Source organism: Ruegeria sp. HKCCD6157, assembly GCF_013110685.1.
In the GTDB taxonomy this organism is placed as follows: Bacteria; Pseudomonadota; Alphaproteobacteria; order Rhodobacterales; family Rhodobacteraceae; genus Ruegeria.
Genome location: NZ_WVRB01000003.1, coordinates 114,301 through 229,643, shown reverse-complemented (window position 1 = coordinate 229,643; position 115,343 = coordinate 114,301). Strand labels below are relative to the sequence as shown.

The window sequence follows — 115,343 nt, the reverse complement described above, 5'->3', positions numbered from 1 at the left end:
CAAACTGCATCACGGTTTTCAGTTTCCGCCGGGCATTCGATAGCCGGCTCATGATTGTGCCGATGGGAACGTCCAGCAATGCAGCGGTTTCGCGGTAGCTGTACCCTTCGACGAACACAAGCATGACCGTTTCCCGCTGCGCTTCTGGCAGCTGCATCACTTGAGTAAACACTTCAGCCGCAAAAATATTCGTTTCTGAATCCGGCAAAGTTGCGACCAGTTCCGATTCTGGGGTCACGGACAGCGCCTGCGCCCGCCGGACGGAACGAGACCGCACTTCGTTCAACCAGATTGACCGGCAGATCGTCATCAGCCAACTGTCCAGACGATCATGCGACGTTACCTGATGATGCCGCTCGAGCGCACGGAGGCATGTGGCCTGCACCAGATCGTCCGCCACATCTGATGCCCCCGACAACGCCAGAGCAAACCGCCAGACGCGTCTTGAGTGCATCTGTACGGCGTCACGAACGGCCTGTTCGGAAGTCATCTCGGCACTCATCGAATAAAACGCGACCTGTGTGTGTTTGTCAGAAACGGACCCGGCCCGCAGGGCCAAAACTGACATAAACCGCGGAGGAAAGAAATGAAACTTCTGTTGAAGGTAGTCACGTTTGCGTCGGCAATTGTTGCAACACCCATTTGGGCAGCGGGTTGGACACTGGAGTCCGATCGCTCGCATCTGGCCTATGGAACGATCAAGAAAAACGCGGTGGGCGAGGTCAACAGCTTCATCAGCCTGAGCGGACACGTGACGCAGGAGGGCGCGGCCGAAATCGAAATCGACCTGTCCTCGGTCGAGACCAACATAGATATTCGCAACGAACGGATGATCGAATTTGTATTCCGCCAAGCACCCACTGCGCGCCTGACGGCCGAATTCGACATAGCGAAGGTTTCAGGGCTGGCCGTGGGTGAAACCACCACTCTGGATGCTGCTTCTGTGCTTTCGCTGGCCGGCACGGAAGTTGAATTTGACGCGGAAATGTTCGTCGCACGCTTGTCCGAGACGTCAGTGCTTGTTTCGACAAACGACATGGTGTTTCTCAGCACCGAAGACGCCGGTGTGAACGCCGGCGTGGACAAGCTTATGGAATTGGCAAGCCTGCCCGGCATCACCCGAACGGTACCGATTACCGCCCGGCTGATCTTTCACACGGATGAAGAACAGGCCGCGACGGCATCGGAAGCGACAGAGGTTGTTACTGCCGCAGCTGTTCAGGGTGACGTGACGGCCGGCAAAAAGGTGTTTCGCAAGTGCAGCGCTTGCCACAAATTGAAAGAAGGCCGCCATGGTGTTGGCCCGTCCCTGCACGGTATTCTCGGCACAAAGGCCGGTCAGGCAGAGGGATTCAAGTATTCGACAGCGCTGGAAAGTTCCGACATCGTCTGGACCCATGAAACCCTGAGCGCGTTCCTGTCGGATCCCAAAGGGTATCTTCAGGGCAATCGAATGCAGTTTCGCGGCCTGAAAAAGGACAAAGATATTGTTAACCTTCTTGCGTATTTGCAAGAAGAGGGGTGACGGCAACACCCGAGAGACCTGGCAACAGCGCTGAATTTCGATTTCACGCAACCGGCCCCGGGGATCGGAAAAGATGCTTGTACCCGTCCCCTGTCTGGTTTCGGATCAACACGTGTTCAAAGCCAGGAATTACAGCCTTCTGTCAGCGGCTCCATGCCGGACACACGACTCGTTTGTGGCGAAACAGGCCGCGTTTTAGGGCGTTTTTTGCGGATCCTGTCGCGCCACCAACCCTGTCTGCGCGCGTACAAAGGGGCAGATCGCGGTTGTCCTTGCGCTTTCCAACTCTTGTCCGATCGTCAACCAGCCATTATTTAGCGGGCGTACAGCTCAGATGGTCGGGATGGGCCGCTCTGCCGCAGCTTGGCATCTGTCCTTTAGGCCCGACAAAATATAGGTTAACTGAGCGTGCGCACAGTTTCACGATTTGGAGAACGCAATGATAAAGCGCGCCTGGAACAAGTGGCGATCAGGCTATATGGGCCGCCTTGTAGGTGAAAGCTTTTACGCGCAAGGCAAGCTGTATGGTATTGCGGTTCTGGCAATGATTGCCGTGGCGGTCACCACGGCCGGCTCCGCATATATGATGGAATACATTGTCGATGCCATGACCAGCCCCGACTTGCAGGGTTGGGCACATGTGATTGCGCTGGGGGTTGTCCTCCTGTTTCTGGTCAAGGCGGTCGCATCCTATATTCAGGCTATTTACCTTGCCCGCGCAGGCAATCGGATCGTGGCGGAACAACAGGACAAGGTTTACCGCAAACTGCTCAAACATGGGGTCGCGTTCTTTTCGACCAATGAATCGTCGGACCTTCTGATGCGCACCACCCATGGCGCGCAGGCAGCCAGAAACCTGATCGATGTGCTGGTCACCGGGTTTGTCCGAGACGCTCTGACTCTGGTCGGGCTGGTTGCTGTCATGGTGTATCAACAGCCCGTTCTGTCCGTCTTGTTCTTTGTGGTGGGTCCGATTGCCCTGTTGGGTGTTCGCTATCTGTTGAAGAGCGTACGCACGATCATGCAGGCCGAATTCAAGTCACTGGCGGAAATCATTCGGGTGCTGCAAGAGACCTCGGCAGGGATCAAGGTCATCAAGGTCTTTTCGCTCGAAGACCGGATGATCAACCGCATGGACACGGCCATCCGGAAAGTTGAACAGCGGTCGAACGACATCGCCAAGTTGCAGTCCATTGCCAGCCCTCTTATGGAGTTTCTGGCCGGCCTCGCCGTGGCGGGTGTACTAGTGGTCAGCACGATGGGAATCGCAGGTACGGAACAACCCAGCGCAGGCCAGTTGATGTCCTTTATCACGGCGTTGCTGATGGCCTATGAACCTGCCAAGCGGCTGTCGAAAATGCGCGTTCAGATCGAAACCTGCATGGTTGGTATCAGCATGTTGTTCGGCCTGCTGGATCAGGACGACACGATGGTGGAAAGCCCCGAGGCCCATGACCTGATCGAAGGCCCCGGCCAGGTCACGTTGCGCGATGTGACTTTCGGCTATCAAGGTGCCGTACCTGTGATCGAAAACATGAATGTCACGTTCGACGCCGGCAAGACCACCGCGCTCGTCGGTCAGTCCGGCGGTGGCAAGTCTACGATATTCGGGCTGATCATGCGGTTCTACGATCCCGATGAGGGCAGCGTCGAGATTGATGGCCAGGACCTGCGCGAGGTCAGCTTTGCGTCCCTGCGAAAAAAAATCTCTTATGTCGGTCAGGATACGTTCCTGTTTTCGACCTCGATCATGGACAACCTGCGCTGCTCGGCCCCTGACGCAACCGAGGAAGAGGTCATTGCCGCAGCCAAAGCCGCACATGCGCACGAGTTCATCATGGACCTGCCGGAAGGGTACGAAACGCAGGTCGGCGAAAACGGAACATTTCTGTCAGGTGGTCAGAAACAGCGAATTGCGATTGCACGCGCAATACTGAGAAATTCCGAGATCCTGCTTTTGGACGAGGCCACAAGCGCGCTGGACGCAGAATCGGAATCGCTTGTCAAAAAGGCTTTGGACACCCTGACAAAGGATGTGACCGTCGTCGTCATTGCGCACCGACTTTCGACTGTTCTGGAAGCGGATAAGATTATCGTGGTTCAGGATGGCTCGATCGTAGAACAGGGCAATCTGGACGAGTTGATGAAAAAGAACGGAGCCTTCCGCAACCTGTTCGATCAGCAATTCAAAAAACACGAACCCTCGGCGGAAGTGGCAGAGTAACCCCTGCATTCAGCCTGGCACATGGCTCCCTTCTCCGGGCAAGACCTGTCCGGAAGAAGGGCAGAGTATTCTCATCACGCGCGTCCGTGCATCGAAATCATCAGGCCCAAGCCGCCCAAGAGATGTGGGTAGCTCAGGCCCAATCCCGGGAAACGAACGGTTCTATCTCGCGCGCGGATTCGAATATGGCGATCTTGGTCGGTAGCGACACAAACATGTGGCTTGGTCGCCCACGCTGGCGCCTTGGCTGGGTGGTTCTGCCACAAGAAGTCAACGTCGCTTCTATCGAGACCGCCCTGTTTGCCACAGTCTCACACCACGCGAAAACCTGCTTGCATTACAGGGGGTACAGACACGCGACCTGATGCGTTTCTCCGGCCAGATCAGGCAATGTTGCCCTGCACTGATCGGTTGCCAGCCAACATCTTTGCGCAAAGGCGCAACCTTTTGGAATATTCATCGGCGACGGCAGTTCGCCCTCAAGCTTGATCCGTTCTTTTCGGGCCGTGGGGTCGGCCCGGGGCGTCGTGGACAGCAACGCCTTGGAATAGGGGTGGCGCGGCGCGGCGAACAGCTGTTCTTTGGGTGCCTTTTCAACAGCACGCCCCAGATACATCACGATCACGTCGTCGGCAAAATGCCGAACCACGGAAAGATCATGCGAAATGAACAGATAGGCGAGGTCAAGCCGTTCTTGCAAATCCACAAGCAGGTTCAGGATCTGTGACTGGATCGAGACGTCCAGTGCCGAAACCGGTTCATCCAGAACCAGGACCCTGGGATTCAACATAAGCGCGCGTGCAATGGCGATACGCTGACGCTGCCCGCCAGAGAACATATGTGGATAGCGATCATAATGCTCGGGCCGCAATCCCACCATCTCGATCATGTCGCGCGCTTGTGCCTCGCGGTCTGCGGCGGACATGTCCGGGCGATTGATGATCAGCGGTTCCTGCAAGATCTGGCCGATGCGTTGACGTGGATTCAGCGATCCATACGGATCCTGGAACACGATTTGCACCGTTTCCCGCATCTTGCTCCACCGCGACAGGGTAATGTCGACACCGTCAATCGTCAGCCTGCCCGACGTCGGCTCTTCAATCATCGTGACCAATCGCGCCAGTGTTGACTTGCCACAGCCGGACTCTCCGACGATGGCCAGAGTCTTTCCCGGTTTCAGTTCGAAATCCACCCCCGAAAGGGCCTTCACCGTCGCTGATTTGGACAGCAAGCCGCCCTTCACCGTGTAAAACCGGGTCAGATCTTTCGCCTGAACGATGGGGTCGGTCATGCCAATTCTCCGGCCGCAATTCTTTCAACGTGGTGACAACGTGCCTTGCCGAAGGCCTCGGCATGAGGGGTCGGTGGTATTTCAGCGCAAGTTGCATCAGCGAACCGGCATCGCGGGCTGAACAAGCACCCTGCGGGGCGATCGAACTGGCCCGGCACAACGCCGGGAATCGTCGGGAGAATCTTGGAGGTCGCGCGCTCGGGCAAGGCGCTCAGCAGGGCGGATGTGTAGGGATGACGCGGCATGCGGAACAAATCACACACGGGCTGCTCTTCGACTTTTTGTCCGGCATATTGCACCTGAACCCGTTCGGCGGTTTCGGCCACCACCCCCATGTCATGAGTGATCAGCACAAGGCCCATATCGTGTTCGTCCCGCAACCGAACCAGCAGGTCGAGTATCTGCGCCTGAATGGTGACATCCAGCGCGGTGGTCGGTTCGTCCGCAATCAGCAGCTTGGGCTTGCAGGCGATGGCCATCGCGATCATGACGCGCTGGTTCATGCCCCCTGACATCTGGTGTGGAAAGGTGTTCAGGCGGCTTTCCGGAGCCGGGATGCCGACCTGGTCGAACAGCTCAATCGCGCGCTGGTGGCGGTCCTTACGGTTCAAGCCAAGATGGATGCGCAGGGCCTCTTTGATCTGGAACCCCACCGTGAAACAGGGGTTCAGCGACGACATCGGCTCCTGAAAGATCATTGCCATGTCCTTGCCGATGATCTTGCGGCGCTCACGGGCCGAAAGACCGGCCAGATCCACCCCCTCAAAGCGCATCTCGTCAGCGGTGATCGTCGCGGTCCAGGGCAACAACCCCATCAGCGCCAACATCGACACCGACTTGCCCGAGCCGCTTTCGCCGACGATGGCCAGCAGCTCGCCCCTGTCGACCGACAGATCGACACCGTCCACCGCGCGAAACTTGCCCGAGGCCGTGGCGAATTCAACAGTCAGGTTGCGGATCTGCAAAAGGCTCATGCGATCAGCTCCGTTTCAGTTTCGGGTCAAGCGCATCACGCAAGCCATCACCCATCAGGTTGATGGCAAGAACGGTGACAAGAATCGCCAGACCGGGGAAGGTGACCACCCACCAGGCGCGCAGTATGAATTCACGCGCTTCGGCCAGCATGGTGCCCCATTCCGGAGTGGGCGGCTGCGCGCCCATGCCCAGAAAGCCCAAGGCAGCTGCATCCAGGATCGCCGTCGAAAAGGACAGCGCCGCCTGTACGATGATGGGTGCCAGACAATTGGGCAGCACGGTGATGAACATCAGCCGTGACCTGCCAGCACCGGCCACACGCGCCGACGTGACATAATCCTTCTGACGTTCCGCCAGAACCGACGCGCGGGTCAGGCGCACGTAGTGGGGTTGGAAAACGATGGCGATGGCAATCATCGCGTTGGTCAGCGACGGGCCAAGGATGGCCACCAGCACCAGCGCCAACAGCAACGACGGGAAGGCCAGAACGATATCCATCACCCGCATGATCAGCGTATCGACCCATTTGGGGGCAAAGCCCGACAGCAGGCCAATCATCACGCCACCCGATACGGCCACACAGACGACGACGATTCCGACAAAGAAGGAATAGCGCGAGCCCATGATCAGGCGCGACAGCATGTCCCGACCCAGCGGATCGGTACCCAACGGGAAAGCCCAGCTTCCGCCCTCCTGCCATGCGGGCGGTTGCAGGATATGATCGCGGAACTGTTCGGTTGGGTCATAGGGGGCCAGAAGGGGCGCAAAGGCTGCACAAAACACAAAGGCTGCAAAAACCCAAAGCCCGATGACAGCGCCGCGGTTTTCGCTGAAGTAGTACCAGAACTCGCGCAGGGCGCTGGGGCGGTCTTCCGTTCTGGGCGGGGTTGAGGATAGTTCGGCCATCACCGCCTCCGAATTTTGGGGTTGATGATGCCATAAAGGACATCGACCAGCAGGTTCACCAGCATCACGATCACCGCGATCATCAGCAATCCGCCCTGAACAACTGGGTAGTCACGGCGAAAGATGCTGTCGACCATCCACTTTCCTATGCCCGGCCAACTGAAGATGGTTTCGGTCAGAATGGCCCCCGCCAGCAAAGTGCCCACCGATAGGCCGATCACCGTAACAACCGGAATCAAAGCGTTTCGCAGCGCGTGCAATCCATTGATCCGCGTTGGTGACAAACCCTTGGCGCGCGCGGTGCGGATGTAATCTTCGCCCAGAACTTCCAGCATCGCCGACCGGGTCTGGCGTGCGATGACCGCCAGCGGAATCGTACCCAGCACAATCGTCGGCAGGATCAGATGGCGCACGGCTGATCCGAATGCCCCGTCCTGACCCGACAACAGGCTGTCGATCAGCATGAAGCCCGTGACGCTGGGAAAGTAATACAACAGGTCGATCCGGCCCGAGACCGGCGTCCAGCCCAGATTGCCCGAGAATATGATGATCAACAGCAGCGCCCACCAGAAGATGGGCATCGAGTACCCGACCAGCGCCGAGGACATCAGCGCCCGGTCAAAGAACTTCCCTCGGTTCACCGCCGCGATCACACCCGCGGGCAGACCCAGCGCAACGGCAAAGATCATGGCGCACAAGGACAACTCCAGCGTTGCGGGGAACAGCGAAAAGAACTCATCCCATACGGGCTTCCTTGTGACAAAGCTTTCGCCCAGATCACCCTGAAGCACTCCGGTGAGGTAATCCCAATACTGCTGCAACACCGGCTTGTCGAAACCCAGCTTTTCGACCATTTCCTGATAACGTTCTTCCGTCATGCCGCGTTCACCGGCCATCACGATGATCGGATCGCCGGGCAGCACCCGGATGAACATGAACGAAATCAGCGTGACGCCCAGAAATGTCGGAATAAACAGGCCAAGACGGGTGAGGAAATAACCAAGCATCAGCGACCTATGATTGTAAGTTCTTTGGGAAAGCGGGTCAGTGACCGACAGCCATCCCCGGTGACAAGAACGTCATCTTCTATGCGAACGCCGAACTTGTCCAATGCATACAGACCGGGTTCGTTGGTCCAGACCATGCCCGGCAGGATTTTCTGGCTGTTGCCGCGCATGATATACGGCGCCTCATGCACATCCCGGCCCAGACCGTGACCTGTCTTGGTCCGGATACGATCGGCAAAGGGCGAGGCCTCAAGCACGCCTGTGACGGCGTCGTCGATGTCATGCGCTGTCATGCCGGGGCGGCAGGCTTCGAACCCGGCTTTGTTGGCGCGCAAAACCGTGTCGTAGACATCCCGGCCTTCGTCCGGGACGTCCTGAACGAAAAAAGTTCGCGTGATGTCGGCCGCAAAACCATGTTTTCGAGCGCCAAAGTCGAACAGCAAGGCATCGCCTGCTTTGATCCGGTAGTCGGCGCGCGCCTTGCCGTGCGGTCGTGCCGAGTTGTCCCCCGCAGCCACGATGGGGGAAAAGGCCAGCGACTCGGCGCCTTCCGCAAAAAGCGACTGTATCAGCGCCTGCTCGATCTGTTTTTCGGTCTGACCTGTGCGAACACCCGCAATCACACGCTCCAACGCGCGTTCCGAAATATCGATGGCCGCTTGCAGCGCGGCGATGTCTTCTTCGGTTTTGATGATGCGAAGGCCTGAGATTTCGCGTTCGCCGTCCACAATCCGCAGATCCGGAAACGCGCGGGTAAACGCGTCTGACACGAAAAACCGCATCACCTGACCTTCGACGGCCAACGATCTGATCGGACTATGCGCTGCCAGCGCGGAAAAGGCGCCGTCATAGCCGGTCTGATCGCGCCAGTCGAACACGGCACCCTCAAATCCGACCAGATCCCATGAAGCGAGTTCCAGATTGGGCACGATCGCCGCCGGATCACCCTGGGCCGGAATCACCACGACAAAAGGGCGCTCGTGGCTCATGAAGGATTTGCCCAATGCGCGGGTGAAATTCGGACCCGGCACCAGGGCCACTGCGTCCACTGACATATCCATTGCCAATTGGCGGTATTCGGACAAATCCGGCATTCTGCCCGACCTCCTCAAAAAGAAAGCCGGAGCCACCACTCTGGTGGCTCCGGTTTGTGAGTGGTGGTTTATTCGACGCTCACACCATAGAAGATGTGACCGCCCAGAGGGTGCACCTTATAGCCTTGCACCTTGTTGCTCATGGGCATGTAAACGACCGAATGCGCGATGGTTGCCCACGGAGCCTGCTCTTTGAACACAACCTGCGCTTCTTCATACAGTTTGGTCCGCTCGGCCTGATCCGTGCTTTGCTTGGCCTTCAGGATCAGGTCTTCGAAGGGCTGATGGCACCATTGCGCCCGGTTGGATGCTTCGACACCGTCACAGCCCAGCAAAACCGCCAGGAAGTTGTCCGGGTCGCCATTGTCCCCGGTCCAGCCCAGCAGAACGGCACCGTCCCGGTTCAGTTCTTTCGACCGAGACAGGTATTCACCCCATTCGTACGAGACGATTTCGACGCCCACACCGATCTTGGCGAAATCCGCCTGGATCAACTCGGCCATGCGACGGGCATTGGGGTTGTAGGGGCGCTGGACGGGCATGGCCCAGATTTTCATCGACAGGTCCGAAACACCTTCGGCCTCAAGCATCGCCTTGGCCGCTTCGGGATCATAGGGATCGTCCACGATGGCGTCGTTGTAGCCCCACATGGTAGGCGGGATCGGGTTCTTGGCCACCTGGCCCGAGCCCTGGAAGACCACGTCGATGATCGCCTGCTTGTCGATCGCCATGTTCAGCGCTTTGCGCACCTTCGGATTGTCGAATGGCGCCATGGTGGTGTTGTAGGCCAGATAACCAACGTTCAGGCCCTCTTGTTCCAGCATGTTGATGTCCGGATCATCCTTCATTGCCTGAATGTCGGCAGGGTTCGGATAGGGCATCACATGACATTCGCCTGCCTTCAGCTTTTGATAGCGTACAGACGCATCCGGTGTGATGGCAAAGATCAGGTTTTCGATCTGCGCCGGGTCTTTCCAATACGCATCATTGGCCGCGTAACGGATCACGGCGTCTTTTTGATATGCCACGAACGAGAAAGGTCCGGTGCCGATGGGTGCCGTATTCAGTTTTTCCGGCGTACCGGCTTCCATCATTGCCGCAGCGTATTCCGCCGACACGATCGAGGCAAAGTCCATCGCCATATTGGCGACAAATGGCGCTTCGGGCTTGGACAGAGTAAATTTCACTGTGTAGTCGTCGATCTTTTCGATGGAATCGACCAGATCAGGCATCCCCATACCCTGAAAATATTCCCAGGTTCCGCCTGACACTTGATGATAAGGGTGGTTTTCGTCTTTCTGACGCATGAAGGTAAAAATCACGTCATCCGCGTTGAAGTCGCGGGTCGGAGTGAACGCGTCGTTCGAGTGGAACTTGACGCCCTGGCGCAGCTTGAAAGTGTATTCCAGACCATCATCGCTGGCCTCGACACTTTCGGCCAGGCCGGGGACCACATTGGTCGTGCCCGTTTCAAATTCAAGCAACCGATTGTAGATCGGATGAGAAGACGCATCAAAGGTCGTCCCTGCGGTGTACAGCGCAGGATCGAACCCTTCAGGCGATCCTTCGGAACAATATACAAGTGTATTTGCCTGCGCCACGGCACCCGTCAGGGCGATCGCAGTGGTTGCGGCCAGAAGTTTGAGGTTCATGATTTTCTCCCAGAAAAGGACTTATAAAGACAATCGCATGGCTCTTTGTCGCCAGAGCATTCAGTGACAGCACAGGTCGTCGCGATCTCTATGTCTAATGTATCCAAAATACAAAATCTAATGTCAACAGTGTCTTTCTGCGGATATCTTTGAAGACTCTTTCTGTCATTGCACCCTGATTTCCGGAATTCATTCTCATCTTCGCTGCGAAAACGATACGACGGCCAGAATCCCCCTTCCGCGCACTCAGACCTTGCTGTTCACGGGTGCGGATTGCATGCTCTCATGACCTGCACGCTCACGTCTTGTCCGTATGCGTAACCGCACGCCAATCCCCCGAGGGAGGGTTGGTCAAAAGTTTCGTTGCGCGCAACTTCATGGCGACGGACACAGGGTCCCCGCCCCGTATTTTGTCCGCGACCTCAAACGCAGCTATCGCCTGCTCGAACCGGCCGGAACGGTAATGCGCAAGGCCTTGTTCGTAGGTCTCGATCCAATCAAGGGACCCTTCGAAACCGTCGGCCATCGCAATCAGCTCATAGACCACCAGTTCCTCGGTCCGGCCAAAGACCGCGAGCGTGTCAAGCTCTCGGACGACAATTGCGTCGCCTGCTTCGCGCCGGGTCTCGGGGCCGATCAGAATACGCGTGCCATACTCCTTGTTGGCCCCTTCCAATCGGCTGGCCACATTCACGACGTCACCGATCGCCGTGTAGTTCAACCGCTGCTCTGACCCAATGTTGCCAACCAGAGCTTCACCGCTGTTCAACCCGATCCTGACACGCAGGGAATTTCCGGCCTCGTCTTTGATGCCCGCATCTTCCACGGTCACGACAAGATCCAGTGCCGCGCGGCAGGCATTTTCGGCATGGAGCGCATCCTTGCGCGGTGCCCCCCAGATCGCCATGACCGCGTCACCCATGAATTTGTCGATCGTCCCGTCATGACGCGCGACGGCTGCTGCGGCCGCAGAGAAAAAAGGCTCCATCAACTGGATGATTTTGGGGCCGAGTTTTTCCGACAACCCGGTGAATCCGGTCACATCGCAAAACAATACGGATATCTGCTTCATGTCGCCACCGGGCTGCGTTTTGATGCCCTCGGCGACCAGCATCTTCACAAGATCGGTCGGCACGTACTTTCGGAACGCGGACAACCCTGCTGCCATGCTGGCCGTTGCCGCAGACAGATTGGCAAGCTCGGACAGCTTTGAAGGCCGGCGTGGAATGCGTTCGACGTCAAAGCGTTCGATCTTGCTCAGATCCTCGGCAATGCGCGCCAAAGGATTGGCCACAATTCGACGGATCAACCAGATCGCCAGAGCGGTTGAGACGATCACGACCCCGATCAGGATATAGATCAGGTCTATCAAGGTTGCATCGATGCCAGACAAAAAGGCCGCCTCAGGAATGACCGTAGCGACGCGCCACCCGTAAAAACCCAAAGGTGTCAGGGCCACCGCATAAGGGACGCCATCGATCACCACGCGCTTCGTCGAACTGCCCGCAGTATTGCCATCCGGGTCGCCCAACAGTTTTTCCCCCGAGATCTTGGCAACCTCGTACAGCTCACCCTCGCCCATGCGCGCCGGTGTAACTTCGTCCGCCTTTGCGTCGGGAACAGCAATTACTTTGCCATCGGCATCCAGAATAAAGGCGGCTCCGAATTCGCCGGGCTCGAGCGTCGCCAGAAAGCGTGACAAACGGTCGGTTTCGATTGCGACCGCAAGAACACCCTGCCGTGCCCGGTTGACATCGATCGGCCCCGCAAATGCGTATACGGTTTTATCACTGCCCGGAAGATCGCGTGCTTCGATCCATCCCATCGTGCTCAGAGACATAAAATTGTTGAACCAGGCATGATCACGAGGATCATAGGAGGTCGGAACAAAGGTCCTTTCTTCGAACTGAATATCCCCGGGAATAAAAATGTATCGATCGGTCCGCAAGTTCCGGTCGCGGATGTCCTTGTCGATCTCTATCATCTCAAGCCCGCTGTCGCCCAACCGATGCGACGCGAAAAAGTTGCCATCCGGCCAGCCGAAGAAAATCCAGGAAATATTCGGCTGCGCCTGCAACTGAGACAGAAAGACGAACTCTCGTTTATCGGCCTGCCGCGTTGCGATGACATTCTGTACAAAGATCGTGCGCACCGCCGACCATGCGGCTTCGGCGGATCTGAGGGTTGCCCCGACTTCGATACGGACCGCGTTTGCAATCTGGCTGTTGATCTCAGCGGCAAGCATGCGGCTGTTGTCACGCGCGGTCGTCCACCACAGCGAATGAACAACGAAGGTCGACATGCCGATGGATACGGCGACCAGCATAGATACAGCAATGCCGACACTGAACCGCATGAAAACCCCGAAAAGAATGTCCTGTACCACAGTATTCGGTTGAGATCGCAGGAAGAGCAAAGCTTAGTTTGCTCCTACCCCGAAAAATCACGCAACTGTTAAGCACATGTGTATGCCGCGACCGAAATCCACGGCACCTGGTCACTTGCCGATGCCCAGAGGACAGACCTTGCGCGTGGCGGAAATCAACTGCCCTTGGGTCCGGATTTGCGACGTTTTGGAACTGCGTTGCCACCCTTGGCGGATTTGACGGCCGCCGCGCGTGCACGATTCTTCTTGCTGTTTGGCTTGCCCTTCGGCGGCGGCGGACCTTTCGGCGCGTCTCCGGCTGGTTTAGAGCGACCTCTCCTTTGCTCGACACTGCCGGGCTTGCGCTTTTTCGGTTTTGCACCCGAAGCGCTGAACTGGCTTTTTGCGTCGTCATCCGACGCTCGACGGGTTTCGGTCGCGGGCACGGTCTGGGCAGGCTGAACCTCGGGCTTGGATTGGCGGCGGTGGGCTTTCCGCTCAGCCGGAGAGTTTTCCTTTTTGTGTCCCGTAGGTCTGCCTTTGAACTTTCTTTTGAGACCGGACCGACCGGTTGACGACAGGTCCGGTGCTTTGTCCAACCGCACAAGGTCTTTGGTTTCTTCGATTTTCATCTCTGGACCAATGGCGGTCAGAAAGCGGTCGACACTGGCTTCACTGATTTCGAAATAAGTTACGTCCTCGGCAATCCGGATGGCACCGATATCGTCTTTTGTCAGATCGCCCGCCTTGCAGATCATCGGCAGCATATGACGGGGAGACGCATTCTGATTGTGCCCTTCGGACAATGAAAACCAGACGCCTGGCTCAAAAGATGCGCGTGGTTTTGGGGCGGCCTGGTCGACCGCCGACAGCTCTTCCGGGGCGGAATGGCGCAGTTTGTATTGCCTCAGGTAAGCGGCTGCGATTTGTTCGGGCGTGAAGCGAGCAATCAGTTTTTCAACAGACGGGCGTTCGCTTTCCGTGACCTCGACCTGCCAGTCCTCTGATGCCAGCATCCGAGCCTGATCACGCTCGTTCACCTCGTCGGCAGACGGGGCCGATCTCCATTCTGCTGTCAGCTTGGCAAATTTCAGAATGCGCTCTGCCTTTTTGCGCGATGATGGCGCGACGATCAGGGCACTGACGCCCTTGCGCCCAGCGCGACCCGTGCGGCCAGACCGGTGCAACAGTGTTTCATGGCTGTTGGGCAGTTCGGCATGGACAACCAGATCAAGGTTGGGCAGATCGATGCCGCGGGCCGCAACATCGGTTGCGACACAGACCCGGGCCCGTCCATCGCGCATGGCCTGCAACGCGTTGGATCGTTCGCTCTGGGTCAGCTCACCTGACAGGGCCACGACAGAAAACCCCCGGTTCGACAGGCGCGCGGTCAGGCGCGAAACCATCGCTCGGGTGTTGCAGAAAACGATGGCATTGGGGGCCTCGTAATATCGCAGCACATTGATTATTGCGTTTTCACCATCACGCGGCGCCACCGTCATGGCCCGATACTCGATATCCGCATGCTGGGTCTGTTCGCCGACCGTGCTCACACGTTCCGCGTCGCGCTGATACCGCTTGGCCAGATTGGCAATTGCGCGTGGCACAGTGGCAGAAAACAACAAGGTCTGACGATCCGCGGGTGTTTCATCAAGGATGAACTCAAGATCCTCGCGGAACCCCAGATCCAGCATTTCATCCGCTTCGTCCAGGACAACCGCTCGGATAGCTGTCAGATCGATTGAACCTCGATTGATATGGTCGCGAAGTCGTCCCGGAGTGGCCACAACGATATGTGCGCCTCGGGCCAACGCGCGACGTTCATCCCGAATGTCCATGCCCCCGACGCACGAGGCCAGAAACGCTCCCGCTCCGGAATACAACCAGCCAAGTTCCCGTTTTACCTGAAGTGCCAGCTCGCGGGTCGGTGCGACAACCAGCGCCAACGGCGCTTCGGGTTTGCCGAGCGTTTCTTCATCGCCCAGCACCCTGTGCGCTATCGCCAGACCAAACCCAATGGTCTTCCCTGATCCGGTCTGGGCCGAAACCAGCATGTCGCGCCCTTCCAGCTCGGGCTGGGTGACGGCTCGCTGAACTTGGGTCAATGTATCATAGCCCTTGCGCGCTAGCGCATCTGCAATGGTTTGTTTCACGGTGGTGGTTCTTTGTATCGGCCAGGTGATAGGCGCTGTGCGGAATTGCGATCAGCGGATCATCCAAGGGTAAAGACAGCCCCTTATCGGCTGCCATCCCGGTTGTATAGACGGGAAAACGGGCATTTTCGCCGAAAAGCTCCTCATAAGGGAACACCCTGACAGATCAGACCCTGACGCAACCGCCAGGGCCGGGCCGCGTCAAGCCTAGGTCAACGCGGGAACATAATTCAACATCTTGCCGGCAGCTGCCTGCTGTTGGGCGTCGGAAACATGCACCGGGCACGCATAACCGTGCCGATCATTTCGATGACATGACCGTCGTCGATGCGACATGGGTCAAACAAGAGCCCGAGCGGGATCGTTCCTGATCTTGTTGGCCCAATCTCAAGCCCCTGTTGCCCGATGAAGTACTCTGCCACGGGTCAAGCCATTCACTTTTTCGATGATGGCATCGGCATCAATACAGTGGTGGCGATAGAGATCACCGATCGTTCCTGTCTGGCCAAAATGTTCGACCCCCATCGGAATGGTCTGATGACCGCGCACAGCGCCCAGCCACGACAATGTTGCAGGATGCCCGTCAATCACGGTGACCAGATTGCAGTGCGCTGGCAGACCAGACATCAGGGTTTCGATGTGGGATAGTGCGGCGGGGTTGCCGCGCGACCGCGCGCGTTGTGCAGCCGTCCAACCGGCATTCAGCCGATCCGCGGACGTCACGGCCAGAACGCCGACATCGCGCCGGCCCTCGCCGATGATACCGGCGGCCTTGATTGCCTCAGGCGCGACAGCACCTTGATAGGCGATTACAACTTCGCAATTGGGCCCCGGTTTTCGCAACCAATAGGCCCCGTCAATGGCACCCTGCCGAAACTCGTCATCCACGCGTTTGCCGGGCTGCTCAATCGGGTTGGTCGTCAGACGCAAATAGACGGAACCGCCGGTTTCATCGCGCAGCCATGTGCGCTCGTCCGGTTGTCCTTCACCGTCGCGTTGCAGATAGTCGAAGGCCCATTCCATGATCACCGCCAGTTCATCAGCAAAGGCGGGTTCAAATGCAGCCAGCCCGTCCTGGCTCATCCCGATCAGCGGTGTGCCGACGGATTGATGCGCTCCGCCTTCAGGTGCCAGTGTCACGCCCGACGGCGTACCAACGAGAATAAAGCGTGCATCCTGATAGCAGGCATAGTTCAGCGCATCGAGGCCGCGACTGACAAAGGGGTCATAGACGGTGCCGATCGGGATCAAACGTTTGCCAAACAGGGAATGCGACAGACCCGCCGCTCCCAGAAGCAGCATCAGGTTCATTTCGGCGATCCCAAGCTCGATATGCTGCCCTTCCGGCGTGAATTCCCATTTCGCCGTCGAAGGGATCCGATGTTCTATGAAGGCATCGGCTTGCGTGGATCGGGCAAACAGCTTGCGCCGGTTCACCCAAGGCCCCAGGTTAGTCGTGCCGGTGACATCCGGAGAGGTTGTCACGATGCGTTCGGTCAACGGGCCATCACCTTTTGACAGATCGTCAAGGATCTTGCCAAACGCCATCTGGGTCGAGATTTCACGGCTGGTGTCGACCTCGATCCTTGGCATGTCCAGCTTGTCATCGAAATAGCGGCGCGGACCCTTGGCAAAGAACGGTGCCCTGGCCAGAAAATCCTTGAATGCGGCGGGGTCCTGTACTGTCGCAAGCGGCTCCCATTCCTCGCCGTCTGGCACGCCCATATGCGACTGCCACGCGGCGAACTGGCTGTTGTTCATCAGCCCGCCGTGATTGTCCTTGTGACCTGCGATGGGGGTGCCCCACCCTTTGACGGTGTAGGCCAGGAAACAGGTCGGGCGATCATGATCAATGGCGGCAAATGTCCGGGCCATGGTCTCGACGCAATTGCCGCCAAGGTTTTCCATCAGCGCCGCCAGCTCTGCATCCGTCCGCCGTTCAATCAGAGCGGTCACATCCCCCTGATCCCCCAGATCGTCCATCAGGCGCTGCCGCCAGACTGCGCCCCCCATGAAGGTCAAAGCCGAATAATCCTGATTGGGGCACGCATCGATCCAGTCGCGCAGGCGATCGCCACCCGGTTCTTCAAAGGCCGCGCGTTGCAGAACCCCATATTTCACGCGCACGACATCCCAACCGAACGCATCGAAGATCTTTTCAATCCGTTCGAATAGCCCTTCGCGGACGATGCCATCCAGGGATTGCCGGTTGTAGTCAATGATCCACCACGTATTGCGCAGGTCGTTCTTCCAGCCTTCCTGCAATGCCTCGTACACATTGCCTTCGTCCAGTTCGGCGTCGCCTACAAGGGCCACCATCCGCCCCATCGGAGCATCCGAGCCCCAGCTTTTGGCCTTGATGTAATCCTGAATGATCGAAGCAAACGAGGTGATCGCGACACCCAGCCCCACAGACCCGGTGGAAAAATCAACGTCGTCGATATCCTTGGTCCGGCTGGGATAGCTTTGCACACCGCCAAAACCACGGAAATTTTCCATCTTCTCGCGCGTTTGATTGCCCATGAGATACTGCATCGCATGGAAAACCGGCGAGGCATGGGGTTTGACAGCCACCCGGTCTTCAGGGCGCAGGGCCGAAAAATAGAGCGCGGTCATGATCGACACCATCGAAGCAGACGACGCCTGATGGCCACCAACCTTGATCCCATCCACCTTTGGCCGGATTTGGTTGGCATGGTGGATCATCCAATGCGACAACCATAACAGACGTTGTTCAACGATCTTCAACTGGGTGGGATCTATGTGCATGGCGGTCTCCGGGTTCAGGCGGCGCTGCGGGCAGGATACGGCAAAGCTTGCTCCAGGTCTGCGAGGATATCTTCGACATCCTCAAGCCCGACGGACAAACGGATCAAACCATCGCTGATCCCATGCTCGGCCCGTTCTTCCGGGGTATAGGTCGAATGAGTCATGGATGCAGGGTGCTGGATCAGCGTTTCGGCATCGCCCAAAGACACCGCGCGCTGGATCATGTTCAGACGATTCATGAATTCGATCCCACCGGACAGGCCGGACTTGATCTCGAACGCGATCATGGCGCCGGGTTGGGACATTTGCCGCTGCGCGACATCATGCTGGGCAAAGCTTCTCAGCCCGGGAAAGTAAACCTCGCCGACGGCGGGATGGGCCTCGAGGAAATCAGCGACGACCCTGGCTGACGCGCAATGACGATCCAGACGCAGGTTCAGTGTTTTCAGGCCACGCAGGATCAGCATCGCGTTGAAAGGGGCCATGACCGCACCGGTCATATCCTTCATTCCGACCAGGCGGATTTCGGCGATCTGTTCGGCGGTGCCGACAACCAGACCAGCGACCACGTCGCCATGCCCGCCGAGATATTTGGTGGCAGAATGCAGAACGATATCCGCCCCGTGCTCGATCGGGCGGGTCAGATAGGGGCTGGCATAGGTGTTGTCGACGACAACCGTTGCTCCGACCGAATGCGCGATCTCGGCGCTGGCGGCAATATCCACCAAGCGCATGTTCGGATTGGCCGGAGTTTCGAAATAGACAACGCGGGTTTTGTCAGAAACGGCAGCTTTCAGGTTCTCTGGGTCTGTCATGTCGACATGGGTGATCGTGACCCCCCATTTTGACAGTCCGTGGCGCATGAAGGCGAAGGTGCAGCCATAGAGTGTTTTGTCCACGATGACTTCGTCCCCCGGTGACAGCAGGGTCCAAAGCACTGCCGTGATCGCCCCCATGCCGCTGGAAAGGGCCAGTCCAGCCTCGGCCCCTTCAAGCACCGCAATGCGTTGTTCCAGAAGGTCACATGTGGGGTTCGAAATACGGCTGTAGATATGACCTGCGCGTTCACCGGCAAACATCTCTCCACCAGCCTCTGCGGTTTCAAAGGTAAACGTGGACGTCAAATGCAGCGGTGGGGTAAGGGCGCCGTCATTTTCCAAAGGGTTGTAAGCGTGGTGAATGGCGCGGGTGGCAAATCCGGTTGAACGAGTCATTGCAAGCTCCTGTTTCAAGCTGGCGCCAGTTTGCACCTTTACTTTGGGCTTTTACTTGCAAATAGTACCAAAAACACGATAGAAATTGGCAGATTCTGCCAAGTTTAAGGTTGAAATGGACGATAAAGACAGACAGATCATTCGGGCGCTGCAAAAGGACGGGCGCATGACGAACCAAGACCTTGCCGACGAGGTGAACCTATCTCCGTCGCCCTGTCTGCGCCGGGTCAAGAACCTCGAAGCGCGCGGGATCATAAAGGGTTACAGCGCAGATGTGGACGCCGCCGCATACGGCATAGGCATTACCGTTTTTGTGCGGATCCGGTTGGAGCGGCACAATGAAATGGACGTTCAGAATTTCGAAAAACGCGTTCGGATGATCGACGAAGTTCTTGAATGCCACGTGCTGACCGGGGCGATGGACTATCAGTTGCGGGTGTTGGTATCGGATCTCGAGGCATATGAAGAATTCATTCGAAACAGAATTCACCCGATCGGTGGGATTGCTTCGATCGACACCAGCTTTGTTTATGGAACGGTAAAGAAGACCGCCGTTTTTCCACCCTGATGGAACGCCCGGCCAATCTGCAAACTCAGGTTGAGGTGCATGTTCAACGGGCGCGGGGATCAGGAGTCACAGCCGACAAATGACGATGGCAACGCGGGCGAGAGGACCTTTGAGCCTCGCTCGCACAGGGTTGCGACGCGCCACCAGCCGTTGATCCTGTCGAACATGATCCAGGCGCGATTGCGCCGCTTGGCGTGCCTTGCAGGCAACCCGCACTGTTTGCACCCCCGGATTCTGGCACGCATCCCGAAGATCAGACATGTTCACCGCTCGTTTTTCGAACCGTGAACACGCTGACCTGCCGAATTCAACGGGTTCCGGGCCTAGTAGGCGACCATCGTCAAAAGCTCATATTCCGCAACCATTTCATCATCCTGCTGGGTCAGGGTGACATGCCAACGGACTTCGCCGTATTCTTCGTTCCGTTTGGTCTTGGCCTTGACCGTCAACCGCACTTTGATGGTATCACCCGCCTCGACGGGCTTCATGAATCGCAACCCGTCAAGACCCGTGTTTGCCAGAACCGGGCCTTCGTTCGGTTCAACAAACAATCCGGCTGCAAATGACAAAAGCAGATACCCATGGGCCACTCGGCCCGGGAAGAACGGGTTCCGTTCCGCCGCTGCCTGATCCATATGCGCATAGAACGTATCGCCGGTGAAATTGGCAAAGTGTTCGATGTCTTCCATCGTGATTGTACGGGGCGCCGTGTGGAGGGTCTCGCCAATCGCCAGCTCGTGGAACCGGCGCGTGAACGGATGGGCTGGCCCTTCGACCTCGTTCGCGCCGGGAACCCATTTGTTCCCGATCGCGGTCAGCAGATCGGGCGATCCCTGAATGGCTGTCCTCTGCATGTAATGCTTCACGCCACGCACACCGCCCATCTCCTCGCCGCCACCAGCGCGTCCGGGGCCGCCGTGAACCATATGCGGCAGAGGAGAGCCGTGGCCGGTGGATTCCTTCATCGAGTCGCGATTGTTGAAATACAGCCGCCCGTGATAGGCCCCGGCCCCCAGGGCAACGTGCCGCGCCACATCCGCGTCACGGGTTATGACCGACGCCACCAGCGACCCCTGCCCGCGATTTGCCAGTTCGATCGCATGGTCAAGATCGCGATACCCCATCACCGTGCTGACCGGGCCAAAAGCCTCGGTGTCATGGACGCGTCGGGCCGCATCCGGATTGGCACAGTGGTACAACATCGGCGGCAGGAACGCGCCTTTCTCGGCATCCGCCCCATCAACCTCAAAATCGTCAGGGTTGCCGAAAACGCGCTCGGCTTCCTGCCCGATGATTGCCGCCTTTTCCAGAACATCGCGTTTCTGACCGTTCGAGACCAGCGCGCCCATGCGTGTGGTTTCCAGCCTTGGGTCGCCGATGACCGTTTTCGCCAACCGCGCGGACAGGGCTTCGATCACCGCCTGCACCTGAGGCTCTGGGGCAATGATCCGGCGGATCGCCGTACATTTCTGCCCGGCCTTCGTGGTCATCTCGCGCTGGACTTCTTTGACGAAAAGGTCGAATTCCGGCGTTCCGGGCTCGGCATCAGGGCCCAGGATCGAGCAGTTCAGACTGTCCTGCTCGGCCACGAAACGAACTGAATTCTCCAGAATCACCGGGTTGGAACGCAGTTTCGACGCCGTTTCCGCAGATCCGGTGAAACTGACCACGTCCTGCATGGTCAGACGGTCCAGCATATCGCCCAGACCACCCGAAACCAGCTGCAACGCGCCCGCAGGCAAAATGCCGGAATCCAGCATCAGCCGGACGCATAGTTCGGTGACGTAGCACGAGTTCGTCGCCGGCTTTACGATGGCCGGAACGCCTGCCAGAAGGGTTGGAGCCAGCTTTTCCAGCATCCCCCAGACAGGAAAGTTGAACGCGTTGATGTGAACCGCCACCCCATGCAACGGGGTACAGATATGCTGCCCCAGAAAGGTGCCGTTTCGCGACAGCTGCTCGACCTCACCGTCCAGATAGACATGTCCATCCGGCATCTCGCGGCGACCTTTCGAAGCGAAGACGAACATCGTGCCGATACCACCGTCTATGTCGATCAAGTGGTCGGACTGGGTGGCACCTGTGCTGAAAGACAGGTCATACAATGCCTGTTTGTGCTGACCCAAATGAATGGACAACGCCTTGAGCATCTTGGCCCGCTGGTGGAACGTCATCTGCCGCAGCGCCGGCCCGCCGACATTGCGCGCATAGTCCAGCATCCCCTGCACATCCAACGCACTATTGCCGGCCGTGGCGATCACCTCGCCGGTGACTGCGCTTGTAATATTGCGGGCACCCGCACCGGGCGAAACCCATTCACCGGCCGCGAAGCTGGAAATCTGTTGGATTGTCATGAGCGTCTCCTCATTTGTTGTGTGAACTTCGCGCGGCCATATGCCCGTCTCACGAAATCATAATATAAACCGATCGGTCGGTCAATAAATTGGCGAATTGGCACCCCCAACCGAGCATCTCAGACTTGTGCTGGCAGTCGCGCGAAACCCCGAAACCGGATGCGGCCGCCCCGTTCGGCGCCGTCAGTGATGCGATAGGTCGGGAATCGCGCAAGAAACCGTCCGACGGCCACGCGACCCTCCATACGCGCCAGGGTCAGGCCGACGCATGTGTGGGGGCCTCCGGCAAATGCGTGATGCTTGTTGGGACGTCGATCCAATACAACCTCATCAGGTTGTTCAAACTGCCGCGGATCGCGATTGGCCGCGCCGATACACAGGTGAATGTCCGTACCTGCCGGAATGGTCTGACCGTGGAACGTTACGTCTTCGGTGGTCAGACGATTGCCAAACTGATTTGGGCTTTCCAGCCGCAGAAACTCGTCCACTGCCGTGTTGATCAGATCCGGATTGGCCAGAAGCGCGGCCCGTTTGTCGCGGTGCCGTTCCAACAGTTCCAATGCGTTGCCGATCAGGTTGGTGGTGGTCTCGTGCCCTGCATTCAGAATGAAGATGCAGTTCTGGTACAGCTCGACCTCGGTCAGGCCACCATCGGTGTCATCCTGCATCAAACGTGTCAGGACATCCGTCGCTGGATCTCCGGGGTTGGCCCGGCGATCTTCGATGACATGCCGAAGATAGTCCTTGAATTCAGAAACCGACCGGTTGCCCCACTCTTCCTGCTCGGGCGTCAATTGGGGTTCCAAAGCGCCCAGAATAGCCAAAGACCAATCCCGCAAAGGGGCACGTTCCGATCTGGGAATGCCAAGCAGGTTGCCGATGATCTCGATCGGGATGGCGCCGGCAAAATCCTCGATCAACTCTACCGAGCCCTTGGCCTGCATCTCGTCCAGCAGCCCATCGACAAGGTGAATCAGGCCCGGTTCCATCTGCGCCAGCGCCCGAGGGTTCATCGCACCGACCATGACCTTGCGGACGCGGGTATGCAGGGGCGGATCATTGAACACAAGGCTGGTGGTATGGTGTTCGTACAGCGGGCTGTCGATACCGTATTTGGGGCCGAAAACCGCCTTTTTATCCGATATGAAACGCTCGGTGTCCCGGTACACCAGATCCAGGTCGTCATACCGCGACAGGACCACCGAACCATCGGACTGCCAGCAGACGGGCGTGTCTTCGCGCAACGCGGCGTAGGTTGGATAGGGATCCGCATGAAACCCGTCCGGAAGCGCAGTCAGAGAAAACATCAGTGGCCCATCGCTCCCATTTGCTCGGGAAGGACCAGAACCAGCCAAGGCGCCAGAACGATCAGAGCCAGACGGAAGATATCTGCCACCCAGAACGGTGTGACCCCCCTGAAGATTGTTCCGGTCGATACGTCCCCGACCACGCCTTTCAGAATGAACACGTTCAAACCCACGGGCGGCGTGATCAAACTGATCTCGGTCACGACGACGACAACGATGCCGAACCAGATCGGATCATATCCCAATGACGTGACCAGTGGGAAAAAGATCGGAACCGTCAGCAACAGCATCGACAGCGATTCAAAGACGCATCCCAGAATGATGTAGATCCCGAGGATCATCAGGATCACGACGAAGGGCTCCACCTCATATGCGGTGACCAGGGCGATCAACGCTTCGGGCAGACCGGCCAGGTTGATGAAATTCGAGAAGATCTGCGCCCCGATCAGAACCGAGAACAGCGCCGCTGCGGTGAAGCTGGTTTCCTTCAGCACTTCAAAGGTCGAACCAAGGGTCAGCCCGCCGCGCGACAATGCGATCAGGAATGCCCCCATCGCGCCCATACCGGCGGCTTCGGTCGGGCTGAAGGTAAGGTTCAGGGGGTAGAAATCGAATGCTCCGTACAAGCCGCCGATCACCAGGAAGAACAGCAGCAATACCGCCCAGACCGAGCGCAGGGCCGACAGGCGTTCGCCCCAACCGTGGCGTTCACCGGCGGGGCCGGCCTCGGGCCTGCGCCAAACGGTCCAGCGCACCGCGAACAGATAGAAGAGGATACCAAGTACACCGGGGATGATGCCCGCAACGAAGAGTTTGCCGATCGATGTTTCGGTCAGCAGGCCGTAGATCACCAAAATGACCGACGGTGGGATCAGGATGCCCAGCGTGCCTCCCGCTGCAATCGACGCGGTCGACAGCTCATCCGAGTAGCGGTACCGGCGCATCTCGGGCATCGCGACTTTGGACATGGTCGCAGCCGTTGCCAGCGAGGAACCGCAAATGGCCGAAAAGCCGCCGCACGCGGCAACCGTCGCCATGGCGATACCGCCTCTGAAGTGGCCCAGGAAGGCGTTTGAAACCGCGTATAATTCGCGCGCGAGCCCGCCCTTGTTCACGAACAGGCCCATGAGGATGAACAGTGGCACGACCGAAAGGCCATAGTCCTGTGCCGTGTCCGTAATCTGGCGCCCCACCATTGACATGGCGGCCTTCAGTCCGCGCTCGGACAGGATGCTGCCACCGCGCTCATAGGCGAACCCAAGCGTCCCCACGAGGCCCATCGCAAACACGATGGGCAAACGTACCAACACAAGAACCAAGACAAGGGCGAAACCGATCAGTGCGGCAGTCATCAGGCGTGCTCCGACAAGGTTTGGGGGGCAAAAATGTGCAAAAGACCGGTGATGACCATCGCAACGGCCGTTATTGCGGTGAAGGCGGCGATGAACCAGCCGACATAGAAGACGGGGATCGACAGGTATTCGGTGACGTCCCCGTAATCCCGTGCACGTTCAGCCAGAACCCAAACGCGCTGAATCGGCCAGATCAGCATGATGCCGGACACCAGATAGACAATCGCATCGCGCGCCCTGCTCAGCCGCAGGCGGGAAAAAATTCCGTCGGTCAGGTCAACGGCGATCTGCCCCTTCCCGGCCGAAATCATCGGCAGAACCGAGAACACAAGGATCGCCATCAGAATCCGCGTCAGTTCGGTTGCCGCCTCGATCGGAGCATTGAAGACTGAGCGCAGAATGACGTCAAAAAAGGTCATCACCATCAGGATGAACAGCGCCACACAGGCCAGCACCGTCGGAATGATACTGACGCGACGCGCGAAGGTCACGATAGATTGCATGATTGGCCCCCAACGGGTGAAGATGGCTGGCGGGTCAACCCCGCCAGCCCGGCTGCGTTACTGGGCAGCCATTTCGTTAACGATCATGTCATAAGCGGCTTGCGCATCGACGCCCGTGCCATTGACCTCTTCGATGACCTTGGCGCGCACATCGGCAGCGATCGCGTTGAACTTTTCCAGATCTTCGGCAGAGGCTGCATTGATCGCGTTGCCCTCGGTCTGCTCGGTCGCCTCACGGCCGATCGCGTCGATCTCATCCCAGATTTTACCGATTTCGCGGCTCAGCGGTTCACCGAACACCTTTTCTTCCAAAGCGGCCTGCACATCGGCGGGAAGATCCGCAAAAGTGTCTTCGTTCATGATGAACGCAAATGACCCGCGATACAGGCCACCCGGAACTTCATACACGTTTTGCGCCACTTCGGTCAGCTTGAAACCCTTGCGGGATTCAAATGGCATGACCACGCCATCAGCAGCTTTCGACGCGAGTGTCTCGTATACTTTCGGCGCGGGAACCTGGATTCCGGTTGCGCCCAGCGCCGTGCCGACATCTCCGCCGACACCACCCGGGATACGCACCTTGAGGCCCGATACCTCGTTGAGGTTGGTCACCGGGCTGCTGGAATGAAGCTGTGCCGGGCCGTGTGTGTGCAGGGCGATCACTTTCACACCGCGATGTTCGTCCGCCGCCTTGAGATACTTGTCGTATGTACGCCAATACGCGACCGAGGCCGCTTCGGCCGAGCCCTCATATCCGGGCAGCTCAATCATCTTGGTGGTGACGAAACGACCGGGCTGGTATCCGTGGAAGATGATCGACGCATCCGCCGCGCCATCCATGATAAGGTCCATCTGCGCCGGCGGCGGGGCAATTCCCAGCTTCAGTTCAGCTGTGACTTTGCCATCGGTGGCTTCTTCGACCATTTCCACGAATTTCGGCCACATCTTCGCGTTGATGCCGTGGGTCGGCGGTGCCCAGCTGGAAATCGTCAGCGTATAATCCGCCGCCAGCGCCACTGTGCCCGAAACGGCCAGCGCGGCCGAGGCCAAAAGAGTGCTCAACTTGGTGAACTTCATGGTTTTGTCTCCTCCCTGTGAAACATGACTCGAGAATGCGTTAATGGTCACTTTTGTAACCATCAACATGTTAATCGTTTTCCATTTGGCCCGCGAGGCGCCACGAACCTGGGCTTTCTTTCGCTACGGTTAGCATATTTGCGGCGCACCGGCTGATGCCGATTTCGTTGCAATAGTTCATCGGTCCTCCTCTCCAGCGGGGAAAGCCGTATCCATGGATTTGAACCATATCGACAGCTTCGGCGTTGTCCGCGATCCCCTCTTCAATGATCAAAGCGCCCTCGTTGGCCAAGACCGCCAGCAACCGCGAACAGATTTCCTCGTCCGAAAAATCCCTGCGGGTGATGCCCTGCTGGTCGGAATAAGCTTCGATCAGTGTCTCAACTTCGGGATCCCGAACCGGATCGCGACTGCCCTTTTCGTAGCGGTACCACCCTTTGCCGACACGCTGGCCGAAACGCTCGCGCTGACAAAGCTGGTCCGCGATGGTGACATAACGTTCGTTCGGGTCGCGGTTGGCGGCATTGCGTTTGCGGTTCGCCCAGGCGATTTGAAGACCGGTCAGATCCTGAAGCTCATAAGGCCCCATGGGCATCCCGAACGCCCGCATTGCACGGTCCACCTGATAGGGAAGCGCCCCATCTGCCAGCAGATAATCGGCCGCGCGCCGATAGGCGGCCAACATGCGGTTGCCAATGAACCCATCGCAGATACCCGACAGCACCGAAATCTTGCGAAGCTTTTTGCCAAGCGCGACCGCGGTTGCGACCACTTCAGCAGAGGTTTGCGGAGCTACCACGACCTCGAGCAGTTTCATGACATGGGCCGGGCTAAAGAAATGCAGCCCGATGCATCGGGCCTGATTGCCGACGTCCGCGAAAATTTCGCGCGGGTCCAGATAGGACGTATTGGTGGCCAAAATCGCATCGCTGCTCATACGCCTTGCCAGCTCGTCAAATACCTGCTGCTTGACGGACAGGTCTTCAAAGACGGCCTCGATCGCCAGTTCGGCATCCGCAGCGTCTGCATAACTGTTCACCGCACGAAACGCAGCAAGGCGATCCCGAAGCTGCGCCTCGGACATCTTGCCTCTCTTGACCGCGCCTTGCAGCAGACCCTCGACCCGATTGTGCGCTGCGGCCGCAGCGTTAGCGTCTCGCTCGATCAACGTCACGGACAGCCCGCCGTTCAGGGCCGCAGTTGCGATCCCTGCCCCCATCAACCCACCTCCGACAACGGCGATCCGTGATATGTCACGGGCGGCCACGTCTTTGATCAACGAAGGTTTGGACACGGCACGTTCAGCAAAAAAAGCATAGCGCAAAGCGCGGCTTTCCGGGCTTTGGCGCAACTCCAGATGGCGCGCGCGCTCTTTCGGTTGTGCGGTGGCAAATGGCTCAACCGACCAACCAAGCGCCGTCAGGTTTTCCAACGGCGATTGCTGACCCTTGGCGCGTTTTTTCAAAGCCTCGCGGCTCGCCTCCAACAGATCCGGCGCAAACTCCGCCACAGCACGCTGGCTGACAGGTATTGGGCGTTCGGGAAGGTCGGCAACCAATTCCAGGACAGCAGCCCTGGGGTCTTCGGCGACGCGGTCGACGCCGCCAAGCTCGGCCAGTGTCTCTGCCTTGAGAATTTTGCCCGAACAAGCCATGTCAATTGCAGCCTGCATCCCGACCAGACGCGGCAATCGTTGTGTGCCCCCTGCCCCGGGGATCAAGCCCACATTGACCTCCGGCAGACCAAAACCCGTTCCCGGCGCTGCGATCCGCCACGCACAGGCCATGGCGATTTCGAACCCGCCGCCCAGCACGTTGCCATGCATGCAGGCAATGAACGGAACCTCGCTGTCTTCGATTTTCTGAACCACGTCGGGCAAGTGCGGCTCGACCGGCGGCGCATCGAATTCGGACATGTCGCCGCCTGCGACAAAAGTTTTTCCAGCGCAACACAGCACCGCCACACGCGCGCCCTTGACCGCATCAACCGCGTCAGACAGCCCTTGCCGAACACCTGTCGACGTCGCGTTTACCGGCGGGTTGTCAATGGTGACCCACGCCACGTCGCCCTTAAATTCAACGCTCACCAGCGACGACTGCGACATTTGCAATCCCTTTGATCGGTTCAGATTCGGTTCGGGTTTATATATTGACCAACCGTTCGGTTAATGCAATGATTAAGTTGAAACGAGACCAGATGAGACAGTCATGAGCGATACGATTCTTGTACAAGACAACGGTAACTGGGCCGAAATCACCCTGAACCGCCCGGACAAGCTGAACTCGTTCAATGAAGAAATGCACATGGCGCTTCAGGATGCGCTGAAAGCCGCGCGCGACGGCGGGGCCCGCGCGGTATTGCTGACCGGTGCCGGACGAGGCTTTTGTGCCGGTCAGGACCTCGGCGATCGCGACCCGTCGAAAATGGATGGCCCGCCGGATTTAAGCAAAACGGTACGCAGTTTCTATGCCCCTCTTGTCCGGTTGATCCGGTCGATGAATATCCCGGTGATCTGCGCCGTGAACGGAGTGGCCGCCGGGGCGGGTGCTAATCTGGCGCTGGCCTGTGATATGGTTCTGGCTGCGGAAGGTGCGAAGTTCATTCAGAGCTTTTCCAAGGTAGGCCTGATTCCCGACACGGGCGGCAGTTGGCACTTGCCGCGCCTGTTGGGCGAGGCGCGCGCCAAGGGGCTGGCCCTGACGGCCCAACCCCTTCCGGCCAAGCAAGCCGAAGATTGGGGGCTGATCTGGAAGGCGGTGGCCGAGAATCAATTGATGACCGAAGCGCGCGCACTTGCCGCGCAATTGGCAAACGGCCCCACCCTCGGGCTCGGGCTGACCAAGCAGTGCATTCAAACGGCTGCCACCACGTCGCTCTCGGATCAGCTTGAGATCGAAGCAGACGCAATGAAGACCTGCGGGGAAAGCGCGGATTACGCCGAAGGCGTATCCAGTTTTCTTGAAAAGCGGGCGCCGAATTTCCAGGGACGCTGATGATGACACCCAAAGAACGTGCCACGAAATCCGCTGAAGCGATGTGGGCGAATGACCAAGCCAGCAAATGGTTCGGGATGGATCTGGTCGAAGTCGACGAAGGCCGTGCAGTTCTGACCCTGACAGTCGGGGACCATCACTGCAACGGGCACGGCATTTGCCACGGGGGCGTCACTCATGCCCTGGCCGACAGCGCCTTTGCCTTCGCCTGCAACAGCCGCAACGTGGCAACCGTCGGCCAGCATACGATGATGAGCTACCTCGCGCCCGGAAAAAAAGGGGACCATCTGACCGCAATCGCGTCAGAGGTTGCCGTCACCGGCCGCAGTGGCATCTATGACGTCCGCGTCACCAACCAAGACAACACCCTGATCGCCGAGTTTCGCGGAATGTCTCGCGCGGTCGGCGGGCAGAATTTTCAGGAATAGCTTCGCGACTGGAGGAGTGACGCGATGGAAGACCTTTCCCCAAACAAAGCGGATCTGGACCCGATCGAGATCGCCTCGATCGACGAAATCCGCGCGACGCAGCTTGAACGCCTCAAGTGGTCCGTTCGCCACGCCTATGAGAACGTGCCGATGTACAAGCAACGGTTCGACGAATCCGGTGTGCATCCTGACGATCTTCAGCAGCTCTCGGATCTGGCGAAGTTTCCGTTCACGTACAAAAATGATCTGCGTGACAACTATCCGTTCGGCCTGTTCGCCGTTCCACGCAGCCAGATCATTCGTCTGCACGCCTCGTCCGGTACGACGGGCAAGCCGACGGTGGTGGGCTATACGAAAAACGACATCGACAATTGGGCGGATCTGGGCGCAAGGTCCCTGCGTGCATCGGGGTTGCGCAAGGGGGACATGGTGCACAATGCCTATGGTTACGGGTTGTTCACCGGCGGGCTTGGCGCACATTACGGGATCGAGCGGCTTGGCGCGACCGTCGTCCCCATGTCCGGCGGGCAAACCGAAAAGCAAGTCAACCTGATCAACGATTTCCGGCCCGACGGGATCATGGTTACGCCTTCCTATATGCTCAATATCCTTGAACAGTTCCACAAGGCCGGGCTCGACCCGCGTGAAAGCTCGCTGAAGGTTGGCGTGTTCGGTGCCGAGCCCTGGACAGACGCCATGCGCGCCGAAGTCGAGGATGCGTTTGATATGCATGCGGTCGACATCTATGGCCTGTCCGAAATCATGGGGCCCGGGGTGGCCAATGAATGCGTTGAAACCAAGGATGGCCCGGTGATCTGGGAAGATCACTTCCTGCCTGAAATCATTGATCCCGCAACCGGAGAGGTCCTGCCCGATGGCGAAACCGGCGAGTTGGTGTTCACGACCCTGACCAAAGAGGGTTTGCCGATGATCCGCTATCGCACGCGCGATCTGACCTGCCTGCTGCCGGGGACAGCACGATCCATGCGCCGGATGGCCAAGATCACCGGTCGCAGCGATGACATGATGATCCTGCGCGGCGTCAACGTCTTTCCCAGCCAGATTGAGGAACAGGTCATGGCGACGGGGGGCCTGGCCCCTTATTATCAGATCGAGCTGTACAAATCCGGCCGCATGGACGCCATGCGGGTTTATGTTGAATCGTCCCCGGATTCCACCGACGAACTGTCCAAGACGGCCGCGGCACGGATGCTGACCAAGCGGATCAAGGACGTCGTTGGCGTCTCAACGGAAATTGTTGTAGGTGACCCCGGCGACGTCGAACGCTCTCAGGGCAAGGCGAAGCGCGTCGTCGACAATCGCGATAAGGAATAAGCCGTGGCCCGTACAATCGCCAAAGATCACGACCAGAAGCGGAAGCAAATCCTGAAAACGGCCGCCAAAGTGTTCGCCGACCAAGGGTTTGATCGCGCCTCGATGACCCTGTTGGCAAAAGAGTGCGGGATTTCCAAGGCAAACATCTACCACTATTACGACAGCAAGGATGCCATCTTGTATGACATCCTTGAAACCTACCTGCGCGAGCTTCGCGACCGTATCTGCAATGTGGATCTGAACGGTCTTACGTCTGAACAGAAGCTGCGGAAAGCGGTGCGCGAAATCCTGTTTGCCTACCAGGGCGCAGATGACGAACACCGGGTGCAGATCAGCGGCATGAGCGCGTTGACCGAGGAACAGCAGAAACTTCTGCGCGGGTATCAGCTGGAATTGGTAAATTTTGTGCGCGACATCCTGAAAGAGCTGGCCCCGACAGCCTTCAACGATGACAAGGACAAGCTGCGCGGCACCACGATGTCAGTTTTTGGGATGCTGAACTGGTATTACATGTGGAACAGCGGAGCAGGGCCCAAGGCCCGCGAAGACTATGCCGATCTGGTCAGCACTCTGACCGTCCATGGTATCCACAAGCTCTAGCTGGGGCCTTTCGGGCAAAACCGGTCCAAATCCAACACAGGTGTGCCTGCCTTTGACCCGTTGCCACAGTGGCAGGTTCAGGGCCGCAACGTGTTTCCCTCATCCTGACCAATCAATGCGGAACTCTTCCCGAAACGCAAAACGCACCAGATGAGCCTCGATGACCTGTTGCCATCGGGCCAGATCACCGCGCGCCCGGGTGGCGGCGGTTACGGTCAGGCTGGTATCGCCTGCCGAAAGGGTGACGCGGTTCCCGTCCGGAAAGCTCACGCTGCCTTGTGTTTCATCGAATGTTACCTGAGCCTTGTGCGACCAGTGTTTGCAAAGTTGTTGCAGGTATTTCGACGCCGCGCCTGTCTGCGCGATTCCCGAAGCCACCTGATCGGGCAGCAGGCTGAGCCCATCAGCGGCAGCGGCCCGGATTGCCTTGGCGAACAAAGTCACATCGATGTCCGTGGCCACGAATGTCGCCCCCAGATCCAGGCATTTTCGCTGCATAACCGGGTCCAGCGACAATATCCCTGCCGGCTTGCCTGCCGCAACGATGCGCCGGATCGCATCAAAAACGGCCTCGATCACGTCCGGGTGCCCGGCATCGCCGATATGGCCCATATCTGCGGCCAGATCCGACGGGCCGACGAACACCCCATCGACGTCAGTCGCCAGTATGTCGTCCAGCGCCTCCAGCCCAAGCCTGTTTTCGACCTGCACCAAAAGACAGATCTGGTCGTCCGCCGTTTTCAGATAATCCGGGATAGCCGCAAAACGCGAAGCCCGCGCCAAAGCGGAACCTACGCCCCGAACGCCACGGGGTGGATACTGCACGGCCCGCACCAGTTCGCGCGCCTGATCGCCGCTTTCCACCATCGGCACCAGAATATTCTGCACACCGGCATCAAGATATTGCTTGATCATCCAGGTCTCGCCAATCGGCAGGCGTGCGACGGGGGTACTGCCAGATCCTTCAATCACCCTCACCTGCTCGAGGATCGAGCGCAGATCGTTTGGCGCATGCTCTCCGTCGACCAGCAGCCAGTCAAACTGCGCAGTTGCGGCGATCTCGGCGGTGTAGGCATTGGCCAAGCCGATCCAGCACCCGATCAAAGGGGTTCCCGACGTCAGCGCGGCCTTGAACGTATTGATTGGCGCAGGCATTGGCGCTCCTTTCAGGCGAAATTGATATCGACTGAGCCGAACGGTCCGAAATCCGCGTGGATTTCTGTTCCCGAGGGGCATTCGACCGGGCGGATGAAGCTGCCGGACAGAACAACCTGGCCCGGCGCGATGCTCTGACCGTATTGCGCCATGCGTCGCGCCAGCCACACGACGCTTTCGACCGGATCGTTCAACACCCCCGCGCCCAGACCGGTTTCCTCGATCTCGCCATTGCGGAAGGTCAGCGCGCCAACCCATCGCAGATCAAAGGCATCCACCCTGTGGCGATCGTTGCCCAAAACGATACCGGCATTGGCGGCATTGTCACTGATCGTGTCAAAAACCGTGCGGGCTTTGCCGGTTTCGGGATCCACCCGTTGAATCCGCGTATCCAGAATTTCGATGGACGGCGCGACGTAATCCGTCGCCGCGATGATATCTGCGCGGGACACGTTTTCCGCGCGTATGGCCGATTTCATGACAAAGGCAATTTCGGCCTCGATCCGGGGCTGGATGAAGCGCCCGGCCGGAACGGTGGCACCCTGTGCAAACACCATGTCGTCAAACAGAATTCCACTGTCAGGAATGTCGATGTTCAACGCGTGTTGCATGGCTTTCGAAGTCAGGCCGATCTTCCACCCGATTACCTTGCGCCCTTCCGACAGTTTCTGGCGACAGATGGCGTTCTGCACCTCGTAAGCGTCATCCATGCCCATCTCGGGGTGGCGCAGGCTGAGCAGGCCAATCTGCTGATGCGTTCGTTCCGCCTGCAACAGGTCAGCGGCCGCGCGCGCATGGTCTTCCGGCGTCATACTTTTTCGTCCTCGACCGTGTTTCGCAGAGTACCGATACCGTCGACCGAGACCTCGACCACGTCACCGGGTGCCAGGTATTTCGGCGGATCGAACCGCGCGCCCGCCCCGGTCGGTGTACCGGTCACAATGATATCACCGGGCTGAAGCGTCATGAAAGTCGAGATATATTCGATCTCGCGCCGGATCGGGAACATCATGCGGTTCAGCGTATCATCCTGTCGCAGCTCGCCATTCACACGGGTTTGAAGACGCGCCTCATCCAGCTGAGCCGCATCCGTGAACGGAACCAGCCACGGGCCGATCGCCCCGGACTTGTCCCAGTTCTTGCCTTGTGTGACGTTGAACTTGGCGTGCCTAACCCAGTCGCGAATGGTTCCCTCATTGCACAACGTCAGCGCGGCGATGTGATCATACGCGTCCTGCTGCGGAATGCGGCGGCCCGCCTTGCCAATCACGATGGCCACTTCGCCTTCGTAATCCAGCGTGTGGTTTTCCGGCGGGCGGATCAGAGGCCGGTCATGGCCGGTAAAGCCACTGGCGAAACGCGGGAACAGGGACATGTATTCGGGCTGCGCGCTGCCATCTTTGTACTCCGCGTTCCGGTCGGGAAAGTTCACCCCGACGCAAAGGATACGTCGCGCATCCGGCATCACCATGTCATAGGCGAAATCGGGATGGGTGACTGGTTTGCCCCCGGCCGCCTCTGCCAGCTGATCGAACGCCCCGGCCGCGATCACCTCATAAAGGCTGTCGTGTTCCGGGAATTCCTGGTTCAAGGCAATGGCACCACCGTCGGTGATTGCCCCGAAGAAACGTTCTTCGCCCGATACGAAAGTGGCAAACCTCATTTCATGGCCTCCCACACGTCCCGGATCACGTCCGCCGCCATCAACACGTCATCGCGGGTGGTATCGAACTGCCCGACCTGAAAGCGGATGATTTTGCGGCCGTCGAACATGCCCTGCGTCAGGTAAATCCGGCCATCGTCATTCAGCGCGTCCACCAGACGCTGCTGCTGAGCATCGTCCCCCGGGCAGCGGAAGGAAAACAGGCTGAGGATCGGGCCGGTTGTGATCTCGAACCCCTCGATCGCACCAATCTTTTCCGCCAGTTCGCCGGCCCATGCCACATGGTTGCGGATGCGTTCGCGCAATTCCTCCAACCCATATGACCGCAACAGGAACCAGATTTTCAACGCCCGGAACCTGCGGCCCAGCGGGATGGTCCACTCTGAGTAATTCGTCACCTCGGCTCCGGTCGTCTTGAGGTATTCCGGTTCGATTTTCAGCGTATCGAGCTGCGGCGTGGCGTCCCTCAGGAACTGGATCGCACAATCGAATTGCGCACCCATCCACTTATGCGGGTTGAAGACGATGCTGTCATAGCGGTCGGCGCCCTGCCACAGAGCCCTGCGGAATTCGGGGCAGATCATGGCCGAACCCGCCCAAGCGGCGTCAAGATGGGTGTAGAGGTCGTATTTTTGCGCAATATCAGCCACGGCCATCAGATCATCGCAGGCCCCCACACCTGTGCCACCGGTAACCGCAACGATCCCGGCCGGGACATGTCCGGCGGCGATGTCATTCTGAATGGCGGCCTCAAGCGCCGAGGGGACAATTCCGAAATTCGGCCCCTGCGTGGGCAACTTGACCAGATTGTCCTGACCGATCCCGGCAACCCAGCATGCCCGGTCAATCGACGAATGCACCTGATCGGAACAATAGATCCGCAACGCTCCCTTCGCGTTCAGGCCCTCCCGGTTGCCGGTAAAGCCGGTGGCCCGTTCCCGCATGGTCAGTACCGCCGACAAGGTGGCCGAAGAGGCGCTGTCCTGTATGACGCCGGTCATACCCTCGGGTAATCCGAGGGCCTGCCGCAGCCAGTCGACCATGACGCCCTCGACCTCGGTCGCGGCAGGCGAGGTCTGCCACAACATGCATTGGGCCGCGATGGTCGTCACCAGCATCTCGGCCAACATGGACGGGGGCGCAGCGTTGGCCGGGAAATACGCAAAAAAACGCGGATGCTGCCAATGGGTGATGCCCGGCATCACGATCCGTTCGAAATCGGCCATGATGGCGTCCATCGGCTCGCCTGTCTCGGGTGGCGTTGCAACAAGCTGTGCCGCGATTTCCCCCGGCGCGGTCTGGGCCCGCACGGGACGTTCAGCAAGTGTCCTGTGATAATTCGCCGCCCATTTCGAGATGTGCTGACCCCAATACGAAAACGTGTCCCAGTTCATCTACTGACTTTCCTTTGTGACGGGATCACCGCCAAACCCTTTTGTTCCGTTGCGTGCGTCACACCGAAAAGCTGACATTGGCCTGACCGGTGCCAGAGCTGCCGAAATACGGGGTGTAAATGTCGATCTCACCCTTGTAGCTTCCCCAGCCCAACGCACCAAACAGCAAAGCGGTGTCATTCATGGCGCATTCACCGGTGCATTTTTTTGCATAGTCCGGCAGCATTTCCAGAAACTCTTCAAATCGGCCCTGCTGCCACAGCTCCAGAACGCGCATGTCCATCTGGCGGTTGAACTCGCCATTCACGGCATTCAGCCCGTCGACCGAGCGTTCATTCGGCGTAAAGTCGTGGCTGAGCGAGCCGGACGCCAGAATGGATACATTGCGGTCCGAACGTCGGATACCTTCGGCAATGGCCTCGCCCCAGGCCCGGTTTTCCGCAATCGACGAGAATTGATTGACCGCCACCGGCAAAACCCGGGCATTCACGCCATCATTGATGAAATGCATCGGCAGCAGGGTGCCGTATTCCATGCCCATGTCGGGGTGCGAATGGCCCAGCGCCCGCTCTCCCCGTTCGCGCAGAACGTCAAGGATGGTTTCCCCAAGTTCATGATCGCCGCGATAGTCGAATTCCATATCCGCCAACATATGCGGCAGTTCGTGACTTATGAACCGGCCCTTGTGATGTTCCTTCGTGTTCAGGTGAAACCCTTGATTGGTGATCCAATGGGTGTCGAACACGATGAACGTCTCGACCCCGCGGTCGATCGCGTCCTGACGCAGGCGTGCATATCCATCAATGGCGGATTGCCGGATGCCTTTGTACTTTGGCATCGTGTGGGACATCCAGATGCTGGGCACATGCGTGATCTTTGCGGCCTGTACTATCTTTCCCATGGCAATTCCTCCTCGTGTAATGGGCTTGCCCCGGCCGGGGTCGGCCTGCGTGATCTATTTACCCAACTGCATGATGTCGTGCTGACCGGTGGCAAAGCCGATATGTTTCTGTTCCATATAGAATTCAAAGCTCCAGTCGCCGCCATCCCGGCCGATGCCGGACGCCTTGACCCCACCGAACGGCGTGGGCAGGTGACGCACGTTCTCGGAATTCACCCAGATCATTCCAGCCTCCAGCCTGTCTGTAAACCGAAGCGCGCGGGTCAGATCATTGGTCCAGACATAGCCGGTCAGGCCATACGGCGTGTCGCTGGCGATCTCCAGCGCCTCATCCTCGGTCGAGAACGGGATCGAGGTCAGGACAGGGCCAAATATCTCTTCTCGCGCGATGCGCATCTGGTTGGTGGCATTGGTGAACAGGGTCGGCCGGACGAAATAGCCCGCATCCCCCACCGTGACGCCGCCAGCGGCGACAGTTGCGCCATCTTCCTTGGCGATGTCGAAATAGCTCGTAACCTTGGTGTAGTGTTCTTCGGTCACCAACGGCCCGATCTCGGTCTCGGGGTCCAAGGGATGGCCCACCTTGATGTTGTTGACGCGCTCAATCAATCTGGATTCGAAGTCTTCCTTGATCGTGTCCTGCACCAAAAGCCGCGAAGACGAGGTGCAGCGCTCGCCATTGATCGAATAGATCATGAAGATCACGGCATCCAAAGCACGGTCCAGATCCGCATCATCAAACACGACAACCGGGTTTTTTCCACCTAGTTCCAGATGGTTGCGCTTATGGGTATCTGCGCCTTGCTTGACGATCAGACTGCCGGTTCGGCTTTCGCCCACAAAGGCAATGGCCTTGATCAGCGCATGCTCGCACAAAGCCTTGCCAGCGTCGGGGCCAAACCCGTTGACCGTGTTCAGCACACCTTTGGGCAGCCCTGCCTGTTCGGCGATTTCCACCAGAAGACGGGCCGTCAGAGGGGAATCCTCGGCGGGTTTGTGAACCACCGTGCAACCCGCAGCCAACGCAGGCGCGATCTTCCAGGTCGACAGCATGAACGGCGTGTTCCACGGGGTAATCACGCCAACCGGGCCAATCGGCACACGGGTCGTCACATTCATCAGCGTCGGAGACTTCAGGTGCTGCCCATCCCGCGCCTGAATCACCTGATCCGCGAAATACCGGAAGTTCTCTGCCCCGCGCAAAGCTGCCTTTGACATGAAGCGCAGGGTCTGCCCCGTGTCCCAACACTCGCACAGTGCGATTTCCTCGGCGCGCGCTTCAATGGCATCAGCCACATTCAACAAGATGCGACGGCGTTGGGTGGCGGGCATGTCTCTCCACTCTGCAAAGGCTGCGTGGGCGGCCTTGGCTGCCGCGTCAATGTCATCAGCCGTGCCATGGGCAACATCACAGATCACGGATTTATCGACGGGCGAGACCGACTGAAAAACTCCGGCGGATCCGTCCCGGTCTTCACCCGCGATACGGTTGCGGATGCCCGTTTCCCGGAACCGGTCCAGAAAGCCGTTCAGCTTTTCGATGTTTGTGTCCAGTGCGCTCATGCGTCAGGTCTCCTGCGTGGTCGCCGACAGGTGGTCGCGGATCGTACCGGCCTTGGGCGACAGCTTGGGGTCGATGTCACGCATCTCAAGCGAGAGCGCGATGGAATGCTGTGAAAAAACCGGCGCCAGGTATGTTTTGACCGCCTCGAATATGCGCTGTGTCGCATCTTCTTTGACATCCGCGGATCGGCCCGCCCGCAGGCGGATCGAGATATCAATGAACCCGTGCGCCGGGTTGCCGTCCGCTATGGCGTAATGATCGACCCGTGTCGCGCGCACACGAATACCGGGCATGGGAAAGGTCTCGATTCCAGCCGCCGTTGACCGAATGCACTCGCACAGGCCATCCATGTCGATCCTGTCTTCAAGATTGCCGGAATATTCGACATGGAAGTGAGGCATGGTCTCTCCTTTATTAGTTAACATGTTTAGTTTTTAATGCACCCCCTGTCAAGAGATTGCTTTGTTAATCTTTGCAATTCACGGAACGGCGTTCTAGAAGGCCGCATGAACACTCAAAGCCATTCCAAAAGCACTGCCCGGTCCCTTCCGATCGCGTTGTTGCGTGCCCGTGAAACCGTCATGGCTCCGATCCGGGATATGCTGCAAGGCATCCAACTGACCGAGCAGAAATGGCGCATCCTGCGCGTTCTGGACGAGTTGGGCGAAGTGGAGCAAAGCACCATCGCGCACGAGGCGTGCCTGCTGCTGCCCAGCGTGACCCGCATTTTGCGCACGATGGAGGCCGACGGCCAGATCACCCGCCGTCAGGACAGCAACGACAAACGCCGCACCATGGTCAAGATCACCGAAGCAGGAAGCGCCATCCTCAGGGAAAACCTGGCCACTTCACTTGCGATCTCCAGCAATATCGAAGCGCAGATGGGCAAGGAGAAGCTGGATCAGCTGCTGAATCTGCTCGAGGAGCTGCAAGCCATCAAAGTCTGACCCCGCCAGGTTCCGACGGGGTCGGTTGACCGCCTACAAAGTGGCAAGACCGGTATCCAGCGCCGACAGAATTTTGGCCACATCTTCCGAAGTGACGATCAGCGGCGGCGACAGAATGATGTTGTTGCCAGACACACGCACCATCACGCCATCTTCATATGCGGCTTTCTGAACCTGAAGCGGCAGGTGTTTTGCGACAGGCGCCTTGGTCGCCCGGTCCGAAACCAGTTCCAATGCACACATCAGTCCCTCGCCGCCCCGCACGTCCCCGATCGCGTCATGCTTGTCGGCCAGCTTTTGCAACCCGGCAAACAACTCGTCCCCGCGCGCAGCAGCATTTTCCCAGATCCTCAGCCGGTTGATCTCGGACAGGGCGGCCAAGGCCGCGGCCGCCCCGACCGGATGGCCAGAATAGGTGTACCCCTGATCCACGGACGCCAGGCCCGTGGTGTCACTTTCAAACACCTCTGCGACCGCACCGGAAATCATGGCCGCGCCAAAAGGGAAATACCCGTTGGTGATCGCCTTGGCCGTCGTCATGATGTCGGGCTGAACACCCCAGTGCCGCGCACCGCTCTCGCTGCCGGTACGACCAAAGGCGGTGATGATCTCGTCCGAGATCAGCAGGATGCCGTGTTTCGAACAGACCTCGCGCACCATGGGCATGAAGCTCTTGTGCGGCGGGATCACCCCCCCGGCCCCCAGCACCGGCTCCATGATGAAGGCCGCCACAGTGTTTGCACCCTGAAAAGCGATCTCGGCCTCAAGCGCCTTGACGCAAAGCTGCGCCAGACGCTCGGGGTCGGTTTCGTCAAACGGGTTGCGATAGGTCCACGGCGCAGGCACGTGAAAACAGCCGGGCATCATCGGCTCATACACCGCGCGGAATTTCTGGTTGCCGTTGACCGAGGCGGCAGCAAAATGGGTGCCGTGATAACCCTGCTTCAGGCTGATGAACTTGGTGCGCCCTGCTTCACCCCGGACCTTGTGATATTGACGCGCAAGCTTCAGCGCAATTTCGACCGAATCCGACCCGCCCGACGTAAAGAATGAACGGGTCAGCCCGTCGGCCTCGAAGAACTGGGCCAGCTCATAGGACAGCTCGATCGCCTTGTCGTTGCTGGTGCCGCGAAAGGTCGAGTAATAGGGCAACGCGTTCAGCTGATCCGCTATGGCCTGTTTCACCGGTTCACAGGAATAGCCCAGATTGACGTTCCACAACCCCCCCACGGCGTCCAGCGCCGTGTGGCCATCGACATCAGTGATGTTGACCCCTTCACCACCGCTGAGAATGGTCGGTGGGTTCTTCCGGCTGTCGGCAGGGTGCGCCATCGGGTGCCAGAAGTACCGGGCGTTGTTTTCCTTCAGAAAGTTGGAGTCTTTCATGTCGCGGGTCTCCGAGTGTTGAATCCGCCCCGGGTCACGGGTGGAATCCGGTTGGAAAGGAGTCGGGCAACTGGCCGCCAAAACCAGCAGTCAGATCAGCCGAAAGTGAATGCAACGTGGACAGTATCGCCGGAAGGCGGTCGCTGGTTGCCCGGGCTTCCGGGACAGCTATCGCGATGGTACCCAATGCGACCTGATCAATGCCGAAGATCGGCGCGGCATATCCAAAAACACCTTCTTCGTAACTGCCACGGCTGTCGGCCCAGCCTGAAACTCTGATCTTTGCGACTCGTTCCCTGATAAGCTTCGGATCAGTAAGCGTGGCTTGCGTAAACCGTGCCTGCACGTGCTGATCCAACTGCTCCAAAAGGTGAGCCGGCCCGAAACTGAGCATGCAAAGACCTGATGCCGTCGCATTGAGCGGAAGCATCTCGCTGGGATCCAGACTGACACGGACACTGTGCAGCGTTGTTTCCACCACAAGCGCCGTCTGCAACCCCGTTTTCTCAAGCAAAGACAGATGCAGGGATTCACCGACCACCTGCATGGCGGCCTGCATCTTTTGGCGCGCGCCCTCGATGCCGGGCCTGGCGATCTCTCGCAGCGCGGCCAAACGCAAAGCCGCCGGCCCGATCGCATAGGATTTCGTCATCGGATTCTGCTCGATCAACCCGAACTCCTCGAGCGCGCGCAGGTGCCGCAATGCCGTTGCTTTGTTCAGCCCGGACAACCGCGCAAGGTGACTCAGCCCGATCTCCGGGCGGGCATTGGAAAAGTAGTCCAGCATTTTTAGGGCGTTAAGGGCTGTACCCATGTGCGTGTGGTCCTCTTGCTCAGGTAATACTTGACAGAACTAACTTAACAAAGCAACATTATTATTGTTAACACGGTTCAAATAATGAACCGCTAACGGGAGGTGTCAATGAAGAAATTTCTAACAGCCGCCGCTTTTGCGGCTTCGGCCACGGCCGCACTGGCTGAATACCCTGAAAAGCCGGTAAGTTTTGTCGTCCCCTGGCCTCCGGGTGATCTGGAAGATGTCCTTACCCGGATGATCGCCGACGAATTCCAGGCCATGTACGGTGTGCCTGCCGCTGTCGTGAACAAACCCGGCGGCGGAGGCGGCCCATTCCCCGGCGCGGTCGAGGTGGCAACCGCTCCGGCGGATGGCTACACCATCGGCTCATTCGTCATCGGCGTACCTGTCATCGGTCCCGAAATCGGAATTCCCGAACTCAACCCGAATCCTTTTGATCCAATCGGCATCTTCCTGACCTATCCCTTCGTCATCGCAGCCAGCAAAGACGCGCCGTTTTCAAATTGGGAAGAGCTGGCCGACTACGGCAAGGAAAATGACGTGGCGCTTGGCCATTTCGGATCGGTTCTGCCCCCCACTCAGGTCACATTTGCGGCTGCGGTCAGCAGCGGGTTCGACTTTGCCAGCGAAGCGGCTTTCGACGCCCTGGATTGCAACACGCTGGCCTCAGGCGACGTGGATGTCATCAATACGACGCTACAGCTTATCCTTCCCTGCCTTGATCAGGTGAATGTCCTTGCCAGCATCGGCGGCGAGCGGATTTCACTGGTTCCGGACACGCCGACGATCGTGGAGCTCAATCCGGATCTGCCATTGGCCCTTTGGAACGGGCTGTTCGTGCACAAGGACACGCCCGCCGACGCGCGTGAAAAGATCTCGGCTGCCGCGCAGAAAGCGTTGTCCTCGGACAAAGCCAAAAAGCTGGCTGAGGAAACGGGCGCCCTGATCTACTGGCAGGACCCGGACGCTTCGAATGCTCAGATCGAGCAGGACAAAGCCTCTTTCGCCAAGATCGAAGAGATTCTGGGCGAATAATCCGAAACAGGCCCGGCCAGATCGAACAACGCCGGGTCTGTTTGATTCAAACAGGAGGCCAAAATGATAGCAAAGACGCTGCAAGACATGTTCCGACGGTATCGACGTCCTGGCGATATTGTCTTTGCTTTCCTTTTCTTCGGCTTCTCCCTGTTCCTTCTCAGCCAGATCGGCGCTGAGACTCAGGCCGTCAAACGAACCAAGTGGTTTGCGCAACCCGCCCTGTGGCCCAAGATCGCGATCTGGGGCATGGTTTTGTTCAGCGGCCTCCACTTGCTGGGCTCCTTCCTGTCCCCACGCATTCCCGGACGGTTGCGAGAGGTGACGTTCTGGTTGATGTCCGTCGAATACGTTGCCTACTTCCTGATCTATGTCGTGGCGGTTCCGTGGCTTGGATACCTGCCATCGACCATGCTTTTTGCAGCCCTGCTGACGATTCGATTGGGGTTTCGATTGCCCGGGGCTTTTTGCGTTGCACTTGGCTTCGGCGCGGTCGTGGCAGTCGTTTTCCGCGCGTTGCTTCAGGTAAACATTCCTGCCGGTCGGATATACGAATTCCTGCCCGACGGGCTGCGCGCCTTTGCGCTGACCTACCTGTGAGGCCAAGATGGACAATCTGATTTCCGGCTTTGCAATCCTGGCGCAGTGGCAGGTCGTCGTGGCGCTGATCATCGGATCGGTGGGCGGGGTCATCATCGGCGCGTTGCCCGGCGTCGGCGCTGCTGTCGCAATTGCCATCCTGCTGCCCGCCACCTTCGCGTTCGAGCCCATCGTCGGCCTGACCCTTCTGCTGGGCATCTACGGGTCGTCCATGTATGGCGGCGCAATCCCCGCCATCCTGATCAACACGCCCGGTACGGCCGTCAACGCACTGACCACCTATGACGGCTATCCCATGACCAAGCGCGGCGAGGGCCACCGGGCCCTGTCGCTGGCCTATTCGGCGTCGTTTTTCGGCGGCATCTTCTCAATCCTCTGCCTGATCATCCTGTCACCCGTATTGGCCTGGGTTGCCCCGCATTTCGGCAGCCGCGAGATTTTTCTGGCCGCACTCATGGGCATCCTTCTGGTGATCCTGGCCCATCGCGGGCAAACCTTCTCGGCCGCGATGCTGGCATTCTTCGGCATCTTCCTCAGCACCGTCGGTCTGGAACCCGTCAAATACACCAAACGTTTCACCTTTGACCAAACCTGGCTTTCGTCAGGTGTCGATCTGATCGTGGTGGTTCTTGGACTGTTCGCCATCAGTCAGGCGCTGCTGTTGCTGGTCGACAAAGAACACGCGCCGGGCGAAGCCCATGTGCGCGGCAGCATTTTCGCGGGCCTCAAAGAGCTGCTGGGACTGAAACGCATCGCGACGGTTTCGTCATCGCTGGGTGTGCTCATGGGCATGATACCGGGTACAGGCGAATTCACATCACAGTTCCTGTCATACACATACGCACAGAAAACCTCTGAGGACCCGGACAAATTCGGCGATGGGTCACCCGAAGGCCTGGTGGCGTCCGAGGCGGCCAACAATGCCGTTCCCGGGGCTGCGATGATTCCACTGCTGGCGCTGGGTATTCCGGGCGAGGCGCTGACCGCGATGATGCTGTCGGTCTTCTATGTTCACAACGTGATCCCCGGGCCGCAGCTTTTCGCCGACCAGATGGATTTTGTCATGGCGCTGTACATGTCGCTGATCCTGCTCAACGTGATCGTTCTGGTCTTTCTTTTGTTCTCGACCAACCTGTTGCTGAAGATCATTCAGATCCCGACGCGCTTTCTGGGGATCATGATCCTGACGCTGTCCTTTGTCGGTGTATTCAGCCTGCGCAACTCAGTCACGGACTGTGCCATTGCCGCCGGGTTCGGCGTGTTCGGGCTGATCCTGAAGCGCCTGAACCTGCCGATTGTTCCGATCATTCTGGGCATGGTTCTGGGCGGGATCATGGAAGTCAAACTGCGCAGCGCCATGGCGCGGGTGAAGTCGCCACTTGATTTCATCGACCGGCCGATTGCCGCAATGCTTTTCATCATGATCCTCGGGATCCTTCTGCTGCACGTTCGCTCGCTGATCAAGGAACACAAGGAACGTGTCAGACCGCAGCCGGTTCTCGACGAAGACTCAACTCAGCAAGGATAACTCCATGGACCAATCCTCGATTGATGCGCTGCGTGCGCAGGACATTGCTCCGCGCGGGCATTTCATAAACGGCCGCAGTCAGGATAGCGAAACCGGGGCCCGGCATCAGGTTCTGTCTCCGATCAACGGCCAACCTCTGGCGTTGATCGCCGAAGGCACACCGGCCGATGTCGACATGGCCGTGCGCGCGGCGCGCGGTGCTTTCGAGGATGGGCGATGGTCGCGCATGGCCCCTGCCGGCCGCAAGAAAGTGCTGCTGAAGCTGGCCGACCTGATCGAAGCCCGCGCGCTTGAACTGGCCGTGCTGGGCGTGCGCGACAACGGAACCGAGATCACCATGGCCTACAAGGCCGAGGCGCTCTCGGCGGCGGCCACTTTCCGGTATTATGCCGAGGCGATCGACAAGATCTACGGGCAGATCGCCCCGACAAGCGGTGACGTTCTGGGTCTTGTGCATCACGCTCCGGTCGGGGTTGTCGGGGCCATCGTGCCCTGGAACTTTCCACTGATGATCGGCAGCTGGAAAATTGCACCGGCACTGGCCGCAGGCAATTCCGTCGTGCTGAAACCTGCCGAAAGCGCCTCACTCGGCCTGCTCAAGATTGCCGAGCTTGCCGCGGAAGCCGGAGTGCCCGATGGGGTGTTCAACGTCGTGACCGGGCGTGGCTCGGTCGTGGGTGAGGCGCTGGCCCTGTCGATGGATGTCGACATCATGGTGTTTACCGGGTCGGGCACAACCGGGCGACGGCTTCTGGAGTATTCGGCGCGGTCGAACCTGAAACGCTGCTATCTTGAACTGGGCGGCAAATCCCCAAACATCGTTTTTGCCGACGCCCCTGATCTGGCCGAAGCGGCCAAGGTTTCCGCGGCGGGCATCTTCCGCAACTCTGGTCAGGTCTGCGTCGCCGGATCGCGCCTGTTGGTCCAGCAAGAGATCTACGAGGACTTCGTCACCGAGATCAGCCGCCACGCCGAAGGCTTTCGCGTCGGCGACCCGCTGGATCTGAACAGCCAGATCGGTGCGGTCCACAGCCTGCCAGAGCTTCAGGCCAATCTGGATTTCGTCACCAAGGCCGAGGCCGAAGGCGCCGAGCGCCGGACCGGCGGAAACCGCATCCTGACAGAGACCGGAGGCTATTACATGGCGCCCACCGTGATGGCCAACGTGAAAGAGACCGACACCCTGTTCCAGAATGAGGTCTTTGGCCCTGTTCTGGCCGTCACGCCCTTTGCCGACGAAGACGAAGCGCTGCGCCTTGCCAACGCCACGGTTTACGGGCTGGCCGGTGGTGTCTGGACCTCGAACCTCAGCCGCGCGCATCGCATGGTGGCAGGCATTCGCGCCGGCGTTGTGCATGTCAATACATATGGCGGTGCCGACCTGACCGTTCCGCTGGGCGGCGTTCGCCAATCCGGCAACGGGCACGACAAATCGCTGCACGCGATCGAGAAATACTTCGATCTGAAAACCGCCTGGATAAAACTCTGAAAAAAGGCCGCCCGCATGACCCTTCTAGCAAAATCCGCGGAACTCATTGAACGCAGGGCCCGGTTGCTGGGGCCCAATGTATCGACCTTCTATGACGAACCCGTTCATTTCGTGAAAGGTGAAGGCGTCTGGCTGTGGGATGCGGACGGGCACAAGTATCTGGATTGCTACAACAACGTGCCTCATGTGGGGCATTGCAACCCGCGCGTGGTCGAGGCGATCTGTCGTCAGGCGCGCACGCTCAACACGCACACCCGGTATCTGCATGACGGGATTCTGGACTATGTGGAAAAACTGACCGGAACGATGGACGAATCCCTGGATACGGCCATCCTCACCTGTACCGGTTCCGAGGCAAATGACATTGCTCTGCGAATGGCCGAGGCGATGACCGGAAAACGAGGGATCATTGCCACCGACGCCACCTATCACGGCAATACCGCGCTGGTCAGCCAGTTGAGCAAATCGAACATCCCGACGGTCGGCTTCGGTCTGGGCCGGTATTTCCGCTTTGTCAGCGCGCCCGACAGCTATCGCAATCCCGACCCGGACGGGTCAAAATTCGCCGATGCCGTGGCGGAACAGATTGCGGAACACGAAAAGGCCGGCACCGGTTTTGCCGCATTGATCCTCTGCCCTTACTTTCTGAACGAGGGGTTTCCTGACAACCCGGACAGTTGGCTGGCTCCCACGGCCAAGGTCGTCCGCCAGGCCGGGGGCCTGCTGATCTGCGACGAGGTGCAATCAGGCTTTGGCCGAACCGGCACCCACATGTGGGCGCATCAGAAGTTGGGCGTTTTGCCGGATGTCATGACCTTGGGCAAACCCATGGCCAACGGCCATCCGGTGGGCGGCGTGGTCACAGGTTCCGAGATCATTTCGGCATTCCGCAAGGGATATCGGTACTTCAACACGTTTGGCGGAAACCCTGTTTCCTGTGCCGCCGCGATGGCGGTTTTGGAAGAGATCGAAGACCAGAGCCTGGTCGCACATGCCAGATCCGTTGGTGACCACGCGCGACATCGATTGAAACTTTTGAAAGAAAAATATGACGTCATCGGAGACATACGCGGCTCGGGGCTGATATTCGGGGCTGAAATGGTCCTTGATCGCGACAGCAAGGAACCCGCCGGTGAATTCACTGACCGGATCATCAACGCCATGCGCCAGCGCGGGATCATTCACTCCAAGCTTGGGCGTGACAAGAATACTCTGAAAATTCGCCCACCCATGCCATTCTCTGTCGAAAACGCGGATCTTCTGTTCGACACGCTGGACGACGTGTTGGCGGAAACGCCGCTGGTGGCATGAAGCAGATCGTGGAACATGCGCTGTCCCTGTGGGGGCTGGCTGATGGCCATGCGTCTCTTATGGCGGCTCGGGAAAACCGCGTCTATCGCGTTCAGGCCGGCCAGACCGCCTATGCCCTGAGACTGCATCGCAAAGGGCTGCGAACCGATGCCGAACTCTGGTCAGAGCTACAATGGATGGCCGTTCTGGGCAAAAACGGGGTCCGGGTTCCAACACCCGTCGCGGCCGCAGATGGGCGCTATCTGCATCTGGTGGACGGCATTCAGGTCGACATGCTCGACTGGTTGCCGGGCCGCCCTTTGGGTGCGACAGGACAGGCTTTGACGCATCAGGACAGGACAGGCGTCTTTTGCTCAATCGGCCGGGAAATGGCACGGCTGCACCACATCAGCGACCAATGGGCACCTCCTCAGAACTTCACGCGTTGGTCATGGGATCGCGGCGGGCTGCTTGGAGCCGCCCCTGTCTGGGGTCGTTTCTGGGAAAACCCAACGCTTGGAAAAACGGACCGGGCCCTTTTCCTGGCGTTCCGGGATATCGCAGATCGTGACCTTCGGCGCGTCGAAAATCAGTTGGATTACGGGCTGATCCACGCCGATCTTGTCCGTGAAAACGTCATGGTTGATGGTGACAAACTGTGGCTGATTGATTTCGACGATGCCGGGTTCGGTTTTCGCCTGTTTGATATCGCAACGACGCTTCTCAAGAACCTGCACGAACCTGATTTCAACCGGCTGCGCGGTGCTTTGCTGGCGGGGTATCGATCTGAACGACCGATCTGTACCCACCAACTCGACCTGTTCATGGCACTGCGCGCCGTAACCTATGTGGGATGGGTTGCATCCCGCCTGAACGAAGATGGATCGGGCATACGCAATGAGCGGTTCGTTGAAACCGCCCGGGCGTTGATGTCCCAATACCTTCAACAGCACACTTAGACAGGAGGCACCGATGGCCGAAAAGACAATCCTGCTGATTGGTACGTATGATACCAAAGAGCCCGAAATGCGGTTCATCGAAAAGGCGGTCAGAGCGCAGGGCGCTGACGTGCTGACCATGGATGTATCGGTTCTGGGTGATCCGTCCGAACCGACGGAGATCTCGAAACACGACGTTGCCGCTGCCGGTGGCATGACAATAGAACAGGTCATCGCGCAAGGAGACGAGAACAAAGCCTTTCGCGTGATGTCCGCAGGGGCCGCAAAAGTTGTTGCACAAGCCTATTCAGAAGGTCGATTTGACGGGATGCTGGCCACGGGCGGAACCATGGGCACAGACCTTGCGCTGGATTGTGCGCAGGCTTTGCCGATGGGCGTTCCCAAATATATCGTGTCAACGGTCAGCTTCTCGCCTCTGATCCCTCCGCATCGGTTGGCGCCGGATGTTCAGATGATCCTGTGGGCCGGCGGCCTGTATGGCATGAATTCGATCTGCAAATCGTCGCTCAGCCAGGCTGCCGGGGCCGTCGTGGGCGCAGCCAGGGCAGCGACCGCACCCGATCGCAGCAAACCTCTGATCGGGATGACCAGCCTTGGTTCGTCCTGCCTGCGCTACATGAAAATTCTGAAACCGGCACTGGAAGACCGCGGCTTTGAAGTGGCCGTGTTCCACTCTACCGGCATGGGCGGCATGGCCTATGAAAAACTGGCGGGCGAAGGCGCGTTTGCCTGCGTGATGGACTTCTGCATGCAGGAATTTGGCAACCTGATGGCGGGCTCTGTCGTGTCCAGCGGCGATGACCGGGTCACCAATGCCGGGCGCGTAGGAACGCCCCAGATGGTGGCACCCGGTGCGCTGGATCTATTGGATTTTGCGGGCTGGCAGGACATCCCCGAACAATATGCCGATCGCCCGTTCCACGAACACAACCGCCTGATCAAAAGCTCGGTCTTCAACGGCGCCGAACGGCGCGCCTGGATTCGGGAACTCGCCAACCGGCTGGAAGCCGCAACCGGGCCGGTGCATTTCTTTTTGCCCGTTCAGGGCGTCGAGGCCTGGGACAGGGAAGGCGAAGAGGCGCATGATCCAGAGGCTCTGGCAGAAATGGTGGACGAGGCGCGCAAGGTCATGCCCGGCCGGGTGTCGATGACCGAGCTGGATGTTCACATCAACGACGCGGCTTTCTGCGAAGCTGTTCTGTCGCGATTTGACACGTGGGTGGAAACCGGCGTCATCAGAACAGACTGAACGCCATTGGAAGGAGTGGGAAAGGGCAAAACAACCCTGCGCGTTGTCTGACAGCGAATTGTGGCACCTGGCCGGATTTGTGCGGGTCGGTTCCGTAAACCTCGGGCACCCAGTCTTCAGACGGACGGTTCCAGAACGTGTTGGGTTTTCTACGTCCATCCCGGCCCGGTGCAGGCTGCACCACGCGGATCGGGTCAGAATGACCGGTTCTTCTTGGGATGTTGCGCAAAAAGCGTTCCCCCTACGTTTTGATGATCGGCCTGCCCCCACCCCCAAGACGATCAATCAGCGAAGGGCGTTTCTTGACCAATTGATCCATCCTGTAGCCGGGTACGGGCCCGTGTCGGTTGCTGGTGGCAAATTTTTTATGGATGTTGGATCCAATATCCTTTATTCGTGATCACGTCTTTGATTCAGGGAGGATCACATGCTCAAGAAACTCGTCGCTTTGGCGGCCTTCACCACTTTCACAACAGGTCCTGCGATGGCGGACACGCTCGACGATGTCGTGGATCGCGGTACTCTTCGCTGCGGCGTTGTTCTGGACTTTCCGCCGATCGGGTATCGCGACGCCAACAACGAACCGGCGGGTTTTGACGTGGATTACTGCAATGATCTGGCCGCAGCGCTTGAAGTTGAGGCGGAAATCCTGCCTTTGACCTGGGCCGAACGCCTGCCGGTCATCGTGACCGGGCGCGCCGACGTCGTGTTCGGCGCAACCTCGGACAGCCTTGAACGGGCGCGGACCGTGGGCTTCAGCATTCCCTATGCAATCTACTATGCGCAGGGCGTCGTGAACGCGGACAGCGGGATCGAAACCTTCGAAGACATCCGTGGCAAACGCGTCGCCGCCGCGATTGGCACCGTGCCAGAACAGGAATGGCTGAAGATTGCCGCCGAATGGGGTGAGGAAGGCAATTATCAGGGCTATCAGTCGGAAAACGAGGTGTTTCTGGCGGTCGCGCAGGGCAAGGCCGATATCGGCATCACCACCAACACCGCCGTTCTGCCGATCACCCAGCAGTATGAAACCGTGCTGGCCGGCCCCCGTATGCCCTGGACCACCGACTACACTTCGGTGGTGGGCAAACGACAGGACGTCACCTGGCTGAATTTCCTGAACCTGTTTGTCACGCATCAGGTGCGCTCGGGCCGGTATCAGGAACTGTGGGGCAAATATGTCGGAGGCGAAGCACCCGAGCTGCGCATCCCCGGCGTGATGTACTGATTTCACCCCCTAAGTGCTCTTTCGTCGGGTTTCGGCCGGGCGAAAGAGCCGGTCAATTCGGAAAAAACCTGTGTTCGATTACAACTTCCACTGGCGGCCGGTCATGAAAAGCCTGCCGGACTTGCTTGAGGCATCGCTGCTGACCTTGCAAGTCGCGGTTCTGGCGATGATCCTGGGTATCCTTATCGGCCTGTGTCTTGCGCTGACGCGGCTGCACCTGAAGGGGCCGCTGTACTGGTTCGCCTCGGCCTGGGTCGAACTGGCCCGAAACACGCCCGCCCTGTTTCAGCTGTTCTTTTTCGGCTTCGGGCTTGGCGCATTCGGCCTGCACCTGTCGCCTTACTTCATCGTGCTGGCGGGTTTGACCTTCAATTGCGCCGGCTATCTGGCCGAAAACTTTCGCGGAGGTTTCCAGGCCGTCCCCGAGACGCAGTTGCGGGCCTCTCGATCCTTGGGCATGACCGCGTGGCAGGCTTACACACGCGTGGTGATCCCGCAGGTGTTTCGCATCGTCTATCACCCGATCACCAATCAGATGGTCTGGGCCGTGCTCATGTCCTCGCTGGGCATGCTGGTCGGTTTCCGCGAGCTGTCGGGCGAGACGCAGTTCTTTGCCTCGCGCACCTTCCGCATCTTTGAATATTTCGCCGTCACCGCGATCATCTACTACGTGATCGTCAAAATCATTCTCGGAGCCTCACGCCTGCTGGCGAACCGGCTCTTTCGCTACTGAAGGACGCTCGGATGGAACCCACTGTCAGCTTTTTCAGCGGCTTCACCATCAATGATCTGTGGTTTCTGGGCGAAGCGGCTCTGCGGACACTCTGGATTTCGGTTCTGTCGATATCCATCGGAACGCTTCTTGGCGTGGTATGCGGGTGGATCCTGTACGAGGGCAAGCTGGCCGCAGCCCTGACAGTGGCCCCGTTTCTGGATGTTTTCCGTTCCGTCCCGCTGATCATCCAACTGGTGCTGTTCTACAGCTTTGCGCCCATTGTCGGGCTCAATCTGGATCCGTTCGCCTCGGGCGTGGTGATCCTGTCGATCTACACGGCCGCCTTGGTTGCGAATGTCGCACGCGGCGGGATCGAGGCCGTCGGTGCGCCGATGCGCCGTGCCGCGCGCAGTCTGGGCATGACCTATTGGCAGGATCTGCGCTATGTCGTCTTCCCGATCGGCGGGCGCGCGGTGTTCCCGGCCTGGGTCGGTGTCGCACTGGGAGTGATGAAGGACAGCGCGTTGGTTTCGGTGCTGGGCTATGTCGAACTGCTCAAGGCCAGTCAGATCCTGATCACCCGGACGCAGGAACCTTTCCTGATCCTGACAATCGCAGGCGCGTTCTATTTCGCGCTCAGCTATCCGATTTCGCGCTATTCCGCGTCTCTTGAAAAAAGGTGGGCCCAATGATCGAAATTCGCGACCTGCACAAGTATTTCGGCGCGCTGCATGTGCTGAAGGGCATCGATCTGGATGTGCAGAAAGGAGAGGTCCTGTCGGTGATCGGCGCATCGGGCTCCGGCAAATCGACCCTGCTGTATTGCATCAACGGGCTGGAACCGATCCAGCAAGGCTCGGTCATAGTGGATGGCACGGATGTTCATGCCAAAGGCACCGATATCAACAAGCTGCGCACAAAGCTGGGAATGGTGTTTCAGCAATGGAACAGCTTTCCCCACCTGACCGCATTGGAAAACGTCGCGCTGGCCCCCAAGATCGTCAAGGGACTGTCAAAATCAGAAGCCCGCGATATCGCCGCCCGCCAACTGACCCATGTTGGCCTGGGCGAAAAGCTGGGCGTCTACCCATCCGCCCTTTCGGGTGGCCAGCAACAGCGTCTGGCCATCGCCCGCGCGCTGGCGATGGAGCCGGAATACATGCTGTTTGATGAGGCGACGTCAGCGTTGGATCCTGAACTGGTGGGCGAGGTTCTCGACACGATGCGCCTTTTGGCCGAAGAAGGGATGACCATGATCTGTGTCACGCACGAGATGGGTTTCGCACGCGATGTGTCGGACCGGGTTGCTTTCTTCCATCAGGGCGTGATGGAAGAGATCGGTCCGCCCGGGCAGATATTCGGTGATGCGCAATCCGAACACACCCGTAAATTCCTGGCCAACGTGCGCTGAGTGCACTGGCCCCCTGAAACAACGAGGAAGATCACCTTCATGTCCAAGAATATCTTTACCGGCACCATGCCAGCCCTGATGACCCCGTGCAAAGCCGACCGGACCCCGGATTTCGATGCCCTGGTGAAAAAGGGGAAGGAAATGATCGAGGCCGGCATGTCGGCCGTGGTGTATTGCGGCTCGATGGGCGACTGGCCGTTGCTGTCGGATGCCGAACGCATGCAAGGTGTCGAACGCCTGATCGACGCCGGCCTTCCTGTCGTCGTCGGCACCGGTGCGATAAACTCGAAATCTGCCGTGGCGCTGGCTGCACATGCGCAAAAGGTCGGCGCGGCAGGGCTTATGGTCATCCCACGTGTGCTGTCGCGCGGATCGTCCATCCCGGCACAGCGCAACCATTTCAAGGCAATCCTATCAGCCGCGCCGGATATCCCGGCCATCATATACAACAGCCCCGTCTACGGCTTCGCCACCCGTGCTGATTTGTTCCTGGAATTGCGTGCAGATCATCCGAACCTTGTCGGGTTCAAGGAATTCGGAGGCAAAGGCGACCTGCGCTACGCCGCGGAACACATCACCTCGAAAGATGATCAGGTCACGCTGATGGTGGGCGTGGACACCGAGGTTTATCATGGCTTCGTCAACTGCGGCGCCACGGGTTCGATTACCGGTATCGGTACCGCCCTGCCCAAGGAGGCACTGCTGCTGGCCGCCCTGTGCCAGAAAGCGGCGGCGGGCCATGCCGAAGCGCGCCTGCGCGCGCGCGAGCTTGAAGAAGCCTTTGGCGTGCTGGCCAGCTTTGACGAAGGCACCGATCTGGTGCTGTACTACAAGCACCTGCTGGTCCTGAACGGTGAAGAGGAATACCGCTTGCACTTCAACGAAACCGACGAGTTGACGGATGCCCAGCGCAATTATTGCGAACAGCAATACAGATTGTTCCGCACCTGGTTTACCGACTGGTCCAGCCAGGGCGGGGTCATCGCTGAATGCATGTGATCGACAGCCACACCGGAGGCATGCCCACGCGGGTCATCCTGAACGGCGGCCCCGATCTGGGGTCGGGCCCGCTGGCCGAGCGCGCGCAGCGCCTGGCCACCGAGCACAAGGATTTCTACAAATCGGTCCTTCTGGAACCACGCGGTCAACCCGGCATGGTCGGGGCGCTTCTGGTCGCCCCGGAAACGTCTGGCTGCGAAACCGGCGTGATCTATTTCGATGCCGACGCCGTTCTGGGCATGTGCGGTCACGGCACCATCGGCCTTGGGGTCACTCTGGCCCATCTGGGCTGGATCGGTCCGGGGACGCACAGGGTCGAAACGCCGGCCGGCGTCATCTCGGTTGACCTGTTGGACGCCAATACGGTGCGCGTCACCAATATCGAAAGCCGCCGGGTCAGGGCTTCGGTGTCGGTTGAGGTCGAAGGCCATGGAAAAGTGACCGGCGATCTGGCCTATGGTGGCAACTGGTTCTTCATTGTCGATCCCAGCCCGATGGACGTGACGCCCGGCAACATCCGTGCCCTCACCGATCTGACCATTGCAATTCGCAAAGCCTGCATCGACCAGAACGTGCGTGGCGAAAACGGGGAACCGGTGGACCACGTGATCTTGCAGGACAAATCCCCGGGCAAAGACATTCACAGCAGAAATTTCGTCCTGTGCCCGGACGATCAATATGACCGATCCCCGTGCGGGACCGGCAGTTCTGCGCGTCTGGCCTGTCTGGCGGCGGATGGGGTTCTGGTTCCGGGGCAAGAGATCGTGCAGGAAAGCGTGATCGGCAGCTCTTACCGGCTGAGCTTTCAGCCCGGTCCCAATGGCGGCGTAATTCCGACCCTGACCGGGCAGGCGCATATCATGGCCGAGGGCCGATTGATTTTCGCGCAAAACGATCCGTTCCGCGGTGGGATCCTTCTTTGACAAAATTATCGGGGACTGGCGCGATCCAGCCCCCGGAACCGAACCACAGTTTGAGAAGATCTGGCCATGCTGCAAGACAACCCGACGGATATCGTTGTGATCGGTGCCGGTATCATCGGCATCAGCACCGCACTTGAATTGCAAAAACGCGGCAGGCGCGTGCTGGTGCTGGATCGCGAAGGCGTAGGAGCCGGTGCCTCGAAGGGCAATGCCGGAGCCTTTGCCTTCACCGACATCGTGCCATTGGCCACCCCCGGGATCATGCGCAAGGCTCCGAAATGGCTGTTTGACCCGCTGGGTCCACTTTCAATTCCTCCTTCTTACGCTTTGAACATCGCGCCGTGGATGCTGCGGTTCTGGCGGGCCAGTTGGCAGGATCGCTATGCTGCGGCCTTGTCTGCGCAGGCTGCTTTGATGGATCACAGCCGCGCGGCGCTGGAACGCCAGATCGCGGATGTCGATGGCGAAGCGCTGATGCAACGCGACGGCCAGTTGCAGGTGTTCGAGGGTGAAGCAGAATTCCGCGCCAGTCTGCCCACATGGGACAGGCGCAAGGATCGCGGCATCCCCTTTGACCTGCTGGACAACCCCGACGCGATTGCGGAAATCCAGCCCGGGCTTGACCGACGATTTACCCATGCGGGTTTTACACCCACCTGGATGAACACGGTCGATCCGGCCAGCTGGACAAGACATTTAGCCACCCGGTTCACCGCCCGTGGCGGTCAGGTCGAAATCGCGACGATCAGCGCGCTCACACCCATGGACGCGGGCGTTCGTCTGACGACTTCGATCGGTGAAATTGATGCAAGACAGGTGATCGTGGCCGCCGGGGCGTGGTCTCATCACCTGGCGAAAACCCTGGGTGATCGCATCCCTCTGGAAACCGAGCGCGGGTACAACACGACCCTGCCCCAAGGGGCCTTTGATCTGCGCACCCATCTGACATTCGGTGGCCACGGCTTTGTGGTGACGCGGATCAACGGCGGTGTGCGCATCGGTGGCGCGGTCGAGTTGGGCGGGCTGGAACTGCCGCCCAATTACAAACGCGCCGACGCGCTTCTGGCAAAGGCCGGGCGCTTCATGCCTGGCCTGAACTTGGAAGGCGGCACGCAATGGATGGGCTTTCGGCCGTCGCTGCCCGACAGTTTGCCGCTGATCGACCGCTCGGCGCGTGCGCCACAGGTGTCTTACGCCTTCGGACATGGCCATCTGGGTTTGACGCAATCCGCAGGCACGGCGGAACTGGTCGCGGATCTGGTCACGAACACAAAACCCGCGCTCGACATGAAGCCTTTCGCATCCACACGCTTCTGATCAGGAGAACACCACATGAAAATCACTGCACTGAACGTATATCAGGTGGATCTGCCGCTGAAGGAAGGTCGCTATAGCTGGTCCAATGGCAACTATGTCGAAGTCTTCGACAGCACCGTTCTCGAGATCATCACGGATGAAGGTCTCAAGGGGTATGCCGAATGCTGCCCGCTGGGATCGGCTTATCTTCCGTCCTTTGCACTGGGCGTCAGGGCCGGGCTGGCGGAATTGTCGCCACATCTGATCGGGCAGGATCCGCTGAATATCGGCCAGATCAATCGCACCATGGATGGCGCCCTGCGTGGCCACCCTTATGCCAAGGCGCCTGTTGATATCGCCTGCTGGGATCTGCTGGGCAAGGCGACCGGGCAACCCCTTTACACCCTGTTGGGCGGCGACGCGCAACAGGACGTGGTGCTGTATCGCGCGATCAGCCAGGAAGCACCGGACATCATGGCGCAAAAGATCGAAGGTTATGCGGCCGAAGGCTATACGAAGTTTCAACTGAAAGTGGGCGGCGACGCCAATGACGACATCGACCGCATTCACGCCACCCGCGCGGTTCTGAAAAAGACCGACCTGCTGGTGGCGGATGCCAACACTGGCTGGACCCGGCACGAGGCCGCGCGTGTCGTAGGCGCCATCGCGGGTATGGATGTCTATGTGGAACAACCCTGTTTGACTTATGAGGAATGCGTGTCGATCCGCCGGCGCACCGCGCTGCCCTTCGTGATGGATGAGGTCATCGACACGCCCAACACATTGGTCCGCGGCATTGCCGAGGACGCCATGGACGTGATCAACCTGAAAATCTCAAAGGTAGGAGGTTTGAGCAAAGCAAGGCTGATGCGCGATCTGTGCGTCGCACATGGTATCCCGATGACCATCGAAGACACCTGGGGGGGCGATATCACCACCGCCGCCATCGCTCATCTGGCGCGGTCGACACCGTCCGAGTTCACGTTCTCGGCCACCGATTTCAATTCCTATGGTACCGTGGACATCGCCGAGGGCGCGCCAAAGCGAGTCAATGGCCGGATGACCGCAGCAGATCGCCCCGGTCTGGGCGTGACACCGATCTTCGACGCGCTGGGTGCCCCTGTCGCGCAATATAGCTGAGGTAAACATGCGCAGCAGCAAAACCGTACATGTGATCTCGGCCCATGCCGAAGGTGAGGTTGGGGATGTCATCGTCGGGGGTGTCGCCCCACCGCCGGGCGACACTCTCTGGGAACAGCGAAGCTTCATTGCGCGGGACCAGACCCTGCGCAACTTTGTTCTGAACGAACCACGCGGCGGTGTGTTCCGGCATGTCAACCTTCTGGTTCCGCCAAAACACCCCGAGGCGGACGCCGCCTGGATCATCATGGAACCCGAAGACACGCCGCCCATGTCGGGGTCCAACTCGATCTGTGTCTCAACCGTGTTGCTGGATGGCGGGATCATTCCAATGCACGAACCGGAAACCCATATGGTGCTCGAGGCACCGGGCGGGTTGGTCCGGGTACGTGCGGAATGCCGCGATGGCAAGGCACAGCGCATCTTTGTCCAGAACCTGCCCAGTTTCGCCGACAAGCTGTCCGTCCCGCTTGAGGTATCCGGACTGGGCACGATCACGGTAGACACCGCTTATGGCGGCGACAGTTTCGTGGTCGTCGATGCGCAGGCGCTTGGGTTCGCAATCGTCGACCACGAGGCCCGCGACATTGCCCGGCTGGGGGTTAAGATCACAAACGCCGCCAATGAGCAGCTTGGATTCTCGCATCCCGAGAACCCGGACTGGGATCATATATCGTTCTGCGCCTTTTGCGGCCCGTTGAATGAAACGGAAACCGGCCTGAGCGGCAAGTCCGCCGTGGCGATCCAGCCGGGTAAGGTCGACCGTTCGCCGACGGGCACCGCTGTATCCGCGCGCATGGCGCTGATGGCGGCCAAGGGGGTGATGAAACCCGGCCAGACCTTCGAGGCTGTCTCGATCATCGGATCGCGATTCACCGGGCGGATCATTGACACTGCGCAGGTCGGTGGCCGCGCGGCGATCGTTCCGGAAATCAGCGGTCGCGGTTGGATCACCGGAATTCATCAGCACATGTTGGACCCTGACGATCCATGGCCCGGTGGATATCGCTTGTCTGACACCTGGGGCGTTTGACGTCAGCAGGCACGGTTTTCGAAAACGGAAAAGTCTGAAGATACGCGGCCTCGTTGCGGTTTCATCATCAGATTCAGGCCTTTTTTCAAATCTCGGGCAGGGGTTGAACATGGGTCGAAATCCAAGTTCGGCTTGGAAAAGTCCGTGATTGCGGGTAATTGTATCCAAAAACCGTGGCGGGATATTGGAAATGGCAGGAAAACGCGCGATCACGAAACAAAGCCTACCGGACGTCATCGCAAATGATCTGCGTGAACGTATCCTCAGCGGCGAACTCGCCGAGGGTGAGACGATCCGGCAGGAAGCACTGGCCGAGGAATATGATGTCTCTCGCATGCCGATCCGCGAGGCGCTGAAGCGCCTGAATGCCGAAGGTCTGGTGCAATGGGCCAACAATCGCGGCGGCTCGGTGACCAAGCATTCCCTCGACGAAATCGGTGAAATTTTCGATCTTCGCATCCTGATCGAAGTTGATCTGTTCCGCCGGGCCATCCCGAATATGGGCCCAGGGGAATTTGCGCGTTGCGACGAAATCCTCAAGCAGATGGAAGCGTCGTATGATGAAAATGACGTCGGCAAGTGGGGGATATTGAACTATCAGTATCACTCGGCGCTTTATGCGGCGTCACAGCGGAAGCTGACCAACGAATTGCTGGACCGCGTCAACCTGCAATCGGATCGCTATGTCAGGATGCACCTGAGCGTGATGAAACAGCGCGAACCCGCAAAAAAGGAACACCGTGATCTGTTACGGCTGGCCCGGGAAGGCAATGTGGACAAAGCCTGCGAGGTCTTGGCCCAGCATATTCGCCGGACCAAGGAACAGCTTCTGGAAATGATCGCCTCGAAGCGCGGGACAGACGAACCCTAGGGCGGTCTTGCATGTCCTGCCGTTTTGGATACATTATCCATTAACCTGGACATCCCGAAATACGAGGCCCAAATGACCTTTACCCCGCATGGCAAGCATCTGATCGCCGGCAACTGGCTTGCTGGTGACGATTTCTTTGCATCACAACCCGCACATGGGCCATCGCATGACTTTTCGAAAGGCCGCATTTCAGACGTCGACGCCGCTGCGCAGGCCGCGGAAGAGGCGTTTTGGAGTTATGGCTGTTCCACTCGTGAAGAACGTGCCGCCTTTCTGAACGCCATTGCCGACGAGATCGAAGCGCGCGCCGATGCAATCACCGAGATTGGCACTCAGGAAACCGGCCTGCCCGAGGCTCGGCTGCAAGGTGAGCGGGGCCGCACGTCGGGGCAGCTGAGGCTGTTCGCAACGCATATCCTCAGCGGCGATTATCTGGACCGGCGCCACGACAGCGCACTGCCGGACCGTGCACCCCTGCCCCGACCCGATCTGAAAACGATCCAGCGCCCGATCGGCCCGGTCGCGGTGTTCGGCGCATCAAATTTCCCGCTGGCATTTTCCACCGCCGGGGGGGACACGGCCGCCGCACTGGCTGCCGGCTGCCCGGTTGTCGTCAAAGGCCACGGCGCCCATCCGGGCACCGGCGAGATCATCGCCGAAGCCATCCATGCGGCCATCCACCGTTGCAACATTCATCCCGGCGTTTTCAGCCTGATCCAGGACGGCGGCCCGGCTGTGGGTTCTGCCTTGGTGCAGCACCCTCTGGTCAAGGCGGTCGGGTTCACCGGATCGCTTGCGGGCGGTCGCGCCCTGTTCGATCTGTGCGCCGCGCGCCCCGAACCGATTCCGTTTTTTGGCGAGCTTGGATCGGTAAACCCCATGTTCATTCTGGATGCGGCACTGGCGAACCGGGGTGAAGACATCGCCAAAGGCTGGGCCGGCTCGCTGACGATGGGCGCTGGTCAGTTCTGCACCAACCCGGGCGTCGTCGTGATGCCCGCAGGTGAAGCAACGGACCGTTTCGCCGAGATCGCACAGGCCGCATTGACCGAAGTTCCGGCGCAGACCATGCTGACCGACGGCATAGCCAAAGCCTATCGCAACGGTCAGGCCCGTGTTGCTGAAACCGCTGGCGTTCACGAGGTTCTGGCTTCGACATGCGATCAGCGCAATGCGACACCTTTCCTTTACCGAACAAGCGCCGCAACCTGGCTGGCCAACACATCCCTCGCGGAAGAGGTGTTTGGCCCGCTGGGCATCATCGTGACTGCCGAGACACCCGACGAAATGCACGATGTCGCGCGCGGATTGCACGGGCAGCTGACCTGCACCCTGCATATGGACGAGGCCGACATGGGCATGGCGCAGTCCCTGTTGCCGATCCTTGAACGCAAAGCCGGGCGTGTGTTGGCCAATGGCTTCCCCACGGGGGTCGAGGTATGTGACAGCATGGTCCATGGCGGCCCCTACCCGGCTTCGACCAATTTCGGTGCCACATCCGTGGGCACATTGTCGATCCGACGTTTCTTGCGTCCTGTCTGCTATCAGAATCTGCCGGATGCATTGCTGCCGGAACACTTCTCATAGGGAAATCAGTCGACACCCGCCGATACTCTGAAAGCACGTTGCACAGCAGGGTGTCGGCGGTTGCAACTGCGCCGTGTCAGGGGAATGAAGCACACGCCCCTGGATCCAATTGCACAGTTTCATTTGGGTAACAATGCTTTTGTTCATTCGGTTCACGGCAACGCAATCACGGCCCGATCCGTTGGCACTTTGGTGAACTACCTGTATGAAATGACCCGTGTTGCCCAGTAGCAAAACCAATTCGCCACGACCCATGAGATGATCGCCCCATTCGAGATCAATTTCCTCGCTGCATCCACCTCTCTTTTCATATCTCAAGAAAGGTAAACCTGATGGCTAACCCTCTGTATGACGGCCTGTTCGGCATCCACGCCGGCAAAGGCACACCTTTTTTGCAGCTGCTGGACGGGACAACGATCTCTCACCAGGATTTCCTCGGCAAAGCGGCGCAGATTGCGCATGTGGCCACGCATTTGGGCCTGAACCCCGGTGACCGCGTTGCGGCGCAGGTTGAAAAAACCCCCGAGGCGCTGGCGCTTTATGCTGCCTGCGCCCAGGCCGGTCTGGTGTTCCTGCCGCTGAATACCGCCTACACGGTCGATGAATTGACCTATTTCATCGAAAACAGCGGGGCCTCGCTGATTATCTGCGACACCGAAAGAGAAGGAAAACTCACCCCTGTCGGCGCGCAGCTGGGCGCCCGGGTAGAGACACTGAACGCGGATGGCACCGGGTCTCTGACAGATTTGGCCGCGACCATGCCGACACGTTTCGAAACCGTCGCCCGCGATGGCGAGGATCTGGCAGCATTCCTTTACACGTCGGGAACCACAGGCCGGTCCAAGGGCGCCATGCTGACCCAGAACAATCTGCTGTCGAACGCACGGACACTGGTCAAGGAATGGCGCTTCACCTCGCAGGATGTGCTGCTGCATGCCCTGCCGATCTTTCACACGCACGGGCTGTTCGTCGCGACCAATATCATGCTGGCCGCAGGTGGATGCATGATCTGGCTGCCCAAATTCGATCTGGACCAGATCATCGACAAATTGCCCTGTGCCACGTCGATGATGGGCGTCCCAACCTTCTATACGCGCCTGTTGGACGACCCGCGTTTTACCAGGGAACTGGCCACCCATATGCGCCTGTTCGTTTCCGGATCGGCACCGCTGCGGGCGGAAACCCATGTGCAGTTCGAAGAACGAACGGGTCATCGCATCCTTGAACGCTATGGCATGACTGAAACCAACATGAACACCTCAAACCCATATGACGGCGAGCGGCGCGCCGGAACGGTCGGGCACCCGCTGCCCGGGGTCGAACTGAAGATCTGTGATTCAGACGGCAATACCCTGCCTGCGGGCGAGGTCGGCATAATTGAAGTGCGCGGGCCCAACGTGTTCAAAGGGTATTGGCAGATGCCTGAAAAAACCGCTGCCGAACTGCGCGACAACGGCTTTTTTATCACCGGTGATCTGGGCCGCATCGACGAGGATGGGTACGTCCATATCGTCGGTCGCAACAAGGATCTGATCATTTCGGGCGGCTACAACATCTACCCAAAAGAGATCGAGATGGTTCTCGATGATCAACCCGGTGTTCTGGAAAGCGCCGTGATCGGCGTGCAACATCCCGATTTCGGTGAAACGGTTGTTGGTGTCATCGTGGCAGAGCCCGGCCAGACTCCTGATCCGGAAGCGATAACGGGCGCGGTCCGCGAAGGTCTGGCCCGGTTCAAGCATCCGCGCAAGCTTATCGTTCTGGATGAACTGCCCCGCAACACGATGGGCAAGGTTCAAAAGAACATTCTGCGTGACCGGTACAAAGATCTCTTCATGACCGTGTGAGCGAGTCTCGGCAAAGCGGGGATCAGCGGATGCAGCCCCCTGAAAAGAAAATCAGGCGAGGGTGTCCCCGCCTGATTTGTTACATGATTCAGGCAACCAGATCGAACCGGTCGTTGTTCATGATCTTGGTCCATGCCGCCACAAAGTCGCGCACGAACTTCTCGGCATTGTCGTCCTGAGCGTAGACCTCAGCATAGCTGCGCAGGATCGAGTTCGAACCGAAGACCAGATCTGCGCTGGTTGCGGTGAACTTGACCTCACCCGAGGCGCGGTCGCGCAGTTCATAGGTGCCTCCGTCAACCGGATGCCAGCTCAGCGACATATCCGTCAGGTTGACGAAAAAGTCGGTTGTCAGCTGGCCCACCCGGTCGGTGAAGACGCCATGCGGCGATCCGCCATGGTTGGCACCCAACACACGCAGACCACCGACCAGAACGGTCATCTCGGCCGCGGTCAGACCCAGCAGTTGCGCGCGATCCAGCATCATCGCCTCTGGCGAGACCGCGTATTCCTTCAGCTGCCAGTTGCGGAACCCGTCCGCCAGCGGCTCAAGTACCGAGAAGCTGTCCACATCGGTCTGCTCGATCGACGCGTCGCCGCGACCGGCCGAGAACGGAACCGCCACGTCAAAGCCTGCGGCCTTGATCGCCTGCTCCAGGCCGACATTGCCCGCCAGAACGATCACGTCGGCAACCGAGGCGCCGGTTTCGGCCGCGATCGGCTCCAGCACACCCAGCACTTTTGCAAGACGTTCGGGTTCGTTGCCTGCCCAGTCCTTTTGCGGCGCCAGTCGCATGCGCGCGCCATTTGCTCCGCCGCGCTTGTCCGACCCGCGGAAGGTTCGGGCACTGTCCCAGGCGGTGGTGATCATCTCGGCGATGGTCAGGCCGCTGTCTGCGATCTTGGCCTTGACGGCATCTATGTCGTAATCTGTCGAACCGGCCGGGATCGGATCCTGCCAGATCAGATCTTCCGACGGCACGTCCGGGCCATAATAGTTGACGCGCGGACCCATGTCGCGGTGAGTCAACTTGAACCAGGCACGTGCAAATGTATCGGCAAAATAGTCCGGATCCGCCATGAATTTCTGACAGATCGCGTTGTAGGTCGGGTCGACCTTCATCGCCATATCCGCATCGGTCATCATCGGCATGCGACGAACAGAGGGGTCGGTCGGGTCAACCGGCCTTTCGTCTTCGGGCATGTCGACGGGCTGCCACTGATGGGCACCGGCGGGTGATTTGCCCAGTTCCCACTCGTAGCCGAACAGGTAGTCGAAATAGCCCATGTCAAATTTCAACGGCTCTTTCGTCCACGCCCCTTCGATCCCCGAGGTAAAGGCGTTGGCCGCTTTGCCGTTCTGATCAGGGTTTTCCCATCCCAGCCCCTGGCTGGACACCGGGCAGGCTTCGGGCTCGGCGCCGATATCGTCGCCGGGCATCGCACCATGCGCTTTGCCGACGGTATGCCCCCCGCAGGTCAATGCCGCGGTCTCTTCGTCATTCATCGCCATACGCGCAAAGGTTTCACGGATATGCAGCGCTGTTTTCGCCGGATCCGGATTGCCGTTCACGCCTTCGGGGTTCACATAAATCAGACCCATATGCACCGCACCCAGAGGGTTTTCCAGCGTGCCGGGGGTTTCCAGATCGCCATAGCGATTCTCGGACGGGGCCAGCCACTGGTTTTCAGAACCCCAGTAAACATCTTTCTCGGGGCCCCAGATGTCTTCGCGACCAAAACCGAAACCAAAGGTCTTCAATCCCATGGATTCATAGGCCACCGTGCCCGACAGAACGATCAGATCGGCCCAGGACAGCGCGTTGCCGTATTTCTTTTTCACCGGCCACAGCAGACGGCGGGCTTTGTCCAGGCTTGCATTGTCCGGCCATGAATTCAGCGGCGCGAACCGGATGTTGCCCGAACCGGCGCCACCTCGACCATCCCCCAGACGGTAAGACCCGGCCGAGTGCCACGCCAGACGGATCATCAGCCCGCCATAGTGACCCCAGTCAGCCGGCCACCAGTCCTGGCTGTCGGTCAGCAACGCCTCGACATCGGCACGAACCGCCTTGAAATCCAGCCCCTTGACCGCTTCTCGGTGATTGTAATCCGCATCCATCGGGTTGGTGCGCGTGTCGTGCTGGCTCAGAATGTCCAGGTTCAGCGCATCCGGCCACCACTTGGTGACGGAATTGCCCGTACCAGTATTGCCGCCATGCATGACAGGGCAGCCGCCGGATTGGTGATTGTGGGGGGTACCGTCCATTGTAAATCTCCTGAGTATTTACCTAGGGGTTCAGATAACTTGACTCGTACCCCACGGCTTCGATAATTGGAAATTTGTAATTACTATCGTTGTGATAAATTCTTCATATGAAGGCACTCACCCTCAAACATCTGCGCTATTTCGAGGCGCTCGCCACGCACGGCCACTTTGGCAAGGCCGCCGCGGCCAGCGCGATATCGCAGCCCGCGCTTTCCATACAAATCAAAGAGCTGGAAGCAATCATGGGGGGGCCGCTGGTCGAACGCGCGGCCCGGCAAACCCGCCTGACAGCACTTGGCGAAGACGTGCTGAAACATGGCCGCGAAATCCTGACCCGGGTCGAGGATCTGGGGAAATTGGTGCAATCTCCCTCGGGCCCCCTGTCCGGCCGCATCAGAATCGGGGTTATTCCCACGGTCGCGCCCTATCTTCTGCCCTCGATCATCAAAGCTCTGTCGCAGCGTTTCCCACAACTGACCATCGAACCCAAGGAAACGATAACCAAGACGTTGATCGGAGAAATACTGGATTCGAAACTGGATTTCGGTGTCGTTGCCCTGCCCGTCTCGGAACCCAACCTCCGAGAGTTCTCGCTATTCAACGAAGATTTTCTGCTGGTTCGCCCGGCGCAGGATGCCAACCTGCCGATGCCAAGTTCCTCGCAGCTCAGAACCATGCGCCTGCTGTTGCTGGAAGAGGGGCATTGCTTCAGGGATCAGGCCTTGTCCTTCTGTTCGATCCGCAACATCGAACCGCAGCACATCATGGAGGGCAGTTCGCTTTCCACACTGGTTCAGATGGTCGGCGCCGGCATCGGTGTGACCCTGATACCGGAAATGGCGGTCGGGCTGGAAACCCGATCTGCGGATGTGTCCATTGCCCGGTTTCAGGACACGCCGCCGACGCGGACCATTGGTCTGATCTGGCGCAAGACCAACCCGCTCAGCGAAAACCTGTTGAAGATCGGCGCGATCATCCGCAAAACAGCCGAAGAAAACACGTGGGGCGTGAAACCGTCACAGCCTGAAACAACAGGCTGACCCGCCCGAAACGATGTTCCTCGGCACGAAGGCCAGACCCGGCGCAACTCGTCAGTCGTCACCGGTGTAATAGCCGATCACATCATTCTCGGTCGTTGCACCCAACCCGTTCAGCAACCGGTTTGAATAGTTGAAATAGGCGCAGACCTGATTGACCTCCAGGATCTCGCCATCCTCACAGCCTACAATCTTGAGCGCTTCGAAGTCGGACTTGACCATTTTGCCAACATCCGTCGTCAGCTTGGCGGCATAGCGCAGCAGCGCCAGTTCCTTGCCCTCGAATTCATCCTCGGGCCGATGCGCCTTGAGCGCGACGAAGATCCGGTCACTGCGCGGCTGGTCCTTCAGCAGGTTGCGCACGTTCATGAAGTGATGGGTCAGTGAATAGGTGCAATCGTTCAGGATCGAGGTATAGCTGGCGACAACCTCGAGAAACCAGAATGGCAACTGGTTGTCATCGGAATGCAGGACCGAACGGTACAGCGTCACATGCCCGTTCATCGTTTCGGGCCGCAATGAATGCACACGCATGACCGTGTCCACGGTGCCATGAGGGGTGCGGGCCTTGTCCAGCAGATCTTTCAGGCGGCCCTCGGCCTTGTCGTCCGAGACCATCTCGATCCAAGCGCTCATTGCTGTGTCTCCTGTCTTGTTCGGGCTCAGCTTATGTACAAAGCCCACAGGCATGTCAGTTAATTTTTTTCTTAAGGTGAAATTTTTTCTGGATCACGGAAACGTGAAAGATGTAAAATACCAGCGCGGGGGATTTTGTTGAGGATCAACGCGAATGCACAGTCCAGAGCTTATGGCGGGTGCCGAAAACCTGTTGTTCAGATGCGGCGGCCTGACGGCGGGCGACCAGTTGCTTGTGGTCTGCGAAGATGCGGCCAACGGGTATTATGATGCCGAGATCACCGAGGCTATCGTAGACTGCGCACGACAGAATCGGATCAAGACCGCAGTTCGAACCCTCGCATTCGATCCCATGGGTTCATCGCTGCCAGCGGATCTGAAAACGGCGATGGAAGCGGCGGATCGCACCTTGTTTCTGTCCCGCACCGGCGATCAGATTCGTTTCGACGCGGGAATGAGGGACGTTCGGCCCATCATGTCATATGCGCTGGACGCCGGAATGCTGGCCTCGGGTTTCGGGCGCGCCAACTACACCGGGTTCGTTGAACTGAAAAACGCGGTCAACCGGCTGCTGGCCAATGCCCGGTACATCCACGTAACCTGCCCATTGGGCACTGACTTCGCGGGCCCCGGCGCCGCCTTCCCCCCAGCAGGTGCAGCGGATGTCAGCGTGGCGCGTTTTCCGATGTCGGTCTTTGCCCCGGTTCCCGCGCAGGGGTTTTCCGGAGTACTGGTTCAGGACGGGTTTCTGGTCGGCACCGGTTCGAAATTCTACAAACCATACGGCTGTGACCTGCGCGAACCGCTGACCATCCGGTTCGAAAACAACCGCCTGACCGGTTTTGACGGCCATCCCATGGATGTGCATTGCGCGCAGATGCATTACGAAAAAGTCGGCAGGATGTTCGACCTTGATCCCCTGACCATGCATTCCTGGCATGCAGGTATCCATCCGGGCTGCGCCTACACCACCCCGGCCCGAAGCAATTTTGAACGTTGGAGCGGATCTGCCTTTGGCAATCCGCGTCTGCTGCACTTTCACACATGCGGGCATTATGCGCCGGGTGAGATTTCGCTGAACGTGCTGGACCCGACGATCCGGGTGGATGGCGTTGCGATCTGGGATGCCGGTGTTCTCCGGGCCGATCTGTTGCCCGGTGGGGTTGAAATTCTCGACCGGTATCCCTGCATCAAAGCGGTGTTCGACGCCCCGGCCCGACACGTGGGCCAGGGCGCGAACGGGCGCTTGTCGGCCTGATGATCAGTCGGCCTGCTGTGCGATCAGCTTTGCAACCCGTGCGCGGAACCGCATCGCGCCCGCGTCCAGCCCGAGGTTGATATAGCCGGTCTTGCGCCGCGCCATGCCGGTTTGAACGTGTTCCAGAACCTCTTTGTCCTCGTTGAAGGCCATGACCGCGCCTTCGAACATGCGCTGCGACATGGCTGTGTCATCCGCGTGCATGTTGCGGTGCTGGAACCAGAAATACCGCGATGTTTCCGCATCGACCGGTGTGATGAAGTTGTACGAAATATTGACAAAGGCATTGGGCGACATCGGCCGATCCGCCCCGCCTTCTCCGGCCGGAGTGTAAACGGACATGTTGATCGCAGTGGACGGCAGACGGCATTCGTAATGCTGCTTGCGGTCGCAGCTTGGCCCAAACGGCAGTATCGGCGCATAGTAGGGCGGCGCGGGTTCATCCGCGATCCAGCGCGAAACAATGACGCCGCTTTCGGTTTCTTCAAGATCCAGCGGGCGGTTGTCGGTTCCCGCCCCGGCAAACGAGGTCAGATGCACCCAGGCCACATGGCTTGGATCCAGCAGGTTGTCGATAATGTAAAGGTAATGGCACGCCATCTCCATCGCGCCGGTCCGGGTCTTGCCCCAGGACGGGTTGTCGAAATTGGGGATGTCGATGATATCGTCTGCGCTGGCTTTGTCCGGGACCCCCATCCACAGCCAAAGAAACCCCCAGCGGTCTTCGGCCGGGTACGCATGCACGGCGGCGCGGCGCGGAGGATTGTCCAGCTGTGTCGGGGCGCTGACACATTCACCGCCGCAGCCGAATGTCAGACCGTGATAGCCGCAAACCACATGATCCCCTTCGATGGTGCCCCGAGACAGCGGCAGCTTTCTATGTGGGCAAGCATCCTCCAACGCGATCGCTTTGCCCGCTGTGTCACGGTAGATCACGATCTCTTCGTCCAGCATTCGCACGGCGCTCAGGCTGCGGCCAAAATCCTCGGACCGTCCGGCGACGTACCAGCTGTTGCGAATAAACCCCTCTGCTCCGGCCAGATCAGGACGCATGTTTCTTACTCCGAAAACTCGTCAAAAGCCCTGAGCGCCTTGGCGCTGTAGGCATAGGACGGCCCGCCGCCCATATAGGTGGCCATGGCCAACGCCTCGCACATCTGAGCGCGGGTGGCGCCCAGCCGAACCAGCGCACGCACGTGGAATCCGATGCAACTGTCGCAGCGGGTCGCGATCGCAATGCCGAGCGCCATGAACTCTTTGGTTTTCTCGCTCAGCGCCCCGTCAGTCTTGGCCGCCTTGCCCATGATGCCAAAGCCGCGCACGGTTTCCGGCACTTCTTTCGAGAGGGTTCCGATATTGGCCTCGGTCTCGGCCATGAAATCTTTCCAGTTCATTTCTTCACTCCTTATCCGCGCTCGTCCGCGCCCATGCGACGCTCCAGCCAGCGCACCCCGGCTGAGATGATCAAAACCAGGATCAGGTATTCGAAAATCAGCAGGGTATAGATTTCCAGCGGGCGGTATTCCGTCACCACCAATTCATTCGCGCGGCGGGTCAGTTCCTGCATCCCGATGACGCTGGCAAAGGCGCTCATCTTGACGATGTAGATGAACTGGTTTGCCAAAGGCGGCAGAATGCGCCGGATCGCCTGCGGCAGGATCACATAGCGCATGGTCTGCACATAGTTCAGCCCGATGGTCTGCGCTGCCTCGCGCTGTCCACGCGCAATGGATTGAATGCCTGCGCGATAGATCTCGGCCGTAAAGGCGCTGTCTGAAATCGCCAACGTTATGATCGCCCCCCAGAAGGGATCGATGGGGATGTTCAGACCCATCGACTGAAACACGATGGGCAAGCCGTAAAACACCCAGAACAGCATCGGCAACAGGGGAATGGCGCGGATGAACTCCACGTAAACCCGGTTCACAACCCGCCAGCCACGTTTTTCGGACAATCCCGGCAGGGCGACCAGCAATCCGATGACGATCGACAGAACGGCGGCGATCAGGGAAATCTGGATCGTCGCGCCCATCCCCGAGATCAGGAATTTCACATTGGTCCAACCCGAGGCCGTCGTCGGATCGATAACGTACCAGCCCCAGGTCTGCGACGACGAACAGCCTGCCAGAAGAAGCAGAGGCAAAATGAGAAGAAGTTTTTTCATCGGCCCCTCTCAGTGTTGCAGGATCTGGGACAGGAATTTGCGACACCGATCGGACTGAGGATTGGTGAAGAAATGTTCGGGCTTGCCTTCTTCGACGATTTCACCGGCATCCATGAAGATCATCTTGTCGGCCACCTTTCGGGCAAACCCCATCTCATGCGTGACAACCACCATGGTCATCCCCTCATTGGCCAACTCGACCATCACGTCCAACACTTCCGAGATCATCTCGGGGTCCAGTGCCGAAGTCGGCTCGTCAAACAGCAGCACACGTGGCTCCATGCACAGCGACCGGGCGATGGCGACGCGTTGCTGCTGACCACCCGACAAATGAATGGGCTTTTTGTCGGCCTGATCTGGAATGTGCACCCGGTCCAGATAGTGGCGCGCTTTTTCCTCTGCCTCTTTGCGGCCGAGACCGCGCGCCTTGATCGGGCCCAAAGTCAGGTTTTCCAATACGGTCAGATGCGGGAACAGGTTGAACTGCTGGAACACCATTCCAACCTCGGACCGGATTCTGGCCACGGATTTCTCGTCATCCGTCAACTCGATCCCATCTACGCGGATGGTGCCTTTCTGATGTTTTTCCAACTGGTTGATACATCGCACAACGGTGGATTTTCCTGACCCGGAAGGCCCGCAAATCACCACCTTTTCGCCGCTGTTGACCGTCAGATTGATGTCCTTGAGAACGTGAAACGTGTCGAACCACTTGTTCACGCCCACAAGTTCGATTGCGGCGTCTGGCATAAGATGAACTGCCCCTGTTTTAGTCCCAGTATAATATTTTCTTGAGGTTATCTTTCCCTTTGGGCTTAAATCAATGAAGAATACGGCCACAAGGTCGAAACGCCACCAACGGGAGAAACCGATGAACACTTTTTGGAAAGCTGCGGCAGCCGCTGCGCTTGGACTTGTCTTGTCAGGCGCTGCGCAGGCGCAATCTGCACTGAACGAGGTGCTGGATTCCGGCGTGCTCAAGGTGGGCACCACGGGCGATTGGAATCCCATGTCGCTGCGCGACCCTGCAACCAACAGCTACAAAGGGTACGACATCGACATCATGAACGAGCTGGCCGCCGATCTGGGGGTCGAGGTCGAATATGTCCCCACCGACTGGAAAACACTGGTCAACGGTGTGGTGGCAGGCAAGTATCACCTGACCGGATCGGCATCGATTTCGCCGCCACGCATGAAGGTCGCAGGTTTTTCCGACAGCTATATTTCGGTGGAACTCTTCCCCTATACGACCAAGGACAAGGCCGACAAGTTTGACGGTTATGACTCGATCAACCAGCCCGGAGTAAAAGTCGCGACCACCCTGGGCACAACATTCGAAAAGCGCGTCCGCGAATGGTTCCCGAACGCAGATATCAAGGTGGTCGAGGCTCCGGCCCGCGGTTTTCAGGAAGTAATCGCAGGACGCGCGGATGTCTTCATTACGTCGAACATCGAAGGTTCGACCCTCGAGGCGAAATTTCCGGTGGTACGCGTGAAGAATGCAGGCCCGCGTTCGCCGTCACCCATCGCGATGATCCTGCCACAGGCCGATCAGGTGTGGATCAACTATGTAAACAACTGGATCGAAGTCAAAAAGGCGCAAGGGTTCTTCGAGGAAAATCGCAAGAAATGGGGTCTCTGACTCTTCTCGGATCACCTTGATTCCCTAACGCCCGGCTTGGTCGCCGGGCGTTTTTCAATTGTCGCCCGACACGGCCTTGGCAACCACGGTGACAAAGCTGACCGTGTCAGTTTTCAACTCCAACGGCCCATGAGTGGCGTTTGAATCAAAACTCAGACTGTCGCCCGGCCGCATGTGATAAGCGGCTTCACCGCAGCCATAGACCATTTCGCCGGCGGTGACGTGAATGAATTCGACACCCTGATGTTGGTAAAGCGGGCGTTCGTCCAACGGACCTTCCAATGTAACGCTGAAACTCTCGAAACTGACATGTTTCGCTTCCGCCCGACCGATCAGCTTGTAACTGTGCCCGAAACCGGTGCCCAACCGTTGCACGGTTACACCTTCGCCCGCAGCCACAAATGATACATCCGTGCGTTCGACCGTGCCGGCGAAGAAGTTGATCAACGGAACGCCGATTCCGCCGGCCAGGGCCTCAAGCGTCGCCAGTGAGGCTGACACCTGACCGCGCTCGATCTTGGAAATCATCGCCGTGGACACGCCGGACCGCTGAGACAATTCGGCCAGAGTCAACCCGGCCAGCGCGCGATGCGTTTTCACCGCGGACCCGACCAGGTGATCCAGCGGCGGTTTTTCGACGGAAAGCACAGGTGAATCTTCCATTTGCGAAGCCTATCGACACGTATGAAAAAGGCAAAAGAAATGTCACCGAACCATTCGCACCAATTCGGCGGCAAACTCTCAGCGTCCGTTCAGGATGTCTCCTGTAAGATCATTCAACTTTGCCAACCCGTTGCGCAGATGATCTTCGGGCAGGGCCGAGCTGAACCGAAAATGGTTCTCGACCCCGAACCGCGACCCCGGAATGACCAGCACGTCTTTTTCGCGCAACAGGCGCATGCTGAACGCCTCGGATGCGATCGGTAGATTGAACCGCACGAACGACATGGCCGACGCCTGAGGTGGTACAACTGAAAACACCCCCTGATGCCGCGCCAGTTCTTCCGTGAGAACGTCAAACCCCGTGCGGATCAGACGGCGCGCGCGGGCCTTCAACTTGGACCGTGCAGGTTCGGCAAGCGCCTTGTCCGCCAGTTCCATCGACAACATGGATGCCGCGATCGAGGCATATTCGTGCCGCCGCCAGCAGTGCTGAATGATGTCTTCGGGCCCAACCAGCCATCCCAGCCTCAGCCCCGGAAGCCCATAGGCCTTGGACATGGAGTTCACCACAAGAACCCTGTCCGCACTTCCCCAGAACGAAGGCGTTTCGGTGTCACCTTCGCGCTCGGTTCCGGCATAAACCTCGTCTGAAACGATCCAGGCGCCAACGCGCTCGGCAGCCGATACGATACAGGCGCGATCCGCTTCGGTCAGAATACGGCCCGTTGGATTGTTCGGGTTCACTACATGGATGATGCGGGTTCTGTCATCGACCACCCTCTCCAGCGCCTCTGCGTCTATGCCCCACCCTGCGGATTCGATCAGATCGACCCAACGCACTTCGTTGCCCAGATTGGCGGCGTTTCCTGAAATCTGTTCATAGGTCGGTCGGAAACACACAACATTGTCGCCGGGCTCCAACAAGGTGTTGGCCACCAGCGTGTTCGCTTCGGTTGCGCCGACCGTGACCAATACCCCATCTGCCGAGGCCCCGGGATACAAGCCTGCGATGGTGTCGCGCACGGATTGCTTTCCATTGACTTGCGGATAGTCGATCATCGTTGTCAGCAGAGCGTCGAGGTCAATCCCGGCCAGCTCTACCAATCCCTGCAACGACATGGGATGAACGCCGCTTTCCGAGAAATTGAAGACCACCCCGTGTTCCGTTTCGGACAGAAACTGTTCGACCCGAAATGGTTGAAAATTTCGGTTGATCATGATGCATCCTTTGCTCGGCCGTGCTGCGCACCTGACAGCCTCAATCGGCTGCGTTTACATGAACCGTTCTGATACTGGGATCGACGCGGCTGTAGGCGGCCAGCAATCGTGCCGTCCATTTCTGTGCAATGTAATCCGCCATGAACCGCGAGGGTGCAACCAGAATGACGCGTCCCCCTGCCCTTTCCGACTCGGACAGATGCTGGAACCAACTCGCCCACAGCTCGGGATCGCGGCCGTGAAGGATTGACTGCACCTGCGACCAGACATCCTCGGGCTTGGCTTCGGGAGTGTTGATTTCAGGCCCCGGGGATTTTGCCGCGAAAGGCACGACATTTGTTACGGGCTCGGAATCCTCGCTCATCCGGGCCTGGAAATCGGAGCCTATGATCGGCCAGACCTCCTGCGTATCGATCATGATCTGTTTGAGGTCGATTTCATAGACCGCGACCCGGCCCCGTGCAGCAGGCCGTTTGACCGTTACCCAACCTAATGCGCGAAATCTGGCCATTTCGCGCTTTACAGTCCTTTCGTTCACTGACCAAAGGCGCGAAATTTCTTCGCGTCCAATCGATAATTCGTTGTTTCGCCAGTTATATCGTGTCGTAATCAATGCGATGATACGCAGTACGCTGCGTTGCCGATGCTTGTCGCCTGACAACGCATATATGGTGAGCGCAGAAAGAATATCGTATTTCAAGGCCGCCGCATTTCGCCCGACCGGTTTAGCCAGCTGCATACCCGTTCTCACCGCTCTGTCTGCCTCAGACGGGTGTGTCCCGCCAATCTCGCGCTGTTTGCCAACGCTTTTCGTCATCTTGGCCTAATTAGCGTCCAAAGCTTCGATTCTGTCAAGAAGAGTCTGAAACAGGTCAGAAAATTGCGCCAATCCAGATCAAAAAATAAAAGAAATCTGGTGAAGTATTGGTGAAGGGGGACGTCCTGGATGACCCCTTATTGGCTTGTTATGTCCCCCCATATATCGCAGATCCAGGAAGAATGACCCCCTAAATACGGTTGAGGGCGCGTTGCGAATCGTCACCCCTCATCTTCTGCACTGCCGAATCGGCGATGGCCTTGCAGGGCCTTATTTTCTTACCCGTGGGTAAGATTTGAGTTTCATCATATTTTCTTTTGCGTAAAGCGCAAATCGGGCGTAAATAAGAAATGAACAGAAATTTACGTTCCAAACAAAGAGACATGAGGCATGTACACGCACGAAGACCTGAATGCATTGCGCAATCAATCTCTCAAACTCCAGGGGTGGATTCGTCAGCAGACCTTTAGCCCCGAGATGGAGAAGACACTCCGCCGGTTTTCGAGCTGGGAGGTGTCCGAGCTGATCTTCCGGGTCAACCAGTCAACCTTTCGCGGAAAGCTGGCCGCTGATCCGTCTCTGCCCGGAGGCGAGGTTGAGCCCGAGGGGCGGCAGCGCTGGTTCAGCCTGGAGGAGGTGAATGAGTTGCGGCGGCGGCTCAAGGTGAATCGTAAATCCCTCATGCCACCGCGTCCCGAGGGCAAGCGGGCCATTCGCGCGGCGGTAGCGAACTTCAAGGGCGGGGCGGGCAAGTCAACGGTGGCGTTGCATCTTGCGCATGCTGCAGCGCTTGATGGGTATCGTGTTCTTGTTGTTGACTTTGACCCGCAGGCCACGCTGAGCCATTCAATGGGCCTGACCGATGTCGCCGAGGATTACACTGTCTGGGGGATCATGGCGCGTGACTTGATCCGCGAGACCGAGCGCATGAACAACCGGCCCGCCGCGGCCGAGTCCGGCACCGCCCTGCCCCGCCGGGAACTGCCCCCGGCGATCACCGATATGGGGCTTGGAGATCTGCGGATCAGCGATTTCATCAGACGGACGTCATGGTCCACCATCGATGCGATCCCATCCTGTGCGAACGCGGCCTTCGTCGAATTTGCCTCGGCACAGTATCGCCACCTGAACCCTGAATGGTCTTTCTTTGCCGCAGTGTCCCGGTATCTGGATCAAATCCCTGACGACGCCTATGACCTGATCCTGTTCGATTGCCCGCCAGCCATTGGGTATCAGTCCATGAACGCTGTGTTCGCGGCGGACATGTTGTACATTCCGTCGGGCCCCGGGTACTGGGAATATGACTCGACCACGTCCTTTATCGGTCAGCTGGCAGAAGCTTTGGAGGACTTGGCCTACGGGTTCGACAAAACCTTACCCACGGGTAAGATCGGTCTTCCCAAAACCTTCTGCGAGCTGCGGTTCCTGCTTACAAGGTACGAGCCCGGAAACGCGTTGCATCTGGCGATGTTCGACGCGTTCCAGAAAGTCTTCGGAGACCACGTCGCCCAGCACCCTGTTGAAATGACCCGCGCGGTCGAGCAATCCGGCCGCTTTCTGAGCTCGGTGTACGAAATGGATTATCGCGAAATGACCCGCGAAACCTGGCGTCGGGCCCGTTCGACGTTCGACAATGTTTACGAGGAATTCCGAGGTGTGATGCTGTCTGCCTGGGACAAGCTGGAGGATGACGCATGAGCCGCAAGCGCAGAATGTTTGATATCGACCTGCCCGCAATGGATGACATTCCTGTCGGCAAGGTTCCGGACAAGGTTCTTGAAAAGCGGCGAGGCCCGATGGCCGCGGCCATTTCGGAAAATGCTGATGCGCTGCGCGACCAGCAATCGACGGAAGAAACCATTCGCGCAGAAAACGATCGTCTTGCGCATGAACTCGTGCGCCTGCGTTCCGAAGGTCTGGTGACCGAACGTGTAGCATTGGCTGACATTCTGTTTGAAAAGCTGACGCGGGATCGTAAACCCGGGCCGGATCCGGAACTGGACGAGCTAAAAGCGTCAATTCAGGAAATCGGATTGTCCAACCCCATCCGACTTGAGCGTCGCTCAGACGGACGATTTGAACTGATCCAGGGGATGCGGCGCCTGTCTGCCTATCGGGCCTTGTATGAAGAAACGGGCGATGAGTCCTATGCCAGAATTCCAGCGGGTATTTCAGAGGCGGGCGATCTCGACAGCAGCTACCGGCGCATGGTGGATGAGAACCTGATCCGCAAGGATATCTCGTTTGCGGAAATGGGTGCTCTGGCGCGCGCGTATGCCGAAGACCCGGCAAATGATTGCCCGGATGTAGACAAGGCGGTTTCCACTCTGTTCAAATCCGCCAGTTACACAAAGCGGAGTTACATTAGGTCATTTGCCAGTTTGCTGATGATGTTGGACAAGGTTCTGAAACATCCGAACGACATTCCGCGCAACGTAGGCGTAGAGCTGAAGCGCAAGCTGGATGCAACGCCCGGTCTGGTGCGCCAGGTGAGTGCCGCGGTCATGAGCGAGCCGGACCGTGACGGAGCGCGTGAGGTTGCTATCCTCAGGTCATTTCTGGGCGCGCCGGAAACAAGCGTGGCAAAGAAGGCTCCGGTTGAAAGCGCCGATAAACCACGACGTGCAAAGACCACGTTTCAGGTATCAGGGCGGGCAGGGATCGCCAAGTGCTCCGCATCCAGTGGTCGAATTGAGTTGAGATATGATTTGGACTTTACGCGTGTTGATCGCAGCAAACTTGAGGCGGCAATAGCTGCTTTCATCGATGCTCTTCCCGAGGAAGACGATCTTACCCACGGGTAAGGTTTGGTTTGAAGGTCCGAGAAAAGGCGCCGGTCGAATCCGGCGCCTTTGTCTTGTCGCTAATGCCTGGACGTTCTCAGCAAGGGATTACTGCCCATAAGTTGTTTTGCCTTGAATTCGTGTCCCGTGATCGATGCTGCCGCAGCTTGAGACGGGGCTTGTGGCTTCGATCATTGACGTTGGTTCAGGAACGGTCAGTTTCACGGAGTGTTGTCGGGGCCTAAAACCACGGGGTCTTTTCTGGGTTCGCACGTTCAGATCACGGAGGGGCGCCCGATACCTGCTCGAGATTTCGGCATGCAACATGTGACACGGGAATAAGGTGATATGACGGCTACTCACTGCACACAATCTCGGCTAGAGCAATTACATATGATAATAAAAATTATCAAATGTTATAGTGAAATCGTGTTGTGGAAAAGTAAGGATCAAAAACCAAAAATTATGCGCACAAGCGGAGAGGCGGCCTGAAAACACCTGCGGTTGGCAATGCTTTGCTGCTCTACAGTGTAATAAAGGAATCCGACTTCATTCTTCCCTATGTTTGACATGCTTTCGACCCACCACCTGACCGCGATGATACGGTGGCGGTTTAACCGTGAGTGAGTGTTTTCAGTACGTTCTGCACTCGGGGGCTGGTTCCCCCGAGTGGCATTCAATCGACCGTGAGTGTGGTTTTATGGAGTTCAATAGTTACTCTGGCCAGGCCAGTTGTGCGTCTCGTACAAAGTTCGCAATTGGCCTGTGAACGATCTCAGACAACCGGACCCTCTCAAGTCGCGGCATGAACACGGATGTGACGACCGCGGATCGATCTCGTGATGGTTGTAGAGATCACAAATGGTTCCCGTCTGGCCAAAACGCTCGACACCGAGCCAGATCGTATGGTCTCCAGCCACACCCCCAGCCATGCGAGGGTGGCCGGGTACCCATCAATGGCAGTTACGATCTTACCGTGCGACGGTAATTCGCCCAACAGGGTTTCGATGTGTGACTGGGCAAGAGAATTTCGTCGTGAACGGGCCCGCCGTGCGGCAGTCCAACCAGCATTAAGCCGTTCAGCTGACGCCGGTTTTATCGCAAACTCTGGCCCCACCTGTCAGCTTGAACGCAGTTCTGTTAACGTGGGCTGGAATACGACGGGAGCCGATCGCGACGATCTCTTTCAAGGGCGCATTTCCGAAAGACGTCATCTTGCACGCAGTTTTCTTCTACCTTCGATACAGTGTGTCGTGCCGTGACCTGGAAGAAATCATGGCGGAACGCGGCGTTAATCTGGATCATGCAACACTGAACCCTTGGGTCACAAAATACGCTCGTGCAATTGCCGATGTCGCGTGCAGGCGAAAGGGACCGTGCGACTGTTCCAGGAGAATGGAAGAGACTTGCATCAAGGTAAAAGGAGCGTAGGTCTGTCACTATCGCGCTGTCGACAGGAACGGAAAGACACTTGATTTCATGCTTTCGCAGCGTCGAAACAAACCCGCCGCCGCCATATTTTTCGCGTAGCTGCTGGAGGTCAACGGCCACCCGAGAAAGACTGCCATCGACAAAAACGGAGCTAACACGGCTGGCATCAAATCCATAAACAAGATGCCGAAAGGCTTTGGCTGCTCGATACCAATCGAGATGGTCAGACGGAAGTATCTGAATAACATCTTGGAACAGGACCATAGCTGCATCAAGAGACGAACACGGCCTATGTTGGGGTCCAAGGCCTTCGCTTCAGCGGCGGCTACACTGGACGGGATCGAAGTGGCGCATATGATACGCAAAGGCCAACTCACGCCTGGGGTTTGCTCGTTTCACCAATTTGCAGAACTGGCGGCATGAGCCGCGGGTTCGGTTTCAACTCTTCGGTCAATAAAGAACTTTGCAACAGATCCGTTTCGTACAGTTGCGGAGACGACGCTGAGGCGCTTTGACACCCTTATATTATGCGCACGCCCGGTCGCAGCTTGGTATACCTGACATCCTTGAGCTGACACGGAAACTGCCCCCTTACGGCACATTTCAAGACTTTTTGCGCGATGGGTTCAAAGTCGGCGCGGAAGTGGGTTGTGCTTTTGACACATAGTATTCGAGCGTCTGCCGGTTCCAGGTTGAACAAACGTATTTGCGCCAGATCCAGACATTGATTTCGAATGCTGGTGACAAGGACATGAATTTGCGTTCCAATCAGCTGTAAGGCGGCCGAAGGACCCATCGTAGCAACGCCGCCGCCATACATTTCGCCCGAATAACGACATCGGCCATCGCTTAGGTGATGCACGCGCACCTTTGAGGCGAAAGGAACGTCGCCGGGACCTCGACCACCAATCTCGGCCTCGAGTTCCGCGCCTTCGCCCAATTCGTGGGCCTTGGCCGCCAGTTGCGGGTCGTTCAGCAACCCGAGAATGGCCGAGGGGGCGTTTTGCTGCATCAGCTCACGTAGCAATCCTGTCGTGTCGGCCGACGCTCCAGCCCCCGGATTGTCCTGCACATCAGCGATTACTACAGGCCCTTTGCCATTTGCATGGCGTGCAGTTTCAACGGCATCTTTCGGACAAAGCAGAGACGTATCGAACTGCGTTTCTGCCGCTTGCAGCTTTGCGAATATCTGCGCGGCCATTGCATCGGCATCGGATTGTGACTCGCCGTAGGCCAGGACAGATGGTCCACAATCGGCCGTATCCGCTGCAGTAAACCCAACGGCGAGTTCAACCAGGCGCGCGTTTGGCCCGTCGAAGACATCCAACGCGGCGTACAGCGTTTTGGCGGGGGCGACTTCGGTATACTGGCTGTGCAGCGGGATCAGATACTCCCCCTGCCGCCACGCTTTTGCGGGCGGGCCATTTGTGCAGATGTCGCGCATCATTCGAAAGGCCCGCGCGCCTGTTTCTGCCATGTCGAGGTGCGGATAAGTGCGGAAAATGGTCATCGCGTCCGACAGATCCACCATTTGCCTCGAGATATTGGCATGCATATCAAGGCTTGCAACAAGCGGCAGGTCCGGACCGATGACCTGTCTGATCCGCGACAACAGCTCTCCCTCCCCATCATCCAAAGACTCTGTGACCATGGCCCCATGCAGGTCCAGGTAGACCCCATCAAGCTGCGTCATGTTCGCAAGCGCATTGGTGATGCGTCCGGCAATGGTATCAAAGGCGTGATCTGCAACCTTGCCACACGGTTCAGCAGCGCACCACAGGATAGGTTGTAATTCGACCCCATCCGCCAAGGCAGTTTTTGCGAAACCGGCTATGGGCAGGTTCATACCTTGGGTTATGTTCAGAACGTCTTGACCCCAAAGCAATTCCGGCCAGCTATCTGCCTGCTCAAAATCGCTCAGCTGCGTTGGAGTGGCGACGAAGGTATTGGTTTCGTGTTGAAATCCTGCGATAGCAATTCTCATCTGACTCTTCAGCCGCTTATTGCTGCACCAATTCGGCGGTCAAAATCTCTCGCAGTTTTGCCGCCACGATTTCTGGTTTGTGGCGGGTCATCGAAACATGACCCAGGCTAGGAATTTCATAGAACACGCCGTTCGGCGCAAGATCAGAAACCACCTTGCACATGACCGGAGCGGTTTGAACATCCTCGGAAAACGCGATGACATGCATCGGGACCGGGCAGGTTTTCAACCCTTCACGACAGTCGAATTTCAGACAGGCTTCCCACTGATCAATTGTTGCCTGCGGGTCGCGATTCCGAAAACGCTCGGTGTAGGATGCTTTGAGCTGCTCCCAAAGCTCAGGCTCGTGCAGCGCTTTGGCCGGAAAGGCGTAAACGGCATAGTGCGGGGCAAGGAAATAATCAGGCAGAGTGATGCCGTCCTTGCGCAAGTCGATCTCGGCCTGCATCCAGTCGCGAGTGAACCCGTCGATATAGGCCGAGGTGCCCATCGGAATTGCCAGTCGCACCTTTTCCGGGAAGTCGATTGCGGTTTGCTGCGTGACCAGCCCGCCCAGTGACAACCCGCAGACAGCGGCCTGACCACCAGCGAATGCATCAATCACCGCAGCGCAATCGGCCGCGTAATCCTGCATCGACCAGGGCGGAGGGGGCGATTGCGTGTCACCCGCGCCGCGTGGATCATAAGTGATGCATTTAAAGTGATCTGACAGGCACGAGAATTGTTCGGAATAAGCCTCACCCGTCTGATCTCCGCCGGGGACGAACACGACCGGAGGCCCTTCGCCTTCAACGACGACTCGCATGGTGACGCCGCCCATGGTCAATTGATGTGTTTCTGATTTTGGACCAAATTCGGGGAAGACTGACATTGGAAGGCTCCTGTGGCCGCAAGGATGCGCTACATTCCGTTGCGGGGAATGATGTGCGTCTTTTCTTCTTCGAAAATGAGTTCATCACCTGACCAGGCTTTTAGGCGTGAGGTCAGGTGAAACTCGGCTGCCGTTGCCCGTTGCTCGGAATAGGTCCAGATTTTCGCGGACCAGCCGTCCCGATCGAAACCGGCTGTTTGCTCCATTGTGGCGACGGCGGACAAGGGATCGCCGGGGTGGATCGTGTAGCGCCGGTCGGACACATCGCTGAGCACCGTTCCGATGTCGTCAAGACGGAAATCGCCGACCGGACCAAACACACCGCCATCCAGATAGAACCGGTGGGTCACTTCGCCATTGGTCTGATCAGTGTGGACCGAGCGTTCCATTGAGCCACTGCGAACATGGGTTTTTCGCGGGGCCGCGGTTGGTGGCTCCGGTTCCGGCAGCGGACGCGGCTCGGCGCTGCCGTCAGGCTGGACTCTGATCGGCAGGGTCAGCCGGGACATGCCGGACTTGATCATGAGTGTCACCGGCTGTGGCGCAGGCCACAGAACAGGCCAATAGGCTGAGGCGATTTGCAATGTGATGCGGTGGCCTTCGGGAACATGATAGCCGGTTCCGTACAAGGGAACCGTAACGGTCATGTCTTCGCCGGGCGTGATCAGCGTAGGTTGGGTGTCGCTGTCGCGGTGGTTGAGATTGCAAAATCCCCGCGCGATCAGCGTTTGCGCGCCGTCCGGAGCCTCATCCACCAGCAGCACGGCGACATAGGCTTGCGTCTGATCCGCCGACACCGTCAGGTCAACGCTGGGCTGACCCAACAAGTCCAGCGGTTCGGTCAGGGGTGCCCCCTTGAACTGTAATGCCCCCCCAGCGTCGATCCGGCAATCCGCTGCCATATCGCCGGGAATGGCGAAAGAGCACATATCGCCCGCAGCGGCACCGAAGCTCTGTGGCGAGCAGATGGACATCGCAGTCCCTGACTGTGCCGTTTCGCCCAGAGTTTGGTCATTCAGCCAGAACGTTTTCTCGGCGATATTGGGCGACGGCCAAGACGGTTCTTCGACCCAGCGCCCCGTGCGTTGCAGATGGGTCCCCGAAGGCGCCGCGCTGTCCTGCAAGAAAAACCGCAATGGGGGTTCATCCATTAACCCCGTGTCGATCCCTTTCAGCCAATGATCCCAGAAACGGATTAACTCGCCAACAAAATCGGCCTTGGGGCCGGGCACCCCTTCATGTGGGTAAAGATGCGCCCAAGGTCCCATCAGGATTTTGACTGGTCCGCCGAGGTGTTCTGCAATGCGGAAGGGCGTGTCCCGATACAGATCCATCCAGCCGCCAAAGAAGTAGACCGGTACCTGTAGGTCAGAGTAATTCTCGCAGATCGAACCACGTCGCCACATCTCGTCGTGGGTTTGGTGCTCCAGCCACATGGCGGGCCAGAATTCCGCGCCTTCCAAACGTTCGCGCCACATGTCGAGCCAGCGATCACCTCCGACAATTTCGGGGTCCGGCGGCATAGCGTTGTAGAGCTGCATGATCGAGCCCCACCAGAAATTGTCATTCGCCAAACAGCCGCCGTAGAAGTGAATATCCTCGCGCCATCGGTCATCCGTGCCCATCACCGGAGCGATTGCCTTTAGGGCCGGGGGCCGGGTCGCCGCAACTTGGAACGCGTTATACGCCCCCCAACTTTTGCCGAACATGCCGACATTCCCGTCGCACCAGTCCTGATCGGCTATCCATTGGACAATGTCATGGCCGTCCTGGATTTCCTGGTGGGAATACTCATCCTCGGACACGCCTTCACTGTCGCCATACCCTCTTATGTCGACGCGGATTGAGGCGTACCCGGCGGCTGCGAAATGCGGGTGCATGCTTTCATCGCGCATACGCGTGCGATCCCGACGCCGGTAGGGGATGTACTCAAGGATACAGGGCATCGGTGAAGTTCTGGCTGTTTCGGGCAGCCAGAGCCGGGCAGCAAGCTTGGTTCCGTCAGGCATTGGAATCCAAACGGTTTCAATGACCTCTATATCGCTCATGACGCTGCCTTTTCTGCTAGTTCCGGCGGGCGGGCGCCGGGTTCCAAAGGGAAATGACAGGCGACAGCGCGCCCGTTTGCAACCTGCCGCTCCGGCGCATCCACACTGCATCGCGATTGCGCCCATGGGCAGCGGGTGTGGAACTCGCATCCCGATGGGCGGGCCAGCAATGAGGGGACTTCGGCCGGCAGCGTGATCCGGTCATGTGTCTTGTCCGGGTCGGGCTCGGGGTTGGCTGACAGAAGCGCCGCCGTATAGGGGTGTTGAGGCGCACTGAACACTTGTTCGGTGTCTCCGGCCTCGACAAAGCGGCCCAGATACATGACTGCGGTTCTGTCAGCCACATGATGTACCACATGCAGGTTATGGGTGATGATCACCATCGCCAGACCCAGCCGTTCGCGCAGATCATTCAGCAGGTTCAAAACTTCGCCCTGCACCGACACATCCAGGCCCGCAGTGGGTTCATCCGCGATGATCAGCGCCGGGTCCAGCGCAATGGCGCGCGCGACGCCGACACGTCGGGCCTGTCCACCCGATAGCTGATGCGGGAAACGCGACGCGAAGCTGGTCGGCAAACCTACTAGTGTCAGCAGGCGGTCAGCTTCATCCCGCAGGTTGCGCCCTTCTATACCGTGAATTCGGAAAGGTTCGGTCACCAGATCGCCGACGGTCATGCGGGGCGAGAGGGAGCCTACCGGGTCCTGAAACATCATCGACATGCGTTTGCGAACGGGCTTCATCGCCTTTCGGTCCAATTCGTCGATGCGCTGGTCCTCAAAAGTGATGGCGCCGGCGCTAATCTCCTGCAAACCGTTCACGGCCCGCGCAAGCGTTGTTTTGCCAGAACCGCTTTCGCCGACCAGGGCAAAAGTCTCGCCGCGGTTGACCTCAAAACTAACCCCAGCCACACCCAGGATCGCGCTGCGGCGTCCCAGTCCGCCGACCGGAAACGAGACCTGAACATCTTCGACCTTGAGAATCGGATCGCTGCTCATGCTGTCACTCCGGTTTCTGCTGGTGTGTCCGCGACAAAGCAGCGGGCGACATGGCCTTCCCCGATGTCCTTGTCAGGTGGCGGGGCGGAACACGCGTCGCTTACCCGGTCACAGCGGTTGGCAAAGATGCAGCTCGCGGGCCGTGCGCGCAGATCGGGGATTTCTCCGGGTATCGTCGGCAAGTGCCGCGTGCGTTCGCTTTGCCGCGCAGGGTCGCATTCCAGCAGCCGCGCTGTGTAGGGGTGGCGTGGATCGTGGAATATCTGACGGACGGTACCGCGCTCGACCACTTCCCCGGCGTACATCACCACGACATCGTCACAAAGCTCGGCGATGACACCCAGATGGTGCGAGATGAACATGACTGAACAGCCGATCTTTTGTTGAAGGTCCTTGAGAAGTTCGATTGTCGTAACCTCAAGCGTCGCATCCAGCGCCGTTGTGGGTTCGTCCGCGATCAGCAGAGCGGGCTCCATCATCAAGGCCATGGCGATGGCGATGCGTTGCTTCATCCCACCTGAGAACTGGTGCGGATACCGCGCCAGCGCCGCACGGGCATCGGGGATGCGCACCAATTCCAGCATCTCGACCGCGCGGCTTAGCTTTTCGTCCTTGGAAAGGGGTGAGCGATACTGAATGTTCAGCATCTGTTTGCCGACCGAGATCACAGGGTTCAGCGCGCCCATCGGGTCCTGAAACACGGTTGCGATGCGCGGGCCACGCAGGTCCCGCATGCGCGACGGGGGCAGGGTGGTCAGCTCATCCTGCCCCTCAAACAGGATCGATCCGCTGTCGATGCTGCCATTGTCGGCCAGCAATCCAAGAATGGCGTTGATCAGGGTGGATTTCCCACAGCCAGATTCGCCCACGATACCGACAATCCGGTTTTCGGGCACATCGAAGCTGACGTTTTTCAACGCGTGCAGCGGCCCGGCCTCGGTCGAGAAGCTGACGTTCAGATTTTCTATGCGCAGCGTGGTCATCAGCGTCCTTTCAGCCGGGGATCGAATACGTCCCGCAGCGTCTCGCCCAAAAAGGTAAAGCCCAGCGTTGTGATGATGATCGGCAAGCCGCCAGCAATCGCGATCCAGGCAGTATCGCGGATATTGGTGAATCCGTCATTCAGGATCGAGCCCCAGCTTGGGGTCGGGGGGCGCACACCGAGGCCCAGAAAACTCATCCCTGCTTCGATGCCGATGACGACCGGGATGTCCATCGATGCGAGGATAACCAGCGGACCGATGACGTTCGGCAGAATGTGCACCCGCAAGATACGCGCCGAAGAAGCGCCCATGCTTTGCGCCGCCGTGACATATTCTGACGTCTTCAACGCGATAGTCTGAGTGCGAATGATCCGCGCGTAACCCGGCACGGTGACCAGAACAACGACGACCATAACGGCGGTCAGCGACGGCCCCATGAGCGTGACCAGCGCAAGGGCCAGCATGACGGTCGGAAAGCTTTTCATTGCGTCGAACAAAAGGATCATCAGATTGTCCAGCCAACGCGGCCCATAGCCCGCGATCAAGCCCAGAACGATGCCTATCACCAGCGACACAGCAGTCGAGACCAAAGCCACAAAAAGCGCAATCCGTCCACCATGCAGCACCCGGGCAAACAGATCCCGACCCAGCTGATCGGTGCCCATCAGATGCTGCGCGCTTGGGCTTTGGAACCGGTCACGCGGGTTGATTTTCGTCGGGTCCCAGCTGGTGAGAAAATCGGCAAACACGGCGCCAAAGATGACAAACAGCACAAGGAATAGTCCCAGCGCGCCCAGCGGTTCACGCAGGATTTTGCGGATCGGGCGCCACAGCTCGGCCATGCGCCCGGGGGCGGGGTTAGAAACTGCTTCTGACACGGGGATCCAAAGCTCCGATGATGAGGTCTGCCAACAGATTGAGCAGAACGAACAGGACTGTCGTGATCAGAACGGTTCCTGTCACGATGGGGAAGTTGCGGGTCAGGATGGCGTCATAGACCAGCTTGCCGACGCCGGGGCGGGCAAAGACGATCTCGGCAAAGACTGCCGATGAGAGCATTTGACCGATGCCCACGCCCAGCAACGTGACCGTGGGCAGGATCGCAATCGACAGGGCATAGCGGTAGGTGATCGTTTGATCCGGCAGGCCAAAGGCGCGGGCGGTGCGGATATGGCTGGCCTCAAGCACTTCGAGCATAGAGGCGCGCACCATGCGGGCGATATAGCCGACCCAGCCCAGACCAACCGCCAGCGAAGGCAGGACCAGGTGCGTGAGTTGATCGCCGAGATTGCCGGGTTCGCCTGCGCCAATGGCGGGCAGCCAGCGCAATTCAACGGCAAAGATCAGCAGCGCATAGATCGCGATCACGAACGAGGGCACGGCAATCACTGCAACGGACAGGATGCCAACGATCCGGTCGGCCCAGCTGCCGCGGCTGACCGCCGCCCAGCAACCCAGCGGAATACCAAGCGCAACCGACCACGTGATACCGCCGACGATCAAGGCCAGCGTATAGGGCAGTTGTTCGAACACGACCGTAGTGACTGGACGGCCCGATAGAACCTCATCCCCTAAATCACCTGTCCAGGCTCCGATGTAAAAGTTCCAGAACTGAACCAGAACCGGCTGGTTCAGCCCCATTTTTTCGCGCAGGGCGGCGCGCATTTCCTCGGTTGCCCGAGGCCCCAGCGCAACCGAGGCCGGGTCGCCGGGGATCAGGTAGATCATACAAAACAGCAGGAACATGGCGACCGAAACGATCGCGGCAGCCAGCCCAAGCCGTTTGAAAAAATAGCTCAGCATACGCGCCCCCCAAAAGGCCGTGCGGGCGGCGGCCATACGCCGCCCGTTTGCGTGGATCAGGCGGGTTTGAACAGCGGCAGCAGCGGCTCGCCATTCGGTTTCAGGCCCGGATTGACCGTATCCTTGTGGATCAGGCCGACCACTTCGTGCGTCAGGAAGACATAGCAGCCACTTTCATCCATGAGACCTTGCATCTTCTTGTAGATCTCATCGCGCTTGGCCGGATCGCTTTCGACCAGACCTTCTTCGTGCAGCGCCTTGTATTCCGCGTTGTTGAACCGTTCCCAGTTCCAGACGCCAACCTGTTCCGGCGTGAACCAGACCGTCGCCCAGCTTGGGTCAGGGTTCATCGAAAACCGGCTGAGCACCAACTGAAGATCCATGAAATAGTCGCCGTCCTTGGAACCAAGCGTCCAAAACGTCCCACTGTCATTTTGCTTGATCTCGCAGGTGATCCCCACATCGGCCAGATTGGCCTGTATGACCTGAGCCGCCGTCAGGCGTTCGGACTGGTTCAGGATGTCGAGCGTGACGGTCATGCCTTCCGCACCCGCTTCGGCCAGCAGTTCGCGCGCTTTGTCCGGATCGTAGTCGTATGTCACGCTGTCCCGGCTGCCCGGCAAACCGGGCGCGATGATGCCGTTGCCCACGGCCGCTGCGCCGAAATAGGCCGCGTCAACCACAGTCTGCCGGTCAATCGCGTGCTGAATGGCACGGCGGATGCGAACGTCTTTCAGTGCTTCGTTGTCCTGGTTCATGCCCAGCCATACATAGGCCAGCGAGGGTTTTTCCTCGACAACCGATCCCGCCGGCGGGTTTTCCTTAAGCCGCGGCAGAGAGGATACCGAAGTCCAGGTGTAGTCCAGATCACCAGCTTCAAAACCCAGCTCGGCTGTCGAGGGGTCCTCAATGGGCAGGATGTGGATTTCCTCATACCCGCCAGGTTCATAAGCCCAATCCGGGTTGCGCTTCAGAACGGTTTTCTGCTTGGGAACCCATTCGGTCAGAATGTACTGGCCGGATTGCGCGACCGGATCGGACCCGATCTTTCCGCCGATTTCCTCGACCGCTTTGCGCGAAACGATACACGAGGCGGGGGTCGGCAGCGTGGTTGTCCACAGCGGCACGAATTTGTTTTTCAGATGAATCAAGCCCGAAAGGGTGTCTTTTACTTCGACCTCTTTCAGCGCGCTCCAGTCACCCGCATAGGGGCTTTCATTCGCTGGGTCAGCGATACGCTCGATCGAGAACTTCACGTCATCGGCGGTCATCTGACCGAAGCCGTCTGTGAAACCGATATTGTCGCGCAGTTTGAAGGCGATAGTCAGGTCGTCCAGCTGTTCGATGCTTTCAACAGCAACGGGGCGCCAGTTCCACTCATCGCCCTGTTGGTTCGAGACCAGCGGGGCATAGATCGACCGCATGATGTCGGCCTCGGGCAGAGCCAGCCAGAAGGCCGGGTCCAGCACTTGCAAATCGCTATAGGATCGGATGGTCAGAACTGAGCCATCGGCACTAACTGCCATATGGGGAAATGCGAGGCTGGCTGCGCCCAATGCACCGGCACCGGCCAGAACGGAGCGTCGGGAAACGTCCCCTTTGAAAATCGAACTCATTTGCTTACTCCCTGTTTGTCTTCGTATCCGGGCGTCTGTCCGGTTTGGTTGCTTGCGGGCAGGCGTGCCCGCGACTTCAGGTGCCAGCAGGCGTTATCCGTTCTTTTTCTTGTGTGACTGTGGCAGTTGCTCATCAACGCCGAGCGCTGAGAATCTTGGAATGATCACGGGTGAGTTCACCCAGATCATGCGCGCAGGTTGATTGGATACGTTGCGCAGGACGTGAAGAATGTCTCCGGGAAAGCTGAAACTGTCACCGGTGCGCAAGGTTACGGTTTCGTTCTCGAGCACCAGTTCCAGCTCACCGTCCAGAATGACCCCGTGCATCTCGCCATCGCGCGAGAAATATTGGTCTACCACCTGTTCGGAATAGGGGCGGTAGTCCGAGACGCCCATACAAAACCCACCGCCGATGGAGCTGGACAGTAACTGATCGGCATAACCCGATTGCTCGGCCGGTTCGTCATACAGCAAGTTCAGGTTCCGTCGGTTGGACTGGCGCACGACATAGGCGCGCTCCAACGGGCCAGAACCGGGGCGGTGGTTGAAAAACCATTCCTCAGGGACGCCAAGAGCATCGGCAATGCGCGAGATCTTGTTGAGAGACGCGCTGACGGTTCCGCGCTCGATCGCGCTGAGATGGCTGATCGAAACACCGCTGCTGGTCGCAAGCTCGGCCAGGGTCATCTGGCGCGCTTTGCGCAGCTGGCGCACCTCGGCACCGAAGGCTGCAAGACCCTCTTCGCTGGCGGTGCGGGTTTGTTTTTTCGATTTGCCCTGGCTCACGAATCCTCCCTACGCTCGCTGGGTATGTCGGAAATCCTACTTTGGTTTTTCTTCTTCGCAAGAAAAATTATTCAAAATTCCTGTATTGGCGCTGCCTCCCTGCGCTTGCTACCATTGGATGCCTATACGCAGGGCGTCGTAGATTGCTGCGTGAATGTTGCGTGCCGATACGGCGTCACCGATGCGATACAGGTCAAATCTGGCGCTGGGATTGGGTTGCGGAAACAGGTCGCCTGTGCCGGAGACAAGCGCACCCTGATTCACCGCTCCGCGATTGCGCGACAGTGGTTTGAGATCAAAATAGAGATCGTCCAGAGGCTGCGTGCCTTGATTGACAACGACCTGATCATATTCCCTTTTTTCGACCAGATCAGAATAGTCGGTGCCAATATGGGCTTGCAGCTGATTGCCTGATTTTTCGATCGCTTGCAGGGTTCGAGTGACAGTGAACACGGCTCCGGTTTTCTGCAGGGACCGCAAATAGGGCACCAGATTCATTGCCATCACTTCAGGTGCGAAACTGCGATCCCGGGTCATGATTTCGACCCGTGCGCCGGTGGCTGCGATGACCTCGGCGGCCATCAGGGCCGGGTGATCTCCTGCATCGTCATAGATCAGCACGTTTTCGCCCGGCTGCACGTCGCCGGATAGGATATCCCAGGCGGATACCGCCAGCTCATTGCCCGAATCGAGGATCGTTGTATTCGGCAGGCCCCCGGTCGCAATCACGACCATATCCGGTGACAGCGCGGTCACGTCACTGGCTTCGGCATATGTGTTGAACTGAAACTGAACGTCCCGCGCAGCACATTGCGCCATGCGCCAGTCGATGATCCCGATCATCTCGGCCCGGCGCTTGGATTGTGCTGAAAGGCGCACCTGCCCACCAGGTTCGGGGGCGGCTTCCAGAACGGTGACATCGTGCCCGCGTTCTGCGGCGACGCGCGCGGCCTCCAACCCCCCGGGGCCTGCGCCAACGATGACTGCCCGGCGGCGCGTGTCCGCCGCAGGTATTACATGCGGCATGGTCAGTTCACGCCCGGTGGCAGGGTTGTGGATACACAGCGCTTCGCCCGCTTGATAAATTCGATCCAAACAATAGGTCGCGCCGACGCAGGGCCGGATGTCATCTTCCTGTCCGGCTTGAACCTTGGAAACGATCATCGGGTCGGCCATGTGCGCGCGGGTCATCCCCACCATATCCAAAAGCCCCGAGGACACCGCATGTCTAGCCGTTGCCACGTCAGGGATGCGCGAAGCATGGAAGGTCGGCATGCCCGTTTCGGCCCGCACCCGCCCGGCGAAATCCAGATGCGGCGCGCTTTTCATGCCCTGCACGGGGATCACGTCCGTCATGGCCGGGTCAGTGTGAATGCGCCCGCGAATGACATTCAGGAAATCCACTTGACCGCTGTCGCGCAGCCTGCGCGCGATCTCGAGCCCTTCTTCCTCGGTGATGCCGCCCTTTTCAACCTCATCGGCAGTATAGCGAACGCCGACAATGAACTCTGGTCCTACACGGTCGCGGATCGCATCCAGTACCATGAAGCCAAAGCGCAGCCGGTTGTCGAGATCACCTCCGAACGGTGCGTCCATCGTGTTGGTCAGCGGCGACCAGAACTGGTCCAGCAGATGCCCGTAGGCCTGCAACTCGATCCCGTCCAAACCGGCGGCCTGCATGCGTTCAGCCGCATCGGCATAGTCGGTCACGATCCGCTCGACATCGAAATCTTCCATCTTCTTCGGAAAGGCCCGATGCGCGGGTTCCCGGTAGTGCGATGGAGAAACTGACGGCAACCAGTCACCTTTGTTCCAACCGGTACGCCGACCCAGGTGGGTCAGCTGGATCATCACGGCGCAGCCATGGGCGTGGCAGGCATCAGTCAATTCACCCATCCAGCGCACGACCTCATCTTTGTAGGCGAGGATATTGTTGAACACCGGGGGGCTGTCACGGCTGACGGTGGCAGAGCCAGCGGTCATCGTCATCGCAACACCCGCTTTTGCTCGCATTTGGTGATAGGCGCGATAGCGTTCCTTAGGCATTCCGTCTTCGGGATAGGCGGGTTCATGACTGGTGGTCATGATCCTGTTTTTCAGGGTCAGGTGCTTCAGTTGATAGGGTTGCAACAGGGCGTCGCTGCTCATGAGGACGTTTCCCGGTTAGAAGGCTGCGTTGCGACGACATCCTTGGGAATGACGACAGGTGAGACGGCCCAGATCAACCGGCAGACCTGATCGGTGCGGTTGCGGGCATGGTGCGGGATGCGTGCGTCAAAGCTGTAGCTGTCCCCGGCGCGCAGGGTGATGAACTCATCCCCGATCTGCATCTCCAGCTCGCCTTCCAAAACCAGCCCGTGCTCTTCGCCTTCGTGTTTTTGCAAAGGGTCGTCCGGGCGTTCTGAATGTGGTGCGTAGACCGCCATGCCCATATAGAATTGTCCTCCGATCGAGCTGGACAGCAGATGATCGGTATACCCCAGCTCTGCCACGTCCTGACCGTACAGGGTATTCAGGGCTCGACGGTTCTGGGCGCGAACAACAAAAGCCTGTTCCATTGGACCCGCCCCAGCGCGGCGGGCAAAGAACCAATCTGGCGTGACGCTGAGTGCACTGGCGATAGTTTGCAATACGTCAACAGAAGGCTTGGATACCCCGCGCTCAATCGCCGACACATGGCTGAGCGAGATGCCCGCTTCTTCACTCAGTTGCTTCAGCGTAAGCTGACGGGCTTTGCGTAATTGCCGAACCTCGCTTCCCAGCGAAGAAATAGCGGATGTCAAGGGGACAACTTTGTCAGATGACATGCGGGTCTCCGAAAAATGAGTGGAGTGGTTAAACTCTACCCAAATTGAAAGCAGACTAGAATTTTAAAGTCAAATTCTATTTTTGAACGAATAGCACGAAACTATTGCATGTTCGATCCGGATTTGCAGAAGTGAGGCAGACATGGATTCCACGCGGCGGATCAAAATGACCGATCAAACCGATCATCCCTTCAAAGTGTCAGAGACAGACCATTTATGGATCGAAATGCCTGATGGCGTACGTTTGGCAGGCCGTCTGTGGCGCCCGGTAACACAGATGCCTGTTCCTGCCATTTTGGAATACATCCCGTACCGCAAAACCGACATGGTGCGCGCGCGCGATGAAAGGAACCACCCCTACTTTGCAGCCCACGGTTACGCCTGCATTCGGGTTGACATGCGGGGCTCGGGCGACAGCGAAGGGCACATGCCGGATATGTATGCGCAGGCTGAACTGGACGATGCGCGACAAGTGATCAAGTGGCTGGCTGCGCAACCCTGGTGCAATGGCCGTGTGGGAATGTTCGGCACGTCCTGGGGCGGTACGGCATCGTTGCAGGCCAGTGTGAATGCGCCCGATGCGCTGATGGCGGCGATCGCCGTTTGCGCAACCCATGACCGTTTTGAGGATGACATCCACTATATGGGCGGTTGCGTTTTGTCGGATACTTTCGAATGGGGTGCGACGCTTCCGGCTATTCTGGCCTCGCCTCCAACGGCAAAAGTCGGGACAGATTGGAAAGCGCTGTGGAAAGAGAGAATTGAGAACCTTACGTTTCCATTGGAAAACTGGCTGCGCGAGGATGGTAGGGGGCAATACTGGCGACACGGTTCTGTCATTCATCAAGCAGATGCACTTTCTGTCCCGGTTCTGGCTATCGGAGGGTGGAGCGATCGCTATTCCAATTCGGTAATGTCTCTGGTTGATGCGCGACCCACCCGGGTTTGGGGGGTGGTCGGCCCTTGGGGTCACCACTATCCAGATCAAGGGTCGCCCGGACCCGCCGTCGGGTTTCAGAAACTGGCTCTGGATTGGTGGGATTACTGGCTTAAGTCAGACACGTCGCAAACGCCAAACTGGCCGCGGCTTCGGGTTTGGTTACGCGAATACGTTGATCCGAAGGATTTTTTATCCATGGCTGCAGGGAAATGGATAGAAAGTGGCCCAACGATCCAAGAAACAAAAGTTCAGGAAATTTCCCTGTCTTCACTAAAATCCAATACCAACCACGAGCGGTGGATCGTTCCAGCAGATCCGACGGTGGGGCAAAGCGCAGGGGATACAGGGTATTTTGGCCGAACCGGCGGTTTACCCCTTGATCAAAACTTTGATGATTCCCGTTCTTTGGTTTTCGAAACAGCGCCTCTTACAGAGGATCTGATAATCTATGGGTCGGTCGTTTTGAGGTTACATGGAGAAACGAAAGACAAACCAAATCAGATTATCGCAAGACTCAGTGATGTAAATTCTGCCGGCGTGTCGGCACGTATAACCTATGGCGTCAGGAATCTGTCGCTGGATGAGAACCTGGATCGCATTTCGCACTCTGCAAAATCCGACGCATTTAACGCAGACATCCGTTTTCATTCAACCGCCTACCGCATCCGCAAAGGACATCGCATCCGTCTTGCGTTCTCTTCGTCTTACTGGCCGCTCATTCATGCGGCGGCACCGAAAGGTGACCTGAGTCTGGATGATGGAAAACTTGTTCTTCCTTTGATGGCCAATAAGCCTTCCGACTTAAGCGAACCTCTTCCGCCTGCAGAAGATTTGCCAGAAGAGAAATCGCATTTCACTTCTGCTGCTGACAGGCTGACACGCTGGAATAAAACCCGTGACAACTGTATCGAGATGGGCTGGCGCCAACCACTGGTGAAGACTGCATTCCCTCAGTTGGGGACTGTTTTTAGCTACGAAACAGGCATGGTGCATAGATTGAAGACCTCGGATGTCGTCAAGCAAGAGACAAATGTTGATCACAAAATGATTTTTGAACGACCTGACGGAACCTCCGAGGTTTCAGTTTCTTTGACTGCGTGTTCATCGCTCGGGCATACGACGGTGGATGCTGAACTGATTGTTACATGGAACAAAGAAATCTTCATGACACGGCACTGGCGTAAATCTTAATCAATGCAGCGCAAGTGGTTTCCTCCAACCAGTGTTAGCTGTATTGCAGGTTTTCAATCTCTCGGCACTGGTTGCAATCAGGTAGAAACGTCGCTGGTTCTGCAAAGTACAAATATCACCATAGTGCGCGGCGGCAGCAAAGCCTGACAGTGCAGAGGCTTCATAAATCGTAGCCCCAGCTGGCTTTGCGGTTGTTGATGCGCTTACGATCAGCCAATGAGAGTCAACCGTCATTGCGACGGCCGTTTGGCTTGTATCTTGAGCGTTGTTTGCCAGCACATCTCTTCTTCAGTGGCGCTTTGTCCTGTTCTTCTTCGATGAACTCCGGGACGGAACTGAGGCGCTTGTTCTCGGTGATTGCGGCATGGGTGACGCGCTGATCCTTGTCGAAGACACAGTAGGGGGGCAAGACGCCCTTCCAGCGATTTCCCAGTCCTGAAGCGCATGCGCGACGCGGAGCACCGGCCCATCCTCAGGCTCGTCTGTGCGGAACTTGCAACTCCAATTCATGAGCACCGGATCGGGGCCAAGCGGTATTGCCACGATACGCTTGGACGCCACATGTGGCGAGACGGCCCATTGCGCCAGAATGCTTGTACCTTGGTTGGCAGCAACCAATTCGACAATGGCTTCGGGCAACTCGACGGCTGCAGTCCAGTTGGGATAGCGACGTTCTGCACGAAACAGCCTTGCAAATTCTTGATCAGGCTCGGGGATCTTGGTGAATGTGATAAACCGTTGCCCTTCGATATCACGTGCAGATACCGATGCAGCCCCGGCCAGCGGGTGTTCTGGCGCGCACACGAATACAAGAGGATCCTGAAAGAGATGCAACGACCGCGTCGCTGCATGGCTCGACTCTCCGGCGACGATGGCCAAGTCAATCTGACGGTCCAGAAGCGATGTGACCATGTCACGACGGTAACCAGCCATTATCTGAATATCGATCGCTGGGTGTTTAGCGCGAAACATTTGCAGAAACGCGGGGAACCAGTGATAGGCGCTGTAGTTTTCCACCGCGATGCGCACGACGTGATCAATGCCCGCATTCATCCGACGCACTTCATCTTCGATCACATACATCTCGCTCAGAAACTTGTCGCTGAATCGGGCAAGATACTCGGCGGCAGCCGTCATGCGCAAACGCTTGTGCATGCGTTCAAACAGGGGCACACCCAGCCTGCGTTCTGCTTCGCGGATTCTGTGGGACAGCGCTGACGGTGTCAGGCCCAACTCATCGGCCGCGTCAACGACGCGACCGGTTTTCCCAATGGCGCGGATCATCTGCAGGTGGCGGATGTCTAGTCGGGGATTTTCCATACTGATCTCTGCATGAAAGTTGTTCATGAAAACCTACGATTAACGCGAGTGTTGCTCAATAATTTTTCGCCAAGAATACGCCCGGCACAGATGATCAAGATCCATATGGACAAGCTCGCAGACGTCGATTCACCCCGCGCTTGGGACCGTCAGTTCCATGTGTATGGACAGACGAACGCCCGCCTGCACCAGCGAGATGGCCCCACCGCGATGGTGACGCGCGGCCACGGGTTCGGATTGAAACGGATGATGGGCAAAGTATCATAGACGGCTTTTTCGGGTTGGGATGCGTGTCATTGGGTAATCATGACGACCGGCTGGCGCGGGCGGCCATGGATCAGATGCAGGAATTGCCTTTCGCGCCGACATTTTGCGGGAGGTCCCATCCAAGAGCCGCGGATTTGGCGCGCGCACTAACGTCGAAAGCAGCGGTGCTCTGTCCGGCCAGCCTCACATTCATGCGGGCTTTGGTCTGCCGATGCATGATTTTCTCAAGCTGTCGACGTCGAACTACTATTTAAATGCCGAGGCCGGTGAAACCGAGGAGGAGTTCTCTGCCCGCATGGCGGCCGAGTTCGAAGCCACCGTGCTGGAAGCGGGATCTGACACAATCGTCGCCTTCTTTGCTGAGCCGATGCAATCCGGCGGCACGATCCGCCCGCCAAAGGGAAATTGGCAGGCGATGCAGATCGTGATCCGGAAGTATGACATTCATTTCCATGTGTATGAGACCGTTTGCGGCTTTGGCCGCACCGGGCATTACTGGGGCGCAGAGGCATTCGATCTGACCCCCGATAGAACCACCTGCGCCAAGGCGCTGACCGCTGCGTTTTTCCCGATATCGGCGATCATGTTCCGGCAGGATTTCTTTGACGATCTGATGCTGAACTCAGACGCATCCGGCGTGCTGGGCAACGGGTTCACCTATGCTGGTCACTTTGTCGGTGCCGCCGTCGCGTTGGAGGCGCTGAAAATCTATGGCGACATAGATCTGATCGGTCATGTGCGCGGGATCGGTCTGTTTTGCGGTATTCAACTGGTGCAGGGCAAAGGAACGCGTGCGCTGTGGGATCCGGCGCTGAAGGTGGGGACAATGGTGCAGGATCGCGCCCACACGCGGGGCTGTACTTGCGGTCCGTCCCGCCCGATCGGATTAGTTTTTTGCCGCCGTTGATTATCAACGAAGATTAGATCGACGAGGCAACTGCGATCCTGAAAGCCGCCTTGGACGATGTCCGGGCCGAGGTGAAAGGGCGCACCTGGGGCTCATCCAGAACGCGGCCAATACGGTAAGAAATCAGCAATTTCGTCGCATCGGCCCAATTGAGTTTCAGACAAAAGAAAAAGGTGCCTATTCATACAGACGCCTTTAGTCGTTCAGGCCTTCATTTTCAGATTGTCCGGGTCATAGACATGGGGATTATGCCGCCGAGCGTTGCGGGGCTGGCCAAGCACACGCACCGTGCAATCGGCCCCCATACCCAGTGATCCGCGCTTGATATAAGCCAGAACACAATGTGTTCCGGTGCGATAGCCTTGGCTGGCTGAGGTCACGTACCCGATCCATTCGCCATCCTTCAGGATCGGATCAGAGGCAAGCGGTTCGGGGCTGTCGTCACTGATTTCCAGCCCGATCCATTCCCAGTTGGCCTCCTCGCCAGACTGCCGCTCGACCGCATCGCGTCCGATGAACTCCCCCTTATTCATATTGGCAAACCGGCCCAGACCCGCATCGTAAAGCGTATATTCCGTTCCGAAATCCGAACCCCATCCGTGATAACCTTTTTCGATCCGCATCGCGTTCAGCGCGTAGGAGCCGAACTGGCAGCCGCCAACCTCGTTCACGCGCGTCACGATCGTGTCGTAGACCGCTACAAGGTGCTCGGAGGCCAGATGCAACTCCCAACCCAGCTCACCGACGTATGATACGCGCATCGCGGTGACAGGAAAGCCGGCCAGCGTGATCTCGGCCACTGATAGCCACGGGGCAGCAGCGGCAGAGAGGTCTGCATCGGTCAGCGGGGCAAGCACCTCTCGCGATTTGGGGCCCATGACCATCAAAGCGGCATCGTGTTTGTAGCCGCGGCTTAGTGTGACGCCCTCTGCTGGTAGGTGGGTGTTCAGCCAGTCGAAGTCTCGCAGATCGGCTAGGGTCGGGCCACATAGAAGGAACCTGTCACTTGCCAGTCGCGCAACGGTGGCTTCTGACCAGATGTGCCCCTTGGGGGTCAGCATATAGCTGAGCCGGACGCGTCCCGGTTTCGGAACACCGCCGCACAGGACGCTGGATAGGAACGCCTCAGCGCCGGGGCCGCGCAGATCGTATTTGGTGAAACCGCCGTGATCCATGACGCCGACGCTTCTTGCCACGGTTTTGCATTCTTGCGCGACAGCGTCCTGCCAGGGTTCGTGGTGGAAGGACAGGTCGGCATCGCCATTGTCCTTGATCGCATCGGTTTCGAACCAGAAGGCGCGCTCCCACCCGGCGATCTGGCCCATGACGGCGCCCTGATCCTTCAGGCGTTCATAAAGCGGGGTACAAAGCACCGGGCGGCCACGCTGCATGTTCCGATGCGGAAATGGAATGGCATATTGTAGATCATAGTGTTGTGAGGCACGGGAATGGGCATAGTCCTGCGTGGTCCAATCGCCAAAGCGGCGCGGATCCCACGCACTGAGGTCCCATTCTGTTTCGCCTTCGGTGATCCATTCGGCCATCGCTTTGCCGATAGCGGCCGAATGGGTGATGCCAACCTGCACGCCAGTCGCTTGATAGAAATTCGGCGCACCCGCCGCCGGACCGACCAGCGGCAGGGCATCTGGGGCATAGGCGATGGGGCCGTTGACAAACCGCTGCGCGCCCGCTTCGCCAAGTAGCGGCACATGGACCATCGTCGCCTCCAGCACATCCAGAATATCCTCAACACTGTCAGGGAAAAGCTGATGCGCAAAGTCATCCGGCGGGCCGTCCTCCTCCCACGCGGGGCGACCATCATGGGCGTAGGAACCAACAAGGAAAGCGTTGCGTTCGCGGCGCAGATAGAAGCGGATATCGGGGTCACGCACCAGTGGGAAAAGATCGGCATGATCCTCCAACGCTTTGAGCGGTTCGGTCACAAGATACTGGTGCTCGAGCGTGACCACCGGGGCAGGCAATCCTGCCATCTCGGAGATTTTGCGGCCGTAAAAGCCACCTGCGTTGATGACCATCTCTGCCTTCACTGTGCCTTTCGCACAAGTGACCAGCCATTCCCCTGATGCCATGCGGTCAATGGCTTTCACGGGCGCAAACCGTTCCACCTGCGCGCCCAGATCCCGCGCGCCCTTGGCCAGCGCTTGCGTTAGCTGGCTGGGGTCAATGTCACCTTCGTAAGGGTCCAGAATACCGCCCAGAACGGATTCGTCCGGGTGCCAGAATGGGTGCATCTTGTCCATCTCGGACGGGCTCAGCATCTGCAGATCGAAGCCTGCGCTTTCCGAAATTCCGCAAAGATGGCGGAACAGGTCCATTCGTTCCGGCGTATGGGCAGGCCAGAACGCCGAGGTATGACGATAGGTGATCGCGCTGTCCACCTTTTCGGCCAGATCTTTATAGGTTGACCAGCCGTAGTTTCCTGCCCGCATTCCCAGCCATGAAGTCGCGTAGGTCGGGATGTTGCCCGCTGCGTGCCAGGTCGAGCCGGAGGTCAGTTCGTTGCGCTCAAGTAGAAGCGTATCAGTTACGCCGGCCAAAGCGAGATGATACAGGATTGAGGTGCCAACGGCCCCCCCGCCAATCACAACAACGCGGGCAGTGTCTTTCATGGGGCTATTTTCCTTCGGGCAATCGGATTTCGAAAGCGGCGCGTATCGCGGCCTCCCGGTCCTTGGGCAAATGGGTTGGTGGCTCGCGCAACATCTCGGCGCTGCGATCAACAGCGACATCCCAGATCGTGCGCGACCCGGCATCTTTCCAATCCGAAATGCTCTGCCGGTTGCCGAGGCTCGGATAAGTGTATTCGGATTTCATGAGTTCCAGTGTCTGCGCCTCGCCCAGGTAATGCCCTTCGCCGGTCGCCACGGCTTCGATCCGGCTGAGGTCGATCGCGGTTTCGGTCAACTCGACCCCGCGAACCGACCGTAGGATCGCGCCACACATGTCATCGTCGATCACCAATGCCTCGCGCGAGGCGGCCATGATGGACCCGAGCATGCCAACAGACAGGTTGATCATGTCTGCCCCGGCTTGCGCTGCAAGAGCCACCGTGTACCCTTTTTCATACCCCGCCTGCGCATCGGGGGTTTTGGCATCGGTCATTCCCGCAGAAGCGGTTGACGGCAAGCCTAGATGCAAAAGCAGTTGCGTGGCGGCAGCGGCGGCGACGGCAGCTTCGCCTGATCCACCTGTCATTGCACCGGTGCGCAAATCGGAAATGAATGGCATGAACGCAAAGATGCAGGGATACCCCGGCTCGAGGGCGTCGACGACCATCAACCCAGCCAGCGTTTCCGCAAGACCCTGCACCAGCGCGCCCGCCAAAGTGACAGGGCTGGTTGCCCCCGCCTGCGCCGCGGTGCAGATCTGCAGCGGCATTCTGTGGGCCATGGCCCGTTGCATAATCTCTAACCCTTCGGGCGCAAAGCGCAGCGGCGAGACCGCATGCACGATCACGCCGAAACAGAAGGGTTGCGCTCGAAAGGCGCCCTCGTGGCCCAGGGCCATATCGAACATGGCGATAACCGGATCCAGATGCGCGGCGCTGTTAAAGCTGATCCCGATGGGTTTGGGGCAGGCCCTGAGACAGGCAAACCCGGTGTTGAGGTCCAGCAGCAAGGGCTGGTCCATGTCCCGTGCAATCACCGGGCGCAAACCGTAGTGGATGTTCGGCAATCGTCCCACCAACTGCATAAGATCGTAGAGATCGTACAGCTGGGCACCGCGAAACTCGCCGGTGGCGCTGTCCAGAACCTCTGTCGCCGCTCCGCCTGTTCCGATATGCACATGGCCGCCGCCAACGGTCAGGCCCATATCCTCCACAAACCCTGGTAGATTTACGCGCCTCGCCGCCCGCGCAATGGCGGTTTCCACCATCGATTGCGAAAAGCAGACCCGCCCATCCGAACGTCTGGTTGCCCCGGCATTGACGAATTGCGCTGCGATGGCATCGGGGCATTCTGCGATCCCGGTCTGCGCAAGGATATCAAACGCGGCCTGCACGATCCGATCTACCGCAGCAGCATCCAGTGGCGCAAACCGCCCACCCTGTGGAGGCGGAGTGATGCGGGGCGCGCGACGGTCGGTTTTTGAGCGGGTTCTGCGGGCCATCGGGCGGTCCTTGGAAGAATAATCTACGCAAGGATTGCGCAAACTCTCGCAATGGCAATTCGAAAATTCGCGCACTCAGACCAGAATCTTTCATGCAAACGTCGGCTTTTCCTGCGCAATACTACGGACCAGCATTTGACGTTCTACGACTTCGGCGGGGTGAACATGGCGAGGATTGCGTTTATTGGCTTGGGCACGATGGGCCGTCCGATGGCGCAAGTTCTGCGGGACGCAGGCCATGACGTAACGGGCATGGATATCAGCCCCGAAATGCGTGAAGCGTTTGTCGGCGCGAACGCGCCGTCGTCGGATACCATCGCAGCGGCAGAGGTCATTATCACCATGCTGCCAGAAGCCGATCACGTCGCGCGCGTTCATGAGACACTGATCCGAGCGGCTGCCAAACCTGGCGCGCTGGTGATCGATTGTTCGACCATTGATGTGAACACGGCGCATGCGCTCGCCCTTGAGGCGATGTCTCATGGGTTGGCAATGCTAGACGCGCCCGTTTCCGGCGGCCCTGCTGGGGCCGAGGCCGGAACACTTAGCTTCATGGTCGGCGGAGATGCGGCGAACGTCGAACGGGCGCAACCAATCCTGCTGGCAATGGGCTCCAAAATTACCCATTTCGGTGGACCCGGAACGGGGCAGGCCGCGAAGGCCAGTCACAACATGATCTGCGGTATTACCGCGATGGCGGTGATGGAAGGATTTGCGCTTGCCGATGCCTTGGACCTCGATCTCGACAAATTCTATGCGTTGTGCGCGGGGGCCGCGGCGCAAAGCTGGACGCTTGAAAATCGCTGCCCGATACCCGGTGTGGTTCCCGACGCCCCATCGTCCAACAACTTTGACCCCGGCTTTGCCGTGCGCCTGATGGCAAAGGATTTGCAACTTGCTCAGGCGGCGGCAAAGTCGAGCGGACAGCCCACGCCTTTCGGGGCCGAGGCGGCCAAAGCCTTTACAAAATTTGCCGAAACGCGCGGCGACCGCGACTTTTCGGCCTTTTACACCACGCTTCGGGCGTTGCCCGAGCACCAGAAGGAATAACACATGGCAATTCTGGATTACACCTTGCCCACAGACGGGTTGGCCGGGTCCTTCATAGACGGGCAATGGCATTGGCCCGCAAGCGGAGAGATGCTGGCAGTTGAAAACCCCTCGCGGCGCGAAACGATCTGCGAGATTGGCCGGGGGACCAAAGTAGAAATAAGCCTTGCCGTTGCCGCCGCTGAACGGGCGCGCCGGGACTGGGCCGCGCGACCTGCAGCGGAACGCGGCGCAATGCTGACCGAGCTGGGCAATCGCCTGACCACACATGCCGAAGAGGTCGCCCGCGTTCTGGCCGCCGAAAGTGGCAATGCGGTCCGCACACAATCTCGGGGCGAAGCGATGGGCGCGGCTGGAGTGCTCAAGTATTATGGCGGTGTTGCGGGTGAGCAAAAGGGCGAAACGCTGCCCTTTGGCCCCGGGCTCATGTCGTATTCCACGCGCGAGCCATTGGGCGTTGTCGGCTCGATCATCCCCTGGAACTCGCCCTTGCAACTCGGCGCGGTGAAGATTTCCATGGCGCTGGCCACGGGCAACTGCATCGTCCTGAAGCCTGCCGAAGATGCGCCACTCGCCGTTCTGAGGCTGGTTGAGCTGGCTGCCGACATCTTTCCACCAGGTGTCTTCAACGTGGTCACCGGGCTTGGGGAAGAGGCCGGCGCGGCGCTGGTCAATCATCCCGGTATCGCGAAAGTGTCGTTCACTGGATCGTCCGACGTGGGCAAACTGGTGGCTCGTTCCGTGGCGGATCGGGTGGCCAATGTAACGCTTGAACTGGGGGGCAAAAGCCCCTGCATCATCTTTCCCGACGCTTGCGCCCCAGAGCGTATCGACGCCACGGCGCAAGGTGTGGTCAATGCCATGCGATTTGCACGTCAGGGGCAAAGCTGCACAGCCGGATCTCGCCTGTTTGTGCATAAATCTGTCTGGGATGACCTGATGCCCTTGGTCGCAGAAAAAGCCGCTGCGATGAAAATCGGCGATGCGCTGGATGAAGACAGCGACATCGGGGCCGTGGTGAATGAAGAACGCTACTCTGAGATTTGTGCCTATGTCGCTGAGGCCGAAGAGCAAGGCGCCACATTCCTGACGGGCGAAACGCCAAAGGCAACAGACAATGGGTTTCATCCGATCCCCACAATCCTGACGGGGCTAGACAATTCTTGGCGGATTGCCCGCGAAGAAGTGTTTGGCCCTGTCCTGGTCGCAATCCCGTGGGAGGATGAGGCCGATATGATCGCGCAAGCCAACGACACGCATTACGGGTTGGCGGCGTTCATTTTCAGCCATGACATGAGCACCGTCATCCGCATGACCCGCGCGCTGGAGGCCGGCTGGGTGCAGGTCAATCAGGGTGGCGGGCAAATCCCCGGCATGTCTTACGGCGGGATCAAGCAATCCGGAATGGGCAGCGAATATTCTATCGAAGGCGCGCTTGAGGCCTATACCTATCGTAAGTGCGTGACCGTGGCACTGTAGGCATGGAAACAGACCGGTTCGGGAACACGATTGACGCTTCGGTCGGCTATGCGAGGGGGCGATATTTGTCCTCCAGCGCAGCCGAAATCCGACGGCTGCGCCATGCGCAAGCGGTTGCGGCAGAGGTCTTGGAAACACGCGGGGCTGACGGAATTGGGATTTTTACAGGTAACCCGCGTTACTTTCCGCTGAAACCGGATGATCTGTCGACCTATTGCGAAGAATGGGTGGGACCGGGCCTGTTTTCAGCGGAACTGACCCAGGCTGCCATCGCGCATTTTGGGGGCGGGGATACGGTCGCTGTCACCAACCGCACAAGTGCAGGCATTGTGGCGGCCATATTGGCGCTTTGCGATGGGCGACCCGTGGTCTCCGTGGTACCCGATAAGGACCGCAGCCACGCATCGGTTGTGCGCGGATGTCGGCTGGCGGGCGTCGAGCTTGTGGAAATCGAAGGATCGGCGGACCCAGGCTCAGCGATAACCACGCACGCGCCCGCATTGGTGGTGATCACGACTGTCACAAGTACGTTGGCGCGATTGCCGGACGCTGAGACGAGCCGCGCCATAGCTGAGGGGCGGGCCGCGGGCGCCACCGTGTTCATGGACGAAGCTTATGGCGCGCGTCTGCGCCCAGTGCTGCATGGTGGAGCACTGAGCCTTTCCATGGGAGCGGACATAGCCATCACGAATGCGGATAAGGCGGGCCTGTGCGGCCCGCGCGCGGGCATCCTTTGTGGGGCGTCCACGCCGGTACTGGCCACGCTTGCCAAGGCGTCGGAACTGGGCCAGGAGGCACGCGCACCCATAGCGGCCGGCGCAATGCGCAGCCTGCAGGCCTTTGACCCGGAAGACCTGCGAATGGAGGCAAGCAACGGCGCGTCCATTGCAGAAGCGATGGCCGGGGCCTGGGGTGCAGAGGTTGTGCAGCGGTCTGATCTGGGGCCGATGCTGGATGAAGAGGACGTGTTAGCGCGGGTGCTGTCACTGGCAGGACGCGACAAGACCGACATTGTCCCGGCAGAGGCGACAGCGGCCATCGGTATGCTATTGCTGAAAGAGCACGGCGTTTTGACCGTGAACACCCATGGCGCGCCGGGCGGAAGGGTTTCGCTGCGCCTGAAACCGACCGCCGGAGCTGTGGCCGCTGTGGGTGGGGTTGCCGCTTTGGTGTCGGCGCTGGACGCGGCCACAGAAGAAGTGTCGCACAGGCTTGACGATGACGCGTGGTTCACGGCGGTTTTGTTCGGAGACGAGTCATGAGCGAATTCGCAAAGTATGATGACAGGCTGGACCGGCTGGTGAACCTCGACCTCGGCAACCGGGGGATCGAGCCGCTCTATGACGCCTCGCGCGCCTTGGCGGGCCAAGCGTTGTGCGGCGCCGCGGCGGAATTGCTGCTTGCCATGCCCGAAAGCGGGACGGCAATCGTCACCACGGGATCCGTGTCGCGGGCGTGGCTGTCTCCGGCTTTGGGCGAAAACGATGGCCCGTCCGGGGCGGCGGCCCTCATTCGCGCGCTTTGGCTCGCCCGAAAAGCAACCTGCGTATTGGTGATTGAGGAAACGCTGATCCCGCCTATGGCTGCTACCTTGCAGGCCTGTGGCGTCGCGATCGTGGATCTTGAGACGACGCGCAAGGCCAGTGCGGATGGCTCAATGGCCTGCGCAACCTTGCTGCCGTATCCGGTGACAGATGCCGAGGGCGCTGTTGCGGCGGCCAAGATGCTGAATCAGCTCAAGCCCGATATCATGGTCTCGACCGAACGCGTGGGGCGCAACGAAAACGGCATTTATTACAACATGCGCGGGCGCGACTACGGCTTAGGCCGGGCGCGCATCGACATGCTGTTCGATGCTGCCATGGCGCGAGGTATCCCGACGCTGGCTGTGGGTGATGGCGGCAACGAGATCGGCATGGGGCTGGTCGCCGATATCGTGAAGATCGCCGTTCCCTTTGCTGCCCCCGGCGATTGCGCATGCGGCGGTGGGATCGGCGCGACCTCTGGCGCCGATATCCTGATGACCGCTGCGGTTTCGAATTGGGGCTGCACAGCGATTTGCGCGGCCATGGCCATGCGCACAGGCGACGCCCGCCTGATCCACACCCCAGCGATGGAAGCTCGCCTGTTGAAGGTCATGACCACCAACGGGCTGATCAATTCTGCCGATGGGATCATCGACCCCCATGTGGACGGCATCAAGGACACCACCCATATCGCGCTGGCGGAAATGGCCGAGGCCATTACCCGCAAAGCGCCGTCATAGCAGAAAGACCCAACCGTGAGCACCGAAACACTCCTTCGCAATATCCGCGACCCCATCGCTCAAGTGAAAAATTGCCCTGTGACGGGGGCTCTGTTGCAAAGTTTTGGCGGTTGATGCGCCTGAGTTTAACGTGCGGATGGCTTTCGGTCCCAATTGAAAACGTAAGGTTGAAATTTCCTGATAGCATTGTTGAGCAAGGCCATCGGTTCAACAAATGTCTGGCAGAGCCAATGCTATGGTCTAAGTCCATCGATACTAAAATATCTGTCCTTGCGGGAATGGACCTGATCGACATGGCCGGCAAAGTTCAATACTCGTCCGGCCGCTCTGCCCGGTTCAGCAGGTTGCTCAGCTGGCGGGCTTAACGGATCGCCATTCCCATCAAGGCGGGTCTCAAGCAATTTTGCGAGAGACCCGTATCCCGGATAGAATGTGCGTCACTTTGAGAGGGACTGAATGCGCTATCTTTTGTTGCAAGTATTCGCGATTGTTGCTTTTGCAGGCGCGCTTTGTGCAGAAAAGAGCGATTATATCGAACTTGCACAGAGAGGTTGGGGGTATGAGTTGCGGTCCACGATGCTGGGGCGTGACATGGCGATCCCCGTGCACATCAATGGCCGCGATCAGGCCGGTGCAGCCTTGTGCCTGGTCGGTGAAAAACCGCATCCGCAAACGCTTGTCGTTCTTGATACCTTTCGGGCGTTGCTGAAACACAGCTTCGGCCACCCGACACCCATGCGCTACGCTGGCCCATCCGCGCGCGATTGTGGAACCGGTCGAACCGTGGTTTTGCGATTGTATTCCGGGTACCCTCCCAATCGGGACCTTTCGTCAGATATCGACTGGCTCAGCGAACTCCACCAGCTTGGTTTGCCTGCGGGTCGAAACTATGTGGTGACATCACCGGCGATGGCACAGACCTTTTTTGGTCATCGGGGGCAGGGGACCCATATCGTGGTCAAACAACCGGCGCATGATCGGCCCAGCAAGCTTGAAAGGGATTTCCACAAATCGATCCTGCTGGAGGAACTGTTTCAGTCCTTCACCTTCGGCATGGACATCCTGCTATATGACAAATCGTCAGGGTTTTTGTCGAAATTGCAGGAAACGCCGGTAAACTTGCAGCGCCTGCCTTGGAGTTCGCACGACTTTATGCGCGCATTGCTGGCTTCGAACCCAAGCGGTCTTTGTGCGTTTGACGTCTTTATGATGCATGCTGTCGCGCAATCCCCGGTGGATCAAACCATAGACCCCGGCTTTATCGAATACATTGACGCCCAATATGATCGGCTATGGGCGCAGGCGGACGAAACCCTGGCCAATCCCAGATTTGCAGCCCTTTTTGATGAAGGCTGCACCAATTCGGTTCGTGTGCCCAGGTAATACCATCTGACGTGTTTTGTCGGGCGGGTGACTCCGGGTAGCCTGAGCGCAGGCAATGCGCCCTCAGCGGCTATGGGAGGACATATGGATACGAGGCCTGAAAACCCGCCACGCGCCATTGCGGGATTGTCCGCGTATCTGTCGCAAGGGCTTATCGGTCACGCGCATCTGGTGGACTCTCTTTTGATCGCGCTGCTGGAAGGTGGCCATCTTCTTGTAGAAGGTCCGCCCGGGCTGGCGAAGACACGGGCCGTCAAATGGCTGTCAAACGCTGTCGAGGGCGGCTTTGCCCGTATTCAATGCACACCTGACCTGATGCCTTCTGATCTGACCGGAACACCAGTTTACCAGCCTCAGGAAGGCCGCTTTGAATTTGTTCCGGGGCCGGTGTTTCACACGCTGGTGCTGGTTGACGAGATCAACCGCGCGCCGCCAAAGGTGCAGTCCGCCTTGCTGGAGGCCATGGCAGAACATCAGGTTACGGTTGGAAACGAAACATATGCTCTGCCGGATCCCTTTCTGGTCGTGGCGACCCAGAACCCCATTGAACATGATGGAACCTTTCCCTTGCCCGAGGCGCAGTTGGACAGGTTTCTGCTGCATGTCGTACTGACATTGCCGGATCTGGAAACGGAACGCGAAATCCTCGATCTGGTCATCGCCGAAACACGGAATGGGCCGCCGGTCGCGCAGCAGATGACGCTTGAAGAGCTGAAGACTGCCCGTGCCGAGGCGCAGTCGGTTCACGTCGCGCCAGAATTGCGGGACTTTATCGTCCGGCTTGTGCTTGCGACCCGTGAAGGCCCGTTTGCCGATTTTGTCGAGCACGCAGTCTCGCCGCGTGGGTCATTGGCCCTGGCCTCGGCATCGCGCGCGCGCGCCTATCTGCGGGGCCGGGATTTCGCCCTGCCTGAAGATGTCGCCGCTGTTGCGCCCGATGCGCTGGCCCATCGTATGGTGCTGACCTGGAGAGCCGTTGCAGATGGGAAAAGACCGCGCGAATTGGTGGCCGACATTCTGAATGCGGTCGAGCCGCTGTGACGGGGGTGCTGGCACATGCGGGGGTTCGCCTGACGACCGAGGCCTTGATTGCATTGCGGCATATCGCATTGACCGACCACGGCAACCCGACAATGACGGCCCTGCCCGGAGGATTTCTGACCCGAAAGCGCGGTCAGGGCGTCGAGGTTGCAGATGTACGCGAATATGTGGACGGGGATGACATTCGTCATTTGGATCGCGGAACAACCGCCCGCACGGGGCGTATGCATATCCGGCAGTTTCAGGAGGAACAGGACCGCGTCGCCCTGTTGGTTGCGGATTTTCGTGCACCGATGTTCTGGGGCATCCAGCGGGCGTTTCTGTCAGTCGCTGCCGCCGAAGCCTTGACCTTGATCGGGTGGTTCATGGTTGAAAGCGGCGGGCGTGTTGGTCTGTTGGCGCTTACCCCCGGCGCACCCGTCATCGTACCGTTGCGAGGGAAAACGCGCGGAATGCTGGACGTGATCGGTGGCTTGGTTCAGGCTTATGCGCGCAGTCTGACCGCGCTGCAAAAAGGTGAGGATGAAAGCTGGACGCTGGAACAGGCACTTGCCGGCGTTGAGCGCCTGACGCCGACGGGGGCCGAGATTATCATCGCGTCTGGCTTCGATCAGCAGGGAGAGGGCTTTTCGGACGTGCTCGACCGGCTCGATCATCGCCGCACCCCCAGACTGCTGCTTGTGACCGAAAGCAAAGCGCATGAGATGCCAAGGGGCTGGTATCCGATCCGCCTTTCAGATGGGCGGCAAAAGCGGGTCTATCTGGCCCGGGCAGAGCCTTCCGGTGAACTTACGTTTCAGAAGGTGGCAACACATCCTGCGCTTGTCCTGAATGCCAGTGACCCGGTCGAACAAACCTCTCGTCGCATTTCGTCGGTTTTCGCGGCAAGATATGTGGCATGAGTGAGAAAGCACTCTCTGAAGCCACGATGCTGGCCAGCCTGCGGGATATCCATTTGCCCGCCGAGGCCGCAGGCGGGGCGGTCGCGGAATACGCGGCTGTTCTTGGTATCGCGGCGCTGGCCTCGGTCGGCTGTGTCGCCATCCTGCGGTTGCTCAGCGTCAGGACCGCGGCAAACAGGCGGCCGGATCCACCTGATCGATCTGTTGAACAACCGGGGTGGTCCGTGGATCGCCGCAGGGTGGCTCTTTTGCACAAACTGCGCACTCAGAGTCCGAAGCGTTATGCAGAGTTGACGGGTGATCTTTATCAACCCGGCGGCGAACCGGATCTGGCGACCCTGCAAGAGGAGGTCGCGGGTCGTGTTTGAGCTTGCTGACCCCTGGATCTTGCTGGCGCTGCCATTGCCTCTTGTCATCACACGTTTGGTCAAGCCGCGGCCGGTTTTCGAGCGGGGGTTCCCAGTTCCGGAACGCATAGGCGGAATGCTTATGGCGGCCAGCCCACGGGCTCAGGCCAGGACCCGGACTTTGGCGGACCTCCTGATTTTGTGGATCATCTGGGGGCTCATGATTTTTGCACTGTCCGGTCCGCGCCAACTGCAACCCGTCAGCGCCCTGAAAGTGTCTGGACGGGACCTTGCGATTGTTCTGGATCTATCGGGATCTATGGTGCGGGATGATTTTTATCTCGATGGGCGCCAGATCACCCGTTTACAAGCGGTGACACGCGTTGGATCCGAGTTTGCCCGACGCCGCGCCGGCGACCGGGTGGCCTTGATTGTTTTCGGGTCCGAAGCTTATTTCGCCACGCCTTTCACTTTCGATACCGAGGCTGTCGCGCGACGGATCCAAGAGGCCACGATCGGTATCTCGGGCCGTGCGACAAACATATCCGATGGTCTGGGCCTTGCTTTGAAGCGCCTGGCCAACAGCCAGGCGGCGTCGCGGGTCGTCATTCTGTTGTCGGATGGAGTGAACAACGCGGGCGCCACGAATCCCGGTGGCGTGGCCGAACTGGCGGCCGAGATGGGGGTGCGGGTCCATACGATTGCTCTGGGCCCGAAAGACCTGCGAAGCGCCGAACCTGGTGAGCGCGGCGTCGTCGATGCGACAACCCTGCGCGCCATTGCCGAAATTTCAGGCGGCGAAGCGTTTCGCGTCAAAACCACCGATGATCTTGTCGACGTGACTCAGGCCTTGGATCGGCTGGAAGCGACGGACAGCGCGGGCCTTGTGGCCGAGGTCTACCGGTCATTCTGGACCTGGCCCGCAGCAATGGCGGCCGCACTTGCCCTGTTGGCGGCGTGGAGGCAAGCGTGATGATTGAGCTGGATGTCACTCTGCTCAGACCGGCCTGGGGGCTTTTGGTGCCTGTCATCTGCGGGGCAGGGTGGTGGTTGCTTTCCCGTGCCGGAGGGTTCGGAGCCTGGGACAAGATCACCGACCCGCAGCTTGTCCAGGCGATGGCCGCGATCGGCCGGATCGAAGGCGGCTCATTCCCGATTAAACCAGCCGCCTTGCTGCTGACCGCCGGGATCGTCGCGATTGCCCTGACCGGCCCGGCAATCGAACGGCGCGACGCGCAGACCTATCGCAATCTGGATGGCGTTTTGTTCCTTGTGGATGCATCAGACAGCGTGGCGGAAGACGACCGCTGGCCGCAACTGCTGAGCATGGGGCGCTTGGCGGTCAGTGCGCTTGGGTCCCGCCCCGGCGGCATCATAGTTTACGCGGGCGATGCCTATGTCGCCTCGGATATGACCACCGATCACCGCCAATTGGGTCAAACGCTGTCGCTCATCGATGGACAGACCGTTCCGGACAAGGGATCGCGACCCGAACGCGCACTGGCTTTGGCGTTGAAGCGGATGGAAGAGGCGGGCATCCTGGCCGGGGACGTCGTCCTGTTCACTGACGGAGACGGGCTTGGATCACCCTCATTGCAGCAGGTCGCATCGCTTGCCGCTCGAGGGGTGCGCGTGTCTTTGGTGTCGGGTCACCCCACGACTGCGCAAATCCAAACCCACGCCGCGCTCGGCGGTGGCGCTGTCTTCACTTTGGGCCAGTCAGATGATCTGGCCAATTGGCTGGCAGATGATGCCGCAACCCGCTTGATACGGGCGGACTATCCGGTGCTGTTCTGGCATGATCTGGGGCGGTACATGCTGTATTTCGCACTGCTCCCCCTGCTGTTTTTGTTCTGGAGGGAAGGGGCATGAGGTGGTTCGCGATTGCAGGTGCCACTTGTATTGCCGTTGCCTTTGCGCTGGGCGGCGCTGCCCCCTTTGGTCGCGTCGCATTGGCAATCGGTCTGTATCCAATGGCTGCAAAGCTGTTTTCCGACCCTGACTGGCAAGGTGTCGCCTTCTACCGTGCGGGCGTTTTTGACAAAGCGGCCAGTGCTTTCGAGCGCGCCGGGAACCATTACAACCTCGGCAATGCTTACGCCCGGACCGGCCAATTGGCCGCCGCGCTGGAAGCCTATGATCAGGCCATGGCCAGGGGAAACCTGGATGCTCAGGCGAATTTCGATGTGCTGGCCGCCTATTACGCAGGGCAGCAGATCACCCCAGAGGCGTTGAGTCTTTTCCCCGAACGCAAATCCGGCCCCAAGGCCGACAGTTTTGTCGCGCGCGGGAATGCGCGGGCGGCGGGAACCGGCAGTGAGGTCACGAACGCGAACACGATGCTGGGACTGGCGGAATTGGACAGTCGCGGGCAACTGGGCGTGCGCCGCATCTTTGATGACAAGTTCATGGTTGCCGATATGCGCTGGCTCAATCAGCTTTCCGATGTTCCGGGTGAGTTCATGGCGGCCCGGATCGCACACGAACACAAACGCCGGGCAAAGCTTGGTCTTTCGCCTCCAGAAGCGGAGAACCCGGAATGAAGTGGCTGTTTCTGCTTCTTATTGCATTTCCGATGCAGGTTTTGGCGCAGTCGAAAACAGTGCTGCCGTCCGAGGCGTTGATCGAAGTTGCCATCGAAGACAATGCCCCGGTTCCGTTCACCCAAGAGATGGTGCTGTTGACGATCCGTGGTGTCTATCGTCGGCACATCACGCGCGAAGAGCTGATCCAACCCCGCTTGGATGGGTTCAGCTGGGCGCAACTGGGCCCGGACAGCTGGTCGGAGCAAAGGATCAATGGCCGGAAATACAAAGTGTTCACCCGACGGATGGCGATCTATCCTGTCGAGGCAGGCAAGCTTACAATTGGTCCGTTTGTGCACAGGTTGACCCTGACAGACGAAAATGACGACTGGTTCGAACACGAGATTCAATCAGAGCCGCTGACCATTCAGGTGGCGCAAGCCCCGGCCACCAAGGAGTGGTGGTTTCCGGTTCGCAAATTGCAGATTTCGGATCAGTGGTCGAATGCGCCGGATCAACTTGCGCCGGGTGAGGGGGTCTTGCGCGTCATTCGACTGGAAGCCCTGGGCGCGACGCCCGAGATGATCCCGCCCATGCCCGAGTTGACCTCGCCTTCGGCCCTGATCTTCGCGCATCCTGAGAAACGGCTTGTCGAACTGACCCCGGAAGGGCCGGTCACCCATGCGTTCTGGCGCTGGACCATACGCCCCTCGAACGACACGTCCGGCATCGTTGAACCCTTGCAATTCAGTTACTTTGATACTGTGGCCCGTGAAACCCGAGAAGTCATCATCTCACCACAACGCATTGCCTATGGTACGGCCATCGAAGACGCAGGCCTTGGCGTCGCAGAGGCAGATGCGCCACCAGCAACGCTGTTGGGTTGGCCAATGGCCGCAATCGCCATTGTCGTTTTTCTGGCCGGTTTGGGGTTGGGACTGTCCGGCCACAAACTGGCCGTTTCAAGGGCATTGCGCCGCTTTGGGGTTTTTGATCCGTTGGCCCGGGAATTGCGACGCAGTGCCAGGTCTGGTCGCGCAGACAGGCTGCGGCAAGCGGCTTCTGCCATCCTGCGCCGCGACGGCCCTTCATCCAGTCGACTCAAACACATGCAAGACTTTGACAGGCAGTATTTTGATCCCAATGCTGCGGCGCCCGATTTGAACGCGTTTGCCAGGGTCTTCCTCAGGAACCAGACCGGCTGAGTCATCAAGCATTTGTTATCTATGGTATCTTTCGCGTGTCTCAAAATGAAACAGTTGAACTGATCGGGAAATGCTGTACCTTTCCTGTCGGAGGAGAAGCAATGCACATTGCGGGATGCCCTAAACCGGTGGACCAGGTGTCCAGCGTGCTTATCGTGGATGATCATCCGCTGTTCAGCGATGCGTTGGCCGCGGCGTTGCAGCTGAGCTTCGAGAACTGCCGAATTGAAAAAGCCAACACGCTGAAGCAGACACTTGAAATACTTGGCGCAGGCTTCAAACCCGATCTGATCATGTTCGATCTGAAATTGCCGGACGTAACGGGTATCTCGGGTTTTCAGCAGCTACGGCAGCGCTGTCCGAATGCGCCGGTTCTGGTGATATCGTCCTTGGCATCCGGAGAGCTGGTAAGATCTTTGCTGGACCACGGTGCGATGGGATTTCTGCCGAAAGATACGCCGGCGCAAACCCTGAAACACGCCATTCAGGAGATCACCTCTGGGCGGAGATACGTACCCACCGAATACAACCGCGTCGAAGAGCTGAAGCCCTCCGAAAGCACCGTCTACCAATCCAGCCCCGAGCTTTCATCACTGACGCCGCAGCAGGTCAAAATTCTCAAGCTTATCTGCGTGGGCCAATCCAACAAACAGATTGCATATGAGCTGTCGTTGGCAGAGGCGACGGTCAAGGCACATATCACCGCTTTGCTGCGCCGCCTTGGGGTGCGCAACCGGACCCAGGCCGCTGTTCTGGTCGACTCGGTTGTCGCCAGACAGTCGCGACACGAACCGGAGGTCAAATCCTTTCTTCAACACTAGGGGGGACACATGCGGGATCTGGAGCATGAACCGAATTTCATTGTGATTGGCCGTTCCGATGATTTGGACCCGACGACCGCCGTTGAAGAAGCCTGCGCGGAAATCGATAGTCTGTCGTCCTGCTTTGTCCTGGCCTTTGTCCCCAGCACTCTTGACCCGGCAGAGGTGTCACGTTGCCTGAACAGAAGACTTGCGGGTGTTCCAGTCTTTGGCTGCACCACCGCAGGTCAAATCACGCGATCGGGTTATGAATCGCATGCGCTTTTGCTGTTGGCCTTTCCAAAGTCCAACTTTCGGTGTTCGTCCATTCTTTTCGAGTCGCTCAGGCCGCTCAATTCAATGGAGATCGCTGCCGCAGCGCAGCGACTGGCCGAAAGATTCCGCCACACGGCGGGGTGGAACAGGCTGGCGCTGGTGTTTACGGATGGATTGTCCAAGCAGGAAGACTTGCTGGTTTCAACGCTGGAAACCGTTCTGGATGGATTGCCGATATTCGGCGGCTCTGCCGGGGATGGCCTTCAATATGAAGAGACGTTCGTTTTTCACGGTGGCAGTGCGCACAACAATGCTGCCGTCCTGTTGCTGATTGAAACCAACCTTGGTTTTCAGGGTATCGGTTTTGATCATTTCCTGCCCATCGGGTCAGAGATCATCATCACCGACGCCAACCCGGAAGAACGCGTGGTGTATGAGATCAACGGGGCGCCGGCAGCGCAGGAATATGCACGATTGGTTGGGTGTGCGGCCGAAGATCTTTCGCCACTGGTATTCGCGGAAAACCCGCTGCTTCTCAGGCAGAACCTCAATTACTATGTGCGTGCCATTCGTGAACCGATGGAGGGGGGATCCCTGTCTTTTCTAGCGGCGATCGATGACGGCCTTATCATGACACTGGGGCGCGGGAAGGAGATCATTGAAACGCTCGAAGCTGGACTGAATGTGCGCGACAACACCGGCGCGGCCCCGGATTTCATTCTTGGATTCGACTGTATTCTGCGGAAACTCGAAATCGAACAGAAGCAGTTGAGCAAACAG

The 115,343-nt window shown here is 58.6% G+C and carries 98 protein-coding genes and 2 pseudogenes (2 of these 100 only partly in view); 50 read left to right on the top strand and 50 right to left on the bottom strand.

What is annotated here, in order from left to right; genetic code table 11:
* Positions 1-490, bottom strand: partial view of an RNA polymerase sigma factor gene (locus tag GS612_RS12950; RefSeq protein ID WP_216597837.1) — the 5' portion only. The gene continues 35 nt to the left of window position 1, outside the view; the window shows 490 of its 525 coding nt (coding positions 1-490); its start codon is at positions 488-490; its stop codon lies off the left edge, out of view.
* Positions 491-586: 96 nt separating this feature from the next.
* Between GS612_RS12950 and GS612_RS20545 the strand changes: the two genes are divergently transcribed.
* Complete coding sequence (locus GS612_RS20545) at positions 587-1,525, top strand: cytochrome c family protein (protein ID WP_253286165.1); 939 nt, start codon at positions 587-589, stop codon at positions 1,523-1,525.
* 439 nt (positions 1,526-1,964) lie between these two features.
* The gene (locus tag GS612_RS12940) at positions 1,965-3,749 is read left to right on the top strand and encodes an ABC transporter ATP-binding protein (protein ID WP_171640840.1); all 1,785 of its coding nucleotides are present in this window, start codon (positions 1,965-1,967) and stop codon (positions 3,747-3,749) included.
* 337 nt (positions 3,750-4,086) lie between these two features.
* Here GS612_RS12940 and GS612_RS12935 read toward each other — a convergent pair whose 3' ends face one another.
* The 10 genes from GS612_RS12935 to GS612_RS12890 form a co-directional block, all read right to left on the bottom strand.
* Entirely contained in the window at positions 4,087-5,040 is a 954-nt protein-coding gene (locus tag GS612_RS12935; protein ID WP_171640838.1) for an ABC transporter ATP-binding protein, read from the bottom strand.
* Complete coding sequence (locus GS612_RS12930) at positions 5,037-6,014, bottom strand: ABC transporter ATP-binding protein (RefSeq protein ID WP_171640837.1); 978 nt, start codon at positions 6,012-6,014, stop codon at positions 5,037-5,039. Before GS612_RS12930 ends, GS612_RS12935 begins: the two co-directional genes overlap by 4 nt.
* 4 nt (positions 6,015-6,018) lie before the next feature.
* Complete coding sequence (locus GS612_RS12925) at positions 6,019-6,921, bottom strand: ABC transporter permease subunit (protein WP_152460560.1); 903 nt, start codon at positions 6,919-6,921, stop codon at positions 6,019-6,021.
* Positions 6,921-7,928, bottom strand: a complete 1,008-nt coding sequence (locus GS612_RS12920; RefSeq protein ID WP_171640835.1) for an ABC transporter permease subunit — start codon at positions 7,926-7,928, stop codon at positions 6,921-6,923. The genes GS612_RS12925 and GS612_RS12920 overlap by 1 nt, the downstream gene beginning before the upstream one ends.
* Positions 7,928-9,022 (bottom strand): Xaa-Pro peptidase family protein, encoded by a 1,095-nt coding sequence (locus GS612_RS12915; RefSeq protein WP_171640833.1) that lies wholly within the window; start codon positions 9,020-9,022, stop codon positions 7,928-7,930. Before GS612_RS12915 ends, GS612_RS12920 begins: the two co-directional genes overlap by 1 nt.
* Before the next feature lie 68 nt (positions 9,023-9,090).
* Positions 9,091-10,674, bottom strand: a complete 1,584-nt coding sequence (locus GS612_RS12910) for an ABC transporter substrate-binding protein (protein ID WP_171640831.1) — start codon at positions 10,672-10,674, stop codon at positions 9,091-9,093.
* A 298-nt stretch (positions 10,675-10,972) separates the two neighbouring features.
* Positions 10,973-13,030 carry an adenylate/guanylate cyclase domain-containing protein gene (locus tag GS612_RS12905; protein WP_171640829.1) on the bottom strand — a complete coding sequence of 686 codons (2,058 nt, stop codon included), beginning with the start codon at positions 13,028-13,030 and terminating at the stop codon, positions 10,973-10,975.
* A 185-nt stretch (positions 13,031-13,215) separates the two neighbouring features.
* Complete coding sequence (locus GS612_RS12900; protein WP_171640827.1) at positions 13,216-15,192, bottom strand: DEAD/DEAH box helicase; 1,977 nt, start codon at positions 15,190-15,192, stop codon at positions 13,216-13,218.
* A 387-nt stretch (positions 15,193-15,579) separates the two neighbouring features.
* Positions 15,580-17,961: a 1-deoxy-D-xylulose-5-phosphate synthase N-terminal domain-containing protein gene (locus GS612_RS12895; RefSeq protein ID WP_171640825.1), complete on the bottom strand. Its 2,382-nt coding sequence runs from the start codon at positions 17,959-17,961 to the stop codon at positions 15,580-15,582.
* Positions 17,962-17,975: 14 nt separating this feature from the next.
* Entirely contained in the window at positions 17,976-19,175 is a 1,200-nt protein-coding gene (locus GS612_RS12890) for a methionine gamma-lyase (protein WP_171640823.1), read from the bottom strand.
* A 115-nt stretch (positions 19,176-19,290) separates the two neighbouring features.
* Here GS612_RS12890 and GS612_RS12885 point away from each other — a divergent pair, with 115 nt between their 5' ends.
* A complete protein-coding gene (locus GS612_RS12885) occupies positions 19,291-19,743 on the top strand; it encodes an Lrp/AsnC family transcriptional regulator (protein WP_171640821.1) in 453 nt (150 codons plus the stop codon).
* A 323-nt stretch (positions 19,744-20,066) separates the two neighbouring features.
* Here GS612_RS12885 and paaZ read toward each other — a convergent pair whose 3' ends face one another.
* The 6 genes from paaZ to GS612_RS12855 all read right to left on the bottom strand — a co-directional run bounded on the left by paaZ (position 20,067) and on the right by GS612_RS12855 (position 28,440).
* Complete coding sequence (gene paaZ, locus GS612_RS12880; protein ID WP_171640819.1) at positions 20,067-22,097, bottom strand: phenylacetic acid degradation bifunctional protein PaaZ; 2,031 nt, start codon at positions 22,095-22,097, stop codon at positions 20,067-20,069.
* Positions 22,098-22,216: 119 nt separating this feature from the next.
* The gene (locus GS612_RS12875) at positions 22,217-23,404 is read right to left on the bottom strand and encodes a cytochrome P450 (RefSeq protein WP_171640817.1); all 1,188 of its coding nucleotides are present in this window, start codon (positions 23,402-23,404) and stop codon (positions 22,217-22,219) included.
* On the bottom strand, positions 23,404-24,756 hold the full coding sequence (locus tag GS612_RS12870) for a TRAP transporter large permease (protein ID WP_171640815.1): 1,353 nt from the start codon (positions 24,754-24,756) through the stop codon (positions 23,404-23,406). The genes GS612_RS12875 and GS612_RS12870 overlap by 1 nt, the downstream gene beginning before the upstream one ends.
* Complete coding sequence (locus GS612_RS12865) at positions 24,756-25,259, bottom strand: TRAP transporter small permease (RefSeq protein ID WP_152460571.1); 504 nt, start codon at positions 25,257-25,259, stop codon at positions 24,756-24,758. Before GS612_RS12865 ends, GS612_RS12870 begins: the two co-directional genes overlap by 1 nt.
* 57 nt (positions 25,260-25,316) lie before the next feature.
* Positions 25,317-26,336 (bottom strand): TRAP transporter substrate-binding protein, encoded by a 1,020-nt coding sequence (locus GS612_RS12860; protein WP_171640813.1) that lies wholly within the window; start codon positions 26,334-26,336, stop codon positions 25,317-25,319.
* Positions 26,337-26,406: 70 nt separating this feature from the next.
* Complete coding sequence (locus tag GS612_RS12855) at positions 26,407-28,440, bottom strand: FAD-dependent oxidoreductase (RefSeq protein ID WP_171640811.1); 2,034 nt, start codon at positions 28,438-28,440, stop codon at positions 26,407-26,409.
* A 103-nt stretch (positions 28,441-28,543) separates the two neighbouring features.
* Here GS612_RS12855 and paaG point away from each other — a divergent pair, with 103 nt between their 5' ends.
* Genes paaG through GS612_RS12835 form a run of 4 tightly spaced genes read left to right on the top strand, consistent with a single transcriptional unit; the run spans position 28,544 to position 31,692 of the window.
* The gene (gene paaG / locus GS612_RS12850; RefSeq protein ID WP_171640809.1) at positions 28,544-29,329 is read left to right on the top strand and encodes a 2-(1,2-epoxy-1,2-dihydrophenyl)acetyl-CoA isomerase PaaG; all 786 of its coding nucleotides are present in this window, start codon (positions 28,544-28,546) and stop codon (positions 29,327-29,329) included.
* Between the two features lie 2 nt (positions 29,330-29,331).
* Positions 29,332-29,757 (top strand): hydroxyphenylacetyl-CoA thioesterase PaaI, encoded by a 426-nt coding sequence (paaI, locus tag GS612_RS12845; protein WP_171170296.1) that lies wholly within the window; start codon positions 29,332-29,334, stop codon positions 29,755-29,757.
* A 24-nt stretch (positions 29,758-29,781) separates the two neighbouring features.
* The gene (gene paaK, locus GS612_RS12840; protein WP_152460575.1) at positions 29,782-31,092 is read left to right on the top strand and encodes a phenylacetate--CoA ligase PaaK; all 1,311 of its coding nucleotides are present in this window, start codon (positions 29,782-29,784) and stop codon (positions 31,090-31,092) included.
* Between the two features lie 3 nt (positions 31,093-31,095).
* Positions 31,096-31,692 (top strand): TetR/AcrR family transcriptional regulator, encoded by a 597-nt coding sequence (locus tag GS612_RS12835; protein ID WP_171229369.1) that lies wholly within the window; start codon positions 31,096-31,098, stop codon positions 31,690-31,692.
* Between the two features lie 99 nt (positions 31,693-31,791).
* Here GS612_RS12835 and GS612_RS12830 read toward each other — a convergent pair whose 3' ends face one another.
* Genes GS612_RS12830 through GS612_RS12800 form a run of 7 tightly spaced genes read right to left on the bottom strand, consistent with a single transcriptional unit; the run spans position 31,792 to position 38,770 of the window.
* Positions 31,792-32,847 carry an aldolase/citrate lyase family protein gene (locus tag GS612_RS12830; RefSeq protein WP_171640807.1) on the bottom strand — a complete coding sequence of 352 codons (1,056 nt, stop codon included), beginning with the start codon at positions 32,845-32,847 and terminating at the stop codon, positions 31,792-31,794.
* 11 nt (positions 32,848-32,858) lie between these two features.
* Positions 32,859-33,659 carry a 2-oxo-hept-4-ene-1,7-dioate hydratase gene (hpaH, locus tag GS612_RS12825; protein WP_171640805.1) on the bottom strand — a complete coding sequence of 267 codons (801 nt, stop codon included), beginning with the start codon at positions 33,657-33,659 and terminating at the stop codon, positions 32,859-32,861.
* A complete protein-coding gene (locus GS612_RS12820) occupies positions 33,656-34,510 on the bottom strand; it encodes a fumarylacetoacetate hydrolase family protein (RefSeq protein WP_171640803.1) in 855 nt (284 codons plus the stop codon). Before GS612_RS12820 ends, hpaH begins: the two co-directional genes overlap by 4 nt.
* Entirely contained in the window at positions 34,507-35,904 is a 1,398-nt protein-coding gene (locus GS612_RS12815) for a pyridoxal-dependent decarboxylase (RefSeq protein ID WP_171640801.1), read from the bottom strand. The genes GS612_RS12820 and GS612_RS12815 overlap by 4 nt, the downstream gene beginning before the upstream one ends.
* A gap of 58 nt (positions 35,905-35,962) precedes the next feature.
* Positions 35,963-36,805, bottom strand: coding sequence for a 3,4-dihydroxyphenylacetate 2,3-dioxygenase (gene hpaD / locus GS612_RS12810; protein ID WP_171118157.1), 843 nt, complete (start codon positions 36,803-36,805; stop codon positions 35,963-35,965).
* 54 nt (positions 36,806-36,859) lie between these two features.
* Entirely contained in the window at positions 36,860-38,368 is a 1,509-nt protein-coding gene (hpaE, locus tag GS612_RS12805; protein WP_171640799.1) for a 5-carboxymethyl-2-hydroxymuconate semialdehyde dehydrogenase, read from the bottom strand.
* Positions 38,369-38,371: 3 nt separating this feature from the next.
* A complete protein-coding gene (locus GS612_RS12800; RefSeq protein WP_171229363.1) occupies positions 38,372-38,770 on the bottom strand; it encodes a 5-carboxymethyl-2-hydroxymuconate Delta-isomerase in 399 nt (132 codons plus the stop codon).
* Between the two features lie 105 nt (positions 38,771-38,875).
* On the opposite strand from GS612_RS12800, the gene hpaR reads away from it, so the two are divergent.
* Complete coding sequence (gene hpaR / locus GS612_RS12795; RefSeq protein WP_171640797.1) at positions 38,876-39,316, top strand: homoprotocatechuate degradation operon regulator HpaR; 441 nt, start codon at positions 38,876-38,878, stop codon at positions 39,314-39,316.
* A 33-nt stretch (positions 39,317-39,349) separates the two neighbouring features.
* Here hpaR and GS612_RS12790 read toward each other — a convergent pair whose 3' ends face one another.
* Together GS612_RS12790 and GS612_RS12785 are read right to left on the bottom strand one after the other, a co-directional pair.
* Positions 39,350-40,702 carry an aminotransferase class III-fold pyridoxal phosphate-dependent enzyme gene (locus tag GS612_RS12790; RefSeq protein WP_152460585.1) on the bottom strand — a complete coding sequence of 451 codons (1,353 nt, stop codon included), beginning with the start codon at positions 40,700-40,702 and terminating at the stop codon, positions 39,350-39,352.
* A 34-nt stretch (positions 40,703-40,736) separates the two neighbouring features.
* Positions 40,737-41,516, bottom strand: coding sequence for an IclR family transcriptional regulator (locus GS612_RS12785; RefSeq protein WP_171640795.1), 780 nt, complete (start codon positions 41,514-41,516; stop codon positions 40,737-40,739).
* Between the two features lie 108 nt (positions 41,517-41,624).
* Between GS612_RS12785 and GS612_RS12780 the strand changes: the two genes are divergently transcribed.
* The 20 genes from GS612_RS12780 (at position 41,625) to GS612_RS12685 (ending at position 62,719) form a co-directional block, all read left to right on the top strand.
* Entirely contained in the window at positions 41,625-42,554 is a 930-nt protein-coding gene (locus GS612_RS12780; protein ID WP_152460587.1) for a tripartite tricarboxylate transporter substrate binding protein, read from the top strand.
* A 63-nt stretch (positions 42,555-42,617) separates the two neighbouring features.
* Positions 42,618-43,154: a tripartite tricarboxylate transporter TctB family protein gene (locus tag GS612_RS12775; protein WP_171640793.1), complete on the top strand. Its 537-nt coding sequence runs from the start codon at positions 42,618-42,620 to the stop codon at positions 43,152-43,154.
* 7 nt (positions 43,155-43,161) lie between these two features.
* Positions 43,162-44,682 (top strand): tripartite tricarboxylate transporter permease, encoded by a 1,521-nt coding sequence (locus GS612_RS12770; protein ID WP_171640792.1) that lies wholly within the window; start codon positions 43,162-43,164, stop codon positions 44,680-44,682.
* 4 nt (positions 44,683-44,686) lie between these two features.
* Entirely contained in the window at positions 44,687-46,171 is a 1,485-nt protein-coding gene (locus GS612_RS12765) for an aldehyde dehydrogenase (protein WP_171640790.1), read from the top strand.
* Between the two features lie 15 nt (positions 46,172-46,186).
* Positions 46,187-47,482, top strand: a complete 1,296-nt coding sequence (locus GS612_RS12760; RefSeq protein ID WP_171640788.1) for an aspartate aminotransferase family protein — start codon at positions 46,187-46,189, stop codon at positions 47,480-47,482.
* Positions 47,479-48,420: a phosphotransferase enzyme family protein gene (locus GS612_RS12755; protein WP_171640786.1), complete on the top strand. Its 942-nt coding sequence runs from the start codon at positions 47,479-47,481 to the stop codon at positions 48,418-48,420. Before GS612_RS12760 ends, GS612_RS12755 begins: the two co-directional genes overlap by 4 nt.
* A gap of 13 nt (positions 48,421-48,433) precedes the next feature.
* Positions 48,434-49,669 (top strand): Tm-1-like ATP-binding domain-containing protein, encoded by a 1,236-nt coding sequence (locus GS612_RS12750; RefSeq protein WP_171640784.1) that lies wholly within the window; start codon positions 48,434-48,436, stop codon positions 49,667-49,669.
* A 427-nt stretch (positions 49,670-50,096) separates the two neighbouring features.
* Positions 50,097-50,897: a transporter substrate-binding domain-containing protein gene (locus GS612_RS12745; RefSeq protein ID WP_171636548.1), complete on the top strand. Its 801-nt coding sequence runs from the start codon at positions 50,097-50,099 to the stop codon at positions 50,895-50,897.
* 70 nt (positions 50,898-50,967) lie between these two features.
* Positions 50,968-51,630 carry an ABC transporter permease subunit gene (locus GS612_RS12740; RefSeq protein ID WP_171640782.1) on the top strand — a complete coding sequence of 221 codons (663 nt, stop codon included), beginning with the start codon at positions 50,968-50,970 and terminating at the stop codon, positions 51,628-51,630.
* Positions 51,631-51,641: 11 nt separating this feature from the next.
* Positions 51,642-52,304, top strand: coding sequence for an amino acid ABC transporter permease (locus GS612_RS12735; protein WP_171640780.1), 663 nt, complete (start codon positions 51,642-51,644; stop codon positions 52,302-52,304).
* Complete coding sequence (locus GS612_RS12730; RefSeq protein WP_171614696.1) at positions 52,301-53,023, top strand: amino acid ABC transporter ATP-binding protein; 723 nt, start codon at positions 52,301-52,303, stop codon at positions 53,021-53,023. Before GS612_RS12735 ends, GS612_RS12730 begins: the two co-directional genes overlap by 4 nt.
* 39 nt (positions 53,024-53,062) lie before the next feature.
* Complete coding sequence (locus tag GS612_RS12725) at positions 53,063-54,022, top strand: dihydrodipicolinate synthase family protein (RefSeq protein WP_171640778.1); 960 nt, start codon at positions 53,063-53,065, stop codon at positions 54,020-54,022.
* Complete coding sequence (locus tag GS612_RS12720; protein ID WP_171640776.1) at positions 54,013-54,945, top strand: proline racemase family protein; 933 nt, start codon at positions 54,013-54,015, stop codon at positions 54,943-54,945. The genes GS612_RS12725 and GS612_RS12720 overlap by 10 nt, the downstream gene beginning before the upstream one ends.
* A 66-nt stretch (positions 54,946-55,011) precedes the next feature.
* Entirely contained in the window at positions 55,012-56,262 is a 1,251-nt protein-coding gene (locus GS612_RS12715) for an FAD-binding oxidoreductase (protein WP_171640774.1), read from the top strand.
* 15 nt (positions 56,263-56,277) lie between these two features.
* Entirely contained in the window at positions 56,278-57,381 is a 1,104-nt protein-coding gene (locus GS612_RS12710; RefSeq protein WP_171640772.1) for a cis-3-hydroxy-L-proline dehydratase, read from the top strand.
* A gap of 7 nt (positions 57,382-57,388) precedes the next feature.
* Complete coding sequence (locus GS612_RS12705) at positions 57,389-58,414, top strand: proline racemase family protein (RefSeq protein WP_171640770.1); 1,026 nt, start codon at positions 57,389-57,391, stop codon at positions 58,412-58,414.
* A gap of 190 nt (positions 58,415-58,604) precedes the next feature.
* Positions 58,605-59,285, top strand: coding sequence for a GntR family transcriptional regulator (locus GS612_RS12700; RefSeq protein WP_152460603.1), 681 nt, complete (start codon positions 58,605-58,607; stop codon positions 59,283-59,285).
* Between the two features lie 72 nt (positions 59,286-59,357).
* On the top strand, positions 59,358-60,872 hold the full coding sequence (locus GS612_RS12695) for an aldehyde dehydrogenase (NADP(+)) (RefSeq protein WP_171641032.1): 1,515 nt from the start codon (positions 59,358-59,360) through the stop codon (positions 60,870-60,872).
* Positions 60,873-60,956: 84 nt separating this feature from the next.
* Positions 60,957-61,103 carry a malonyl-CoA decarboxylase domain-containing protein gene (locus GS612_RS12690; protein ID WP_171640768.1) on the top strand — a complete coding sequence of 49 codons (147 nt, stop codon included), beginning with the start codon at positions 60,957-60,959 and terminating at the stop codon, positions 61,101-61,103.
* A 101-nt stretch (positions 61,104-61,204) separates the two neighbouring features.
* Positions 61,205-62,719 (top strand): malonyl-CoA synthase, encoded by a 1,515-nt coding sequence (locus tag GS612_RS12685; RefSeq protein ID WP_171640766.1) that lies wholly within the window; start codon positions 61,205-61,207, stop codon positions 62,717-62,719.
* 88 nt (positions 62,720-62,807) lie between these two features.
* On the opposite strand, the gene katG is transcribed toward GS612_RS12685, so the two are convergent.
* The gene (gene katG, locus GS612_RS12680; protein ID WP_171640764.1) at positions 62,808-64,988 is read right to left on the bottom strand and encodes a catalase/peroxidase HPI; all 2,181 of its coding nucleotides are present in this window, start codon (positions 64,986-64,988) and stop codon (positions 62,808-62,810) included.
* Between the two features lie 107 nt (positions 64,989-65,095).
* Between katG and GS612_RS12675 the strand changes: the two genes are divergently transcribed.
* The gene (locus tag GS612_RS12675) at positions 65,096-66,028 is read left to right on the top strand and encodes a hydrogen peroxide-inducible genes activator (protein ID WP_171640762.1); all 933 of its coding nucleotides are present in this window, start codon (positions 65,096-65,098) and stop codon (positions 66,026-66,028) included.
* A gap of 51 nt (positions 66,029-66,079) precedes the next feature.
* On the opposite strand, the gene GS612_RS12670 is transcribed toward GS612_RS12675, so the two are convergent.
* The gene (locus GS612_RS12670; RefSeq protein WP_171640760.1) at positions 66,080-66,661 is read right to left on the bottom strand and encodes a peroxidase-related enzyme; all 582 of its coding nucleotides are present in this window, start codon (positions 66,659-66,661) and stop codon (positions 66,080-66,082) included.
* A gap of 154 nt (positions 66,662-66,815) precedes the next feature.
* On the opposite strand from GS612_RS12670, the gene GS612_RS12665 reads away from it, so the two are divergent.
* Positions 66,816-67,919 (top strand): hypothetical protein, encoded by a 1,104-nt coding sequence (locus GS612_RS12665; RefSeq protein ID WP_171640757.1) that lies wholly within the window; start codon positions 66,816-66,818, stop codon positions 67,917-67,919.
* 3 nt (positions 67,920-67,922) lie between these two features.
* On the opposite strand, the gene GS612_RS12660 is transcribed toward GS612_RS12665, so the two are convergent.
* The 4 genes from GS612_RS12660 to GS612_RS12645 are packed head-to-tail and all read right to left on the bottom strand — an operon-like array spanning position 67,923 to position 70,833.
* Positions 67,923-68,972, bottom strand: coding sequence for an aromatic ring-hydroxylating dioxygenase subunit alpha (locus GS612_RS12660; RefSeq protein ID WP_171640755.1), 1,050 nt, complete (start codon positions 68,970-68,972; stop codon positions 67,923-67,925).
* Between the two features lie 5 nt (positions 68,973-68,977).
* The gene (locus GS612_RS12655) at positions 68,978-69,313 is read right to left on the bottom strand and encodes a carboxymuconolactone decarboxylase family protein (protein WP_171640753.1); all 336 of its coding nucleotides are present in this window, start codon (positions 69,311-69,313) and stop codon (positions 68,978-68,980) included.
* A gap of 11 nt (positions 69,314-69,324) precedes the next feature.
* Complete coding sequence (locus tag GS612_RS12650) at positions 69,325-70,083, bottom strand: amino acid ABC transporter permease (protein ID WP_171118222.1); 759 nt, start codon at positions 70,081-70,083, stop codon at positions 69,325-69,327.
* 9 nt (positions 70,084-70,092) lie between these two features.
* The gene (locus tag GS612_RS12645) at positions 70,093-70,833 is read right to left on the bottom strand and encodes an amino acid ABC transporter ATP-binding protein (protein ID WP_171118224.1); all 741 of its coding nucleotides are present in this window, start codon (positions 70,831-70,833) and stop codon (positions 70,093-70,095) included.
* A gap of 121 nt (positions 70,834-70,954) precedes the next feature.
* On the opposite strand from GS612_RS12645, the gene GS612_RS12640 reads away from it, so the two are divergent.
* On the top strand, positions 70,955-71,725 hold the full coding sequence (locus tag GS612_RS12640) for a transporter substrate-binding domain-containing protein (RefSeq protein WP_170345137.1): 771 nt from the start codon (positions 70,955-70,957) through the stop codon (positions 71,723-71,725).
* 54 nt (positions 71,726-71,779) lie between these two features.
* Here the strand turns inward: GS612_RS12640 and GS612_RS12635 are convergent, their stop codons facing one another.
* From GS612_RS12635 to GS612_RS12625, 3 genes are all read right to left on the bottom strand, one after another.
* Positions 71,780-72,388, bottom strand: coding sequence for a helix-turn-helix domain-containing protein (locus tag GS612_RS12635; protein ID WP_171229335.1), 609 nt, complete (start codon positions 72,386-72,388; stop codon positions 71,780-71,782).
* A gap of 78 nt (positions 72,389-72,466) precedes the next feature.
* The gene (locus GS612_RS12630; RefSeq protein ID WP_171640750.1) at positions 72,467-73,606 is read right to left on the bottom strand and encodes an aminotransferase class I/II-fold pyridoxal phosphate-dependent enzyme; all 1,140 of its coding nucleotides are present in this window, start codon (positions 73,604-73,606) and stop codon (positions 72,467-72,469) included.
* 40 nt (positions 73,607-73,646) lie between these two features.
* The gene (locus GS612_RS12625) at positions 73,647-74,117 is read right to left on the bottom strand and encodes a DnaA N-terminal domain-containing protein (RefSeq protein WP_253283585.1); all 471 of its coding nucleotides are present in this window, start codon (positions 74,115-74,117) and stop codon (positions 73,647-73,649) included.
* A 696-nt stretch (positions 74,118-74,813) separates the two neighbouring features.
* Here GS612_RS12625 and GS612_RS12620 point away from each other — a divergent pair.
* Entirely contained in the window at positions 74,814-76,121 is a 1,308-nt protein-coding gene (locus tag GS612_RS12620; RefSeq protein WP_171118234.1) for an AAA family ATPase, read from the top strand.
* Positions 76,118-77,227: a ParB N-terminal domain-containing protein gene (locus tag GS612_RS12615; RefSeq protein WP_171118237.1), complete on the top strand. Its 1,110-nt coding sequence runs from the start codon at positions 76,118-76,120 to the stop codon at positions 77,225-77,227. The genes GS612_RS12620 and GS612_RS12615 overlap by 4 nt, the downstream gene beginning before the upstream one ends.
* 686 nt (positions 77,228-77,913) lie before the next feature.
* Here GS612_RS12615 and GS612_RS20535 read toward each other — a convergent pair.
* Positions 77,914-78,293: pseudogene (locus tag GS612_RS20535) on the bottom strand (hypothetical protein); the annotation flags it as partial.
* Between the two features lie 83 nt (positions 78,294-78,376).
* Between GS612_RS20535 and GS612_RS12610 the strand changes: the two are divergent.
* A pseudogene (locus GS612_RS12610) lies at positions 78,377-79,060 on the top strand (IS6 family transposase).
* Positions 79,061-79,157: 97 nt separating this feature from the next.
* On the opposite strand, the gene GS612_RS12605 reads toward GS612_RS12610, so the two are convergent.
* The 11 genes from GS612_RS12605 to GS612_RS12555 form a co-directional block, all read right to left on the bottom strand.
* A complete protein-coding gene (locus GS612_RS12605; RefSeq protein WP_171640748.1) occupies positions 79,158-80,621 on the bottom strand; it encodes a M81 family metallopeptidase in 1,464 nt (487 codons plus the stop codon).
* Between the two features lie 16 nt (positions 80,622-80,637).
* Complete coding sequence (locus GS612_RS12600) at positions 80,638-81,492, bottom strand: alpha/beta fold hydrolase (RefSeq protein ID WP_171640746.1); 855 nt, start codon at positions 81,490-81,492, stop codon at positions 80,638-80,640.
* A gap of 29 nt (positions 81,493-81,521) precedes the next feature.
* A complete protein-coding gene (locus GS612_RS12595; protein ID WP_171640744.1) occupies positions 81,522-83,540 on the bottom strand; it encodes a CocE/NonD family hydrolase in 2,019 nt (672 codons plus the stop codon).
* Positions 83,537-84,538 carry an ABC transporter ATP-binding protein gene (locus GS612_RS12590; RefSeq protein WP_171170114.1) on the bottom strand — a complete coding sequence of 334 codons (1,002 nt, stop codon included), beginning with the start codon at positions 84,536-84,538 and terminating at the stop codon, positions 83,537-83,539. The genes GS612_RS12595 and GS612_RS12590 overlap by 4 nt, the downstream gene beginning before the upstream one ends.
* Complete coding sequence (locus GS612_RS12585) at positions 84,535-85,521, bottom strand: ABC transporter ATP-binding protein (protein WP_171640742.1); 987 nt, start codon at positions 85,519-85,521, stop codon at positions 84,535-84,537. Before GS612_RS12585 ends, GS612_RS12590 begins: the two co-directional genes overlap by 4 nt.
* Entirely contained in the window at positions 85,521-86,399 is an 879-nt protein-coding gene (locus GS612_RS12580; protein ID WP_371809340.1) for an ABC transporter permease, read from the bottom strand. Before GS612_RS12580 ends, GS612_RS12585 begins: the two co-directional genes overlap by 1 nt.
* A complete protein-coding gene (locus tag GS612_RS12575) occupies positions 86,380-87,324 on the bottom strand; it encodes an ABC transporter permease (protein WP_171640738.1) in 945 nt (314 codons plus the stop codon). The genes GS612_RS12580 and GS612_RS12575 overlap by 20 nt, the downstream gene beginning before the upstream one ends.
* A 56-nt stretch (positions 87,325-87,380) precedes the next feature.
* Entirely contained in the window at positions 87,381-88,940 is a 1,560-nt protein-coding gene (locus tag GS612_RS12570) for an ABC transporter substrate-binding protein (RefSeq protein ID WP_171640736.1), read from the bottom strand.
* Between the two features lie 93 nt (positions 88,941-89,033).
* A complete protein-coding gene (locus tag GS612_RS20700; protein ID WP_171640734.1) occupies positions 89,034-89,726 on the bottom strand; it encodes an XRE family transcriptional regulator in 693 nt (230 codons plus the stop codon).
* A 108-nt stretch (positions 89,727-89,834) separates the two neighbouring features.
* Positions 89,835-91,874, bottom strand: a complete 2,040-nt coding sequence (locus GS612_RS12560; protein WP_171640732.1) for an NADH:flavin oxidoreductase — start codon at positions 91,872-91,874, stop codon at positions 89,835-89,837.
* Positions 91,871-92,533 carry a helix-turn-helix domain-containing protein gene (locus GS612_RS12555; RefSeq protein ID WP_171640730.1) on the bottom strand — a complete coding sequence of 221 codons (663 nt, stop codon included), beginning with the start codon at positions 92,531-92,533 and terminating at the stop codon, positions 91,871-91,873. Before GS612_RS12555 ends, GS612_RS12560 begins: the two co-directional genes overlap by 4 nt.
* 166 nt (positions 92,534-92,699) lie before the next feature.
* Here GS612_RS12555 and GS612_RS12550 point away from each other — a divergent pair, with 166 nt between their 5' ends.
* Positions 92,700-94,664 carry a CocE/NonD family hydrolase gene (locus tag GS612_RS12550; protein ID WP_171640727.1) on the top strand — a complete coding sequence of 655 codons (1,965 nt, stop codon included), beginning with the start codon at positions 92,700-92,702 and terminating at the stop codon, positions 94,662-94,664.
* Between the two features lie 288 nt (positions 94,665-94,952).
* Here the strand turns inward: GS612_RS12550 and GS612_RS12545 are convergent, their stop codons facing one another.
* Positions 94,953-95,984 carry a LysR family transcriptional regulator gene (locus GS612_RS12545; protein ID WP_216603589.1) on the bottom strand — a complete coding sequence of 344 codons (1,032 nt, stop codon included), beginning with the start codon at positions 95,982-95,984 and terminating at the stop codon, positions 94,953-94,955.
* Positions 95,985-96,354: 370 nt separating this feature from the next.
* On the opposite strand from GS612_RS12545, the gene GS612_RS12535 reads away from it, so the two are divergent.
* The gene (locus tag GS612_RS12535; RefSeq protein WP_256367764.1) at positions 96,355-97,158 is read left to right on the top strand and encodes an aminotransferase class III-fold pyridoxal phosphate-dependent enzyme; all 804 of its coding nucleotides are present in this window, start codon (positions 96,355-96,357) and stop codon (positions 97,156-97,158) included.
* Positions 97,159-97,361: 203 nt separating this feature from the next.
* Here GS612_RS12535 and GS612_RS12530 read toward each other — a convergent pair whose 3' ends face one another.
* Both GS612_RS12530 and GS612_RS12525 read right to left on the bottom strand, forming a co-directional pair.
* Positions 97,362-99,788, bottom strand: a complete 2,427-nt coding sequence (locus GS612_RS12530) for an FAD-dependent oxidoreductase (RefSeq protein WP_171640721.1) — start codon at positions 99,786-99,788, stop codon at positions 97,362-97,364.
* Between the two features lie 4 nt (positions 99,789-99,792).
* On the bottom strand, positions 99,793-101,289 hold the full coding sequence (locus tag GS612_RS12525; protein WP_171640719.1) for a trimethylamine methyltransferase family protein: 1,497 nt from the start codon (positions 101,287-101,289) through the stop codon (positions 99,793-99,795).
* Positions 101,290-101,424: 135 nt separating this feature from the next.
* Here GS612_RS12525 and GS612_RS12520 point away from each other — a divergent pair, with 135 nt between their 5' ends.
* The 14 genes from GS612_RS12520 to GS612_RS12455 form a co-directional block, all read left to right on the top strand.
* Positions 101,425-102,339 (top strand): NAD(P)-dependent oxidoreductase, encoded by a 915-nt coding sequence (locus GS612_RS12520; RefSeq protein ID WP_216603588.1) that lies wholly within the window; start codon positions 101,425-101,427, stop codon positions 102,337-102,339.
* 3 nt (positions 102,340-102,342) lie between these two features.
* The gene (locus tag GS612_RS12515; RefSeq protein ID WP_171640716.1) at positions 102,343-103,818 is read left to right on the top strand and encodes an aldehyde dehydrogenase family protein; all 1,476 of its coding nucleotides are present in this window, start codon (positions 102,343-102,345) and stop codon (positions 103,816-103,818) included.
* A gap of 65 nt (positions 103,819-103,883) precedes the next feature.
* On the top strand, positions 103,884-105,080 hold the full coding sequence (locus tag GS612_RS12510) for an aminotransferase class I/II-fold pyridoxal phosphate-dependent enzyme (protein ID WP_216603587.1): 1,197 nt from the start codon (positions 103,884-103,886) through the stop codon (positions 105,078-105,080).
* Positions 105,077-106,084 (top strand): glutamate cyclase domain-containing protein, encoded by a 1,008-nt coding sequence (locus tag GS612_RS12505; protein ID WP_171640714.1) that lies wholly within the window; start codon positions 105,077-105,079, stop codon positions 106,082-106,084. The genes GS612_RS12510 and GS612_RS12505 overlap by 4 nt, the downstream gene beginning before the upstream one ends.
* A 456-nt stretch (positions 106,085-106,540) precedes the next feature.
* The gene (locus GS612_RS12500; RefSeq protein ID WP_171640712.1) at positions 106,541-107,467 is read left to right on the top strand and encodes a hypothetical protein; all 927 of its coding nucleotides are present in this window, start codon (positions 106,541-106,543) and stop codon (positions 107,465-107,467) included.
* Positions 107,468-107,551: 84 nt separating this feature from the next.
* Complete coding sequence (locus GS612_RS12495) at positions 107,552-108,508, top strand: MoxR family ATPase (RefSeq protein WP_171640709.1); 957 nt, start codon at positions 107,552-107,554, stop codon at positions 108,506-108,508.
* Between the two features lie 5 nt (positions 108,509-108,513).
* On the top strand, positions 108,514-109,410 hold the full coding sequence (locus GS612_RS12490) for a DUF58 domain-containing protein (protein ID WP_371809339.1): 897 nt from the start codon (positions 108,514-108,516) through the stop codon (positions 109,408-109,410).
* The gene (locus tag GS612_RS12485; RefSeq protein ID WP_171640706.1) at positions 109,407-109,778 is read left to right on the top strand and encodes a hypothetical protein; all 372 of its coding nucleotides are present in this window, start codon (positions 109,407-109,409) and stop codon (positions 109,776-109,778) included. Before GS612_RS12490 ends, GS612_RS12485 begins: the two co-directional genes overlap by 4 nt.
* Entirely contained in the window at positions 109,771-110,730 is a 960-nt protein-coding gene (locus tag GS612_RS12480; RefSeq protein WP_171640704.1) for a VWA domain-containing protein, read from the top strand. The genes GS612_RS12485 and GS612_RS12480 overlap by 8 nt, the downstream gene beginning before the upstream one ends.
* Positions 110,730-111,629 carry a VWA domain-containing protein gene (locus tag GS612_RS12475; protein ID WP_171640702.1) on the top strand — a complete coding sequence of 300 codons (900 nt, stop codon included), beginning with the start codon at positions 110,730-110,732 and terminating at the stop codon, positions 111,627-111,629. Before GS612_RS12480 ends, GS612_RS12475 begins: the two co-directional genes overlap by 1 nt.
* The gene (locus GS612_RS12470; RefSeq protein WP_171640700.1) at positions 111,626-112,300 is read left to right on the top strand and encodes a tetratricopeptide repeat protein; all 675 of its coding nucleotides are present in this window, start codon (positions 111,626-111,628) and stop codon (positions 112,298-112,300) included. The genes GS612_RS12475 and GS612_RS12470 overlap by 4 nt, the downstream gene beginning before the upstream one ends.
* Positions 112,297-113,487 (top strand): BatD family protein, encoded by a 1,191-nt coding sequence (locus GS612_RS12465; protein ID WP_171640698.1) that lies wholly within the window; start codon positions 112,297-112,299, stop codon positions 113,485-113,487. The genes GS612_RS12470 and GS612_RS12465 overlap by 4 nt, the downstream gene beginning before the upstream one ends.
* A gap of 101 nt (positions 113,488-113,588) precedes the next feature.
* A complete protein-coding gene (locus tag GS612_RS12460) occupies positions 113,589-114,308 on the top strand; it encodes a response regulator transcription factor (protein ID WP_171118293.1) in 720 nt (239 codons plus the stop codon).
* A gap of 9 nt (positions 114,309-114,317) precedes the next feature.
* A protein-coding gene (locus tag GS612_RS12455; RefSeq protein ID WP_171363244.1) for an FIST N-terminal domain-containing protein crosses the window boundary here: on the top strand, positions 114,318-115,343 show its 5' portion. The gene runs 132 nt beyond the window's last position; the window shows 1,026 of its 1,158 coding nt (coding positions 1-1,026); its start codon is at positions 114,318-114,320; its stop codon lies off the right edge, out of view.

Coding starts and splice junctions, on each gene's coding strand:
- GS612_RS20545 (WP_253286165.1), top strand. CDS start 587: ATGAAACTTCTGTTGAAGGTAGTCACGTTTGCGTCGGCAATTGTTGCA.
- GS612_RS12940 (WP_171640840.1), top strand. CDS start 1,965: ATGATAAAGCGCGCCTGGAACAAGTGGCGATCAGGCTATATGGGCCGC.
- GS612_RS12935 (WP_171640838.1), bottom strand. CDS start 5,040: ATGACCGACCCCATCGTTCAGGCGAAAGATCTGACCCGGTTTTACACG.
- GS612_RS12930 (WP_171640837.1), bottom strand. CDS start 6,014: ATGAGCCTTTTGCAGATCCGCAACCTGACTGTTGAATTCGCCACGGCC.
- GS612_RS12925 (WP_152460560.1), bottom strand. CDS start 6,921: ATGGCCGAACTATCCTCAACCCCGCCCAGAACGGAAGACCGCCCCAGC.
- GS612_RS12920 (WP_171640835.1), bottom strand. CDS start 7,928: ATGCTTGGTTATTTCCTCACCCGTCTTGGCCTGTTTATTCCGACATTT.
- GS612_RS12915 (WP_171640833.1), bottom strand. CDS start 9,022: ATGCCGGATTTGTCCGAATACCGCCAATTGGCAATGGATATGTCAGTG.
- GS612_RS12910 (WP_171640831.1), bottom strand. CDS start 10,674: ATGAACCTCAAACTTCTGGCCGCAACCACTGCGATCGCCCTGACGGGT.
- GS612_RS12905 (WP_171640829.1), bottom strand. CDS start 13,030: ATGCGGTTCAGTGTCGGCATTGCTGTATCTATGCTGGTCGCCGTATCC.
- GS612_RS12895 (WP_171640825.1), bottom strand. CDS start 17,961: ATGCACATAGATCCCACCCAGTTGAAGATCGTTGAACAACGTCTGTTA.
- GS612_RS12890 (WP_171640823.1), bottom strand. CDS start 19,175: ATGACTCGTTCAACCGGATTTGCCACCCGCGCCATTCACCACGCTTAC.
- GS612_RS12885 (WP_171640821.1), top strand. CDS start 19,291: ATGGACGATAAAGACAGACAGATCATTCGGGCGCTGCAAAAGGACGGG.
- paaZ (WP_171640819.1), bottom strand. CDS start 22,097: ATGACAATCCAACAGATTTCCAGCTTCGCGGCCGGTGAATGGGTTTCG.
- GS612_RS12875 (WP_171640817.1), bottom strand. CDS start 23,404: ATGTTTTCTCTGACTGCGCTTCCGGACGGGTTTCATGCGGATCCCTAT.
- GS612_RS12870 (WP_171640815.1), bottom strand. CDS start 24,756: ATGACTGCCGCACTGATCGGTTTCGCCCTTGTCTTGGTTCTTGTGTTG.
- GS612_RS12865 (WP_152460571.1), bottom strand. CDS start 25,259: ATGCAATCTATCGTGACCTTCGCGCGTCGCGTCAGTATCATTCCGACG.
- GS612_RS12860 (WP_171640813.1), bottom strand. CDS start 26,336: ATGAAGTTCACCAAGTTGAGCACTCTTTTGGCCTCGGCCGCGCTGGCC.
- GS612_RS12855 (WP_171640811.1), bottom strand. CDS start 28,440: ATGTCGCAGTCGTCGCTGGTGAGCGTTGAATTTAAGGGCGACGTGGCG.
- paaG (WP_171640809.1), top strand. CDS start 28,544: ATGAGCGATACGATTCTTGTACAAGACAACGGTAACTGGGCCGAAATC.
- paaI (WP_171170296.1), top strand. CDS start 29,332: ATGACACCCAAAGAACGTGCCACGAAATCCGCTGAAGCGATGTGGGCG.
- paaK (WP_152460575.1), top strand. CDS start 29,782: ATGGAAGACCTTTCCCCAAACAAAGCGGATCTGGACCCGATCGAGATC.
- GS612_RS12830 (WP_171640807.1), bottom strand. CDS start 32,847: ATGCCTGCGCCAATCAATACGTTCAAGGCCGCGCTGACGTCGGGAACC.
- hpaH (WP_171640805.1), bottom strand. CDS start 33,659: ATGACGCCGGAAGACCATGCGCGCGCGGCCGCTGACCTGTTGCAGGCG.
- GS612_RS12820 (WP_171640803.1), bottom strand. CDS start 34,510: ATGAGGTTTGCCACTTTCGTATCGGGCGAAGAACGTTTCTTCGGGGCA.
- GS612_RS12815 (WP_171640801.1), bottom strand. CDS start 35,904: ATGAACTGGGACACGTTTTCGTATTGGGGTCAGCACATCTCGAAATGG.
- hpaD (WP_171118157.1), bottom strand. CDS start 36,805: ATGGGAAAGATAGTACAGGCCGCAAAGATCACGCATGTGCCCAGCATC.
- hpaE (WP_171640799.1), bottom strand. CDS start 38,368: ATGAGCGCACTGGACACAAACATCGAAAAGCTGAACGGCTTTCTGGAC.
- GS612_RS12800 (WP_171229363.1), bottom strand. CDS start 38,770: ATGCCTCACTTCCATGTCGAATATTCCGGCAATCTTGAAGACAGGATC.
- hpaR (WP_171640797.1), top strand. CDS start 38,876: ATGAACACTCAAAGCCATTCCAAAAGCACTGCCCGGTCCCTTCCGATC.
- GS612_RS12790 (WP_152460585.1), bottom strand. CDS start 40,702: ATGAAAGACTCCAACTTTCTGAAGGAAAACAACGCCCGGTACTTCTGG.
- GS612_RS12785 (WP_171640795.1), bottom strand. CDS start 41,516: ATGGGTACAGCCCTTAACGCCCTAAAAATGCTGGACTACTTTTCCAAT.
- GS612_RS12780 (WP_152460587.1), top strand. CDS start 41,625: ATGAAGAAATTTCTAACAGCCGCCGCTTTTGCGGCTTCGGCCACGGCC.
- GS612_RS12775 (WP_171640793.1), top strand. CDS start 42,618: ATGATAGCAAAGACGCTGCAAGACATGTTCCGACGGTATCGACGTCCT.
- GS612_RS12770 (WP_171640792.1), top strand. CDS start 43,162: ATGGACAATCTGATTTCCGGCTTTGCAATCCTGGCGCAGTGGCAGGTC.
- GS612_RS12765 (WP_171640790.1), top strand. CDS start 44,687: ATGGACCAATCCTCGATTGATGCGCTGCGTGCGCAGGACATTGCTCCG.
- GS612_RS12760 (WP_171640788.1), top strand. CDS start 46,187: ATGACCCTTCTAGCAAAATCCGCGGAACTCATTGAACGCAGGGCCCGG.
- GS612_RS12755 (WP_171640786.1), top strand. CDS start 47,479: ATGAAGCAGATCGTGGAACATGCGCTGTCCCTGTGGGGGCTGGCTGAT.
- GS612_RS12750 (WP_171640784.1), top strand. CDS start 48,434: ATGGCCGAAAAGACAATCCTGCTGATTGGTACGTATGATACCAAAGAG.
- GS612_RS12745 (WP_171636548.1), top strand. CDS start 50,097: ATGCTCAAGAAACTCGTCGCTTTGGCGGCCTTCACCACTTTCACAACA.
- GS612_RS12735 (WP_171640780.1), top strand. CDS start 51,642: ATGGAACCCACTGTCAGCTTTTTCAGCGGCTTCACCATCAATGATCTG.
- GS612_RS12730 (WP_171614696.1), top strand. CDS start 52,301: ATGATCGAAATTCGCGACCTGCACAAGTATTTCGGCGCGCTGCATGTG.
- GS612_RS12725 (WP_171640778.1), top strand. CDS start 53,063: ATGTCCAAGAATATCTTTACCGGCACCATGCCAGCCCTGATGACCCCG.
- GS612_RS12720 (WP_171640776.1), top strand. CDS start 54,013: ATGCATGTGATCGACAGCCACACCGGAGGCATGCCCACGCGGGTCATC.
- GS612_RS12715 (WP_171640774.1), top strand. CDS start 55,012: ATGCTGCAAGACAACCCGACGGATATCGTTGTGATCGGTGCCGGTATC.
- GS612_RS12710 (WP_171640772.1), top strand. CDS start 56,278: ATGAAAATCACTGCACTGAACGTATATCAGGTGGATCTGCCGCTGAAG.
- GS612_RS12705 (WP_171640770.1), top strand. CDS start 57,389: ATGCGCAGCAGCAAAACCGTACATGTGATCTCGGCCCATGCCGAAGGT.
- GS612_RS12700 (WP_152460603.1), top strand. CDS start 58,605: ATGGCAGGAAAACGCGCGATCACGAAACAAAGCCTACCGGACGTCATC.
- GS612_RS12695 (WP_171641032.1), top strand. CDS start 59,358: ATGACCTTTACCCCGCATGGCAAGCATCTGATCGCCGGCAACTGGCTT.
- GS612_RS12690 (WP_171640768.1), top strand. CDS start 60,957: ATGAAGCACACGCCCCTGGATCCAATTGCACAGTTTCATTTGGGTAAC.
- GS612_RS12685 (WP_171640766.1), top strand. CDS start 61,205: ATGGCTAACCCTCTGTATGACGGCCTGTTCGGCATCCACGCCGGCAAA.
- katG (WP_171640764.1), bottom strand. CDS start 64,988: ATGGACGGTACCCCCCACAATCACCAATCCGGCGGCTGCCCTGTCATG.
- GS612_RS12675 (WP_171640762.1), top strand. CDS start 65,096: ATGAAGGCACTCACCCTCAAACATCTGCGCTATTTCGAGGCGCTCGCC.
- GS612_RS12670 (WP_171640760.1), bottom strand. CDS start 66,661: ATGAGCGCTTGGATCGAGATGGTCTCGGACGACAAGGCCGAGGGCCGC.
- GS612_RS12665 (WP_171640757.1), top strand. CDS start 66,816: ATGCACAGTCCAGAGCTTATGGCGGGTGCCGAAAACCTGTTGTTCAGA.
- GS612_RS12660 (WP_171640755.1), bottom strand. CDS start 68,972: ATGCGTCCTGATCTGGCCGGAGCAGAGGGGTTTATTCGCAACAGCTGG.
- GS612_RS12655 (WP_171640753.1), bottom strand. CDS start 69,313: ATGAACTGGAAAGATTTCATGGCCGAGACCGAGGCCAATATCGGAACC.
- GS612_RS12650 (WP_171118222.1), bottom strand. CDS start 70,083: ATGAAAAAACTTCTTCTCATTTTGCCTCTGCTTCTTCTGGCAGGCTGT.
- GS612_RS12645 (WP_171118224.1), bottom strand. CDS start 70,833: ATGCCAGACGCCGCAATCGAACTTGTGGGCGTGAACAAGTGGTTCGAC.
- GS612_RS12640 (WP_170345137.1), top strand. CDS start 70,955: ATGAACACTTTTTGGAAAGCTGCGGCAGCCGCTGCGCTTGGACTTGTC.
- GS612_RS12635 (WP_171229335.1), bottom strand. CDS start 72,388: ATGGAAGATTCACCTGTGCTTTCCGTCGAAAAACCGCCGCTGGATCAC.
- GS612_RS12630 (WP_171640750.1), bottom strand. CDS start 73,606: ATGATCAACCGAAATTTTCAACCATTTCGGGTCGAACAGTTTCTGTCC.
- GS612_RS12625 (WP_253283585.1), bottom strand. CDS start 74,117: ATGGCCAGATTTCGCGCATTAGGTTGGGTAACGGTCAAACGGCCTGCT.
- GS612_RS12620 (WP_171118234.1), top strand. CDS start 74,814: ATGTACACGCACGAAGACCTGAATGCATTGCGCAATCAATCTCTCAAA.
- GS612_RS12615 (WP_171118237.1), top strand. CDS start 76,118: ATGAGCCGCAAGCGCAGAATGTTTGATATCGACCTGCCCGCAATGGAT.
- GS612_RS12605 (WP_171640748.1), bottom strand. CDS start 80,621: ATGAGAATTGCTATCGCAGGATTTCAACACGAAACCAATACCTTCGTC.
- GS612_RS12600 (WP_171640746.1), bottom strand. CDS start 81,492: ATGTCAGTCTTCCCCGAATTTGGTCCAAAATCAGAAACACATCAATTG.
- GS612_RS12595 (WP_171640744.1), bottom strand. CDS start 83,540: ATGAGCGATATAGAGGTCATTGAAACCGTTTGGATTCCAATGCCTGAC.
- GS612_RS12590 (WP_171170114.1), bottom strand. CDS start 84,538: ATGAGCAGCGATCCGATTCTCAAGGTCGAAGATGTTCAGGTCTCGTTT.
- GS612_RS12585 (WP_171640742.1), bottom strand. CDS start 85,521: ATGACCACGCTGCGCATAGAAAATCTGAACGTCAGCTTCTCGACCGAG.
- GS612_RS12575 (WP_171640738.1), bottom strand. CDS start 87,324: ATGCTGAGCTATTTTTTCAAACGGCTTGGGCTGGCTGCCGCGATCGTT.
- GS612_RS12570 (WP_171640736.1), bottom strand. CDS start 88,940: ATGAGTTCGATTTTCAAAGGGGACGTTTCCCGACGCTCCGTTCTGGCC.
- GS612_RS12560 (WP_171640732.1), bottom strand. CDS start 91,874: ATGAGCAGCGACGCCCTGTTGCAACCCTATCAACTGAAGCACCTGACC.
- GS612_RS12555 (WP_171640730.1), bottom strand. CDS start 92,533: ATGTCATCTGACAAAGTTGTCCCCTTGACATCCGCTATTTCTTCGCTG.
- GS612_RS12550 (WP_171640727.1), top strand. CDS start 92,700: ATGACCGATCAAACCGATCATCCCTTCAAAGTGTCAGAGACAGACCAT.
- GS612_RS12545 (WP_216603589.1), bottom strand. CDS start 95,984: ATGGAAAATCCCCGACTAGACATCCGCCACCTGCAGATGATCCGCGCC.
- GS612_RS12530 (WP_171640721.1), bottom strand. CDS start 99,788: ATGAAAGACACTGCCCGCGTTGTTGTGATTGGCGGGGGGGCCGTTGGC.
- GS612_RS12525 (WP_171640719.1), bottom strand. CDS start 101,289: ATGGCCCGCAGAACCCGCTCAAAAACCGACCGTCGCGCGCCCCGCATC.
- GS612_RS12515 (WP_171640716.1), top strand. CDS start 102,343: ATGGCAATTCTGGATTACACCTTGCCCACAGACGGGTTGGCCGGGTCC.
- GS612_RS12505 (WP_171640714.1), top strand. CDS start 105,077: ATGAGCGAATTCGCAAAGTATGATGACAGGCTGGACCGGCTGGTGAAC.
- GS612_RS12500 (WP_171640712.1), top strand. CDS start 106,541: ATGCGCTATCTTTTGTTGCAAGTATTCGCGATTGTTGCTTTTGCAGGC.
- GS612_RS12495 (WP_171640709.1), top strand. CDS start 107,552: ATGGATACGAGGCCTGAAAACCCGCCACGCGCCATTGCGGGATTGTCC.
- GS612_RS12485 (WP_171640706.1), top strand. CDS start 109,407: ATGAGTGAGAAAGCACTCTCTGAAGCCACGATGCTGGCCAGCCTGCGG.
- GS612_RS12475 (WP_171640702.1), top strand. CDS start 110,730: ATGATTGAGCTGGATGTCACTCTGCTCAGACCGGCCTGGGGGCTTTTG.
- GS612_RS12470 (WP_171640700.1), top strand. CDS start 111,626: ATGAGGTGGTTCGCGATTGCAGGTGCCACTTGTATTGCCGTTGCCTTT.
- GS612_RS12465 (WP_171640698.1), top strand. CDS start 112,297: ATGAAGTGGCTGTTTCTGCTTCTTATTGCATTTCCGATGCAGGTTTTG.
- GS612_RS12460 (WP_171118293.1), top strand. CDS start 113,589: ATGCACATTGCGGGATGCCCTAAACCGGTGGACCAGGTGTCCAGCGTG.